Annotated in this window: 88 protein-coding genes and 1 pseudogene (2 of these 89 running past the window's edge); 55 read left to right on the plus strand and 34 right to left on the minus strand. The window is 69.3% G+C overall.

Going from position 1 to position 115,343, the window contains the following annotated elements; all coding sequences use genetic code 11:
• On the plus strand, positions 1-340 hold the end of the coding sequence (locus O0S08_RS09290) for a LamG domain-containing protein (RefSeq protein WP_269038681.1). It extends 3,185 nt beyond the left edge of the window; 340 of the gene's 3,525 nt are visible here — the last part of the coding sequence; its start codon lies off the left edge, out of view; the stop codon is at positions 338-340.
• Between the two features lie 51 nt (positions 341-391).
• Here the strand turns inward: O0S08_RS09290 and O0S08_RS09295 are convergent, their stop codons facing one another.
• Entirely contained in the window at positions 392-1,504 is a 1,113-nt protein-coding gene (locus tag O0S08_RS09295; RefSeq protein WP_269038682.1) for a vWA domain-containing protein, read from the minus strand.
• Between the two features lie 570 nt (positions 1,505-2,074).
• On the opposite strand from O0S08_RS09295, the gene O0S08_RS09300 reads away from it, so the two are divergent.
• Complete coding sequence (locus O0S08_RS09300) at positions 2,075-3,370, plus strand: DUF4215 domain-containing protein (protein WP_269038683.1); 1,296 nt, start codon at positions 2,075-2,077, stop codon at positions 3,368-3,370.
• A gap of 69 nt (positions 3,371-3,439) precedes the next feature.
• On the opposite strand, the gene O0S08_RS09305 is transcribed toward O0S08_RS09300, so the two are convergent.
• The 4 genes from O0S08_RS09305 to O0S08_RS09320 form a co-directional block, all read right to left on the minus strand.
• Positions 3,440-3,847, minus strand: coding sequence for a hypothetical protein (locus tag O0S08_RS09305; RefSeq protein ID WP_269038684.1), 408 nt, complete (start codon positions 3,845-3,847; stop codon positions 3,440-3,442).
• Positions 3,848-3,924: 77 nt separating this feature from the next.
• Positions 3,925-5,139 (minus strand): PAS domain S-box protein, encoded by a 1,215-nt coding sequence (locus O0S08_RS09310; protein ID WP_269038685.1) that lies wholly within the window; start codon positions 5,137-5,139, stop codon positions 3,925-3,927.
• A 133-nt stretch (positions 5,140-5,272) separates the two neighbouring features.
• Positions 5,273-7,072, minus strand: coding sequence for an acyl-CoA dehydrogenase (locus tag O0S08_RS09315; protein WP_269038686.1), 1,800 nt, complete (start codon positions 7,070-7,072; stop codon positions 5,273-5,275).
• Positions 7,073-7,347: 275 nt separating this feature from the next.
• Positions 7,348-8,508, minus strand: a complete 1,161-nt coding sequence (locus tag O0S08_RS09320; RefSeq protein ID WP_269038687.1) for a phytochelatin synthase family protein — start codon at positions 8,506-8,508, stop codon at positions 7,348-7,350.
• A 161-nt stretch (positions 8,509-8,669) separates the two neighbouring features.
• On the opposite strand from O0S08_RS09320, the gene O0S08_RS09325 reads away from it, so the two are divergent.
• Positions 8,670-9,026, plus strand: coding sequence for a hypothetical protein (locus tag O0S08_RS09325; RefSeq protein WP_371879532.1), 357 nt, complete (start codon positions 8,670-8,672; stop codon positions 9,024-9,026).
• On the opposite strand, the gene O0S08_RS09330 is transcribed toward O0S08_RS09325, so the two are convergent.
• Complete coding sequence (locus O0S08_RS09330; RefSeq protein ID WP_269038689.1) at positions 9,019-9,492, minus strand: SRPBCC family protein; 474 nt, start codon at positions 9,490-9,492, stop codon at positions 9,019-9,021. The genes O0S08_RS09325 and O0S08_RS09330 overlap by 8 nt on opposite strands.
• A gap of 179 nt (positions 9,493-9,671) precedes the next feature.
• On the opposite strand from O0S08_RS09330, the gene O0S08_RS09335 reads away from it, so the two are divergent.
• From O0S08_RS09335 to O0S08_RS09400, 14 genes are all read left to right on the plus strand, one after another.
• Positions 9,672-10,340 (plus strand): TetR/AcrR family transcriptional regulator, encoded by a 669-nt coding sequence (locus O0S08_RS09335; protein WP_269038690.1) that lies wholly within the window; start codon positions 9,672-9,674, stop codon positions 10,338-10,340.
• Entirely contained in the window at positions 10,337-11,083 is a 747-nt protein-coding gene (locus O0S08_RS09340; protein ID WP_269038691.1) for an ABC transporter ATP-binding protein, read from the plus strand. Before O0S08_RS09335 ends, O0S08_RS09340 begins: the two co-directional genes overlap by 4 nt.
• Entirely contained in the window at positions 11,080-11,847 is a 768-nt protein-coding gene (locus O0S08_RS09345) for a hypothetical protein (RefSeq protein ID WP_269038692.1), read from the plus strand. The genes O0S08_RS09340 and O0S08_RS09345 overlap by 4 nt, the downstream gene beginning before the upstream one ends.
• Before the next feature lie 2 nt (positions 11,848-11,849).
• Positions 11,850-12,641, plus strand: coding sequence for a hypothetical protein (locus O0S08_RS09350; RefSeq protein WP_269038693.1), 792 nt, complete (start codon positions 11,850-11,852; stop codon positions 12,639-12,641).
• 195 nt (positions 12,642-12,836) lie between these two features.
• Complete coding sequence (locus O0S08_RS09355; RefSeq protein WP_269038694.1) at positions 12,837-12,986, plus strand: hypothetical protein; 150 nt, start codon at positions 12,837-12,839, stop codon at positions 12,984-12,986.
• 18 nt (positions 12,987-13,004) lie between these two features.
• Positions 13,005-13,097 carry a K(+)-transporting ATPase subunit F gene (kdpF, locus tag O0S08_RS09360; RefSeq protein ID WP_269038695.1) on the plus strand — a complete coding sequence of 31 codons (93 nt, stop codon included), beginning with the start codon at positions 13,005-13,007 and terminating at the stop codon, positions 13,095-13,097.
• The gene (kdpA, locus tag O0S08_RS09365) at positions 13,094-14,827 is read left to right on the plus strand and encodes a potassium-transporting ATPase subunit KdpA (RefSeq protein ID WP_269038696.1); all 1,734 of its coding nucleotides are present in this window, start codon (positions 13,094-13,096) and stop codon (positions 14,825-14,827) included. Before kdpF ends, kdpA begins: the two co-directional genes overlap by 4 nt.
• A 7-nt stretch (positions 14,828-14,834) precedes the next feature.
• Positions 14,835-16,901, plus strand: a complete 2,067-nt coding sequence (gene kdpB, locus O0S08_RS09370) for a potassium-transporting ATPase subunit KdpB (protein WP_269038697.1) — start codon at positions 14,835-14,837, stop codon at positions 16,899-16,901.
• A 17-nt stretch (positions 16,902-16,918) separates the two neighbouring features.
• Positions 16,919-17,482 carry a potassium-transporting ATPase subunit KdpC gene (kdpC, locus tag O0S08_RS09375; protein ID WP_269038698.1) on the plus strand — a complete coding sequence of 188 codons (564 nt, stop codon included), beginning with the start codon at positions 16,919-16,921 and terminating at the stop codon, positions 17,480-17,482.
• Positions 17,479-20,199 carry a DUF4118 domain-containing protein gene (locus tag O0S08_RS09380; RefSeq protein ID WP_269038699.1) on the plus strand — a complete coding sequence of 907 codons (2,721 nt, stop codon included), beginning with the start codon at positions 17,479-17,481 and terminating at the stop codon, positions 20,197-20,199. The genes kdpC and O0S08_RS09380 overlap by 4 nt, the downstream gene beginning before the upstream one ends.
• A complete protein-coding gene (locus O0S08_RS09385) occupies positions 20,196-20,903 on the plus strand; it encodes a response regulator (RefSeq protein WP_269038700.1) in 708 nt (235 codons plus the stop codon). The genes O0S08_RS09380 and O0S08_RS09385 overlap by 4 nt, the downstream gene beginning before the upstream one ends.
• A 204-nt stretch (positions 20,904-21,107) precedes the next feature.
• Entirely contained in the window at positions 21,108-22,058 is a 951-nt protein-coding gene (locus O0S08_RS09390) for a quinone oxidoreductase family protein (RefSeq protein WP_269038701.1), read from the plus strand.
• 149 nt (positions 22,059-22,207) lie between these two features.
• Positions 22,208-23,701: an outer membrane beta-barrel protein gene (locus O0S08_RS09395; RefSeq protein WP_269038702.1), complete on the plus strand. Its 1,494-nt coding sequence runs from the start codon at positions 22,208-22,210 to the stop codon at positions 23,699-23,701.
• A 212-nt stretch (positions 23,702-23,913) separates the two neighbouring features.
• On the plus strand, positions 23,914-24,333 hold the full coding sequence (locus O0S08_RS09400; protein ID WP_269038703.1) for a hypothetical protein: 420 nt from the start codon (positions 23,914-23,916) through the stop codon (positions 24,331-24,333).
• A gap of 21 nt (positions 24,334-24,354) precedes the next feature.
• On the opposite strand, the gene O0S08_RS09405 is transcribed toward O0S08_RS09400, so the two are convergent.
• Positions 24,355-25,770, minus strand: coding sequence for an SBBP repeat-containing protein (locus O0S08_RS09405; protein ID WP_269038704.1), 1,416 nt, complete (start codon positions 25,768-25,770; stop codon positions 24,355-24,357).
• A gap of 208 nt (positions 25,771-25,978) precedes the next feature.
• On the opposite strand from O0S08_RS09405, the gene O0S08_RS09410 reads away from it, so the two are divergent.
• From O0S08_RS09410 to O0S08_RS09440, 7 genes are all read left to right on the plus strand, one after another.
• A complete protein-coding gene (locus O0S08_RS09410; RefSeq protein ID WP_269038705.1) occupies positions 25,979-27,163 on the plus strand; it encodes a hypothetical protein in 1,185 nt (394 codons plus the stop codon).
• 6 nt (positions 27,164-27,169) lie between these two features.
• A complete protein-coding gene (locus O0S08_RS09415; protein WP_269038706.1) occupies positions 27,170-27,406 on the plus strand; it encodes a hypothetical protein in 237 nt (78 codons plus the stop codon).
• Between the two features lie 266 nt (positions 27,407-27,672).
• Positions 27,673-28,254: a hypothetical protein gene (locus tag O0S08_RS09420; RefSeq protein WP_269038707.1), complete on the plus strand. Its 582-nt coding sequence runs from the start codon at positions 27,673-27,675 to the stop codon at positions 28,252-28,254.
• 159 nt (positions 28,255-28,413) lie between these two features.
• Complete coding sequence (locus tag O0S08_RS09425) at positions 28,414-29,460, plus strand: IS630 family transposase (protein WP_269032844.1); 1,047 nt, start codon at positions 28,414-28,416, stop codon at positions 29,458-29,460.
• A complete protein-coding gene (locus tag O0S08_RS09430) occupies positions 29,457-29,777 on the plus strand; it encodes a hypothetical protein (RefSeq protein ID WP_269032845.1) in 321 nt (106 codons plus the stop codon). Before O0S08_RS09425 ends, O0S08_RS09430 begins: the two co-directional genes overlap by 4 nt.
• Positions 29,778-30,027: 250 nt before the next feature.
• Positions 30,028-31,614 carry an SIR2 family protein gene (locus O0S08_RS09435; protein WP_269038708.1) on the plus strand — a complete coding sequence of 529 codons (1,587 nt, stop codon included), beginning with the start codon at positions 30,028-30,030 and terminating at the stop codon, positions 31,612-31,614.
• A 237-nt stretch (positions 31,615-31,851) separates the two neighbouring features.
• On the plus strand, positions 31,852-32,775 hold the full coding sequence (locus O0S08_RS09440; RefSeq protein WP_269038709.1) for a lecithin retinol acyltransferase family protein: 924 nt from the start codon (positions 31,852-31,854) through the stop codon (positions 32,773-32,775).
• A gap of 202 nt (positions 32,776-32,977) precedes the next feature.
• On the opposite strand, the gene O0S08_RS09445 is transcribed toward O0S08_RS09440, so the two are convergent.
• On the minus strand, positions 32,978-33,421 hold the full coding sequence (locus tag O0S08_RS09445; RefSeq protein WP_269038710.1) for a hypothetical protein: 444 nt from the start codon (positions 33,419-33,421) through the stop codon (positions 32,978-32,980).
• A 391-nt stretch (positions 33,422-33,812) separates the two neighbouring features.
• Between O0S08_RS09445 and O0S08_RS09450 the strand changes: the two genes are divergently transcribed.
• Entirely contained in the window at positions 33,813-34,505 is a 693-nt protein-coding gene (locus O0S08_RS09450; protein ID WP_269038711.1) for a hypothetical protein, read from the plus strand.
• Between the two features lie 32 nt (positions 34,506-34,537).
• A complete protein-coding gene (locus tag O0S08_RS09455) occupies positions 34,538-35,230 on the plus strand; it encodes a hypothetical protein (protein WP_269038712.1) in 693 nt (230 codons plus the stop codon).
• Positions 35,231-35,273: 43 nt separating this feature from the next.
• Here the strand turns inward: O0S08_RS09455 and O0S08_RS09460 are convergent, their stop codons facing one another.
• Together O0S08_RS09460 and O0S08_RS09465 are read right to left on the minus strand one after the other, a co-directional pair.
• A complete protein-coding gene (locus tag O0S08_RS09460) occupies positions 35,274-35,564 on the minus strand; it encodes a MerR family transcriptional regulator (RefSeq protein WP_269038713.1) in 291 nt (96 codons plus the stop codon).
• 4 nt (positions 35,565-35,568) lie between these two features.
• Positions 35,569-35,910 (minus strand): MerR family transcriptional regulator, encoded by a 342-nt coding sequence (locus tag O0S08_RS09465; protein WP_269038714.1) that lies wholly within the window; start codon positions 35,908-35,910, stop codon positions 35,569-35,571.
• Positions 35,911-36,137: 227 nt separating this feature from the next.
• On the opposite strand from O0S08_RS09465, the gene O0S08_RS09470 reads away from it, so the two are divergent.
• From O0S08_RS09470 to O0S08_RS09510, 9 genes and pseudogenes are all read left to right on the plus strand, one after another.
• Positions 36,138-36,686 carry a hypothetical protein gene (locus O0S08_RS09470; protein ID WP_269038715.1) on the plus strand — a complete coding sequence of 183 codons (549 nt, stop codon included), beginning with the start codon at positions 36,138-36,140 and terminating at the stop codon, positions 36,684-36,686.
• A gap of 99 nt (positions 36,687-36,785) precedes the next feature.
• Positions 36,786-40,628 carry a hypothetical protein gene (locus O0S08_RS09475; protein WP_269038716.1) on the plus strand — a complete coding sequence of 1,281 codons (3,843 nt, stop codon included), beginning with the start codon at positions 36,786-36,788 and terminating at the stop codon, positions 40,626-40,628.
• Positions 40,629-40,635: 7 nt separating this feature from the next.
• Positions 40,636-40,887 carry a hypothetical protein gene (locus tag O0S08_RS09480; protein ID WP_269038717.1) on the plus strand — a complete coding sequence of 84 codons (252 nt, stop codon included), beginning with the start codon at positions 40,636-40,638 and terminating at the stop codon, positions 40,885-40,887.
• The gene (locus tag O0S08_RS09485; RefSeq protein WP_269038718.1) at positions 40,884-41,318 is read left to right on the plus strand and encodes a hypothetical protein; all 435 of its coding nucleotides are present in this window, start codon (positions 40,884-40,886) and stop codon (positions 41,316-41,318) included. Before O0S08_RS09480 ends, O0S08_RS09485 begins: the two co-directional genes overlap by 4 nt.
• 38 nt (positions 41,319-41,356) lie before the next feature.
• Positions 41,357-45,175: pseudogene (locus O0S08_RS51530) on the plus strand (toxin TcdB middle/N-terminal domain-containing protein); the annotation flags it as partial.
• Positions 45,176-46,314: 1,139 nt separating this feature from the next.
• Positions 46,315-47,244: an RHS repeat-associated core domain-containing protein gene (locus O0S08_RS09495; RefSeq protein ID WP_269038719.1), complete on the plus strand. Its 930-nt coding sequence runs from the start codon at positions 46,315-46,317 to the stop codon at positions 47,242-47,244.
• Positions 47,241-47,582, plus strand: coding sequence for a DUF7668 domain-containing protein (locus tag O0S08_RS09500; protein WP_269038720.1), 342 nt, complete (start codon positions 47,241-47,243; stop codon positions 47,580-47,582). Before O0S08_RS09495 ends, O0S08_RS09500 begins: the two co-directional genes overlap by 4 nt.
• Before the next feature lie 58 nt (positions 47,583-47,640).
• The gene (locus O0S08_RS09505; RefSeq protein ID WP_269038721.1) at positions 47,641-48,015 is read left to right on the plus strand and encodes a hypothetical protein; all 375 of its coding nucleotides are present in this window, start codon (positions 47,641-47,643) and stop codon (positions 48,013-48,015) included.
• Complete coding sequence (locus tag O0S08_RS09510; RefSeq protein WP_269038722.1) at positions 47,988-49,244, plus strand: hypothetical protein; 1,257 nt, start codon at positions 47,988-47,990, stop codon at positions 49,242-49,244. The genes O0S08_RS09505 and O0S08_RS09510 overlap by 28 nt, the downstream gene beginning before the upstream one ends.
• Here the strand turns inward: O0S08_RS09510 and O0S08_RS09515 are convergent.
• Positions 49,241-50,737 (minus strand): hypothetical protein, encoded by a 1,497-nt coding sequence (locus O0S08_RS09515; protein ID WP_269038723.1) that lies wholly within the window; start codon positions 50,735-50,737, stop codon positions 49,241-49,243. The two genes, O0S08_RS09510 and O0S08_RS09515, sit on opposite strands and share 4 nt — an antisense overlap.
• Positions 50,738-50,975: 238 nt before the next feature.
• On the opposite strand from O0S08_RS09515, the gene O0S08_RS09520 reads away from it, so the two are divergent.
• The 3 genes from O0S08_RS09520 to O0S08_RS09530 are packed head-to-tail and all read left to right on the plus strand — an operon-like array spanning position 50,976 to position 53,919.
• The gene (locus O0S08_RS09520; protein WP_269038724.1) at positions 50,976-51,863 is read left to right on the plus strand and encodes a hypothetical protein; all 888 of its coding nucleotides are present in this window, start codon (positions 50,976-50,978) and stop codon (positions 51,861-51,863) included.
• Between the two features lie 5 nt (positions 51,864-51,868).
• Positions 51,869-53,434: a serine/threonine protein kinase gene (locus O0S08_RS09525; RefSeq protein ID WP_269038725.1), complete on the plus strand. Its 1,566-nt coding sequence runs from the start codon at positions 51,869-51,871 to the stop codon at positions 53,432-53,434.
• A 41-nt stretch (positions 53,435-53,475) separates the two neighbouring features.
• Positions 53,476-53,919 carry a hypothetical protein gene (locus O0S08_RS09530; protein ID WP_269038726.1) on the plus strand — a complete coding sequence of 148 codons (444 nt, stop codon included), beginning with the start codon at positions 53,476-53,478 and terminating at the stop codon, positions 53,917-53,919.
• 197 nt (positions 53,920-54,116) lie between these two features.
• Here O0S08_RS09530 and O0S08_RS09535 read toward each other — a convergent pair whose 3' ends face one another.
• The 4 genes from O0S08_RS09535 to O0S08_RS09550 form a co-directional block, all read right to left on the minus strand.
• Positions 54,117-54,692 carry an ATP-binding protein gene (locus O0S08_RS09535; protein ID WP_269038727.1) on the minus strand — a complete coding sequence of 192 codons (576 nt, stop codon included), beginning with the start codon at positions 54,690-54,692 and terminating at the stop codon, positions 54,117-54,119.
• A gap of 601 nt (positions 54,693-55,293) precedes the next feature.
• Complete coding sequence (locus O0S08_RS09540) at positions 55,294-56,100, minus strand: bis-aminopropyl spermidine synthase family protein (protein ID WP_269038728.1); 807 nt, start codon at positions 56,098-56,100, stop codon at positions 55,294-55,296.
• Complete coding sequence (locus O0S08_RS09545) at positions 56,084-56,707, minus strand: hypothetical protein (protein ID WP_269038729.1); 624 nt, start codon at positions 56,705-56,707, stop codon at positions 56,084-56,086. Before O0S08_RS09545 ends, O0S08_RS09540 begins: the two co-directional genes overlap by 17 nt.
• Positions 56,704-57,207, minus strand: coding sequence for an ImmA/IrrE family metallo-endopeptidase (locus tag O0S08_RS09550; RefSeq protein ID WP_269038730.1), 504 nt, complete (start codon positions 57,205-57,207; stop codon positions 56,704-56,706). Before O0S08_RS09550 ends, O0S08_RS09545 begins: the two co-directional genes overlap by 4 nt.
• Before the next feature lie 779 nt (positions 57,208-57,986).
• Here O0S08_RS09550 and O0S08_RS09555 point away from each other — a divergent pair.
• From O0S08_RS09555 to O0S08_RS09565, 3 genes are all read left to right on the plus strand, one after another.
• Positions 57,987-58,169: a hypothetical protein gene (locus O0S08_RS09555; RefSeq protein ID WP_269038731.1), complete on the plus strand. Its 183-nt coding sequence runs from the start codon at positions 57,987-57,989 to the stop codon at positions 58,167-58,169.
• 112 nt (positions 58,170-58,281) lie between these two features.
• Positions 58,282-59,871: a tyrosine-type recombinase/integrase gene (locus O0S08_RS09560; protein WP_269041949.1), complete on the plus strand. Its 1,590-nt coding sequence runs from the start codon at positions 58,282-58,284 to the stop codon at positions 59,869-59,871.
• 73 nt (positions 59,872-59,944) lie between these two features.
• Positions 59,945-63,436: an SUMF1/EgtB/PvdO family nonheme iron enzyme gene (locus O0S08_RS09565; RefSeq protein WP_269038733.1), complete on the plus strand. Its 3,492-nt coding sequence runs from the start codon at positions 59,945-59,947 to the stop codon at positions 63,434-63,436.
• A gap of 322 nt (positions 63,437-63,758) precedes the next feature.
• Here O0S08_RS09565 and O0S08_RS09570 read toward each other — a convergent pair whose 3' ends face one another.
• Entirely contained in the window at positions 63,759-68,159 is a 4,401-nt protein-coding gene (locus O0S08_RS09570; protein WP_269038734.1) for an SUMF1/EgtB/PvdO family nonheme iron enzyme, read from the minus strand.
• 212 nt (positions 68,160-68,371) lie between these two features.
• On the opposite strand from O0S08_RS09570, the gene O0S08_RS09575 reads away from it, so the two are divergent.
• Entirely contained in the window at positions 68,372-68,743 is a 372-nt protein-coding gene (locus tag O0S08_RS09575) for a hypothetical protein (RefSeq protein WP_269038736.1), read from the plus strand.
• A 308-nt stretch (positions 68,744-69,051) separates the two neighbouring features.
• Here the strand turns inward: O0S08_RS09575 and O0S08_RS09580 are convergent, their stop codons facing one another.
• From O0S08_RS09580 to O0S08_RS09595, 4 genes are all read right to left on the minus strand, one after another.
• A complete protein-coding gene (locus O0S08_RS09580) occupies positions 69,052-72,471 on the minus strand; it encodes a formylglycine-generating enzyme family protein (protein ID WP_269038737.1) in 3,420 nt (1,139 codons plus the stop codon).
• Positions 72,468-73,484 (minus strand): AAA family ATPase, encoded by a 1,017-nt coding sequence (locus tag O0S08_RS09585; protein ID WP_269038738.1) that lies wholly within the window; start codon positions 73,482-73,484, stop codon positions 72,468-72,470. The genes O0S08_RS09580 and O0S08_RS09585 overlap by 4 nt, the downstream gene beginning before the upstream one ends.
• Positions 73,481-75,724, minus strand: coding sequence for an SIR2 family NAD-dependent protein deacylase (locus tag O0S08_RS09590; RefSeq protein WP_269038739.1), 2,244 nt, complete (start codon positions 75,722-75,724; stop codon positions 73,481-73,483). Before O0S08_RS09590 ends, O0S08_RS09585 begins: the two co-directional genes overlap by 4 nt.
• 234 nt (positions 75,725-75,958) lie before the next feature.
• The gene (locus O0S08_RS09595; RefSeq protein ID WP_269038740.1) at positions 75,959-76,114 is read right to left on the minus strand and encodes a hypothetical protein; all 156 of its coding nucleotides are present in this window, start codon (positions 76,112-76,114) and stop codon (positions 75,959-75,961) included.
• A gap of 269 nt (positions 76,115-76,383) precedes the next feature.
• On the opposite strand from O0S08_RS09595, the gene O0S08_RS09600 reads away from it, so the two are divergent.
• Together O0S08_RS09600 and O0S08_RS09605 are read left to right on the plus strand one after the other, a co-directional pair.
• Complete coding sequence (locus tag O0S08_RS09600; protein WP_269038741.1) at positions 76,384-78,270, plus strand: PDZ domain-containing protein; 1,887 nt, start codon at positions 76,384-76,386, stop codon at positions 78,268-78,270.
• An 11-nt stretch (positions 78,271-78,281) separates the two neighbouring features.
• Positions 78,282-78,923: a helix-turn-helix domain-containing protein gene (locus O0S08_RS09605; protein ID WP_269038746.1), complete on the plus strand. Its 642-nt coding sequence runs from the start codon at positions 78,282-78,284 to the stop codon at positions 78,921-78,923.
• A gap of 36 nt (positions 78,924-78,959) precedes the next feature.
• On the opposite strand, the gene O0S08_RS09610 is transcribed toward O0S08_RS09605, so the two are convergent.
• Positions 78,960-81,539: a serine/threonine-protein kinase gene (locus O0S08_RS09610; RefSeq protein ID WP_269038747.1), complete on the minus strand. Its 2,580-nt coding sequence runs from the start codon at positions 81,537-81,539 to the stop codon at positions 78,960-78,962.
• Positions 81,540-81,697: 158 nt separating this feature from the next.
• On the opposite strand from O0S08_RS09610, the gene O0S08_RS09615 reads away from it, so the two are divergent.
• A complete protein-coding gene (locus tag O0S08_RS09615; RefSeq protein ID WP_269038748.1) occupies positions 81,698-82,594 on the plus strand; it encodes a hypothetical protein in 897 nt (298 codons plus the stop codon).
• A 43-nt stretch (positions 82,595-82,637) separates the two neighbouring features.
• Complete coding sequence (locus O0S08_RS09620) at positions 82,638-84,395, plus strand: hypothetical protein (protein ID WP_269038749.1); 1,758 nt, start codon at positions 82,638-82,640, stop codon at positions 84,393-84,395.
• An 82-nt stretch (positions 84,396-84,477) separates the two neighbouring features.
• Here O0S08_RS09620 and O0S08_RS09625 read toward each other — a convergent pair whose 3' ends face one another.
• Complete coding sequence (locus O0S08_RS09625; RefSeq protein ID WP_269038750.1) at positions 84,478-85,293, minus strand: hypothetical protein; 816 nt, start codon at positions 85,291-85,293, stop codon at positions 84,478-84,480.
• On the opposite strand from O0S08_RS09625, the gene O0S08_RS09630 reads away from it, so the two are divergent.
• A complete protein-coding gene (locus O0S08_RS09630; protein WP_269038751.1) occupies positions 85,292-85,837 on the plus strand; it encodes a hypothetical protein in 546 nt (181 codons plus the stop codon). The genes O0S08_RS09625 and O0S08_RS09630 overlap by 2 nt on opposite strands.
• A 395-nt stretch (positions 85,838-86,232) precedes the next feature.
• On the opposite strand, the gene O0S08_RS09635 is transcribed toward O0S08_RS09630, so the two are convergent.
• On the minus strand, positions 86,233-87,321 hold the full coding sequence (locus O0S08_RS09635) for a 5-methylcytosine restriction system specificity protein McrC (RefSeq protein ID WP_269038752.1): 1,089 nt from the start codon (positions 87,319-87,321) through the stop codon (positions 86,233-86,235).
• A complete protein-coding gene (locus O0S08_RS09640) occupies positions 87,318-89,432 on the minus strand; it encodes an AAA family ATPase (protein WP_269038753.1) in 2,115 nt (704 codons plus the stop codon). The genes O0S08_RS09635 and O0S08_RS09640 overlap by 4 nt, the downstream gene beginning before the upstream one ends.
• A 231-nt stretch (positions 89,433-89,663) precedes the next feature.
• Between O0S08_RS09640 and O0S08_RS09645 the strand changes: the two genes are divergently transcribed.
• On the plus strand, positions 89,664-90,536 hold the full coding sequence (locus O0S08_RS09645) for a hypothetical protein (RefSeq protein WP_269038755.1): 873 nt from the start codon (positions 89,664-89,666) through the stop codon (positions 90,534-90,536).
• Here O0S08_RS09645 and O0S08_RS09650 read toward each other — a convergent pair.
• The 5 genes from O0S08_RS09650 to O0S08_RS09670 are packed head-to-tail and all read right to left on the minus strand — an operon-like array spanning position 90,533 to position 98,901.
• Entirely contained in the window at positions 90,533-92,116 is a 1,584-nt protein-coding gene (locus O0S08_RS09650) for a hypothetical protein (protein WP_269038756.1), read from the minus strand. The two genes, O0S08_RS09645 and O0S08_RS09650, sit on opposite strands and share 4 nt — an antisense overlap.
• Positions 92,117-92,121: 5 nt before the next feature.
• Positions 92,122-95,586, minus strand: a complete 3,465-nt coding sequence (locus O0S08_RS09655; protein WP_269038758.1) for a DUF58 domain-containing protein — start codon at positions 95,584-95,586, stop codon at positions 92,122-92,124.
• Positions 95,587-95,588: 2 nt separating this feature from the next.
• The gene (locus O0S08_RS09660; protein ID WP_269038759.1) at positions 95,589-97,304 is read right to left on the minus strand and encodes an AAA family ATPase; all 1,716 of its coding nucleotides are present in this window, start codon (positions 97,302-97,304) and stop codon (positions 95,589-95,591) included.
• Positions 97,301-98,458 (minus strand): hypothetical protein, encoded by a 1,158-nt coding sequence (locus O0S08_RS09665; protein WP_269038760.1) that lies wholly within the window; start codon positions 98,456-98,458, stop codon positions 97,301-97,303. The genes O0S08_RS09660 and O0S08_RS09665 overlap by 4 nt, the downstream gene beginning before the upstream one ends.
• Before the next feature lie 11 nt (positions 98,459-98,469).
• Positions 98,470-98,901 carry a hypothetical protein gene (locus tag O0S08_RS09670; RefSeq protein ID WP_269038761.1) on the minus strand — a complete coding sequence of 144 codons (432 nt, stop codon included), beginning with the start codon at positions 98,899-98,901 and terminating at the stop codon, positions 98,470-98,472.
• A gap of 830 nt (positions 98,902-99,731) precedes the next feature.
• Here O0S08_RS09670 and O0S08_RS09675 point away from each other — a divergent pair.
• The gene (locus tag O0S08_RS09675; RefSeq protein WP_269038762.1) at positions 99,732-99,992 is read left to right on the plus strand and encodes a hypothetical protein; all 261 of its coding nucleotides are present in this window, start codon (positions 99,732-99,734) and stop codon (positions 99,990-99,992) included.
• A gap of 190 nt (positions 99,993-100,182) precedes the next feature.
• Positions 100,183-101,625 (plus strand): IS1380 family transposase, encoded by a 1,443-nt coding sequence (locus O0S08_RS09680; protein ID WP_371879576.1) that lies wholly within the window; start codon positions 100,183-100,185, stop codon positions 101,623-101,625.
• Positions 101,626-101,903: 278 nt separating this feature from the next.
• On the opposite strand, the gene O0S08_RS09685 is transcribed toward O0S08_RS09680, so the two are convergent.
• Together O0S08_RS09685 and O0S08_RS09690 are read right to left on the minus strand one after the other, a co-directional pair.
• Positions 101,904-105,374 (minus strand): WD40 repeat domain-containing serine/threonine protein kinase, encoded by a 3,471-nt coding sequence (locus O0S08_RS09685; protein ID WP_269038763.1) that lies wholly within the window; start codon positions 105,372-105,374, stop codon positions 101,904-101,906.
• Positions 105,356-106,012, minus strand: a complete 657-nt coding sequence (locus O0S08_RS09690; RefSeq protein ID WP_269038765.1) for an RNA polymerase sigma factor — start codon at positions 106,010-106,012, stop codon at positions 105,356-105,358. Before O0S08_RS09690 ends, O0S08_RS09685 begins: the two co-directional genes overlap by 19 nt.
• A 124-nt stretch (positions 106,013-106,136) precedes the next feature.
• Here O0S08_RS09690 and O0S08_RS09695 point away from each other — a divergent pair, with 124 nt between their 5' ends.
• From O0S08_RS09695 to O0S08_RS09705, 3 genes are all read left to right on the plus strand, one after another.
• Positions 106,137-106,760, plus strand: coding sequence for a hypothetical protein (locus O0S08_RS09695; protein ID WP_269038766.1), 624 nt, complete (start codon positions 106,137-106,139; stop codon positions 106,758-106,760).
• 1,581 nt (positions 106,761-108,341) lie between these two features.
• Entirely contained in the window at positions 108,342-108,467 is a 126-nt protein-coding gene (locus tag O0S08_RS09700; protein ID WP_269038767.1) for a hypothetical protein, read from the plus strand.
• Positions 108,464-109,327, plus strand: coding sequence for a hypothetical protein (locus tag O0S08_RS09705; RefSeq protein ID WP_269038768.1), 864 nt, complete (start codon positions 108,464-108,466; stop codon positions 109,325-109,327). The genes O0S08_RS09700 and O0S08_RS09705 overlap by 4 nt, the downstream gene beginning before the upstream one ends.
• 68 nt (positions 109,328-109,395) lie before the next feature.
• Here the strand turns inward: O0S08_RS09705 and O0S08_RS09710 are convergent, their stop codons facing one another.
• Both O0S08_RS09710 and O0S08_RS09715 read right to left on the minus strand, forming a co-directional pair.
• On the minus strand, positions 109,396-110,601 hold the full coding sequence (locus O0S08_RS09710; protein ID WP_269038769.1) for a phosphotransferase: 1,206 nt from the start codon (positions 110,599-110,601) through the stop codon (positions 109,396-109,398).
• Positions 110,602-110,729: 128 nt separating this feature from the next.
• Positions 110,730-111,482 (minus strand): helix-turn-helix domain-containing protein, encoded by a 753-nt coding sequence (locus O0S08_RS09715; protein WP_269038770.1) that lies wholly within the window; start codon positions 111,480-111,482, stop codon positions 110,730-110,732.
• 108 nt (positions 111,483-111,590) lie between these two features.
• On the opposite strand from O0S08_RS09715, the gene O0S08_RS09720 reads away from it, so the two are divergent.
• The gene (locus O0S08_RS09720; protein ID WP_269038771.1) at positions 111,591-112,346 is read left to right on the plus strand and encodes an SDR family oxidoreductase; all 756 of its coding nucleotides are present in this window, start codon (positions 111,591-111,593) and stop codon (positions 112,344-112,346) included.
• 44 nt (positions 112,347-112,390) lie between these two features.
• Here the strand turns inward: O0S08_RS09720 and O0S08_RS09725 are convergent, their stop codons facing one another.
• Positions 112,391-113,137: a hypothetical protein gene (locus O0S08_RS09725; protein WP_269038772.1), complete on the minus strand. Its 747-nt coding sequence runs from the start codon at positions 113,135-113,137 to the stop codon at positions 112,391-112,393.
• 785 nt (positions 113,138-113,922) lie between these two features.
• On the opposite strand from O0S08_RS09725, the gene O0S08_RS09730 reads away from it, so the two are divergent.
• On the plus strand, positions 113,923-115,343 hold the 5' portion of the coding sequence (locus O0S08_RS09730; RefSeq protein ID WP_269038773.1) for a type VI secretion system Vgr family protein. Its footprint extends 868 nt past the window's final position; the window shows 1,421 of its 2,289 coding nt (coding positions 1-1,421); it begins with the start codon at positions 113,923-113,925; its stop codon lies off the right edge, out of view.

Below are 115,343 nucleotides of genomic sequence, written 5' to 3' on the forward strand. Positions count from 1 at the left end.
GTGGATGATCGGCTCGACCGCGTGGGCCATCGCAGCTCCCGAGAGCCTGGAGGTGATCGCGATCGTCGACGCGGTGGTCGAGGTCGTGATCGGCGGCGGCGAGCTGGCGACCGCGATCGTCGTGTTCGCCCAGGGCGAGCTCGGGGACGACGAGTTCTGGGCGCAGTTCGGCTACCGGATGGCCAATTGGAGCCTGCGCGGGCTGTACCGCGTGCTCGACGGCGTCGACAACAGCCAGATCAAGGCCGCCAACGCGCTGACGACCAGCTGCGCGGTGGCGATCCTGGCCTGCGATCTGTGCGAGATGGGCTGGGGGATCGCCGGCATCGCGCAGGGATGAGCAGGTGCGGCTTCGGCGGCGAGCGAAGGTCGCCGCCGGGGCCGGGGCCGATCACCCCGGGGGCATGAAGTTCTCGCAGGCCTCGTCGATGAGGCCGATCGCCTGCGAGAAGAATTGCTTGTAAGAGGGCGAGCAGATCTGGCCGATGAAGCCGTTGGTGAACATCTCGGTGAATTGGACGATCCGCGGCGACAGCTCGGCGCCGGTGATGCCGCCGTTGCACTTGTCGAGCGCGGGGCACATCGGATTGACGGGACCGATCAGCGAAAGCACGACGATGTTGGTCTCGACGTCGCCCTTGGCGGCCTTGAGGCCGGTGTACCAATTGCCGGGCTCGCCGGGCGAGCCGGACTGCGGCACCATCTGGCAGGCGGCGACCTCGTGGTCGTCCTCCTCGTCGGTGATGAGGACGACGACCAGCAGCGCGTCGTCGCGGATGAAGCCGTCGTTGCAGGCGCCGGGCGCGTTGTTCTGCTTCTGCACCGCCTGCAGCATGGCGTACATCGGCTGCTCGTTGCCGTCGCCGCCGGTGCCGACCTGGCCGGCGCAGGCGAACTTGGTCCCGAGGTCGTCGGTCTCGCTCATCCAATTCTTGCCGCTGGCGTAGGGGCCGCAGACGGCGTTGCTCGAGCTGGCGCCGCCGGTCTGGCTGATGAGGCCGCCGTGCATCTGACAGCCGGGGCCGTTGTAGATGTTGCTGTCGCTGCTGATGACGCCGACGTGGTAGCTGTCGGTGTTGATCAGCTGGGTCTGCATCTCCGACACGAAGTCGGGGAAGCTGTTGACGAGGTTGATCTGCTCGTCGGCCATGCTGCCGCTGTTGTCGATGACGAACAGCAGGTCGACCTTCTTGCAGCCGGTGTCGGGCTGGGGCAGGCCGCCGTCGGGCGTCAGGCCGATGTCGAACTTGGGCGCAGGACCGCTGTCGGCGTTGCTGGTGGCGGGCTCGCTGGTGTTCGCGTCGGTGCCGCCGGTGGTGGTGGGGCTGGTGCTGGTGCCGTCGGTGGCGCCCGTGCTCGTGCCGTCGCTCGTCAGGGTCAAGTTGCTGATCCCGCCCGGAGTCAGCCCGGCGGTCGGATTGGTGCTGCCGCCGCCGCCGTCGTCGCTGCAGGCGGAGAGGCAGGGGACGCCGAGCGTGATGAGGGACAGGGCGAGTGCGCGCATCAAGAATCACGGTAAGCCCAGGAGCCAAGCGTCTGCAAGCGGAGTCCCACGCCCCAGGGCCGGAGGTCACGCGCGGACGCCCGACCCCGATCGCGGCCGCGGTGGCCAGAGATCGATCGATCCGTGGACGCGGTGCGACGGGGGCGTGAAATGCAGCGACGCCTTCGTTTGCGGCGGTCCGTGGGGTCCTCGAAGGCGACTGAAACAGGATCTACTGATTCTCGCATCGCGGGGAGCCGCGGGCAGGACCACGCGGGCGCAGGCGCGCGACGAGAGGGCCGCCTCGGCGACCGGGGATCGTCGGTGCTGTAGCGGAGGCCGGGATGCGCGAGGGCGCGATCGATCGTTGTCGATCCTCGCTCGAAACCGGTGATTGTGCATAGTCAGTCTTTGCTCATTGTCTGGCGGCGGTCTGGTGATTCGCCGGCGCCGGCAGACGTCGGCGCGCGGGGGTGCGCGGGCAGGCCGGCCGATGGGGGCCGCCAGCGGCACGTGGGCGGCCGACCTTCTGCTTGGCGAGGCGCCCGCGGCCGGGCATCCTCCCCCGGCCCTCCGGAGCTGTTCAAAATCATGATTCGTGCCCCGTTCGCGCTGCCCGTCACCCTGTCGCTGCTCGCAGTCGCTTGCGGGCCGGTCGCCCCCGCCATGACCACCGAGGACGTCACGGACACGATCGACGAGACGGGAAGTACCGGCACCACGGGCGACGAATCGACGACCACGGATCCGTCCACCGGCGGGCCGACGACGACGACGAGCGAGCCGACCACCGTCGATCCGACGACGGGCCCGCCAGGGACCACGGGGGCGCCGGTATGCGGCGACGGGATCGCCGAGGGCGGCGAGGCGTGCGACGACGGCAACGCCGACGACACCGACGCGTGCACCAGCGCCTGCGTGCCGGCGGTGTGCGGCGACGGGCTGATCCACGTCGGGGTCGAGGAGTGCGACGACGGGAACAGTGACAACAACGATAGCTGCGTGATGTGCCAGGGCGCGGTGTGCGGTGACGGCTTCGTCAGCCCCGGCGAGACCTGCGACGACGGCAACCTCGAGGCCGACGACGGCTGCTCCGGCGATTGCATCGCCGAGTTCTGCGGCGACGGGATCCTCCACACCGGCGAGGGCTGCGACGACGGCAACAGCGACGACACCGACTTCTGCACCAACGCGTGCCAGCCGGCGGTCTGCGGCGACGGCCTCGTGCTCACGGGCGAGGAGGCGTGCGACGACGGCAACGCGAACGACGGCGACGCCTGCCTGAGCGACTGCAAGCTGGCGAGCTGCGGCGACGGGGTGGTCCACGACGGAGTCGAGGCCTGCGACGACGGCAACGACGTCGACCTCGACGCCTGCTCGAACGCGTGCGAGGCGGCGAGCTGCGCGGACGAGAAGGCGAACGACGGCGAGACCGACGTCGACTGCGGGGGGCCGACTTGCATGCCCTGTTCGGAGGGACAGGTGTGCGAGATCGACGTGGACTGCCAGTCCGGCAATTGCGAGGCGGGCACGTGCGGCGGAGTGACGCTGATGGTGCCCGACTGCGCGCCGGCGGACGTCGACGCGGCGACCGTGTTCACGATGGTGGTGCAGCCGAAGTGCGGCTGCCACACGGGCGGCTCGGGCGGGCTGACGATGAACGGCGCCGCGACCGTCAAGAGCAACAACGTCGGGGTGGCCGCCACGAACGCCGACATGAACCGGGTCACCGCGGGGGACGTCGACCAGAGCTATTTGCTTTATAAAATTCTCGGGCAGCAGAACAAGGTGCCCGGCGGCGGCGGTTCGACGATGCCGCTCGGCGGCACCCTGACCGACGCGCAGAAGTGCGTCCTGATCAATTGGGTGAAGGGCGGCGCGCCGTGAGCGGCGCACTGCCATCATTTTGATGCGCGGACTGTCATGGGTGCCGGCGCGCGGTGAGGAGGGAGCGCGTCAGCGCTGCTCGCCCGGGTCCTCGTCGGCATCCTCCTGGCGCCCGAAGACCACATCGCGCCAGTGTCGCTTCGCGTCCTCGCCGGCGGGCGCGAAGCCGGTGGCCTCAGCGTCACGCTCGCTCGCCAGGATCACCGCATAACGCAGGAGTTCGGCGAAGCGCGGTAATTGCACGACATCGCCCGGCTCCGCCGTCGAGACGGCCCAGTACAGCGAGGCGTCGAGCAGCACCGGTGTGATCTCGCCGCGTGCGGCGCTGGCGATGATGCCTTCCACGGGATGCCCGGGCGGACCGATCAGCGCCGCGACCACCAAGTCGTTGGCGAGCATCGCCGCGTTGGCGGGCAGCTGCGGGCGATTCGCCGCCGAGTCTTGCCGCGCGCCGAACAGCCTGTCGAAGAGTCCCATCGACGGATGGTAGTCGATTCGCGCGCCGGTTTGGACGCCGGGGAGCGGCGTTCGCCGGCACGGTCGCCCGGGGGGGCTCAGCGGCGGCGCTTGCGGGCCATGGCGAGGGTGAGCTGGACGGCGTCCTGCAGGGTGCCCAGGACCATGAGCGAGTCGCCCGGCTGCAGGCCGTATTCGATCAGGGCGCTGGCGGTGGCCGGCTGGATGCCGGTGAGCACGGTGCGGGCGCCGATCAGTCGGATCGCCTCGATCAGCTGGATGATGCGGCCGGCGGGGGTGGTGTCGACGATGCGCAGGCTGGTGAGGTCGAGGATGATGATGCGGGCCTGATGGTGGACGATCGCGTCGAGCAGCGCCTCGCGCACGTGCAGCGAGCGCGCCTCGTCGAGCGAGCCGACGACGGGCAGCATCAGCACGCCGTGGGCGAGCGGCAGCACCTGGGCCGACATCTCGGCGATGAGCTCGGCCTGTTGCCGGCGGATGATCTCGTCCTGGCGCTCGCGCTCGCGGATCGCGGTGTGCAGGCGGGTGACGTCGCGGACCTGCGTGGCCGCGGCCCCGCGCCCGCCGGCGGCGCCGGGGATCGAGAACATGGTCAGCTCGAGGTCGACGCGCACGCCGTCGAGGCGCATGAACTCGGTGGTGCCGGCGGTGAAGTCGAGCAGCATCGACGCTGCGTCCTCGGCGGTGGCCTCGGGCGGGAGGGCGAGGATCCGCCGCAGCGCCGGGTTGCAGAACATCGGCGCGGTCGGGGTGTTGGGGCGCACGAGGACGCCGTCGGGCGAGTGGTGGACCAGCGCCTCGAACACGCGCACGGCCTCCTCGGCGCGCTTGCGTTCGGTGACGTCGATGGCGACGCCGCCGATGCCGTTGCCGGGGCGGCCTGGGTCCTCGCCGCGGCCGAGCGGGAAGATGTGCTCGAGGAACACGCGCTCGCGGTCGTCGATCGGGATCTCGAACTCGCTGACGCTCGGCGTGCCGGTGCGGATCACCTCGCTCATCACGTGCTGGATCTCCGCGGCCACGTCGGCGTCGAGCAGGTCCGACTCGAGCTTGCCGACCACCTGATCGGGCGTGCGTCCGAGCAGCGTGGCGTGCAGGCGATTGCTCAGGGTGAAGCGGCCCTCGAGGTCCTTGGCGTACAGGACCATCGGCGCGTACTCGGCGAGCGCGCGCAGCAGGGAGGCGGTCTGCGTCAGCTGCCGTCGCTGCTGCTCGTGGGCCTGCTGCAGCGCGGCGTTGGTCGCCTGCAGCGCTGCGATCTCGGCCTCGAGTTCCTGGACGGTGGGCATGCTCGAGTCCGAGTGTAGGCAGTTTGCCGCGGGAGACCGGTATTGTCACCGTCCGCCCCGAAGCGTGAGTCGGCGCGCGTATGCAAGGGCGTGTCGGGTCCTCCCTCAGCCGTGCATCGCGCGCGGGCGCGCTTCAGAACCACTCCGGTCGGGTGTTCGCGTACGAGTCCTCCTCGTCGCGGCACAGGCGTACGAGCGGGGCGACGCGGGGCAGCTCGGTGCGCAGCCAGTACTGCGCGGCCTGGAGTTTGCCGCGGTAGAAGGCGAGGTCGTCTGTCGACAATGTCCCGCGGGACAGGGCTGTGCGGGCGGCCGTGGCCTGGCGCAACCATTGCCAGGCCACGGTGATGGTCATGAAGATGTCGAGGACGTCATGACTGTGGCGGAGCATGCGCTCGGGGTCGGCTTGGTGACGTCCGGCGAGCTCTGCGATCAGCGCTCCGGCTGCGCCTGCAGCGTCTTGCACCGCTGCGAGATCCGCGAGGTCGGCGCCCGCCGCCTGCGCTTGGGAACATGTCTGCAAGATCTCGCGGCCGAGCGCCTGCAGGGCTCCAGGAGCCAGAGCGCGGCGGCCCAGCAGGTCGAGGCCGTGGATCGTCGTGGTGCCCTCGTGGATGCTGTTCAGCTTCTGGTCGCGCAGCCACGCCTCCGGCAGGTACTCGCTCGAGTAGCCGTAGCCGCCGTGGATCTGCAGGGCCAGGACGTTGCTGTCGTAACCGCGCTCGGCGGCGAAGCTCTTGGCGATCGGCGTCAGCAGGTCGAGCAGCAGCGCCGACCGCCGGCGCTCGTCCTCGTCCTCGGCGTGGTGGGCCAGGTCGGTCAGGCGCGCCGTCTCGATCAGCAAGGACAGGCCGCCCTCGACGATCGCCTTCTGGCGCAGCAGCATGCGCCGGACGTCGGCGTGCTCGATGATCGGCACCGGCGGGCTGTGCGGGTCGCGGCGGCCCGCCGGGCGGCCCTGACGGCGCTCGCGGGCGTAGGCCAGGGACTCGTGGTAGGCGACGGCCGCGGTGGCGATGCCGTTGAGGCCGACCATCAGGCGGGCCTCGTTCATCATCTGGAACATGTACGAAAGGCCATGTCCCGGATGACCGACGAGCTCGCCGCGACAGGCGCCGCGCTCGCCGAAGTTGATGACGAGGCTCGGCAGGCCGCGCCAGCCGATCTTGTGGATCATGCCGGCGGTGCTGACGTCGTTGTCGACCAGGCCGTCGGGCCCGGGCCAGAGGCGCGGGATGGCGAACAGCGAGATGCCCTTGATCCCGGCCGGGGCGCCGTCGATGCGCGCGAGGGTCAGGTGGACGATGTTGTCGGCGAGGTCGTGGTCGCCGCCGGAGATGAAGATCTTGCCGCCCTGGATCGCGTAGGTGCCGTCTTCCTGCGGGACCGCGCGGGTGCGGATGTCGGCCAGGCTGCTGCCGGCCTGCGGCTCGGTGAGCGCCATGGTGCCGGTCCACTCGCCGGCGTACATGCGCCGCATGTACCTGTCCTTCAGGTCATCCGAGCCGAACGCCTCGATCAGGTGGGCGGCGCCGGCGGTCAGGCCGGCGTAGCAGTAGGCGCCGAGGTTGGCGGCCATCAGGTAGGCCTCGGCCAGGAGGGCGACGGTGCGCGGCAGCTGCTGGCCGCCGACCTCGACCGGGCGCGAGGCGGTGATGATGCCGAGCTCGCACAGCCGCGGCCAGATCGCGCGCATCTGCGGGTGGACGTGGATCCGCCCGCCGGTGAAGGTCGGCGCCGCCTCGTCCATCGGCCGATAGGCGGGGTACAGGACGTCGCGGGCGAAGCTCCGCGCGTTGGTGAGGAAGAGGTCGAAGGTGTCGCGGTCGTGGTCGGCGAAGGCCGGCAGACGCAGCAGCGCGGCGGCGTCGTGTACCTCGTACAGCTGGAAGGCGACGTCGCGGTCGGACAGGAGCGGGTTTCCGGCGGTCACGCGGGGCAGGATATCGCAGGCAGCCAGCGGCTGCGCGGCCGTCCTTCGCGGGCGACGGGGACTCCGCGCGCGGTGGCGAGAAGTTCCGCACGCCCTCGGGCGGAGAGGTCGGCGAGTCGACGCGGCAGGGCGGGCGTCTCGGATGAATGCATCGACATGTCCTAAAGGTCATGCGATGATTCGGCGCGGTGGCGGCCGGGCCTCGGTGAGGCGTTCATCGTCGGCGCAGCGGCTGCACCGTCGATGCGCGTCTCTGGCGAGATCGTTGCGAGCGATCAATCGCTCGCGCAGCGGCTACAGGTCGGTGAGCGGGTCAGCGCGCTGAGGTCGGCGAGCTGGCGGCGGACGTGATCGGCCTCGATGCGCACTGCGGGCGGCAGGCGGTCGAGGTCGATCAGCGGCAGCAGCTCGGCGCGGGCGGCGGCGGACAGCGCCGACCAGGTCTCGAGCGGGAGGGCGAGGAGCAGCAGGGTCGCGGCGTCGGTCGGCCACGGCGGGGCCAGGGCATCGACGCGGGCGTGCAGCGGGAGCGCGCGGAGGGCCGCCAGCAGGGCCTCCGCCGCACCTGTCTGTTCGGACAGGGCCAGCGGGCGCCGCTCGATCGCCAGCGGCAGCTCGGGGAGGACCGAGAACAGCGCGCGCAGGGCCGCGTCGAGGTCGCCCGCGGGCGCGCCGGCGAGGGCCGCGGTGAGGGCGGCGAGGGCCGCGGCGAAGGCCTCCCAGCCGCCGCCCTCGACGCAGCGGGCGGTGAACAGGAGGCTCGGCGGGCGGCTGCTCCGGCGCAGGGCGACCCACCCGCGCGGGCGGCCGGTGGTCGGGTCGCTCGGCCGCGTGGCGGCGTACAGGGCGGGCACCGCGACCCAGTGCGGCGGGTACTTGAAGCGGGCCACGTCGAGCACGAGGGCGTGGTCGCTGGCCGGGTCGTAGCCGCCGATCGGCGAGAAGTGGCCGGCGCCGGTCTGGCCGAGGGTGCCGCGGTCGTAGCTGACGATCAGCGCCGGGTCGACGTTCGAGCGCGCGGCCGCGGCGATGGCGGCGCGAAACTCGGCCAGGGAGCGCTCGTCGGGCCGGTGGACCTCGGCGTGGGCGCCGTTGCAGCGGGCCAGGCAGGCGAATTCGTCGAGGGTGATGCCCTGGGCGCGCACGCGCTCGAGCGGGCTGCAGCAGTCGAGCAGCTCCTCGCTGAACCACCGCCACGGGCCTTTCCACAGGCGGCCCGGATCGACGCCGAGGGCGTTGAGGGCGACGACGAGGGTACCGAGGCCGCAGAAGGCCGGATCGGCCTGGGTGTGGAACTGTTCGATGAGCGGGAAGAACGACTCGAGGCCGCCGGCCGCGCGCGCCGCGTCGAACAGGGCGCGCCCCTCGGGCGAGGCGAAGGCGACGAGCTCGCGCGGCAGGGGCCGCCGGTAGAGGCTGGGGGCAGGGGCGTTCATGGCGGTCGCGGCGATGATCGGGGGTCGCGGCGGGTTCGTCGAGCGCGACGCGGGGGCGATGCAGCGAAGGTGTCGCGGCGGTGGCGACGCCGGCGGACGCGCCTCGGGTCGCTTGCGCGCGCGCGCTCGCGGACCATCCTCGAGGCCGCGAAGGAGTCGAGATGGCAGAACACGAGAGACACGGGGAGCATCCGCATCGCCACGGCGCCGGTTGTGGACACCTGGCGGTGCAGCACGAGGGGCACGTCGATTACCTGCACGAGGGGCACCTGCATCACCCGCGCGGGGAGCACTACGACGAGCATCGACTGGCCGCCTCGACCGCGAATCCCAGCGAGTGCACGCCGGAGCACCGCTGCGGCGGACACGCCGACGGGCACGTGCACGGCCCCGATTGTGGCCACCCCGCGGTGCCGCACGGCGACCACGTCGATTACCTGGTCGGCGATCACCTGCATCACCCGTGCGAAGGGCATTGCGATCACCACGGGCGGGTGACGGTGGTCGGCGCTACGTAGCAGCGGCGCTGGTCTCGACGAGGGCGGCGAGGCGGGCCAGCGATTCGCGCCAGCCGGTCGCGTTGTCGGCCGGCGCCACGCCCGGCGGCAGGCCCTCGTGGATGGCGTGGAGGTCGGTGCCGCCGCCGTCGGCGTCGACCAGAGTGGTGGTGATCGTCATCTCGCCCTGCAAGGAGGGATCGGCGGTCTCGAACTCGAGCGATTCGACGATCTTCTCGTCGGGCACGAGCTGCAGGAAGCGGCCGTGGTACGTGTCGGTGTGCGCCGAGGTCTTGCCGGCCCGGTCCGGGGCCTCGTACGTGAGCGAGACGCGGAACGCCCCGCCCTCGCGCGGCTCGAAGGTGTGCACGCGGCTGGTCATGCCGGGCGGCACCCGCCAGTTCTCGACGGCGCTGGCGTCGAGGAGGGCGCGGTAGACGGCCGCGCGCGGGGCACGGAGATGGTGGCTGATTCGGGTCGTGCTCACGGGCGAGTGGTAGCACTCGCGACCGGGCGAGCAACGGCGATGGTGCGGTGATCTTGGGGCGCTTGCAGATGCACGCGGAGGGCCGCGGCGACGGGCTCGGAGGCGCGGGATCGAGCGATGCGGATGTCCTCAAAATGACTGGTTTGACTCTGGAAGTCATTTAAGCCACGTTGGTTTTCATGGCAGCCAGAGACCCGACGAGGCGGCGGCGGATCCTCGACGTCGCCAAGCGGCACTTCACGGAGCGCGGCTTCAAGGGCGCCACGCTCGACGCGATCGCCGAGGAGGCGCGCTGCGCCAAGGGGGCGCTCTATCTCGAGTTCGCCGACAAGGAGACGCTGCTGCGCGCGGTCGTCGACGAGACGTTCGCGGCGATCCGCCGCGGCTTCGCCACCGAGGTGCTCGCCCTGGCGTCGCCGCTGCAGCGGCTGGCGGAGACGCTGCGGTTCGCCTTCCGCCAGTACGCGCGCGAGCCCTTGTTCGGCCGGCTGATGCGCGAGGACCCGGAGCTGCGGGCGCTCGGCCTCGGCTCGCGCGAGGACGACGGGCGGGCCGCGCGGGCGCAGGTCGAGCAGCTGGCGGGCTGGGTCGACGAGGGCGTCGCGCTCGGGGAGATCCGCCCCGACGTCGACCGCGACGTCGTGCCGTTCATGCTCGGCGTGCTGCGCTCGGCGCCGCAGCAGCTCGCGCTGACCAGCGGGCTGGTGTCGGTGTCGCAGGAGCGGGTGCTCGAGGGGCTGGTGCAGCTGTTCGTCGCGGGCCTGGCCGCGCCGCCGAAGCCGGCGGCGATCCGGAAGCCCGCGGCAAAGAAGAAGACCACACGTAAAAAGGTGAGGAGGCAGTCATGAGTGCGAGTGCCATGGCGATCACTGTCGAGGGGCTGGGCAAGCGCTTCGGCGCGGTGCAGGCGGTCGACGACGTCAGCTTCGCCGTCGAGCCGGGCGAGATCTTCGGCTTCATGGGCCACAACGGCGCGGGCAAGACGACGACCCTGCGGATCCTGCTGGGGCTGACGCAGCCGACCCGCGGCCGGGCGACGGTGCTCGGCCACGACGTCGTCCGCGCGACGCTCGACGTGCGGCGGGTGTCCGGCTACCTGCCGGCCTCGTACGCGCTGCCGCCGGACATGACCGCGCGCGAGTTCTTGCTGTACGTGGCGGCGATGTTCGCCATCCCGCCGGCGCAGGCGCGGGCCCGCAGCGAGGCGCTGCTGCGCCGGTTCGGCCTCGAGGGCGCGGCCGACCGCAAGCTGCGCGGGTTCTCGACCGGGATGACGCAGAAGGTCGGCCTGGCGCAGGCGCTGATCAACGAGCCGCGGGTGCTGTTCCTCGACGAGCCGACCTCGGGCCTCGACCCGCTCGGCCGCCACGAGCTGCTCGAGCACCTGCGCGCGCTGTCGCAGCAGCAGGGCGTCACGGTGGTGTTCTCGTCGCACATCCTGTCGGACGTCGAGACGCTGTGCCGGCGGGTGGCGGCGCTGCACCACGCGCGGCTGATCGCGTGCGGCGAGATCGCGGCGCTCAAGCGCGAGCACGGGGCGGCGACCATGGACGAGCTGTACCTCGAGCTCGTGCGGAGGCAGGCGTCATGACGCGGCTGTTGTGGCTCGACTACCTGGCGTCGCTGCGCGAGCGCAAGACGTATGTCGCGGCGGCGATGCTGGCCTACGCGGTGCTGGCGATCCCGCTGCTGCTGGCCGACCCGCCGCCGCACGTGCGCGAGGCGATCGCCGCGTGGTTTGACGACGGCGACCCGTTCGCGGTGTTCATGTTCGTGTGGATCGATCTGGTGATGAACAAGGTGGTGGCGTTCATCCCGGTGATCCTGGCCAGCGGGGTGGTGCTGCGCGAGCGCGACACCGGGGTGCTGGCGCTGCTGGCGGCCAAGCCGCTGACGCTGCCGCGCTACTTCGTGGTGCGCACGATCTCGGCGTGCGCGGTGATGCTGACGCTGTACGCGGCGACGCAGCTGCTGGCGGCGGCGTGGTACCCGGGGCGGGTCGCGGGCTTCCGGCCGGGGGCGTTCCTGGCGGCGATGAGCCTGCACGCGTTCGCGGCGGTGTTCGCCACCGCGTTCGCGGCGACCGTGATCGTGGCGGTGGGCCGGCGCGGGGCGGGCACCCTGGTGGCGTTGATGCTGCTCGGGGTGATGGTCGGCCTGGCGCTGGTCGGGTTCTACCAGCCCGAATGGTACGCGAGGACTCTGGCCAATCCGCTGACTCTGGGGGCGCTGGCGATGCGGGACCTCGAGCATGTACGGGCGTCGCTGCTGCTGCCGCCGATGCTGGCGCTGACGGGGCTGACCGCGGTGACGATCGCGGTGGGGGCGTGGGTGGTGCGAAAGGTGGAGGCGTGATCATGACGGATACGCTCGGCTTCTCTGGTCATTTGCGCCGCGAGTGGCGGTTCGCGCCGCGGCGCGGGCCGATCGTGATGATGCTGGTCGGCGTCGGCTGCGTGGCCTTCAATCACCTGGTGCTGCCGTTGTTCCCCGAGCGGGCGATCGCGTTCATGCGCGCGGGCTTCCGGCTCGAGGACATGGCGGGGGTGCTGGCGCTCAACGACCTGATGGGCGTGTATTTTCCGACGTTCTTCGTCGGCCTGGCGAGCTCGCTCGGGGTGGTGTTGCTGGCGCGCGAGGAGCATCGCCTGGAGCTGCTGCTCGCCAAGCCGGTGCGCACGGCCGACTTCGTGGCGGCGCGGGCGCTGCCGGTGCTGGCGTGGACGGCCGCGGTCGGGGTGGGGATCTCGGCGGCGATGGCCGTGGCGCTGGCGCTGCAGGGCGAGGTCGGTAGGAGCGTGTCTCCCGTCGGGGCGCTGGGCGGCGGGCTGTTCTTGACCGCGCTGGCGGTGGTGCTGCTGGCGGCGCTGCAGATCGCGTTCGTGCGGATCCGCGATCCCTTCACCGGCCTGCTGGTCGCCTGCGGGGTGTGGCTCGGGACGTCGGTGCCGACCGCCGTGCTGCTGTACCGGCCGGACGCGTTCGCGGGTCACCCCGTGGCTCTGCACAACCTGGTGATGCCGAGCCTGCTGTGGCACGAGGCGACTCTGGGCTGGCTCGGGCCGCTGTGTCTGCTGGCCTCGCTGCCGCTCGCGGTGGCGCTGGCGCGGACCGCCGGGGCCTGGCTCGAGCGCTCCGACGCGCTGTGAGGCGTCCGACTTCGGATGGGCATGGGGTCATGTCCATAAAGACATGGCTTTGTAGGCATGTGATTTCGGGCGCTCGCCGGGTCGCCTCGAGCACGAGGTCGAAGGTGGCGCCGCCGAGGTCATGAGGGCGCTGAAGGCCGGCCGCCCGCGACGGTCGGGCTCGCCGCGTCCGCGGGCGGACGACGAGCCTTTCGCATGCGCGCTGCGGGCATTCTTAACCCCGTCTTAACTCGGTGCGATGCAGCTTCGTGGGCGGCACCGATGACCGACCTGTTCTTCATCGCCGTCGTGCTCGCGTCGTTCGCGGCGTTCGGGGGCTTCATGCGCCTGCTCGGCCGGCTCTGACAGGGGGATCTTTTTCTCATGACCGTCATGCACTGGCTGGCCGGGCTCGTAGCGATCGGCCTCGGCGTCTATCTCCTCGTCGCCCTCCTCGCGCCGGAGAAGTTCTCGTGACCGCGGACGCGCTCGTGCTGTGCGGCCTGTACGTCGGCGTGCTGGTGGCGCTGGCGATCCCGCTGGGCAACCACTGCGCGCGGGTGCTGGCCGGCGAGCCGACGCTGCTCGGCAAGCTGCTCGGGCCGCTCGAGCGCGGCATGCTCCGCGCCGCGGGCGTCGACCCCGGGGCCGAGATGTCGTGGCGCGATTACACGGCCTGCGTGCTGTGGTTCAACCTGTTCGGCCTCCTCGCGGTGTACGGGCTGCAGCGGCTGCAGCACCTGCTGCCGCTCAATCCGCAGGAGCTCGGGCCGGTGGCGCCCGACCTGGCGTTCAACACTGCGGTCAGCTTCGCCTCCAACACCAACTGGCAGGCCTACGGCGGCGAGACCACGCTGAGCTACTTCACGCAGATGGTCGGGCTGACGACGCAGAACTTCGTGTCGGCGGCCACCGGCATCGCGGTGCTGGTCGCGCTGGCGCGCGCCTTCACGCGCCGGCGCGCCGAGACGATCGGCAACTTCTGGGCCGACCTGGTGCGCGCGACGCTGTACGTGCTGCTGCCGCTGTCGCTGGTCCTGGCGGTCGCGCTGGCGGCCGATGGCGTGGTCCAGACGCTGGCGCCGGCGGCCGAGGTCGAGCTGGTGCAGCCGGCCATCGGTCCCGAAGGACAGGTCGCCTTCCAGCAGACGATCCCGCTCGGCCCGGCGGCCTCGCAGATCGCCATCAAGCAGCTGGGCACCAACGGCGGCGGTTTTTACAACGTCAACTCGGCCCACCCGCTGGAGAACCCGACGCCGGTGACGAACTTCCTCGAGTGCCTGGCGCTGCTGCTGATCCCGGCGGCGCTGTGCCTGACGTTCGGCAAGCTGGTCGGCGACCGCCGGCAGGGCTGGGCGCTGCTGGGGGCGATGTTCGCGATCTTCGTGCCGCTGCTCGGATTGTGCGTCTGGTCCGAAGGACAGCTGGCGCCGCAGCTGGTCGAGCTCGGGGTCGACCCGTCGGCCGGCAACCTCGAGGGCAAGGAGGTGCGGTTCGGCGCGGCCGCCTCGGCGCTGTGGGCGACCGCGACCACCGCGGCCTCGAACGGCTCGGTCAACGCGATGCACGACTCGTTCAATCCGCTGGGCGGGCTGGTGCCGATGTGGCTCATGCAGGTCGGCGAGGTCGTGTTCGGCGGGGTCGGCTCGGGGCTCTACGGCATGCTGGTGTTCGCGCTCCTCGCGGTCTTCCTGGCCGGCTTGATGGTCGGCCGCACGCCCGAGTACCTGGGCAAGAAGATCGAGGCGTTCGAGGTCAAGATGGCGGCGCTGGTGGTCCTGCTGCCGTCGGCCGCGGTGCTGGTCGGGACCGCGATCGCGGTCGCCGGCGCGGCCGGGCGCGCCGGCGTCTCGAACCCGGGCGTGCACGGCTTCAGCGAGGTGCTCTACGGCTTCTCGTCGGCCGCCAACAACAACGGCAGCGCGTTCGCGGGGCTCGGCGCGGACTCGCTGTTCTACAACCTGTCCCTCGGGCTATGTATGCTGATCGGCCGCTACGGGATCATCGTCCCGGTGCTGGCGCTGGCCGGCGCGCTGGCCCGCAAGCAGACCGTGCCGCCGGGGCCGGGGACGATGCCGACGCACTCCCCGCTGTTCGTGTTCCTGCTCGCCGCGGTCGTCGTCCTGGTCGGCGCCCTGACCTTCGTGCCGGCGCTGGCGCTCGGGCCGATCGTCGAGCACCTGCAGATGATCGGCACCCACCCCTGAGGCCCTCATGCACGCCGCCAAGCACAAGCCCCCGCGCGGGCCGATCGTCCGCCGCGCCGCCCTCGAGGCGTTCACCAAGCTCGACCCCCGGCGCATGGTCAAGAACCCGGTGATGTTCGTGGTCGAGGTCGGCAGCGTCCTCACCACGATCCTCGCGGTGCAGGCGCTGGTCGGCGCGGGCGAGGCCTCGTTCGGCTTCATCGCCGGCGTCGCCGCGTGGCTGTGGTTCACCGTGCTGTTCGCCAACTTCGCCGAGGCGCTGGCCGAGGGCCGCGGCAAGGCCCAGGCAGAGAGCCTGCGCAAGGCCCGGCAGCACGTGCAGGCGCGCCGCCTGGCCGAGCGCCACAAGGACGCGCGCGCCGAAACAGTGCCGGCCGGTCAGCTGCGTCGCGGCGACTTCGTGCTGGTCCTCGCCGGCGACACGGTCCCCGGCGACGGCGACGTGGTCGAGGGCATCGCCTCGGTCGACGAGAGCGCGGTGACCGGCGAGTCGGCCCCGGTCATCCGCGAGAGCGGCGGCGATCGCAGCGCGGTCACCGGCGGTACGCGGGTGCTGTCCGACTGGATCGTCGTCGAGATCCGCAGCAACCCCGGCGAGACCTTCCTCGACCGCATGATCTCGATGGTCGAGGGCGCCAAGCGCAAGAAGACGCCCAACGAGATCGCGCTCGACATCTTGCTCGCCGGCCTGTCGCTGGTGTTCCTGCTGGCCTGCGCGACGCTCTATCCGTTCTCGCTGTTCGCGCTCGAGATCCGCGGCCACGGGGCGCCGGTGCCGATCACGGTGCTCGTCGCGCTGCTCGTGTGTCTCATTCCCACGACCATCGGCGGGCTGCTGTCGGCGATCGGCATCGCCGGCATGGACCGGCTGATCCGCGCCAACGTGATCGCGACCTCGGGCCGCGCGGTCGAGGCCGCCGGCGACGTCGACGTGCTGTTGCTCGACAAGACCGGGACGATCACGATCGGCAATCGTCAGGCGGTCGAGCTGATGCCGGCGCCGGGGGTGGCGATCGAGGCGCTGGCCGAGGCGGCGCAGCTGGCCTCGCTGGCCGACGAGACGCCCGAGGGCCGCAGCATCGTCGTGCTCGCCAAGGACAGGTACGGGCTGCGCGAGCGCGAGCTGGCGAACACGGAGGCGCGCTTCATCGCCTTCACTGCGCACACGCGCATGAGCGGGGTCGACCTCGGGGGACGAGAGATCCGCAAGGGGGCCGCGGACGCGATCGGCCGGCACATCGCGGCGAAGGGCGGGGCGCTGACGGCCGACGTGCAGGCGATCGTGCAGACGATCGCGCGCGGCGGCGGCACCCCGCTGGTGGTGTCCGAGGGCAGCCGCGCGCTCGGGGTGGTGCACCTCAAGGACATCGTGAAGGGGGGGATCCGCGAGCGCTTCGCCGAGTTCCGGCGGATCGGCATCGAGACGATCATGATCACCGGCGACAACCCGCACACCGCCGGCGCGATCGCGGGCGAGGCGGGGGTCGACAGCTTCCAGGCCGAGGCGACGCCCGAGACCAAGCTGGCGCTGATCCGCAGCAAGCAGGCCGCGGGCCACCTGGTGGCGATGACCGGCGACGGCACCAACGACGCGCCCGCGCTGGCCCAGGCCGACGTCGCGGTGGCGATGAACACCGGCACGCAGGCGGCGAAGGAGGCCGGCAACATGGTCGACCTCGACTCCGACCCGACCAAGCTGCTCGACATCGTCGAGATCGGCAAGCAGATGCTGATGACCCGCGGGGCGCTGACGACCTTCAGCGTCGCCAACGACGTCGCCAAGTACTTCGCCATCATCCCGGCTGCGTTCGCGGTGACCTACCCGGACCTGCGCGCGCTCGACTTGATGCAGCTGCACTCGCCGCAGAGCGCGGTGCTGTCGGCGGTGATCTTCAACGCGCTCATCATCATCCTGCTGGTGCCGATCGCCCTGCGCGGGGTCAAGGTGCGGCCGCTGCCGGCGGCGGCGCTGCTCCGTCGCAACCTCCTGATCTTCGGCCTCGGCGGCCTGGTGGCGCCGTTCGTCGGGATCAAGCTGATCGACCTCGCGCTGGTGGCCGTCGGGGTCGCCTGAGAGGTTTGGAAAAAAAAATGCCGCGCGCAATTCGTCCCGCCATCGTGCTGCTCTTGTTGCTCACCGGTCTGACCGGCGTGGTCTATCCGCTGCTCGTCACCGGGGTCGCGACCTCGCTGTTCTCGCGCGCGGCCCACGGCTCGCTGATGCGCTCGCGGGTGGGGACGGTCGGCTCGGAGCTGGTGGGGCAGAGCTTCTCGGCGCCGGGTGATTTTTGGGGCCGGCCGTCGGCGGTGAACTACGACGCGAGGTCGTCGGGCGCGAGCAACATGGGTCCGCTGAATGAAGACTTGCACGCGGCGGTGCGGGCGAGGATAGGCGCGCTGCGGACGGCCGATCCGGAGGCGACGCTGCCGGTGCCGGCCGACCTGGTGCTGGCCTCGGGCTCGGGGCTCGACCCGCACATCTCGCCGGCGGCGGCCCGCTACCAGGCGCGGCGGGTCGCGCGGGCGCGCGGGCGCAGCGAGGCCGAGGTGCTGGCGCTGATCGAGGCGCACACGGAGGGGCGCGCGCTCGGTATCCTGGGCGAGCCGCGCGTGAACGTCCTCCGCCTCAATCGCGCGCTCGCCGGAGCGCCATGAATCGCAGCGACGTCGTCGACGCGCGGCCAGATCCGGAGGCACTCCTCGAGGTCGCGCGGGCCGAGGAGGCGCGGGAGAAGCGGGGCCAGCTGAAGATCTTCTTCGGCGCCGCGCCGGGGGTCGGCAAGACCTACGCGATGCTCGAGGCGGCCCGGCGCGAGCAGGCGGTCGGCGTCGACGTGGTCGTCGGCGTGGTCGAGACGCACGGGCGCAGCGAGACGGCGGCGCTGCTCGAGGGGCTGCCGCGGCTGCCGCTGCGGGCGATCGACTACCGCGGCAAGCGGCTGGCGGAGTTCGACCTCGACGCCGCGCTGGCGCGCGCGCCGGGGCTGCTGTTGGTCGACGAGCTGGCGCACACCAACGTGCCCGGCTCGCAGCACCGCAAGCGCTGGCAGGACGTCGACCTGCTGCTCGCGCGCGGCGTCGACGTCTACACCACGCTCAACGTCCAGCACCTCGAGAGCCTCAACGACGTGGTCGCGCAGATCACCTGGGTGCGGGTGCGCGAGACGGTGCCCGACGCGGTGTTCGATCGCGCCGACGACGTCGAGCTGTGCGACCTGCCGGCCGACGAGCTGCTCGAGCGCTTGCGCGAGGGCAAGGTGTACCTGCCCGAGCAGGCCCGCCACGCGACCGAGGCCTTCTTCCGCAAGGGCAACCTGCTGGCGCTGCGCGAGCTGGCGCTGCGACGGATGGCCCAGCGGGTCGACAGCGACGTCCAGGCCTATCGCCGCGCGCACGGCATCCAGGCCACCTGGGCCGCGGCCGAGCGGATCCTCGTGTGCATCGGCCCGAGCGAGAACGGCCCGCGGCTGGTGCGAGCGGCGGCGCGGATGGCCGCGGGCCTGCGCGCCGAGTGGATCGCGCTGCACGTCGAGACGCCGCGCATGGCGCTGCGCAAGGACAAGCGCGGGGCGCTGGCCGAGACGATCCGCCTGGCCGAGTCGCTCGGGGCGGAGGTGGTGCAGATCGGCGGCGAGCCGATCGCCGAGCGCGTGCTCGAGTACGCCCGCGGTCGCAACGTCACGCGCCTGGTGGTCGGCAAGCCGAGCCGGTCGCGCCTGCGCGAGCTGGTCGGCGGCTCGGTGCTGGGCTCGCTGGTCCGCGGCAGCGGCGAGATGGACGTGCACGTGATCTCCGGCGACGAGGGGGTCCCGCCGTCGCGGCGCGGGCGGCTGCGGGCGGCGGAGAGCGTGCGGCGGGCCCCGCCGCGCGCGTACGCGTGGGCGGTCGCCGGCGTGTGCGGGGTGACCGGTCTGTGCACGCTGCTCTACGCCTGGATCGACGTGTCCGACATCATCATGCTCTACCTGCTGGTGATCATGGTGACTGCGGCGCGCTTCGGCCACGGGCCGTCGACGTTGGCGGCGCTGCTCAGCGTGGCGTCGTTCGACTTCTGCTTCATCCCGCCGTACTACACCTTCGCGGTCGCCGACGTGCGCTACACGCTGACCTTCGCGGTGATGTTGATGGTGGGCGTCGTGATCTCGGGGCTGACCGAGCGGGTGCGCATGCAGGCCGAGGCGGCGCGGGGCCGCGAGCAGCGGACGGCGATCCTCTACTCATTGAGCCGCGAGCTGGCGCAGCTGCGCCACAAGAACAGCATCGGCACCAGCGCGGCGCGCCACGTCGCCGAGCTGGCCGGCGGACGCGTGGTGGTGCTGGTGGCCGGGCCCGACGACGCGCTCACGCCGGTGCAGGGGACCGACGTCGAATTGGTGGACGACCCGGTCGAGCAGGCCGCCGCTCGCCAGGCGCTCGAGCGCGGCCCGGCGGGCGCCGGCACCGACACTCTGCCGGCCGCCAAGGCGCTCTACGTGCCGCTGCAGGCGGTCGGGCGCACGATCGGGGTGCTCGGCGTGACCACCGGCGAGGCCTCGCGCCTCACGCCGATCGCCGAGCAGGAGCTGCTGGCGGCCATGAGCGGTCAGGTCGCGCTCGCGCTGCACCGCGTGCTCCTGGCCCAGGAGGCGCAACAGGCCGAGCTGCGCGCGCGCACCGAGGAGCTGCGCGGGGCGCTGCTCAGCTCTGTCAGCCACGACCTGCGCACGCCCCTCACCGCGATCACCACCGCGGCCAGCGTGCTGGCGCAGCCGGGGCCGATGGCCGACGACAAGCGGCGCGAGTTCGCCGGCTCGATCTACGACGAGGCGCTCGGCCTCGGCCGCCTCGTCACCAACCTCCTGCACATGACGCGGCTCGAGACCCAGGGCGTGGCGCTGCGGCGCGAGTGGACGCCGCTCGAGGACCCGATCGGCGCGGCGATGACCCGGCTCGAGCGCGACCTCGCCGGCCACGTCGTCCATGTGTCGCTCGCGCCCGACCTGCCGCCGGTGCTGCTCGACGAGGTGTTGTTCGAGCACCTGATGCTCAACCTGCTCGAGAACGCGACCAAGTACACGCCGCCGGGCAGCCCGATCGACGTCTCGGCGCGGGTGGAGGGCGCGAACATGGTGGTCGAGGTGGCCGATCGCGGCGAGGGCATCCCGGCCGGCCAGGAGGAGCGGATCTTCGACAAGTTCGTGCGGGTCGGCGGGGCCCGGCAGGGCGGCTTCGGGCTCGGTCTGGCGATCTGTCGCGCGATCGCGGCGGCCCACGGGGGCACGTGCACGGCCGAGAACCGGCCGCAGGGCGGGGCGGTGTTTCGCGTGATGTTGCCGCTCGGAGAAGACCCGCGCGCGACCGACTCGACGGTGACGCAAGGAGCGACGGCATGAGCGAGGCGCCGGCGCTGATCCTGCTGGTCGAGGACGAGACGACGGTGCGACGATCGCTGCGGACGATCCTCGTCGATCGCGGCTTCCGCGTGGTCGAGGCCGAGACCGCGGCCGAGGGCGTGCAGCGGGCGAGCGAGCACAACCCCGACCTCGTGCTGCTCGACCTCGGCCTGCCCGACCGCGACGGGATCGCCGTGGTGACCGCGCTGCGCAAGTGGTCGCTGGCGCCGGTGATCGTGCTGTCGGCGCGCGGCCAGGAGGACGACAAGGTGTCGGCGCTCGACGCCGGCGCCGATGATTATTTGATCAAGCCGTTCAGCGCGAACGAGCTGCTGGCGCGGATCCGGGTGGCGCTGCGCCACGTGGCCCAGCGCTCGCCGAGCCGCGACGCGGTGTTCGAGCTCGGCGAGGTGACGGTCGACCTCGGGCGCCGGCTGGTCACGCGGGCAGGGCAGGAGATTCACCTGACCCCGCACGAATACAAATTGCTCGAGGCCCTGCTGCGCCACGCCGACCGCGTGGTCACGCACCGCCAATTGCTCAATGAGGTGTGGGGCCCCGGGCACGCGACCGAGACGCGTTACCTCCGCGTGTACATGGTCGCCCTGCGACAGAAGCTCGAGCCGGTGCCCGCGCGCCCGCGCTGGCTGCTCACCGAGGCCGGCGTCGGCTATCGCCTGCGACTCGAATCGCCGACGTCCTGACCTCGCACCTGCTCCTCGTGTCGGACCTCGCAGTCGCGCAGCGAAAGGTCTGCGATGCCTGCGGTCGCGCTCGATGGACGAGTCCGGCGCCGCCGGAGCAGCGTGTACCGGGCGCGGGCCGGCATGTCGGACGTCGTCGACTCGAAGGGTGAGGATCCTACGCGCACCTTGTCGAGACCGGCGCGGCGGACTATCACCACTCGCATGAGAGCGATCGTCGTCGAAGAGTTCGGTGGGCCGGAGGTCCTGAAGATCGTCGAGTTGCCGGAGCCGCGGCCCGGAGCGGGCGAGGTCCGGATCCGCGTGCACGCGGCCGCGGTCAATCCGACCGATGTGTTGCTGCGCTCGGGGGAGATCACGCGGTTGTTGCCGCAGGTGCCGCCGCCGCCGTACATCCCCGGGATGGACGCGGCCGGGGTCATCGACGCGGTCGGGCCGGGCGGCGACGGCCGGCTGAAGGTCGGGGACGAGGTCATTGCCATCGTCACGCCTTACGGTCCGCACAAGGGCGCGTACGCCGAGCAGATCGTGGCCCCCGCGGCCTCGGTGGTCCGCGCGCCCGCGGGGAGCGACCTGGCGGCCGCGTCGACGCTGCTGATGAACGCCCTCACGGTGCGGATGGGGCTCGACTCGCTCGGCCTGCAGCCCGGTCAGACGCTGGCGGTCACGGGCGCGGCCGGGGCGGTCGGCGGCTATGCCGTCGAGCTGGGCAAGCTCGACGGTCTGCGGGTGATCGCCGACGCGTCGCCGGCCGATCGCGCGCTGGTGGAGCGACTCGGGGCCGATGTCATCCTCGAGCGAGGCGACGAGCTCGCGCGGCGGATCCGCGAGGTCGTCCCGCAAGGGGTCGATGCGGTGTTCGACGCGGCGATGTTGCACGAGCAGATCTTGCCGGCGATCCGCGACGGCGGGGCGATCGTGACAGTGCGCGGATGGAGCGGCCCGACGGAGCGCGGCATCGTCGCGTACCCGGTGTTCGTCGGCGACGGGCTCACCGAGACCGCGAAGCTCGAGCGTCTGCGCCAACAAGCAGAGGACGGCAAGCTGGCCCTGCGCGTGGCCAGGGTGCTCCCGGCCGCGGAGGCCGCGGAGGCGCATCGATTGCTCGAGGCCGGCGGCGTCCGCGGCCGGCTGGTGCTCGACTTCGGCGCATGAATCCGAGCCCGCCGCCGAGACCGCGACCTCCGCAGGCACGGGGGCCGTGACGGCGCGCCCGCTGCTGATCGGCGCGCGGGCGCTCGAGCGCGGCTCGACCGCGAATTAGCGTCGTCTTAACCCCGGCGTCGATAGCCTCGCGCCGGTCCATGAGCCCGACGTTTTCGTTGTTCCTCACGCTGGCCGTCGCGCAGGCGCTCGCGTCGTCACGGCCTGCCTCGCAAGCTTCGGGCGCGCCGTCGTCGACGCCGGCCGTGCAGCCTGCGAGCGCCCGGAGCTCGCCCGCGGAGGCGTCGACGCCGGTCGCATTGCCGCCGTGGACGCCGCCGCAAGACGACGAGGAGCGCGTCCAGGGCGAGCTCCCGGGCGCGGACGCGGCGGTCGACAAGCCTGCGAGCTCGGCCGAGCGGCCCGCGACCGCGGCGGTGCCGGTCGGTCCGCGCGACGACGAGGAGCGGGTGCAGAAGGCCTTGCCCGGCACGGACGCGGCGGCGGTCAACAACCCGGCGATCGCGGCCGGGGACGCGATGGACCCGCGCGGCGCGGCCGGCTGGCGGCCGTGGGAGGTCGGAGGATTCATTGATATCAATTACGCCTACAACAGCAACAACCCCGACAATCACGTGTATCGCGGCACCAGCGTGCAGCCGCGCACCGGCGAGTTCTCGCTCAACCACGCGGTCGCCTACGTCCGCCGCGACGCGATCCCGGGCCGCTTCTCGCCGCTGTTCGAGTTCGCCGCCCAGGCCGGTCCGGCCGCCGACGCGCTGGTGGCCTACGAGCCGGTGGCCGGCGGCGCGAACGGCAAGTTCGCCGGGCCGGAGGTGTGGAAGCACCTCTCGCGCGCCAACGTCGGCTTCCGCACTCGCCGCGGCACCGAGGTGGTCGCGGGCCTGCAACTCAGCCCGGTCGGGATCGGCATTCACTGGAGTCCCTACAATTGGAATTACACGGTCACCTGGCAGCTCAACAGCGTGCCGTATTACCTGTCGGGCCTGAAGCTGGCGCAGACGATCCGCGAGAAGCATCAGGTCCAGCTGTGGGTGGTCAACGGCTGGCAGCTGCTCGCCGACAACAACAAGGCGCCGAGCGTGATGCTCGGCTACACGTTCACCGCCAGCGAGCGCTTCAACCTCGGCGAGTACGTGTGGATCGGCCCCGAGCAGGCCGACCTGCGCGCGCGCGCCTGGCGGCTGTTCTCCGACACTCAATTCACCTACAACACCGACAAGTTCGGCGTCTCCGGCCTGTTCGACGTCGGCGCCGACCCGCGCACCGACTTGCCGCTGTCGCCGTGGCAGATGTGGATGAACGGCGCAGTGTTCACCCGGTGGCGGGTGCTCGGCAAAGCGCGCACCTGGGACATGGCGCTGCGCCCCGAGTTCTTCTGGGACCGCGACGGCCGCATGTTCGGGGTGCCGCAGACGCTCGTCAGCGGGACGTTCACCAACAACTTCCGCGTGTTCAACAATTTGCTGCTGCGCGTCGAGTACCGCTACGACCACTCGACCAATCCCCACGGCTTTTTTTACAGGAATTCCGCGATCGCCGACGACGCGACGGGCCTCGCGCGCGACCAGCACACGCTGTTCTTCAGCGTGGCCGGCGTATTCGCCCACCGCTTCGGCGGCCGGCCGGTTTAGTCCTCGTTGCGAGGTGTGACATGGCTTCTCTCGTCATTCTGGTGCTGTTGTTCGCCTGCTTCGGGATCTTCGGCCTCGTCAGCGATCGCGCGCCGAGGGGGCGACACAGTGCGGCCCCGCGCATCTCCGTGTGCGGACCCCACGACGGACGCGGTGTGGCGGGCCCGCCCGGCAAGGCGATAGGATGGCGAGCCTGCGAGGAGCCGCCCGCGATGTCCGACGCACCGAGCACGAGAGGATGGACGAGGGCCCGTTACGCCGCGCTCGTCGGCGCGTGGGCGGCGACGGTGATCCTGGCGCTTCGCGACGCGGCCCTCGACCCTCATGACCCGTCGCGGGTCGGCACGGCGCAATACGGCCACAACAGCGAGGGGATCCTCGGCGTCGTCCTGCCGCTGACGGTGGTCGAGCTGGCGGTGGCGCTGGCGATCCTGCGACCTGCCTCGTACCACGCCGCCTGGCCGCGCGCGGCGGCGGCGTTCCTGGTGTTCGCCGCGTGGAGCGTGGTATCGCTGATGGCGACGATGCACGCGGGCGGCGTGCTCGCGCTGCACGCCCTGTGGGTCCTGGCGCTCGCGCTCGGCTGCCTCGTCGCCACGATCTGGAGCCTCCTCGCCCGGCGTCGACGCTGAATACGAACACCCACGACGCCGCTACGAGCCCTGCAGGAGCCGGACGATATAGGCGGCCGGACCCGTAGTGCCGATCTCCTGGTACGCGCCGGGCGTGAAGATGCCGGTCGTCGAGTTTGTGAAGCCGCCGAGGTACACGCTGCCGTCCGGGCTGAGCGCCAGCGCGGACACGTAGTCGTCGTTCTCGCCCCCGTAGTAGGTCGCCCACTCGAGCGCGCCGGTGCCGTCGAACCTGGCGACCAGCGCGTCGCGTCCGCCGGCGACGTGCCGTCGCGGGGCGTTCGGTGTGGCCAAATCGTCTGACATCACGGTCGCGCCGAGGTAGAGGCGGCCCTCGTCGTCGACGGCCAGATCGGCGGCCTGGTCGTACTCCGCGCCGCCGAAGTAGGTCGCCCACTCCCGCTCGCCGCCGGCGGTGAAGCGAACGAGGAAGACGTCCGACGAGCCGCCGAGCCGGTCCTGGTGCGCGCCGGCGGTGGCGATCGCCGTCGCGGAGTCGGTCGTGCCCAGCAGGTACACGGCGCCGTCGGCGTCGACCCGGACCGCCTCGCCGAGGTCGTCGCCCGGGCCGCCGTAATAGGTGCTCCACACGAGCTCGCCGTCGCCGGTGAATCGCGCGAGGTAGGCGTCGCGGCCGTCGTCCGCGGCCTCCTGGTGGGCGCCCGGGGTGGCCAGGTCGCCGGCTTCGGTGCCCCCGGCGACGTACACGGCGTCGCCGGGCTCGTCGAGCGCGATCGCCGAGCAACTGTCGTCATAATAGGTGGCCCATCGCAACAGGCCGGTCGGCTCGAAGACGGCGACGAAGCCCGCGAACTCGCCGACCAAAGTGGTCTGATAGCCGTCGGGGGTGGCGATCCCGCTCGGCGAGCCCGTCTCGCCGCAGACGTGCAGCGCGCCGGTCGCATCGGCGGCGGCCGCGACGATTCTGTCGTCGAAGGGGCCGCCGAAATAAGTGCCCCACTGCCGCTCGCCCGTGTCATCGAAGCGGGCGACGAGAGCGTCCGCCGCACACCGGGCGCCGTGACCGAAGCACGTGCGCGTGCTCTGATGAGCCCCGGCGGTGGCGATGCCCTCGTCGGCCTCGGTCTCGCCAGCGACATAGAAGTCGCTCTGCCCGGGCACGATCGTCAGCGCGATGACCCGGCCCTCGCCGGCGCCGGCGTAGAGCAGGCTCCACTGCGGTCGCCCGGAAGCGTCGAACCGGCTGATGCGCTCGCCGTGGAACGAGTCGTTGGGACCGCCGAGGACCATGAAGCTCCCGTCGGGCAGCGCTCCGAGCCCATGCAGGTAGCTGGAGGAATGTTCGCCGGTGTAATACGTGCCCCACGCGATCGTGGGCTCGGTGCCTGCATGCGCGAGGGAGGCCGCGGCGCACAGCGGGAGCGCGACGGCAGGCGCGACGCGGTGACGAGACGACAGGAGCGATCGATCGGGCATCCACCACCTCTCGGCTCGAGAGCATGGCGGAACGACCTCGGCGCTGCCATCAAAGGTGCGTACAATCGGGCCGCGCATCCGCCGGCGAGATCGCATGGGGCCGCTTGCGACGTCGGCGGCCTCGAACATCGTGGACTGCAACATGATGATACGCCCTCCGGCCCCCGTCTCCTCGCGCCCGCCTGGCCGCTTGCTGCTCGCGCTCACCATGCTGGGTAGCGCCGGCTGCGAGGCGAACGAATCGCCCGCGTCGGGGCGAGCGGAGAGCGCCCCGGCCGAGTGTTACTCGTTCGAGCAGGTGCCCGAGCTCGGGATCGTCGAGGAGGAAAGTCAATGGTTCGTCGACCTCGACGACGACGGGCGCGTCCTCCTCGACGCCTCGCCCACCGAACACGCGCAAGACATCGGGCAATCGATGCAGACCGCGTATTTGTGGGACGGCGGCGCGCCCCGGGCGATCACGATCGAGGGCTTCTTCCAGACCCACGCGCTCGACATGAACGATCGCGGCGAGGTCCTGATCCTGGCGAGCCCCATGGCCGGGTGGGTCCCGCCGTGGACCGACGCGTTCGTGTGGCGGGACGGCGCCGTCGTGGCGCGGATCTCCGCGCCGTCGGGGCTTCGGTTCCAATACGGGTGGATCAACGAGCGCGGGCACGTGGCGCTGAGCACGTTTTTCGGGGAATCGGGGCCGGCGCGCGCCTTTTGGTGGCAGGACGGCGAGCTCGTCAAGCTGGGGACGGGCCAGGTCCGCGCGCTCAACGACGCCGACGAGATCGCCGGCTTCGATCCGGAGGTCGGTGCGGTCGTGCGGTGGCAGGCGGCGGCCGAGCGGACCGAGCTGGCGACGCTGTGCGATTCGCCGCTCGCCTGGGCCGGGGAGGTGCTCATCGACAGCCACGGGCGAATCGCTGCCGACGTCCAGTGCGGGCCCGAGCAGCGCGGCCTGATCTGGGAGGGAGAGCTCGCGCGCGAGTTGCCGTCGCGGGAGGGCTCCGCGTTCTTTCCGCTGGACATGAACGACCGCGGCGAGATCGTCGGCCGGTACTATGTCTATACGGGGGAAGAGGAAGAGGAAGGGGGGGGCTTGCCGGTGCTGTGGGACGGCGGAGACGTGATCGACATCCCGCTGCCCGATGGCGCCGCTTCGGGTGTCGCCAGGAGCATCAATGAGCAGGGCCTCATCGCCGGCGAGTACGAGGACGGGTTCTTCGTCGGCACCGCCGAGGCCACGAAGGCGCTGCCGCTCGAGTCCGTGTGGGCCAACCTGCTGGGCAGGCGGATCAACGAGCGCGGCGACATCGTCAATACCATGGCCGGCGACGAGTGGTACGGCGGAGGGGCCTTCCGGTGGCGGCCGACGCCCTGCGAGGACGTGCCGCCGAGCAATTGAGCGACGGTGACGGCGACGCGCGAGCGGGGCCTCGTGCCGGCCGGCTGGATGTACCAAGGTGCCCTGGTGAACGTCGCGCGCGCTCCGTGGCTGGTGTCGCGGGTCGCGTGCGGCGTGCGGGGCCCGGCTAAAAAAGTGATGGGCGAGGACGAGCGCAGGAAACTTCTCGTGGCCTCGTGTCTGAATAGAAGCGACGGTCCGGCTCACGCGCTCGAACCCCATGCCTCGACCGCCTGCGAATGACCCATCGGTCACGTCGGGCAGGCGCGCCTGGACGCGAGCGGCTGCCGGTCCCGCCATCGAGGAGTCGAACCATGCCACATCACTTCCGAGGACGTATTCTTCTTTGTGACGCGCGACCGAGCGGGTGCCGTCGAGTACAACGGCACCTTGCATCCGCGTGGGCCGCGATCGGGCTGTTCGTCGCCGGGTGCGGCGGAGCCGGAGTGCCGGGCGACGTCGGGGCCGATTCCGAGAGCTCCACGGGGCTCGACACGAGCGGCGCGCCTTTGTCCACCAGCGGGACGACGAGCGACGAGGCCGCCGGCGAGTCGACGGAAGGCGGCTCGACGAGCTCGACCGGGACCGACGCGACGACCGGCGGCAGCGCGGACCTCATCGAGGACGGATGCGAGGTGTACTGCGAGAACCTGGTCTCCTGCGGGTGGGGAGAGCCCGAATTCGGCGAATGCGTGCAGCAGTGCCTGGTCGACTACGAGAGCGAGGGTGCGTGCGCCGACGGCAACGTGGCGCTGCTCGCGTGCCTGGCCGGAATGACCTGCGACGAGATCGCCACCGACACCTGGGCCTCGTGCGGAGAGGCGGCGAAGGCCCAGGGCGAGGCCTGCGGCGTGCTTCATTGCAATGTCTTCGGCTCCGGAGCGAGCGGCTCCTCCGTCTGCACCATCGAGCTCGAGTGCGCCGCCGAGCCGCCGCAGCGGATGGAGTGCGACACGGAGCTGTGCGTTTGCTTCGAGGACGGGGTTCAAGTCGGCTCGTGCGAGCCCTCGGCGACGATCTGCACGCCTCCGGAGGAGGATGCCGAGGTCGATCCGATCGTGGCGTGGACCCTGGCTTGCTGCGGCTTCTAGTACTGCCTGCCCGAAGTTCTCCAGGGGTTCTGTCCTGGATCCATCGCCAGGGCGGTATAGGCGGTGGAATAGGCGAGGCGCGAAAACGATCTCGTCGATGTGCCAGGCCCACGAGCACAACGGCTTCGTTTGGCACCTTCGGTCCGTGACGAACTGGAGGTGCTGGCCCGGAGTGGCCGCGCCGAGGCACGCCTCGTACTCCGGGCGAGGCTCGTGCTCCTCGCTGCCGAAGGGCACTCAAACCAGGAGATTGCGCGGAGATTGGGCTGCCACGTGGACACGGTGAGGGTGTGGCGTGGGCGCTTCGCGCGTGATGGGCGAGTCGTGACGCTCGAGGATCGTCCGCGAAGTGGGCGACCTCCTCGGGTATCGCCGGCGACACGCTGCAAGCTCATCAAACTCGCCTGTGACAAGCCTGCCAGGCATGGCCAGCAGACCCGTTCGACGTGGACATATGCGACGTTGGCAAGGCGCCTGCTTCATGAGACAGGTGTCGGGCTCAGCGTGTCCGAGGTGGGGCGAATCTTGCGCAACGAGGATTTCCGGCCGCACAAGATGAGGCTCTGGCTGCACAGCCCCGACCCCGACTTCTGTCGCAAGGTTCAGCGCATCTGCGATCTCTACCATCATCCCCCGGACGGAGCTCATGTGCTCTGCGTCGACGAGAAGACCGGCATGCAGGCGCTCGGACGGAGATTTCCCAGCAAGCTCCCCGCGCCCGGCCGCGCGGGCCGTTTCGAGTTCGAGTACGTCCGCCGCGGTACCTGGTCGTTGTTCGCGGCCTTCGACGTCCGCACCGGTGAAGTCCTGGGCGAGTGCAAGCCGCAACGACGGGCCGAGGACCTCTTGGACTTCATGGAGAGCCTTGCCCGCAAATATCCTACCGGCCAGCTCTACGTCGTCTGGGATAACCTCAACATCCACTATGAGGGTGCGGACCAGCGTTGGGCTCGCTTCAACCGGCGTCACGGCGACCGCTTCCACTTCGTATACACGCCGATCCATGCCTCGTGGGTCAACCAGATCGAGATCTGGTTCTCGCTGCTGCAGCGCCGCGTCCTTCGTTACGCCGACTTTCCTTGCGCCGGAGCCTTGCCCCGCGCCGTGATGAGCTTCATCCGGCGCTGGAACAGCGACGAAGCGCACCCGTTCAACTGGACCTTCCGCGGTCACTTCGTCCACACTCAGCGGCACCACGCCGCATGAGCCGTCCACGCACCACCCGCAACGCCGCTGCGAAATCGGACGATGACGCTCGCGCTGTCGAGCAGTTCCTGCGCCAACACCAGGGCCTCGCACATATCCGTGTCCGGCATCGCGCCCCGCTCATCACCCTCGAGTCCGGCCCCACCCACGATCCGATCCCGCACGCGCGCCTGCGCCGTCTCGCCGCCAACTTGTGGCAGCTGGAGATGGCTACCCATACCGGGCGCTGGGAACCAACACCCTTCCGCGCCTCTCGCGACGAACTGCTCGAGCTGCTCCTCGGCAACTTCGGCTGGACCCTTGCAGAGAGGGCCTAGCAACCCCTGGAGAACTTCGGGCCGGATGTACTAGGAGCCAGCAACGGCGGCCGCGGTCGGAGCCACGGCCGACGCGGCGGCGGCTGCGTGCGAGGGGTTCGACCCTCCACCCCCGCGGGCCGGTATCGTAGCCCGGCGGAGGTGGCGCTCCAGGCCCGCGCTTCCACCTCCCCAGCCGCCGGTAGGCGGCCGGCGGCAATGCGACGCCGGACTTCCACAGCTCATCGCGCCATCATGGTAACCTCCGGCGATGTCGATCGCTTTTGCGGACGAGGAAGACCTGCTTGGCCGCCTCACAGATCGCCCGGAGAACCTCGTGTACCTGGTGGGGTCCCCCATATCGGCGTCAAATCGAACCGATACCCCGGGAGTACCCGGTGTCGTCGAGATGATCGAACGGGTCAGGGCGGAGTTCTCGGGGTCCGCGCTTCAGCGGCTCGATGCCAAACTGACGGCTACACCGACGAATAAGTACCAGGCAGCATTTCTCTTCCTCCAGCAAAACAAGGGGCAAGATGCAGTCAATCGGATAATTCAGCGCGCGGTGTTGCGAGCCAGACGCGAGTCGACCGCGTTCCCGGTCGTCCCGAACCAGATCGACAGCATCGAGCACTGTCGAGCGCTCGAGAATGATTATGAGGGATGGCACCTAGCGCCCGCCGTTGAAGCGCTGGGTCGGATCATCGTGAGTCCCAAATCGGCGAATCAGCCGGTGGTGCTCACGCCGAACTTCGATCCTCTGATCAAGGCCAGTATCCGCAGAGCTGGAGGACAGTTCCACACGATCGCGTTGCATGGAGACGGAAGCCTGCCGGGCTTCGATGGCCAGGGCTGTCTGGTTGTCCACTTCCATGGAGATTGGTACCGCACCGACACGCTCCACACGCCAGCACAACTGGGACAAGAGCGGCCCATGCTGTCGGCGTCGCTGGCAAGGCTAATCCATACACGCACTCTGGTCGTGCTGGCCTATTCAGGCTGGGACGACATTTTTCAGCGCGCGATGATCGGCGCGCTCCGAAGCGGTCTCGCTACATTTGATGTCCTCTGGACGTTCTTTCCCACCGATCAGGCGATTATCGAGCGAGACTTCGAGCCACTCCTAAAGGTGCTCCAGCCAGGGATCGATCGCGGCAGGGTCGTGCCGTACAAGGGGATTGACGTGCATACGCTGCTCCCTCGGCTGGCGGAGAAACTCGCCGCGATGCGGGTATCGGAGGTGGCCACGGCGGCGACGGTGCGTAGGGTGCCCACCCCCCCGACTCCGCCAACTCGCTCGTTCCGCGTGGGCGATCGCGTGCGGAGCACCCTGAACAGCGACGCATTTTCGCCGGCGGGTGGACTTGTCACGAAGGTCTATCCCGACCATCCCGAGCTCGCACAGGTGCAGTATTCCGAGCGCCCTCCTACCGACTACAACGTAAATACGCTCGAGCTCGACGAGCGGCTGCTGGTGCCCCTCCAGCCGAACATCGATATCCCGAGGCTGGCCGGCAGGTTTCGAGGGCAGGTAGAAGCGGTGCTCGGAATGCCGGTGCGCCATGAGAGCGTGAGCCCCTCCAAAATGGGTCCGGCGTTGAAGTGCTGGTATCGCGAAGGCTGGGTTGAGGTCGTCTATCACAACGGCTTATCGGACTGGATCACGGTCAGTGGTTTGGGCGATATCGCATTCGCCCCGGAGAGCTTGCCGAAATTCGGCTTCCCGGCGACCAGCCCCTCCTTTCAAGACGAGCATGTGATTCGCTGGCTCAATCTCGGAGAGATCCGTGAAATCAGCCTATTTAGCGGACAGGGTGGTGCGAGCGATTATCTGTACGTCAAGACGCTCACGAGCTAGCTAGTGCTCGGACTCAGCCTATCGATCTGAGATATGTGCGAATTTGCGCTCCGCGGCTGTCGATCCGGGGCGGCGCGCCGGCATGTCCCAGCCCGGAAGCCGACGCGCAATCTGCCAGATACCGGCGCCATCCTGTCGGAGGCGTCGGCTTGGGCGGCGCGACGCCAGCCATCATCGGGCGGGTTGACGGCTCGATTTCGCTGCTTATGGTGCATACAGCCCCGCCAAGGAAGTCATTTGCCCGTCCAAAGCAGAGATTTTGCCCCCGGCCTGATTCTCGTTCGAAAGATCGTGGGGCTTCCATTCGGCCATCACTACGGCGTTTGGGTTGCCGTCGATGAAGTGATCCATGCATCCAAGACCAAGAAGGTTGTTGTGTCGGATACGTTCCAGGGCTTCGCGGCGGGACTCGATGTTCACGTCTCCGACTATTCCTCGCTCTTCGACGTAGCTCCAGAGGCTGTCGTCGAACGCGCACGTGCAGAAATAGGAAGATGGCCCTACGAACTGGCGGATGGCAACTGCGAGACGTTCGTGCTCTGGTGCTTGACCGAGAAGAGGTCGTCGGGTCTCCAGATGGGGACCGTTAAGCTGCTTAGCGACCTTGCTGACGCCTTCCTTCTTGGCCCAATTAAGGCCGCCAGGGTCAGGCAGGACGTCCTGCGCGAATTCGAGCTGCGTGTTTCTCGCCTTCTTCTGGAGAACTTTAGGGAGAATGAGGAAGCCCGCCAGGAGTTGGCGACAGCCATCGAAAAGGCGAGCGCCTGGAGCGCTGAGGTTCTTGACGACGACAAACTCGAGGAGCTCATACTCCTCCACGGTGAGTGCCAAACGGTTCTCGATCGTGCGCATGAGCGCCGTGCTCGACGCTCCGCCCAGCAGAACGAGGTGCTTGGTCAACTCCGAGGCGACGACGATCTCGAGATGATGCGCCACAAGCTTGAAATGGCGAAACGTCTCATGGTCGCCCAACACGACTGGCTCGAATACGAGAGCGATGCAATGCGAACGCTCTTGACCGTCGCGAGCTTTCTGAAAAAGCGATTCACCGATTATCTGTTCGAGCAGATCAGTAATGGGGCAAGCCCGGAAAAAACATCGTGGTGGAGCAAGCGGATGTTCTCTCCGACATCTACGAGCCAGTGCGACCCTGCAGCGTGAACCTTGCGGCCGGGTCTGTTCTGGTGAGGGCAGCGGGTGGAGGCGGCTCGCCCTGTCTGCGAAGGAGAGCCTGGAGCAAGAAAAAGATCCGGAAGCTGCGGCGCCAGCTTGTCACCGCGAAGGACAACGCAAAGCTGAGCGCCTGTGCCGCGGCCTTACCGCGCCCTGGCGGAGAGCAACATCAGGCGCGTACCCGGCGAGCTCATCCGCTGGCAGGACTCGGCAGCGCGCGAATCCTAATCTCGACGTACTCGACGCCGCTCTCGTCATGGTAGCCGCGAAGTCGCCAGCCGGACGTGACGGCGCAGTGCCCCTGATACATGCCGAGGAGCGCCGCTATCCCCGCGCCGATGCCGGCCCACGTCCCGGGCCGGTTGGTGCAGACCCCGACGGCGAGGCCGGCTGCTGCGCCCGCCAAGCTCCACTGTAACGCGGACAGCGACATGATGGTCATGCGCTCGCGGAGGGCGGCAGGCGTGGTCGGATCCCACTCGATCGACACGCCGGCCTTGCGCACGGCATAGGCCAGCACCTGCTTGAGCACCTGCATCCCCTTGACCCCCGTGACGAGCATCTCCTTCCGCTCATTGATCAGGTCGTACATCTGCTGGGCTTGCTCGTCTGTGACTCGGTCGCCGGTGTCCATCACTCCTCCCCACGCAGCATCCATCCACGGTAGACGACCTGCGTGAGCGTGTCGACGGTCGGCCCCGCGCTCGACACGTTCGTCGCGCGACGCGGGCGCAGCGAGGGCGGTACCGATACCCGTAAGGTCGGAATAGATCCTCACGAGGTGCCAGAGATCCATGGCGTGCTCGGCAATGACCCCGAAGACCCTGGGTGATCATCGAGCAACATGCCAGATCTCGTTCGCGCGCCATGGGATGTCCTTTCGGACAGACACATCCCACGAGTTTGCTGCTGAACTCCCAGGCCGGGCTCGAGATCGCGGACGATTCGCAGAGGTCGGATCTCGAGCACTCGCGGCGCGACATCTCCCCTCGCAGGACCATCTTGGCGCATCTATCTTGAATTGCATGAGTCGGATTGAGAACGAGTCCCGATCTTCGGGCGGCCGCGCCGATCCCTTTCGGATCCTTCGCCTCTACTCCATCGAGAAGAAGGATCCCAAGCGACCCGGGCCGGCCCGCAAGACGTTGCAGCTAACACTCGAACATCTCCCTCCCGAGCTGGCGCCGCTCGTGCGCGAGCAGATCGAGGGCCAGCTCCGACCGCAGCAGGTGCTCGAGATCGACGGCGTGATCGTCGCCCGGGGCGGCGAGGTCGGTACCGACGACGTCGAGGCGCCGGTGGAACTGCGAGGCGATCTGGGCGAGGCGTATTCGTTCGCGCACCGGATGCTCTGGGAGGTCTACGAGCGCGAGACCGCGGCGATCGACCGCCTGACCGAGCGCTCGACGGAGATGTTCAACCGCACGCAGGGGATGACGACGCAGCTCCTCCGCGCGATTCAGGAGACGCTCGAGTTGCAGGCCGCGCTGCGGGCGATCTTCGAGGGCGAGACGCTCAAGAAGGAGCAGCGAGCGCCGGGTGGCGACGCGGCGAAGGATGACGCAGACGAGGAGAGCGCGTTTTCCACCAAGAACATCAAGGATTGGGTGCAGGGGCTCGGCACCGTGCGCGACCTCGTCGCCGAGCTGGCGAAGATCACCAAGGACTTCAAGGCCAGCCAGGCGGCCGGAGCGGGCAACCCGGGCTCCGGCCCTTGAGCGACCCGCGGGCCGCCCGTACGATGGCGGTGATGACGTTTCACGAGGTGGTCAAGTCGCTGAGGTACATCTGCGAGGTCCTCAAGGAGTACGTCGTCACTGAGGAACGCAAGCGGGCTGAGGCGAGGATGCGCGCCGAGGAAGCCGCGCGGCGGAGGGCGGAGGAGGCCGCCGCACGCGAGGCCGAGCTGAAGGCCACCCAGGAACGGGTGTTCACGCGGCCGGCGGCGAAGACGACGATGCGTCGACGGTCACGTCGCGGAGAGGGCCCGCGAGCTTCGACGCCGATCGAGACGCGCCCGGCGATCCCGACTGTTCCGGCCGACGTTTTCTCGACGATGTCGACGGACTGGGGCAGCGGCGAGCACCCGCTGCTGCGAGCGCTGCCCCCGGCACTGCGGGCTCTCCTCGCCCAGCTCGGCCAGCTCCACGCCGCGATGCGCAACCTCTTCAGCGTGACCGACGCCTCGCGCAGATGGTTCGCACGAGTCAGCGCCGATCGCCGTTGGGGACCGGCCATTCACGGGCTGATGTCCGGTCTGTTGATCCTGGCTGAGCGGGTCTCGCGGCGGATGTACCATCGTGATCGGTTCCTGGCATGGCAGCGCAGGTGGATCGACAACAGGAAGCGGGTCGATCGAATGTTCGAGGGGGACTGGCGCGAGAAGGTCCGCTACATCCTGTGGACCAACGGGCAACGCCAGGCGCGACTGGTCGCGGCATAAAATCGGACCGGCGGCAACGGAGCGCCCCCGGGAGCCCGCGTAATCACTCCTTCGCGCGTGTTGTTGACGCTGCGGGCGCCTCGCCGCCTTCGCCCCACCGCTCGCGCACGAGGGCCTCGATCTCGTGCAGCGCGTAGAACTTCCGCGCCTCGACGATGAACTTCGCCCGCTCGAGCGCCTCGGCAGGCCAGCGCGAGCGCACGCCCGACTTGCCGTCCGAGAAGATCGTCGGCGCGGGTAGCAGGCCGCGCTTGACCCACAGGTTGAGCGACTGCCGCGAGACGCCGGTGATGGCGATCAGTTCTTCGTTGGTGGCGAACTTCGGGCGTGCCATCGGCTCAGGTCTCCGGCTCCTGCTTCTTCTTCCGGCCCCGCTTCGCGCGGGTGTCGGCGCGCCGCGCCTTGTCCTCCTCGGTCGGCGGTCCCCACTTCTCCGTGATCATCGCGGCGATCTCCGGCAGCGTGTGCATCTCGGCACGCTTCTGCATCACGAAGCGCGCCCGCTCGAGCGCCTCAAAGGGCCAGCGCGCCTTGATGCCGCGGCTCCCGTCTGACACGACCTCGGGCGCGGGGAGCAGGCCCTTGTCCGCCCAGTCGTACATGGTGACGCTCGTGAGCCCGGTGATCCTGACGAGGTCGTCCGTGGTGGCAATCTTCGGCAACGGCTTGGTCCGGGGCACCACCCGAGCCTAACCGGTCCTTTCGATAGCCGCCACGGCGCCAACCCCCGGGTCGCTGGCCTATTTGGGACTTTGTACGAATTCGCGCACGTCAGGCGCGAAAACAGACGTTGCTGGTTGTTTTTATCAATTATAGAAAGGGCACCTGTAGAGACGCCACGATGGACGCTCACTTTGCTCCCCCGCCAGCACCACCTGCATCCCGACCGCCCGCCCGCTCGGGGCAGGTGTTCCTGGCGGCGAGCACCGTGCGCCGCGCGGCGCGCCTCGCCGAGATTCGCCGTGACGAGGAGCTCGTCGCCGAAGCCCTGGTGGACGCGCTTCGTCGAGTGATCGCCGTCAAGACCCCCCGGACCCCGGACCAGATCCGGGCGGAGCTCGACGCCGCGGTCAAGCGGAGCGACGAGGCCCAGCGGGCCCTCAACGTTGCGCGAATCAGCCTGCGGTCCCGCCGTAACATCCTCTACGCCGACTCGGCGCCGCTGCCGGCGTCGATCGCGGCGTATCGCCACCGCGGCAACTACCGCGGCGCGTTCGGCTCGATGTCCGAGCTCGGGAACTGCCTCCGCAGCGCCCTGGGCATCGTCTCGGGCCTCACCATCGCCGACCGCACGGCCATCGCGCGCAACCTCCACCTGCACGGCGACATCTGGACCCTCGAACACCAGGGCGCCGTCCACGTGTTCGGGCGTCCGGGTAGCGGCGCCGATCTGATTCTCGCAAGCGAGCGGCCGTCACCCGACGCCCTCGTTCCACGGGAGGCGCCGACCTCCTGATCCTCGCCGCGCCTCCTGCAGGCGCTTGACGGCGGACGCCCGCCGAATTTCCCCCGCGCTGAAAATGCGCTCGCACGAGCGCCACAGGAGAGGTGTGCCTTGAGACGTGGAACCCTTTATCGGGCCGCTGCGGCCCTGCTGCTTTCTTTTGCCTGCAACCACGAGACCGCCCACGAGCCGCCGGAATCGCCGCCACCGCTGGCTGCCGATGCGCCGCCGCCCATGCCGCCCGACACCGACGCGCCGACCGGCCATGCGTGCCGGGTCGACGCCGACTGCGGCGCGCGACGCTTCTGCGAGCTGCGGATCTGCGTGGACGGCTGCTCCAACGACGGCGAGTGCGGGGACGGGTCGAGCTGCGATCCCCACGGCCGCTGCGTCGCTACCGCGGTCGAGGAATCAGCCCCGCTCATCGGCATGCCGGTACTCGTCGAGCGCTTCACCATCCTCGCGTTCGGCGAGACCCAGGCTCGCACAGCGCTCCGCAACGATGGGCACGATTCGCTCGCCTACCGGCTCACGACCGCCAGCCCGGTGCTTGCCATCAACACCGAGCCGGCCGAGCTCCAGCCCGGGGAGACCGTCGAGCTCACGGCCGAGGTCAACCTCGCCGCGATGTCGGCGGAGGATCGGATGCTGCCGGTCCAGATCCTCACGAGCGGCGGCGCAATCCTGTGGTCGATCGAGGTCGAGGCCAAGCCTGATTCCGGCCGCTTCCGCGGCGCGATCGCCTTCGACGCCGGCGGCTTCAGTCTAGGCGCCAGCGACCTCATCCTCGATCTCGATTTTCGCGACGACGGCACCATCGCCGGCCGGGTCGATACCGACGCGAGTTTCCTGTGGCCGCAACCCGTCGCGCTCACCGGCATGTGGACGCCAGCGGGCGACATCTCGATCACGATCCGCGACCGATTGCCGGCGGACGATTGGCGCAGCAGCCCGATCGCGCGCGAGCTGGGACGCGAGTTCGTCCTCACCGGCACGCGCACCGGCGACGGCCTGGAGGGCACGCTCGTCGAGTCCTTCACGGGCCTGCAAGACGGTCCCGTGCAGGTCGGCGGCGCCTTCACGTTGCGCCGGCACGGGCCGCTGACGGGTCTCGTCCACGCCGCCCAGAACATCCCGGGCGACGCGTTCGCACCTGCTTGGCTCGCGCCGCCTGGCCTCGACGCCGACGCGTGCGAGGGCCTCGGCACCGCCTACGGCACGCCCGACACGCTCGCGGATCCCGGCCCGGCATGCGAGGCGTGTGCGGGCGGAAGTTGCTCGCCGGAGGATAAGCTCGAGTGCGGCGGGGACCTCCGGACCTCGGCCTACAACCTCCCGAGCGTCCTCGCGGAGCTGAGCGGCGGCGCGGAGGTCAAACCGCCGAGCGTCTGGACCTGGGACGCATGCACGGCGTCGTCGCCCATCTACGACAACGGCGTCACGTGCCTGGACATCGCGGCACTTCGCTGCGCTCACGCGCTCATCCGTCGCGGCAGCGTCGAGCTCGGCGGCGCGTGGGGCGAGGCGATCGGCAAGTCCAGCGCGCTCTTTGCCGCAGATGAGGCCCAGGCTGCCGCGCTGCTCGCCACCGAGGCGCAGGTCGACGCCGCCTTCGCCTACAAGGACGCGATCAGCGAGCCGGTGTCCGACGTCCTGGCGCGCGAGCTCGACATCCTCGCCGACGACCGCTCGCGCCTCGCCGCCGCACTCGCGCCCCTCCTGGCGCCGGCCTATGCCCTGAGCCTCGCGTCGATCGACGAGGAATATCCCGACGCCCCGACTGCGCGGGCTCACCTCGCGCCCCTCGACCTCGTCGCCGCCTTCGCGCGAACCACGAGCCAGTGGGCCCGCCTCGCTCGCCGGACAGGCACGAACCACGCCGATGCCCGCGCCGCCGTCCGCCTCGCCGCGATCGCCACCCACGCCGCCGGCGTGGAGCTGCACGCGCGGCTGCACGACAACCCCGACGCCGCGCTCGGCCTCCACGCGCTCGGGCCGGCCATCGAGTCGCTCAGGGCGGCCCATTCCGAGCTCGCCCCCGAGACCTCGTTCGGCTACCCGGCCGCCTACGTCCCGCTCGCGCTCGGGCCGCAGGATCTCGCGCAGCACCGCAGCAACTTCGAGGCCGTCCACGCGCTCGCGACCGACGACCTCGCCCAGCTCGAACAGGTCGCCGAGGACGCCTGGCAGACCGCCCGGGACTACGAGCAGAAGACGCATGCGCTCCAGACGACCGCGTTCCAGATCGAGGCGGAGTACGACGGCAAGCTGCGGGCGCTCTGCGGCACCCTGCCCGGCGAGACCGAGCCGGCACTGGAGCACTGCGGAGAGCACGGCGGTCAGATCGCCGACCTCAAATCCGCGGTGCTCGCCGCGGGCCTGCGGATCAGACACGCCGGCCAGGCAGTCGAGAACAATCTCCACGCAATCGCGGTCGAGGAGGAGCGCTTCGGCAAGGAAGTCGCGCTCGCGCTGGACCTGCAAGCCGAGATCGAGGCGGCGCAGGGCGAAATCTTCAAGGTGCAGGACGCCGCCGGCGAGCAGCGAGCCGCGCTCGCGCAGGCGGAGGCCACGGCGGAATGCACCCGTGTCCGCGATAACGCCCAGGCCGAAGGGGAGGTGCTCATCGGTGACTGCATGCAGCAGATCGGCTCAAGCCTGTTTTCCGGGCCGAGCATCTTCGGCAACGCCTTGCCGAACCCGGTCGCGCTCGCAGGTGCCATCGTCTCGTGCGAGGCGAACGCGAACAGCCTCACCACTCGCACGGACAACCAGTGCGAGAGCATCCTCGGGCAGGCCGGCCTCGACGAGGCGCGCGACGAGCTCGCGCGCAACGAGCAGCAGGAGATCACGGCGATCAACGCCGAGATCGACGCGGCCATCCGCGCGAGCGACCTGGAGGTCCGGCGCGCGGCCTCGGTGGCGCTCGTCAAGAACATCCGCGCCGAGGGCCTCCTGCTGCAGATCGAGGTCGAGGAGGCGGAGCTCGCCCGCGACGCCGCGATCACGGCCATGTGGAGCGCCTACCAGGAGGTCGGCGCGCTTGTGCAGGAAAAGACGCGCGCGGTCGGCCTCATGCTCGAGGACAACCCGGATAACGCGCTGACGCGGCCGCACTTCCTGCAGGCCCGTCTGGAAGCCGCGCGCCGCGTCCTCCCGGTCCGCGAGCAGACGCTGCGCCGCGCCTACCTCGCGCTGCGCGCCCTCGAATACGAGCTGAACCAGGAGCTGCCGACCCTGCGCGACAGCCTTGCCGCCGCGCGCTCGCCCGCCGCTTTCGACGCGCTGCTCGCGTGCCTCGACAGCATCTACGAGGACTACCGCCTGGAGCACGGCTTCGGCCAGCCCTACGTCACCGAGGTCAGCCTGCGCTCGGACATCTTCGGCATCACGCTCGACGTGCCGGACCTGAACGGCTCCGTGGTCACGCCGGGCGAACAGTTCGCCGCGCTGCTGCGCGACCCGCTGCACCGGCAGCCGGACGGCACGGTCGCGCTGCCGTTCGCGCTCTCCGCCTTCGAGCGCGCGCTGTTCTCGTCAGCGCTCTGCGACGACCGGATCGAGGAGATCGAGGCCAAGCTCGTCGGCGACTACCTCGGCGACCGCGAGGCGGAAATCTGGCTCACGCGACAGGGCCTCGCCGGCGTCCGCCGCTGTGACGGCGCGGACCTGCCGTCCTGGTCGGCCTACGTGCCCTACAGCTTCGAGCGCGAGCAGGTCGTGATCCAGGCCGGCGTCGGCGAGTGGGGCACCGCCGGCGGGAACGCGGGTTACGCCGGGTGGCCCGTCCACGGCGAGCAGTGGACGCTCACGATCCCGCCGGCCGACAAGGCGCCCGCGAACCTCGACCTCAATCTCCGCCACCTCGCCGACGTGGTGCTGCGCCTGCATCACCGAGCCGGCTCGATCGCCCCCGCGGGCCAAGGCACGTTCACGCCGAGCTGCGGCGGCTGAGGGGTTCATGCGCATCCACAGCATCATCCCCGCGCGCGAGCTGGAGCCCGGGCTCGCGACCATCGTGGTCCGAATTCCCGGCCAAGCGACGCTCCGCAGCCGCGCCGTCATGGTGCAGCACCACGACTACGGTGTTGTGCAGGTGGCGTTCGCCTCCGGCCACATCCTGAGTCTGAGCGACCGGACGATGGTCGGACGGATCGTGAACTGCACGGTCCGGACGTCGCGGCGCGACACCTCGCAGCGAGGCACTCAATGACGCCGGAAGATCCGGACGAGCACCCGCTCGCAGGCATCGACCGACTTCTCGCCGGCGCGCTGCACCTCATCAACCTCGCTGAGGCGCAGGACCGGGCGCCCTTCGAGCAGATCTGGTGGTCCCTCCGCGGCATGAAGCGCGGCGTGGTCGCGGCGCTGGCGAGCATCGTGAACCACAAGCGCCGGCTGTCCCCGACCGGCGCTTCCCTGCTCCGCACGTACCTCGACGAGGAGCGCGCTTGCATGTACCGGCACGCGATCCAGCCCGGGCTCGTGCCGCGTGTCGGGGACACGATGACGCCGCGCTCGGGGTTGTCCGAGCCGGCGCGCCGCTTCTATCGCGGCGGCGCGACGGCGCCAGCCCCATCCCCCGAGGATCCATCTCAATCAGCCGAGGTCGGTACAGCCCTGGCGACGCTTATGGGCTGCTGAGAGCGGCCTCGTCTTCACCCCATTTCCGTGAGGTTCACATGTCCCTGCGAACAGGTCCCATTCTGCTCGCGCTCTCGCTCGCCGCGGGCACGGCCCGCGCCGACACGAGCGCGACACTCGCCACCGCCATCAATCTCCCGAAGGGCCCGGCCTCGATCGAGGGCTTCGGCCAGGGCTACGACGTGAGCCCCGCGAGCGGCCTGCCGTCGCTGTCCTACCCGCTCGACGTCCCGCCAGGCCGCGCGGGCCTTCAGCCCGAGCTCGCGCTGCACTACAGCGCCGGTGAAGGCGCGGGCGTGCTGGGGCTCGGCTGGTCGCTCGGGCTGCCGGCGATCGAGCGCTCGCTGCGGACCGGTATCCCCCGTTACGACGCCTCGGACGCCTGGGTCCTCCGCGGCCTGGGCGGCGGCGAGGAGCTCGTCGAAGTCGCGCCGGGCGTCTACCGCGAGCGGATCGAGCAAGGGCCGCCCGTGATCGTCCGCGCGCTGCCGGGCGGGGCGATGTCCGCCGTCAGCACGGACGGCACCGGCTACCTGTTCGGCCTCACGGACGATGCGCGTCTGTCCGGCGACGCCGGCGACTTCCGCCTCGAGCTCTCCGCCATCACGGACGTCCACGGCAACCGCCTCGATTTCCACTACACGCGCGAGCCCGGCTCCACCGAGCCGCTGCTCGCTGCGATCACCTACAACGACGGCCGCGCCGCCGTCCGCTTCGCCTACGAGACGCGCGCCGACGTCGTCCGCACGCGAGCGCCGGGTTTCGCGGTCGAGCTGCGCCACCGGCTCCGCACGATCGTCACCGAGGTCGACGGTGCGCCGGTTCGCACCACCACTCTCGCCTACGAGACGACCGTCATGAACCCGGCGAGCGTGCTCGTCCGGATCGACACCGCCGCGAGCGACGGCGCCGAGCTGCCGCCCTGGCACCTCCGCTACGGCGGCGCGCTCGACGAGCCGCGCGAGACACCGATCGCCGAGGCGCCCACGCTCGATCCCACCGCCGACGGCCGCGCCTGGGTCGACATCGACGGCGATGCGCTGCCCGACCTGCTCGACACGACGCTGGACGGCTGGCGCTACCGCAAGGGCCGGGGGGCCGCGCTCGCGTCCGCCTGGACGTCGATCCCGACGCCGGCCGTCACGCTCACCACGTCCGCGCGCTTCGCCGACCTCACGGGCGACGGGATCGAGGATCTCCTCGCGCAACCCGGCGAGGGCGAGCTGTGGGCGTTCACCGGCGGCGGCACCCCGTTCGGCAAGGCCGCGCCGATCGCCCTCGACGTCGGCTTCGACCTCACCGCGCCGAACGTCGCGCTCGTCGATCTCAACCTGGACAGCCGTGTCGACGTGCTGCGGCACGACGATGCGGACGGCTGGATCTGGATCCGCCACAACGACGCGCCCGGCTACCTCCCGGCCGAGCCGGTTCCCCCGCCGCCGGCCGGCATGCGTCTCGGTGATCCGGGCGTGCAGCTCGCCGACCTCGACGGCGATCGACTTTCCGATCTCGTGCGCGTCCTGCCGAGCGAGAGCCGCATCCTCGTCGCCGCGGGGGAGGGCCTCGGCCTCTTCGCCGAGCCGGTCGAACTCGCGGGCGTGCCGCCGATGGTGGAGGGCCAGCGCTGGGAATTCGGCGACCTCAACGGCGACGGCGCCGCCGATCTTGTGCGGATCGGCGGCGCATCGCTCGACCTCTACACCTACCAGCACGACGGCAGCGTGGCGCCTGCCTCGAGCGTCGGCTGGCCGGACCTCGAAGCTGACGAGGTCGTGCTCCTGAGCGACGTGGACGCGAGCGGGACGGTCGACGTGCTCCGCGTCGACACGGACGGCTCGCAGCCGTGGCGCGCGTGGTCGTTCGCCGAGCGGCCCGGCCTGCTCGCCGAGCTGCGCACCGGCCTCGGCTACCGCCGCGAGTTCACGTATGCGTCGGCCGCCGCGCTCGCCGGCGCGGACGCCGACGCCGGGGACGCCTGGACGTCGACGCCGCCGACCGCGCTGCCCGTGCTGACGCGGTCGCACGAGACCGACGCGCACACGTCCTGGTCGCACACTGCGGAGCATCACGTGCGCGACGGCTGGTTCGACGCGGCCCGCGGCGAATTCCGCGGCTTCGCCGAGCTGCGCGAGACCAGCATCGGCGACACCTTCAGCGAGACCGCGACCACCACGTCGCGCTACGACCTCGGGCAGACGGACGAGGCCCGCAAGCTCCAGCTCCTCCGCAGCGAGACCGCGAGCCCGCGCGGCGTACTCGTCCATGAGTCGCACACGATCGAGGTCGAGAACCCTGCGCCGGGTGTGCTCGCCGCCCGCCGCGTCGCCACTGACACCGATCACGTGGAGGCCGGGCCCGACGCAGCCGCCGTCCGGGTTCGCACCGAGTGGGATTATGACGCGTGGGGCAACGTCCTCGAGGAACGGGCCCTCGGTCGCGTCGACGCGAAATCCGGCGCGGACCTACCCGGCGACGAGCGAATCACGACCTACGTCTACGCCGAGCCCGCCGCCGACGATGCACCGCGCGACCGCGTCGCCGAGCAAGTCGTCAGCGACGCCGACGGCGTGCAGCTCACCACGACGCGGACCTACTACGACGGACCGCCGGAACAAGGCGCGCCGCTCGGCCAGCTCGACGCGCGCGGCGTCGTCGCCCGCGTCGAGACCTGGCTCGCCGGTGACACCTGGGTCCCGACGCTGCGCCAGTCGGTCGACGCGCGCGGCAACATCACGCGGATCCGCGACGCCGAGGACGGCACGCTGGAGCGCCACTTCGACGACGACGGCCTGTTTCCGATCGAGGAGCGCCTGCTCGCCGGCGCCGACGATCTGGTGACGACGGCGACCTGGGACGCCCGAACGGGGCATCCCCTCGTCGTCACCGCGCCCAACGGCGCCTCGACGCGCGCGGAGTACGACGGCCTCGGCCGCCTGGTCGCGGAGATCGAGCCCGGCGACACGCTCGAGCTGCCGACGACGCGCTACCGCTACTACCTCGACGGCACCGCCGCGCGCCCGTCCATCGTCACCGAGCTGCGTCGCGTGAGCGGCGACGCGGAAGTCGAATTCGCCGTCAGCCACCTCGACAGCCTCGGCCGCACGGTCGCCGAGGTGACCCAAGACGACGCCGGCACCGGCGCCATCTTGCGGGCCGCGCGGCGCTACAGCGCCGCCGGCCACGTCGCCGAACTGCTCGTCGGCCAGGTGCTCCCCGCCGCCACGCTCATGCCCGGCGCACAGGTGACGCTCGCCGGCGCCTGGCCCCGCAGCGTCACGCATCACGACGCGCTCGGCCGTGTCGCCTGGACGCGCGACGCAGACGGCTACGAGTCGGCAACGACTTACAGCCCGCTCGCGCTGGAACGCCGCGATCACGAGGACCTGCACCCCGCGCCGCCGTACACCGACGCGCCGGAGCGCACGGAGCACGACGGCCTCGGCCGAATCGCGAGTATCACGAGCCGCCTCGCGGGCCGCGACATCACTCACCGCTACCAGCATGACGCCGCCGATCGCCTGGTCGAGCACCTCGACCCCGAGGACCACGCGACCACCTACCGCTACGACGGCGGCGGTCGCCTGGAAGCCATCGCCTCGCCCGACGCGGGCAACGTGATCCAGCGCTTCGACGCGACCGGCCGGCTGGTCGAGCGGATCGACGCCACCGGCGCGCGCGTCACGTGGTCGTTCGATCCGCTCGGCCGGCTGCTCCACGAGCAGGCGTTCGATGCCGCCGGCGCGCAGGTCAGCGATGTCCGTCGCAGCTACGATCGCGGCGGCCAGCTCGTCGCGGTCGACGACGACGCCGGCCGCGTCGAGTTCACCCACGACGCCCGCGGCCGGGTGATCCGCGCGACCCGTCGTTTCGACGGCCCGCGCGGTCCGGTCACCCTCTCGACGGCCCAGTTTTACGACGCCCAGGACCGCCCGCTCCGCGACGTGTACCCGGACGGCAGTACCCTCGAACACGCCTACACCGCGCGCGGCCTCGAAGCACCCGGCCTCTTCGCCACGGCCGCGGACTACGACGCGCTCGCCCGCTGGCGACGCCTCACCCTCGCGCCCGGCGTGGCGCTGACGCGCGAGCTCGACACGACCGGCCGCGTCCTCGGCCAGCGCGCCGAGGGTGATGCGGCGCTCCTCGACCTCGCGCATCGCTACGATGTCGCGGGCCAGCTCGCCGAGACCCGCGACCTCCTTGCGGCGGAGAATTTCTCCCTCGCGCAGACCTACGTCTACGACGACCTGCACCGCCTGGTCGCCAGCGCAGCACAGGGCGTGACGCACCGTTGGCGCTACAGCGACGACGGCAACCTCCACGAGCACGACGGCCGTGTCCTCGGCTACGAGGACACGCGCCCGCACGCCGCGATCGAGCTCGACGGCCAGCGCCTCGTCTACGACGACGCCGGCCAGCTCGCCGAGGTCACGGGCGAGGGTAGGCTCGCCGCGGGCAAGTGGCGCTTCGACCCGCACGGCCGCGTGCAGTCGTTCGTCGCCGACGACGGCCGCCGCGTCGAACACGTCTACAGCTACACCGGCGAGCGCGTAGTCCGCCGCGAATACGACGCGCGCGGCCAGCTCGCCCACGAGACGCTCTACGTCACCCCCAACGTCGAGGTCCGCGACGGCCAGCTCGTCCGCTGGGTTCACTTCGCCAGCGAGCGGATCGCGGAGAGCGCCATGCCGATGCCGAGCGGCGGCTACCCCGAGCTCGACGCCCATGCCGTGGCGGCGGTCCACACGCCTCGCAGCGTCCCCGCGGCGCTCCTGCTGGCGCTGCTGGTGTTGCTGGCGTTTGCGTGGCGCTTCGGCCGCCGGCTGGGCTCGACCGGAACAGTTCCAGCCTTCGCCCGGACGGTCGCAGCGGCGCTCGTCGTCGCCGGCCTCACCGGCGCGCTGAGCTGCCGCCATCACGACAACGTCGGGCGCCAGCTCGTCCCGACGAGCACACTCGATACCACGTCGCCGACCGCCTCGGCTCTGCCGCCCTGGTGCTCGACCACGTGGGTCACCCGCTCGCCCGCGACGCCGCCGACCCCTTCGGTGCAACTCGACTCGCGTGGCGGGCCGACGACAGCACCGCGGGGCCCACCTACCGCTTCACCGGCAAGGAAGACGATCCGCTGAGCGGCGCCATCGCCGTGGGCGCCCGGCACTATCTGCCCGAGCTCGGTCGCTGGGCGAGCCCGGACCCGTACCATCTGCTCAACCCGGCCGCCCGACTGGAGGAGCCCGGCGAGCGCAACCTCTACCGCTACGCCGCGAACAACCCGATCGGCAAGGTGGACCCGACCGGCCACGGCTGGGTCACGTGGATCATCAAGGCCGGCAAAGCGACGTTCAAGGCCGCCTACAAGGGCTACGACAAGGTCGACGAGTTCAGCGGCATCGCCGACGACGTCCTGACGATCGCCAGCGCTGAGGCCGGCATCGGCGCCCGCGTCCTGTCCGCCCTCTCGCTCGCCAGCGAGGCCCTGCCGGTCAGCGCGGGCGACATCAAGGGTGCCTACCGCTGGGTCCGCGGAGGCGACAAGGCTCTCGACAGTGCCGCCGCGGCAAGGAAGCACCCGATCGGCACCTACCGGGAGCTCAGCGACGCCAAGGCCCGTGATGCCCACCACATCATCCAGGACGCCGCCGCCCGCGATCTTCCGGGTTACAAGTATGGCGATGCTCCGGCGATCCGTCTGGAAGGCCCTGCCCGCACCCCGGGCACCGAGCACCACGCAGCCACGCAGGCGCAGCGGCAGCGCGGCGGAGGAACTTACGCCGCCGAGCGACGGATCGGCTACAAAGCCATGCGCGAGGCAGGCATCCCACCGAATCTGGCACGACGAGCCATCGAGGTCGCCGATCGCTACTTCGGCAGTCTCGGCGTGACGCCTTCCACCCCCACACGAATCCCTGGAAACCGCAAATGACTGTATCCATCGAGCAACAGATCCGCGAGCTCACCGTCGGCATCGTCGACGACATCGTTGCCGGTCGTCTCGAGCATCTTCGCTTCGATACTGGCACCCGGGAGGATTTTGCCGCGGCCTTGGAGGACTACCGGAAGTACTACCCGATCGTCCCGCTTCCGCCGGAAGGACTCGCACAGATCGACATTCTCCAGCCCCGAGGGGAAACGGATCTATGGTCCGTCGAGACTTGGTTCTGGACGCGGGACGGCGGTCCGAGTGAGCTTCGGCTCTACCTGACCTTCCGGCGCACCGAGGGCAAGTTGATCGGCGAAATCTACGACATCCGCGTGCCTTGACCGACGACATCGGCTATCCGACGCGCGAAGTGTCGGGCAGCAGAGAGAGTTCTCCTCCATGAACAAGATCATCCGCTTCGCCCGCACCTTCCCAACCCTCGCCGACGCACCGCTCGATCCGTGGGCCCCGAGCACGTTCGACGCGTGGGCAGCGGACGTGTGGGAAGCGCGCCGGCACTATGGGGATGGCTTGCGCCACGCAGCCGCCTGTGTGCTCGCGGTCTCGTGTACCCCCAAGAACGTGGTGGAGGATCTGCGGAGCGCGCTCAGGGAACGCCGGCAGTTCTATGTGATCGAGGCCCTACAGGAGCTCACCGTGGCGAGAACGACGTGGCGCGTCGGCACTTTCGATGCTGTCACGGCGCTGGCCACGTGGGACGAGGCACACCGCGCGGCGTTCCTCGCATGGGCCAAGGAGCCGTGGTTCTGTTAGGTGACCCCATGGAGCCCAGCCCCCACGTCAGGCTCGACCTCGACCGCCGCGCGCCTACCGAGCTCGCCACGCCGAGAGCCGCGGGAGCGCTCAGAGAGGCGGGGGCCATCGAGGCTTGGCGACGGCTTCCGAGCGCGCTACGCTGGAGCGTGCCTTCCGCGCGTTCAGGTCGGGCGCTCATCGTCGCGGGTCTCGTCGCCTGCAACGAGCCGACCGACAACGCGAGCGGCTTCACGACGCCGCCGATCACGACGGCTCCCGTGTCGACGACTAGCGGTGACGCGAGCTCCGGCAGTTCCGGCAGCTCGTCGACCACCACGAGCGCCGGCTCGGGCGGCGACTCGGAGTCGAGCGCCGCGGCGTCGAGCTCGACCACGATGGTCTGGGACATGGGCCCCCCGCCGGACTTCGACACGGGGCCGCCGGTAGGCTGCCAGGGGAAGATCGATTTCCTGTTCATCATCTCGCGCCACGGCTTCATGAAGCCGCATCAGGACAAGCTCATCGCCGCCTTCCCGCAGTTCATCGAGACGATCCAGAGTCAGTTCAGCGACTTCGACGTGCAGATCCTCGTTACGGACACAGAGCCGGAATGGGGCTCGCCCGCGTGCGACGACGACTGCCCCGACCCGTGCGTCGAGGCGCCTGACTACCCGTGCGACTACTGGCCGACCACGTGCGACACGACGATGGGTGCGGGCATCGTGATGAACGTCGGGCAGTACACCACCAACACGCCGTGCCTTGACGGCTCGCGCCGTTACATTACAGCCGACACGCTCAACATCCCCGCCACCTTCGAGTGCCTCGCGCGTGTCGGGACGGTCGGCTACAACCTCATCGGCAACGCCCTTGTCGCCGCGATGAGCCCCAAGCTGAACAAGATTGGCGGGTGCAACGAAGGCTTCATCCGTGAGGACGCGCTCCTCATGGTCTCCATCATCGGCCCCGGCGACACGGCGGGCGGACCGGCGACCTCGAGTGGCACTTGGCAGGAGTGGATGCAGGCCGTCGTCGCTCGAAAGAACGGCGACCTCGACGCCGTCGTGATGCTCGCGCTCACCGATGACTGCACGGGGCTGACCGACCCCGACTACCGTCTGTGCCGGATGGTTCCCGAGTTCCCGCACAGCATGCTCGAACTTCTGACGAGCCCCGACTACGGCTCGATCTTCAAGGACGCCGCGGCCTTGGCCATCGAGACCTGCAACTCGTTCGTGCCGGGTTAGTAGGGGTGCAGCTTCACGATCCCCGCGGCTAGAGTGTCGTCAGCTTCCTGGTAGTACCCGCCAGCGAGGATGAAGCCGACCGGATCCGCCGCGATCCCTGTCGCGACCTGCAGCTTGGTCTTGGCGCCCGTGTAGTTCACGACGGGATCGGCTGCGCCGCTGAACCAACCTTGCACGAGAAATCCCTCGTCCGCTTGCAGCCCTTCCGCCGCGACGACGACATATCCCGATGGGCTCCGAGCCGCGTCCAAGACGCGGCGCGCCTCCGATATTGTTTGCGCATCGACCTCCGCCGCCCCCAGCGTGAACCAACGCAACGCGCCCCTGGTGTTGTTGCAGGGGGTGACCATCTCGCCGCAGTTGTAGCCCGCCGTCATGTAGCCGCCCACTCCGTCTGGCGCGACGGCGAGATGTCCGCTGTGCCATGCGGGGGATCCAGGGTTGGCCACCTCGGCAAGTGTCATGCCTGAATAGCTGAGCTCGACAGCGAAGCCACGATTCTGGAAGGTTTGGTCGTCCTGCTTGTGCGCTCCCCATGCTTCGCCGACGACCACGATCCGGTCTTCGACGAAGGCGCAGTCCCGCGTCCGCTCGGTGAACTGGTGCTCCTTTTCCGGCTCGAAAGGCGCTCGGTAGTCCCACGGCACCGTCCACGGCTCGCCCACCGCGCGCTGCAGCCGGGCCCACGCGTCGTCATCGGCCTGGGTCGCCGGCCGGGTCCCGCACAACAGCACGTCGCCGGCGTCGTTCACGTCGAGCCCGCGGCCCAGATGCGTCAGGCTGCCGTCCTCCGGCGTCTGCCCGAGCGGCAGGCCCTCGCCGTCCAGATGCCAGAGCTGCCAGCGCCCGAAGCCGTTTTCGTAGACGTTCACGAGCACCCAGATCGTCCCGTCCGGGGCGAACTTCACGTCCTCGCCGACGCAGTCAGACCCCTGTGCGATCCAGCGCGAGTCACCGATCCACACCGACACGCCCTTGTCGTCGCGCCGGCGGAGGAAACACTCCTGGCCTTGCGGCGTCGCGTGGGTGAACAGCTCGAGCACGTCGCCCTGGTCGTCCACGTCGACCGCGTTGCCGTAGCTCGGCACGAGCGGGCTTTTCTTGAGCCACGCCTCGCCGCCGGCGGCTGGCGCCACGACCGTGAATGTATCCGTCCGTGGCTCGCTCGTCTCCGCGTCCCGCGCAGCGATCGCCTCGACCACGTGATCGCCGTTCCACGATTCGCCGAACACCGCGATGTCCCCGGTGAACTGCGTGTCGCTCACTGGCGCGAGCGCCACCGGCTCGCCGCCGTCGACAGTGATGGTCACCACATCGGCGTGCTCGACCATTACCTCCACCGTGATCAGCCCCGCCGATTGCAGCAGCTTGGGGGCGACCACCATGTCAGAGATCGTCGGAGGCAGCGCCTCGCCCGGCTCGGTGGCGGAGCTACTCGCCATTTCACCGGCGGTGGGCTCGCCAGCCGTGGGCTCGTCGAGCGTCGTCGTCATGACGCTGGGGGCACTGGTCCCCGTGGTCTCCGCCTCGCCGCTTTCGGTGCTGTCGATGTCGTCCTGGCACAGGCCGAGCGCGCAGGGCCCCCACGGGCTCCGTTGGTAGCAACCCGTCAAAATTTGCGCGAGCGCGACACCCCCGAAGACCCACCTCGAGCACATGGCCATGACGCCCGCGAAGATAGCAGAGCTCCTCGTCCTTGTCAGTCGCGGAGGGTCGAGATACGGTGACGCCGTGGCCGCTGCGCATCCCCCTGGCCGGCAACTCTGCATCATCGCGTGCTGCAGCATGACGGTGCTCGGACCGTCGCTACCCGCTCGCGCGAGTGAGGAGAGCATCTCCCGCCGCGAGCACCGAACCTGTGTCGAGTTGCGCGACGCCAGCAAGCTCGCCGAGGCTGCGTCGCACTGCCGGGCCGCCTACGACGCGCTCCCCGACGACACGCGCGAGCCCCCGCTCAACGCCCGCTCGCTCATCGTATTCGACGGCTACAACACCTACCTGGAAGCCTTCGAGGCGACGAACGACATCGAGTTCCTCTGCGCCGGCGAGGAACTGCTCACCGAATACCTCGCCTACCTCGACGCGCGCCTACCCGCGGAGGCGCGTCCCGACGACCGCCAGGACGCGCAGAAGGATCTCGCCGAGCTCGCGGCCCGACGCGGTGATCAAAAGTGCAGCGAGCCGGTGGTCGAGCCATTGCCCAGGCAGGAAGACCTCTTGCCGGTCGTCCTGCGACCGCAGCCACAGCAGGAAGCGCCGCCACCGACGCCGGGCAGCGGCCTACGGATCGCCGGCGGCGTGACCCTGGGCACCGGCATTGCTCTCGGGCTCGTCGCGGCTGGAGCGCTCGCCTACGGCGCGCGCATCAGGGACGAGCGCGACACGCTGACGAACGCGCCAGAGCCCGTAGGGCCCGAAGGTCACGCCCTCGCGGATCGTCTCGATGGCCTCGGCACCCGCGCCAACCGGCTCGCGGTCGGTACCGCGATCACCTCCGGTGCGGCCATCGTCACCAGCATCGTCCTGCTCGCTGTGGACGCGCACCGTCGTCGCGGGCAACGGCTCTCCATTGCCCCCGTCGTATGGCCCACCGGCGGCCATCTTTCGCTCCGGTTCTGATCGTCATGAAGACCAAGGCCGTCTGGTACCCGCCGCAGCAAGCCCCCGACCCGGAGCTCGCGGTCTTCACCACCGAGTTCGCCGAGGACACCGACCGGACCGGCAAGACGCTCAACAAGCGTTACCGGCTCATCCGCCGGATCGGCGCCGGCGCCACCGCCAGCGTCTACGAGGCGCGCCACGAGAAGACCGGCGCCCGCCTGGCGGTCAAGGTGCTGCGCCGCGACCTCTACGAACCCCTGCGCGACTTCTTCGGCCAGGAGGGTCGCATCGCCGCGCGACACAACTGCCCGCACCTCATCCAGGCCATCGATCTCGGCGAGGTCCGCGGCGCGACCTACACCGTGTTCAACTTCGCCGAGGGCAAGCCGCTCCGCCACCTCGCCGGCAACAGCGGTCCGGTGTCGTCGACGCCGCTGCCGTGGCAGCGCTTGTGCCGAATCATCCTGCAGGTGTTGGAAGCGCTCGCCGTGCTGCACAAGAGCGGCATCGTCCACCGCGACCTGCACTCCTCGAACATCCTCGTCGACGAGTCGCGCGACGACTTCACCGTCGTGATCGACGTCGGATTCGCCGCAGTCATGCCCGGCCGGCGCATCACGCAAGCGCCCGAGCCGACGCGCACCATCTACGGCATGCACAGCTACGTCGCGCCGGAGACCCTCGCGGGCTGCCCCCCGGACCCGCGCATGGACCTGTACAGCGTCGGCGTCCTGATGTTCGAGCTGCTGACCGGCCTCGAAATGATCGAGTACGGCCGCAGCTTCGGGAAGCTGGCCGTGCCGCCGCTCCGCGTCCTCGCGCCCGGCTACGACATCCCCGAGGCCGTGGACGCGATCGTGCTGCGCGCGCTCAGCGACGTCAGCATGCGGTTCGCCAGCGCGGAGGAGATGGCCGCGGCCATCCGCGCTGCGCTCGCGGAGGTCGAGGCTGACGCCGAGGCGGCGACCCGTCGTCGCGTGCTGCGGCCGGCGGCGGCCATCGGTCTCGGCGGTGCTGTCGTCGGTGGCTTGCTGGTCGGCGGCTTGCTCCTCGCGACGCAGCCCTCCACCGCCACGCTCGCCGCGATGAACATCGCCAGCGAGCCGCTATCCCGCGACCTCCAGGTCAGTCCGCCCGCGAGCGGTCCGCCCTTGGCCAAGCTCCAACCCAGGGTGCCTCAACCCTCGGCGCAAGAGCCCGAGCTGCCCCCCACGCCACCGCAAGAAGCACCGGCATCGTCCCCCCGGCCGACACCCACGCCGCCTGCGTCGGCAGCGACGACCTCGTCCCCGACTGCGTCCCCCACCATGACGAGCGTCAGCAGCCAGGTGGTGGGGCAGCAGGCGCGGCAACGCATGCAGGTGACCGCCGAGCAGAGACTCATCCGCAAGGCCCGTCGCAGCATCCTCGAGTGCAACCCGGACGGCGCGCTCGCAAAAGCCGCCGTCGTGATCAAGCGCCTCACCGACGGCTCGGTTGACGCAAAGTTCAACGGTCGCAGCGTCCAGGGCACGTTCGGCCGCTGCGTCGCGGACTACGCCAAGACCGCAGCGCTCGGCCCTGACGGCGTGCTCAAGTTCTTGCTTTGAGACGTGAAGCGGCAGTTGGTCGAGTCGTCTACTACCCCATCATGACGACGCCCTTCGAGCTCTACCTCGCGTCCATCGCCGCCTCGTTTCCCTCGCTCAGAAAGGCGCCGCTACGCCCCTGGGACGCTGAGGTCTTCCGAACGTGGGCTGAAGAGCAGCCGGAGAAGACCGCGGCGTGGTGGGCAGCTCGCTTCGTCCTGGCGTTCGGAACGGCACGGCGACGCGCCTGGGTGGCAAAGAGGCGCCCAGCCGGCACCGTGGTACGGTACGGGTTCGACATCTTCGAGGCACAAGCTGCATGGACGGAAGGCGATCGGCGAGCCGCCGCGATTTGGTTGCTGACGGCCGGAGAGCCCGCGCCAGCGATTGAGCCCGTGGTGATGAGATGCTCGTGCGAGCCGCCCATGATGATCTCCGTCGACCTCGTGCGGCTCAGCCGGAGCCCCATCGTGTGCCACCGCTGCGAGTGCCCCTTCACGCCGTAGGCAGCGCGGCCGTGGTGCGGCTACCGTCAAGCCACCGCCGATTTACATGATCGCGGATCCGGATCACCGCCGCCCGACCTCGAGCTCGAGCACGCCTCGCAAGAGACAGAGGCGAAAGCTCGGTCGAGACGGTCCTAGGCAAGCGGTTCCGCCACGGGAGCATCGAGAGAGATCGAATATATCCGCGACGGTTAAACCTATTGCAGGTGTGCCCGAAACCAATCGACAAGTTCGCCAGTTGGGCGCTCCGCGTCGAGAAAATACGCAGGCGCACCTGCAAGAATCGAATAGGATACCGCGACCGATGACTGCAGCATCGTATGCATGGCTGCCTTAAAGACGTTCACAGAGCGCCGCCCTTGGGGGTCAGTTGAAATGCGCCTCTCTGCCGTCTCGGCCGAGACGTAAAGGTTGACAATTAACGTGGGCGCCAGAGCTCGGATCCGTTCAGCATCGAACGGCGTCACCCGAAACCCATACTCTTCACTGGTCACCGCATGCGTGTCAATAACCAGATGGTTGATTGCGCGATTTCGCTGGACCCATTCGAGCAAGCGTGTATCGAGCGCCTGGATATCCTGTGGCGTGGCGACGCGGGCGGACTGACCGCGCAGACTTTCGTAAGAGATGGCCGCTCCTTGCTTCTCTTGAAGAGCAATCCGCAGCCGTTCGCCATAATCCCAAACCTCCAGGCTGGAGATCTCGGCCTGGAGCGCCATTGAGAGCGTGCTCTTTCCAGTAGCGGGAGCGCCGGTAAGATAGATGACTTGCATGCCAGTCCTTCCTCAGCGAAGCAGTACTGCAAACGGAGCGAGGATCTCGGCGGAAAATCCGATTCGAGCGACACGGGCTCGCTCATCGGCAACCGGGGGTTGGCCCACAGGCGAGGGAAGCGTCAAGCAAGCTTTGTCGACACGGCCTCGAAGATACGCGTCCGCCCGCTTCCCTTCACTCCGACCAATCCCGACCGTATAATTCGAGAGAGGAATCTCGAACTCCGTTGCAGCGATTTCGCCGAGGATTACGGCATAGCGAGATCCCGTAACATTAATGCCGTCAGGAATGGGGCGCCACTTAACTCCATCCTCTGAGTACTCAGTGGCGGGGGCCAAGTCTGGATCTGCGTTGGATCGTACTGGGGCCATCAGTAGGTTGACTCGCCCGCCAGTCTCCATAATGCCCTTCACAAACGGACGGACTTGGGTAATCGGGTGACAAGATGATCCTCCGTAACCCCAGAAAGTTTTTCCTGCACGCTCGAACTCAGCGCGCTTCCGCTTTAGGATTGCTTCAAAATCTTCACCTGCATGTTGTCCAACTTTCATGAACATGAAGTTTCGGGGTAGTTCGCTGGGCTGAGCGCGGGCAAGATCTTTAGAGTTCGCCATCACGAAATGCCTCACATTCAAAATCCTTTGAAGCAAACTTTCCCCCATTCGTCAAGTCGCGCACGTAGCGCACCTTGAGAGGGTTGTCTTTTCCGTAGAAATCTGCGAGTTCGGCCCGATTAAGATTTTGACTTTCCTCATCTTTCATGCTCTCAACCTGTTCCGTGACGAGGGAGCAGGAAGTCAACTCTGGCGTGTCGTCCAGATGATACTTGTGGAACTTGGGGATCATCTCCCGGATCAGCTGTCCTTTTCCCAGGACGTAGGTTTGAACTTCTCGCAGAACAAGTGTTGTCCAATGATACTCGGGAGCGTCCGCCAACACCGTGCATCCAAGGGCCCCGGGCTTCGAAGTAGCTTCAAGCCCCCGCCTGATGAAGGATTTCACACTGTTTCCGCCGTTGCTGCCGCCATACGGGGGGTTTGTGTAAAAAGCGTCGAACCCTCCGATAAGATGCGGGGGAAGGCCCTCGGCGACGTTATACAATTCGGAAGTGACCGTCTTTGTATAGCCATATCGCTCGGCGAACCGCCTGACAGAGTTGACCACTCGCTCGTCAAAGTCAAGCACATGCACCGATTCGGGCCCGCCCTTGAGACTTCCCGTGCCCTTTAAGTGTACTACCGTCAGCGCCAAAGCATCGCCATCACCAATGAACACCACCCTTTTTCCGCTGAGCCATCGGGAAATGTGTTCGGCTTGAATTAACATGTCCGCGGATCGCATGTAGATCTGATCGAACATGCGTAGTGGCGCGGGCCTGTTTGCAACCACGTCAGAGACGGCGTTCATTGCTTCCCGAAGATCCATTTTCGAACCCTGCTTTCTGAGTGACCTCTTCTGCGGTCGATCGGTTTACGGTTGGATCGTGTGCAAGCACCCTTGTCTGTAGGCCAAGGGAAATTTCAGTGAATCGCACAAGATCGTTGTTCCGTTGATGTGGGAATAAGTATTTTACGATTACAAATACCAGCCCGGATGACTGAGCGAATGCGAATACGATGAACATCTGCCCCATCCATCGCTCGGCGGTCAGAAGCCCGGCGGCAAGGGCACAGAATGTTAGAAATACAGCAGCGATTTCGAGGGATAGTAACCATAGGAGGTGATGCGCGTACTTCACTCTCAGCTCTCGCTCTGCCTTCTGCTGGGCCTCCCACGCAACGATCATCGTTCTCGTGTGGGAGAACATCTCCTCATTCTGCCGGAAACGTATGAACTGGTCGGCGTGTTCCGGTTTCATTTCGTCCCGAATCGTGAAGCTAGGCAAATTCTCTGACTGGCGGAGCCACTCTTTACCGTAAAGCCCTGGTGACGGAGACGTTTGAATAGGAGTGATTTCATCCTGTCCGAGCATCCCTGGACGCGCGGGTTCGTCTACTTCCGTCGAAGCTTTCATAGGCTCTCTCCCTCGAAGAGTCGTAGGTCTGCCAGTTTGTAACCAATCGCTTCCTCGGAAACACCCAGAATGACCGCCATGTTTTTCACAACGCGCTCTTCGCGCGGCAGCCTGTACCACAACTCCTTGACGAGGACAGATGGCATCAGCAGCTCTGATGCGAATACGTTTGCCTCGAACTCTCGGCGGCGTTCGAGCGTCCACTCTGCTTCGTTGGAGTACGGTGACGAACGGAAGAAGTTCGAGTCACGGTCAACAAACTCCTCCTGATCCTGCAGGTGCAGGAGAGCGTGCCCCAATTCATGGGCAATTGTGAAGCGCTGCCGAATGGGATGATCCTTCTCGTTTACTAAAATTGTTGTCCCTGCTTCCGAGCGCCGGGCGATCAGACCCGAGAAGTTCTCCTCGCTGAAAAACGCTCTCATGACGCGTATGCCGAGCTTATTTGCGAGCACGACCGGATTGACGGGTAAGGAATACAGTCCGTGCTCCTGCAGCACCTGCCTTGCAAGTTTCTGAACCTGCGGTTTTGTCGGCGCCCCTGGCACCATCCGATAGTGTCACAAAATCTATGGGAACTCTAGGCTTCGCTGCGTGGTGCAGCATCATAGCGATCGGCGTTGAGCGCCGGCTTTGGGACTAGCGAGGCGCTCTTGCGCGCAGAGTTTTACGGCGCGCAACGTGGAATAACGCTGTAGAGTGAGCGGTCGTTGCCGCCAACCCTCGACCTCCCCGACGATGCCGTCGCGGCCGGCGAGCATCCCCTCGAGGATCTGCAGGGCGAGCTGCGGCCTTCCATAACCGGATCATTCTGTTCTGGTTCTGTCGACCAGTACGATCATCCGCATATCCGAGTGCGCCCACTCCCTCCCGGGGTGGCAACATGCTCAAACCGCTCAAGAACGTCGTAATGCTGAAAGTTTCCTGGAGCTATGACCAAGGCACACGCGGGCTCGTCTTGAGCGACACGCTCACCCGCGGCTCCGCGTCCTGGGTCGCCGCGGTGAGCCGAACGAGACCGAATAAGCAGCACGCGCGCCGACGCGCGACACTCCTGGTGCCGCTTGGGGACTCGGTCGCCCGGGCGAGGGCCCCGGCGATGGTCCAGGGTCGGCCGACAGGCCGCCGACTTCCCGGGGGGTCTGCCCAGGCACGTCGGGTTATGCGCGGCTGTGAGATCTCCCGCATCGGGTCTAAATTGGGTCAAGTTTGGTACGAATTCCCGATCGGGCCGATCCAAGTGCCGTAAACGCGAGAATCGAGCCCGGCTGCGGCCTTTATGGTCGACATCGACAACGACGGCTCGTCGGAGATCCTGGTGGTGTCGAACACGGCGCTCAACGGCGGGGTGGTGCCGTTCACGGTCCAGGCGGTGCGCGATGTCCAGGATCGATGGGTCCAGGGGCGACGGATCTGGAATCAGCACACCTATCACGTGACGAATATGGTACACCTGGTTTAGATCCGCCCTGCGCGGCTGTGCACGGGATATTGTGCACTTTCGGACAGGCCTTAAGTCGCTCTAGCTTGGCTCGAATTTGTCTCGAAAACTAGGGGTAGGAAGGTCGGGGATCATGATCACTGCTGCGTTCGTGCGCGAGTGCAAGCCTCGCGCGAAGATGTACGAAGTCACCTGCGACGCGCTCCCGGGGTTCATCTTGCGGGTCCTGCCCACGGGCAAGAAGGTCGCGCTGGTGCGATACCGCCTGGACGGCAAGGACCACCGCGAGAAAATCGGACTGCTCGGGCCCGCACTGTCGATTGATGACGCGCGCCGGCGGGCCGCTGTCATGCTCGCTAATGCTGCCACTACCACGAGCGACGACGAGCAATCCGGCCAGCCGGTCGCGGGCAGGCTCGCTCGAACGAAACAGCCGGAACAGGCGCATTCCAAGATCCTCACGGTGCGTGAGCTGGTCCACCGCTTCATCCGCGTTCACGTCGACGTCCATCTCAAGCAGGGCACCGCCGAGAACTACCACCACCTGCTCGACTCGGTGATCCTACCGAAGCTCGGCGATCGAGATTTCCGCAGCGTGACCAAGGCCGACGTCGAGGAACTGCACGGGGGCATGAAGGACCGGCCGGGCGCGGCGAACTACCTCGTGTGCGTGATCGGCAGCCTCTACTCGAAGATCATCGAGGACTGGCGGCTCGCTGACATGCGCAACCCGGCGCACAAGATCCGGCACTTTGTCATGCGGAAGCGCGAGCGCTTCCTGACGCCCGACGAGCGCCGGCGGATCCACGAGGTCATTCAGGCGGGCCTGAAGCTCCCGGCCGGACGACGCGGCCACCTGAAGCTGGCGAGCGTCTGGGCCCTCGACCTGCTCGCGCTCACAGGCCGTCGCCGTGACGAGATCCTGACGCTGACGTGGGAGATGATCGACTGGCAGCACGCGATCCTGAACCTGCCGGACACGAAGACCGGCGAGCTGAAGACGCCGATCTCGGCGCGCGTGCTGGCGCTGCTGAAGCACATCCACGAGCAGACCGCTGGCCCGCGCTCGGGGTACGTGCTCCGCACGGCGAAGGGGACTCGACTCACCGGGCTGAACAAGACCTGGGACAACATCCGCGCCGCCGCAGGCATCCCCGACGTCCGCCTGCACGACCTGCGGCACTCCTTCGCCAGCGATGCGCTCATGAGCGGCGTCCCGCTGGCCGTGGTCGGCGAGATGCTCGGGCACAAGGAGCCGCGCACCACCAAGCGCTACGCCCACCTGGCGAATCACGTCGTCCGCCAGGCGCTCGAGCTCACGACCGATCGGATCGTCGAGGCGGTGACGCCGGTCGCCTCCCTCACGCCAGCCCCGTTCACGCCGATGAACAGCAAGCAGTGGAAGGCGATCGCGGCGATGTGCGAGAGTACGCGCGGCCGCAACGGTGCGCGCATCGACCTCCGCCGCGTCATCGATGGGATCCGGTGGATCCTGCACACGGGCGCGAAGTGGCGCGAGGTCCCGGCGGAGTATGGGTCCCCGACGACGTGCTGGCGCTGGTACGAACGCTGGTGCAGCGACGGCACGTGGAAGCAGCTCGCGGCGACCCTTGAGTTGCCGGTTGAGGACGGGCGCGAGCCGGGTCGCCGTCCGCCGCGCAATAGGTCGCGTCACAGCATCGCCCCGATCGACGTCACGGCGGTCGAGACAGCAGTGAGCTAATCGCTTGCGTAGCCGTCTCCACCTCCGCCGCTACTCGTCCGGTCTGGTGGGGCCATGGTAGGGTCCCCGGCGGATGCCCGACGACGAGCCCGTCTACCGCTGGCTGCACCTCTCGGACCTGCACCTCGGATGCCGGGATGAGGCGCTGTGGTGGCAGATCGTCGAGAATTTCGAGCGCAGCGTCGACCCCTGGCTGGCCAAGGTTGGCGCGCCGGACCTGCTCCTGCTCACCGGTGACCTCGCCTGGGCCGGCGCCGAGGGGGAGTACGGTCGCCTCGACCGCTTCCTGGAGCGCCTGCTGGCGATGCTCGAGACGAAGACGGGTCGCCGCCCGCTGCTCGTCCCGATCCCCGGCAACCACGACGTCGAGCGCCCGACCGGCGCGCGCCTGCGGCCTTACCGGATCCTCGACGCCTACGAGACCGACGCCGACGAGGAGGATGTCAAGATCCTCCGCGCCGAGATCTGGGAGAAGCACGACCCCGAATTCGTCGCCGGTCTCTTCACCCATTACACCCGCTGGCTCGAGCGCACGGTCGTTCCCCAGCTCACGGGCACGTCCGGCGTCGTGCTGCACCGCTCCTTCTTCCCGGGCGACCTCACCGTCACGCTGAACCTACCTGGTCGCTTCCCGCTCGCGGTCGTCGGGCTCAACTCCGCGTGGTCGCACTACAAGGCCGGCGACTTCACCGGCAAGCTGCTCCTCCCCGCCGAGCAGTTCCTGGCCGCGCTGCCCGCTCCGGCCGCCGGGGGTTCCCCGCTCGACGTCTTCCGCCGGGTCGAACGCGCGCTGCTGCTGATGCACCACCCGCGCAAGTGGCTCACGACCAAGAGCCGCGAGATCTTCGATGGCCAGATCCACCTCGGCCAGCGGTTCACCGCCTGTCTCTTCGGCCACATGCACGAGCCCGACGCCGTCAACGTCTCGCAGGCCGGCGGCGCGGCGCGCAGCTTTTATCAGGCGCCGTCGCTGTTCGGCCTCGAGCACCATGGGACCACCAGCGAGCGGGTCTTCGGCTACACCTTCGGCCAGGTCGCGCAGGGCGGGGAGGTCCGGCTGTGGCCGCTCCGCTCGGTGCGCCGTGGCGATGGCGTGTGGACCTTCGACCGCGACGGCTTCTTCCACTGGCCCGGGGACGACCGCGAGGGCGTGCTGCTCCGCCGCGCGGACCCCGAGCCCCGGACGCTCCGGAGCGGCCCGCGGCCCGCTCCGGCGCCGGACCTCGACCTCGCCGCCTACTGCCGGACCGTCCTCGACGAGACTCGCTATATCCGCCTCGACGGGATCGCCGCCGCCGCCAAGGCTCTCAACCACCCGATCGAGCGCCTCTACACGCGGCTGCGTACGCACGCGCACGGCAAGGACCTCCGGCGCGACCTCGTCGACCTCGCCGACCTGCTCCCGAAGCACCACCGCCTGTTGATCGAGGGGCAGCCCGGCTCGGGCAAAACCACCTTTCTAAAGCTCGCGGCCAGCGTGCTCGCGCGGGACTTCCTCGACGAGCCGTGCCCCGACGGCCCGAGCTGGCGCGCCGTGCACCTCGGCCGGGAGGTCGCGCGGACGCTGCCGATCTTCATCAAGCTCTCGCGCCTGGCGACCTCGACGGCGAGCAAGGGCGCGGCGCGCCTGCTCGACCACCTCGCCGAGGAGACCACGCCGCGCACCGGCGACACGCCGGAGTTGGCCCGCGCCCGCCGCGAGGCGTTGGACCGGCGCCTGGTCGGCGGCGAGGCGACGCTCCTGCTCGACGGCCTCGACGAGGTCGGCGACGCCGCGCTGCGCGAGCAGGTGTTCGCGTCGTTGCAGGACATCCTGCGCGCCTGGCCGAAGTGCCAGGTCGTCGTCACCAGCCGGCCGATCGCCGTCGAACCGCTGCGGGCGCTGGGCTTCGCCCACGCGAGCGTCACCCCGTTCGGCCCCGACGAGGTCCGCGCCTACGTCCTGCGCTGGGTCCGCGCCTACTTCGAGACCGACCAGGACAGCACGCGCGGCGCGGCCGAGGAGGTGTACGCCGAGAAGCTGATCGCCGCGCTGCGCAGCCGGCAGGAGCTGCGCCGCCTCGCCAGCGCGCCGGTGATGCTGACCTGCCTGTGCGTCGTGTACTCGCACGGCGGCGGCCTGCCCGAGGGGCGCGCCGAGCTCTACCGCGACACAATCCGTTGGCTCGTCGCCGCGCGCGAGCAGACGCGCAAGGATCGCGGTTACGGCGAGGTCCGGGTGCAGGAGGCCCTCTCGGTGCTGGCGCTGGCGATGATGGGCGGCGCGAAGGGGCTGAAGCGGCGCGAGATCGGGCTCGCCGATGCGGCGAAGGTCGTCGCGCCGATCGTCCGCGGGCTCCGCTTCGAGGGGGGCAGCTCCGCGGAGCGGAGCGACGCGCTGCGCGCCTGGCTGCGCTTCGAGTGCGAGTACAGCGGGGTGATCGAGGAGGTCGGGCGGGGGCAGCTCCAGTTCAAACACCTGACCTTCCAGGAGTACCTCGCGGCCGCCCAGCTCGCGGCGATCGAGCGGGACGGGTGGTGGACGATCGTCAAGGCGCGCCTTCTGGACGTGCAGTGGCGCGAGACGGTCGACCTGTTCCCCGGCTGCCTGCTCGACCGAGAGCGCGGCGCGACCTCGGCCGCCGATCACCTCGTCAAGCAGGTACACAAGCTCTGGTCCAGACAGCCGCCGCTGCTGCGGGCGGCGCGGATCACGGCGATCACCGGCCGCTTCGACCCGGCATTCCGCAGCGCGAAGTACCAGTTGCCGAAGGAACTGGTCGATCGCGACGCCCAGATGCTCGTCCAGACAGAGGGCATCTTTCTCGCTAGAGGCGACTTGGCGGTGGAGGAGAGGCTGCGGATCGAAGCTGCGGAGGCGATAGGGGTCGCGGGCGACGGCCGGATCGCCGCCGAGCGCTTCGTGAAAAATCTGCTCCCGGAGAAGGGGCTCTCGGTGCGGCTGGGGAAGTACCTCGTGACGGTGGAGGAGTTCGCGCGGTTCGTCGACGACGGCGGCTATCGGCGCGAGGAGCTGTGGGTGGACGACCAGGGTTGGTGGATCCACTCGCACAACGAGTGGGAGGCGCCGGGCGAGTGGGAGGAGCAACTGCGGACACCGAACCGGCCGGTAGTGTCCGTGTCGTGGTTCGAGGCGATGGCGTACTGCCGCTGGCTGAGCGAGGAGCATCCGGAGTGGCGGGTGCGGTTGCCGACGGAGGCGGAGTGGATGGCGGTGGCTTCGCCGGACGGGCGTGGGTACCCGTGGGGCGACGAGCCCGAGCCAAGTGACATGCGGGCGAACTTCGGGGGGTTGGTCGCGCCGACGCCGGTCGGTATCTACCCCGCAGGCAACGGGAAGTACGGCCACTCAGACCTCGCAGGGAACGTGTGGGAGTGGAGCCTCGACGTCGACAAGGACGACGAGCAGTTAAGAGGCCGGGGACCCCCGCGGGTCCTATGCGGCGGGTGCTTTTGGTCAGGCGCCGAGGGGATGGTGGCCGCCGCCGGGCGTGTCAGGTACTGGTCCAGCGGCCGCTACGGCGACGTCGGCTTTCGGGTGGCTGCTGAGCCCGCGAGCCCGTGATCCTTGGCCATTGGGCCTCCCGGTGACGCCTTTCGGGGTCAGAGACGAAGTCCCTGGTCGCCCGCCCGACCGTCTCGACATCCCCGTTCTGCACCAGCGCGCGGACCCGTTGCTCGAAGCGCCGCAGCCTCGCCTGCGGGCCGGGGCCCGGCCCGCGTCACTCGGTGCCCGAAGTACAGCACCTCCGCGCCGGTCTCGCGCACGCGTGCGGTCGAGTCCTTGAGGCGGCGAGGCGGTCGGGCGATGGCTGGCGCACGAGCGCCGGCTGATGCCTCCGGCGAGGGGCTCCGCCCCTGGACCTCGGAACGCGTTACCGGGAGAGTCAAGGGCCAAGAGGCAAGGGGCTCGCGGGCTCAGCAGCCACCCGAAAGCCGCCGTCATGGTAACGGGAGTCGTGCCAGCGCCAGTCGCGCGCGGCGGCCGCCCATACCCCATCAAACCTCCAAGAACTGCTGCGTATCATCCGGTTGTTGTCCCTCCACGCGACGACAGGGTCAACGCTCTCCTGCCCCCGGCGACGCTCGTAGTCATCGAGGTTGTATCCGTCGCGGCACCACTGCCACACGTTGCCCGCGAGGTCGAGGTGCCCGAACGGGCCTCGCCCCGCCGGACAGCTCCCGACCTTCGCGGTCCCGTCCTCGCGCCCGAACACCGCCCGCGTCGCGTCCGGTTCCTCGTTGCCCCACGGGTAGCGTCGACTGTCCGTGCCGCGCGCGGCAAACTCCCATTGCGCCTCGCTCGGCAGCGTCACCTTCACGCCCGAGGAGACCAGCACCTTCGACAGCCACGCGCAGAACTGCATCGCGTCGTCCCAGCTCACGCCGACGACCGGCTGCTCCTCGTGCGAGAACTGCCGGTCGCGCCAGTACGTTGGCTCCCGGCGCCTTGCCGCGAGGAACTTCGCGTACTGCGCGTTCGTCACCGGCGTCTCCGCCAGCCAGTACGGCGACAGCCTGACCCGATAAACAGGCTCGGCGATGCGGACCCCCTCCATCCCCATCTCGAAGCGCCCGCCCGGCACCCACAGAAAGCGAATGCCCGTCGTCTCCTCGACGAAGGGCTGCCCCTTCTCGACCCCTCGAGCGCCGCGTCGCGCCGTCGCCAGCCAGCCCCGCAGCGCGTCGAGTCCGTTCGCATCGCGTGCGTCGAAGCGCTGCGCCTCTCCGAACTCCGCCGGCCAGACAGCATCCTCCCCGCCGGGCAGCAGCGCCCACGCCATCGGCTTCTTCGCGTCCGCGAAGTAGGCGAGGCAGCTCCGCACCGCCGCGTCGGCCCACGCCGGCCCACCGCGGCCTGACAGCACGACCGCGCACGGCGCCTCCCCGGCCGTCGCTAGCTCGCTGTTCAGCTCGAGCGCGTTGAACAGGCGTCCGTGTGCGTCTCGCAGCACCTGTACCCCGCACCCCCGCAGCTCCCGCGCCAGCGCCTCCGCGGTCGGCCGCTGCTTGGCGGGGAACACCAGCACGACCTCGACCCCGTCGCCTTTGCCGCCGGTCTCGCGGACCTCGAGGAGCTGCGCCGCCAGAGCCCGCACCTCCGCGTCCCTGTCCCCCCGCAGCTTCATCACGACCTCGCGCACCCGCTCGTCGCCAGAGAATCGCCGCAGGAGCCGCAGCACCGTCGCCCGCTCGCGCGACGTCCCGCCCGCGTCGAGCCGCTCGAGCAGCGGCGTCGCGTCGGCCTCGGGCGCCTCATCGAGCAGCTCGCCGAGTAGCTCGCCCTGCGAAACTTGCGACTTCAACACCCGCCGCATCAACGGCACGAACGCCACCCGCTGCGCCGCGACCAGCCGCGCGACCTCATGCCACCACGGATCGCCGAGTCGAGCCGCCAGCTCGTCGTACAGCGCCTCGTCTTCGCCGACGATGTGCGTCGCCGCCAGGTACTCCTGCAGCCCGAGGTGGGCGAAGCCCAAGTGCTCCGGTGCGAACTCCTGCAGCACCCCCGCGTCGCGCTGCAGCCAGTCGACCACTTGCACACCCAGGTTGTCGTCGAGCCCGAGCTCGCGTAGCCGCCTGCGGACCAGCACCACCAGCTCCCCGCGCATCCGCGTGTCGCGGTCGCCGGACGCCTGCAGCGTGTACGCCAGCGGTCGCAGCACCGCCATCGCCTTGTCGATCACCAGCGGCGGCTCGCGCCGCTTCTGCTCCTGCCCCCAGCGCAGGAGCAGCACCTCGAGGCAACGCTCGTAGTACTCCGCCCGGCTGCGCGGCATCGGCCGACCCTGGTGGACGATCACGCACAGCAGCGTCAGCAGCAGGGGCGTGCTCACCATCACCTTGAGCCGCTGGGTCGAATACGTCGGGCTGTGCAGCGCCGCGATCAGCCCCCGGCCGCGCGCCTGCGCCTCCTGTTCGCTCACGCTGAGCACGACCCGCACGGCCTCGGCGAACCACTGCCGCACCAGCCGGTCGACCTGCTCCCCGCTGAGCGGCCGCAGCTCGAGCTCTGCGAATTTCTCCGGAAGCTTGACCGCCCGCCGGTAACCCGCGTACCGGCTCGACACCACCGCGCGCACCTGCGTCCCTGCGAGCTGCTCCCCGAGGTACTCGCACAGCCGCGCGCGCAGGCTTTCGTCGGCGACCTCGTCGAGCCCGTCCGCGAGTAGCAGGAGCCGCCCGTGGGCCCACAGCGCCGCGCCCAGGTCGTCCGACAACTTCCCGCCCGACCGCTCTCCGAGCTCGTCCTGCAGCCACGCCGCCAGCGGCCGGCCGTTGCTGAACCGCCGCAGCCACAACGGCACCGGCACCGTCCCCTCCGGCAGCCCAAGCGTCTCGGGCCCCTCGCGCGCGCACACGTGCAGGAGCTTGTGCAGAGCGGTCGTCTTGCCTGACCCGGGCTCGCCGAGGATCAGCGCGTGCGGCGTGTCGACGTGTCCGAACAGACGATCGACCTCGAATTCGAACGGCTCGTACGCCCGCAGCTTTGGCGCCGCACTGAATTTCACCACGGAGCTCCTCGTGCGCGCCGGGGCAGACTTCGCCCGCACCGTCGCCGAGGCCCCCCGCGGAGCGTCTAGCAAAAGTTGTTTGCTGGCGAGGTGCTCGCGGGGGCGTGCGCGCAGCGGCACGTACACCGCGTCGAGGTCGAGGCTCATGTCCCCGCCCCCGACGCCGATCAGCGTGACGCCGGGCTTCTGCTGCAAGACCCAGGCGCGGTACGCCAGAATCGCCGCCGGCTCGGCGACCTCGACACGTGGACCGCTGTCGTCGTCGCTCGCTGGTTTGCCTCCGCCGTGCGTGCCACCCGACGCGCGTGGCCGGGCGAAGCGCCGGCCGTCACCTGGCCGGAGGAGCACGTTGCCCGCGGCCGAGTCCCAGTGAAAGAAGTCGTCGCGGTCGAAGACCTCGGTGCCGTCGCCCTTGCGCTTCAGCTTGAGCGGCCAGGCTCGCAGCTCGCCGTCGTCGCGCAGCGTCGCCCACGTGTAGCCGATCGCCCGCGACTCCTCGGCGCTGCCGTACTTCTCCACGCCGAACAGCGACGGCGCCTGGTAGTAGCAGCGGGCGACGCCGCCGGCCTCCGACTTGTTGATCGCGTCAGGCTCGTGCATGTGCCCGTGCAGGCACGCGACGAAGCGCCCGCCAGGATAGATCCCGCTGTCGAACAGTTGCCGCTGCGGCTTCGACAACCAGCTCCGCGGGTGGTGCATCAAGAGGAGCGCCCGGTGCGTCGCCTCGAGGACCCCCAGCGGCGACTCCCCCTGCGCGTGGGGCAACGCCGCCTGGAACTGCTCGAGCGGCAGCGCCAGCTTGCCCTCGAAGTCGCCGCCCTGGTACTGCATCCACGCCGAGTTGAGCCCGACGATCGAGAGCGGGAAGCGCCCCGGCAGCACGAGCTCGACGTACACGTCGCCGGGGAAGAACGACGTGGTCAGCTTGACCCCCGGCCGCACTGCTCCCGGCCGGATCACGCGGTCGAACCACGCGAGGTAGTTGGCGAACAGCGGTCGCAGAAACGACGCGTCCTGCTTGTCCCAGAACTCCTTGAGGAGATCGGCGACGTCCGGATCGTCGCGCCCCTTCTCGAAGTCCCGCAGCACCCGGTACTGGAGCGCCTCACGCCCCGTCGGCCGCTGCACTTCGTGGTTGCCCGGCACCGCCACGACGAGCGGCGGATGCCCATCCGCGGCTTTCGGCAGGCGGCCGAGCAACTTCTCCAGAAACTTCGTCAGCCTATCGAACTCGGCCGGCTCGCCCTTGAAGGTCAGGTCGCCGGTCAGCAGCACGAGATCCGGCGTGCCGACGATCTTCAGGTGTTCGTCGACGCTGCGCCAGAACTGATCGAGGACGTGCCACCACGCCGCCTCGCCCCGACAGCCGACGTGCAGGTCCGAGAGGTGCAGCCAGCGAAGCGGGCCGGCATCGGCCTCCGCGGGCCCGGCCTCCGCGACCTTCGGCGACCTCCGGGCCGCGGTCTCTTGCCCATCACGTCCTGCAGGCGCTCCGACGCCCGGCGCCGCGAGGTCGACCCCGCACGCCCGGGCGACCGCCTCGATCTCGCCGCGTTGTCGCGGAAAGTCCTCGGCGGCCCGCTGCAGCGCGTCCTGCACCAGCCCGCGCCGCACGAGCTCGGCGACAGCGTCGTCCGCGAGTCGGACGATCCCGACCCCCTCTTCGGGCATGTGCCGCGCGATGTCTGCCCCCTGCTCTCCGTGGCTCAAGAACCGCCGGAGGTCGGCTGTCCGTGGATAGAGCTTGCACAGGAGTTCGTGAAGCCGCCGCATCGCCGCCACGTTCGCCGAACCCATTGAGGCGGTCAACCAGACGCCGGAGAGTCGGCCTTCCCGGCGTTGGACCACACCGGCCAGGGCGAGCCAGGACACGCCGACACTGTCGGGCCGGACCGGCGCGACTTGGCGGCCGGAACCGCAGCATTCGCCCATCGCCTGCTCGCGGACGAGCGAGCTCGATCCGAGTCCCTGCTCCTCAACGTGCTATGGAGGCCCAACAGCTCGAGCGGCTGCTCAGCTTCCGGGCCTCGGAGCGGGACTCTCGCCGAACGGGGGGTCAGCCCTACGCTCTCCAGGCGTTCGCACGCCATGAGGACCTGAAGACGACGAACCGCTACTACGTCCACGTCAACAAGCGCGTTTTGGCGCGCGAGGCGGTGGATGTGCTCGCCACGACCCTTGGCAACGGCGTGGCAACTCTCGACAACGGGCCGCAATTCCCGTCGTGCCGTAAGCTATGGCCGAACGCGGATATTGGTTCGAAATCCGTACGACCACTTGCAGAACGCCACGATCTCCGGCCCCCTCGTTTCCTGGCCCAGCTCGGCGTTCTGCGAGAGATCGGCGTGCCCTCCTGAGCCCTCCCGAGCCCGCTCTGGTTCTGGCAACGGCCGCTCTGGCAACAGATTGGCAACGCGCAGACGCTGCCGGCGGTGTCGGGTGAAGAACTCCTCGACCGGTTCCGCAGGCACTTTCGTCGCGAGGCTCGCGGCCGCCGGGGCGGTAGACTTCGTAACCAACGAGGCGAAGGTTCCGATCAGACCGAGTGGTCCCCTCGTACTTAGCCTGCGAGAACGAGGGGGCGCGCGCTCACTCCCGCGAGGCCGTCGGGGCTCCGCCCTACGCCTGCTGCCGTCCACCCTGCCATGGACGCTCCGTTGCCTGGTTATTCCTGACTTCGGGACAGGCGGAAGCCCACGCCGCGCATGGGGCTGCCTGCGTCGCCGTGGGAGCGGGACGCCGCGCGCACGTACTCCGCACCCGAGGACCAACTGCCGCCGCGGCCGACCCGGCGATCGCCCTTGCTGCCTGCCACCCTAGGATTCACCAGCACACCAGCAGGGGATGCAGCAGCGCTGCTGGCAGCGCGTGCAGGATCGCTGTACAGGTGCCAGGCGTCGCTGCACCACTCCCACACGTTGCCCAGCATGTCGTGCAGGCCCCAGGCGTTCGGCAGCCGCTGTCCCACGAGGTGAGTCCGGCCGCCGCTGTTATTCGACCACCAGGCGATGTCGTCGCGTGTTCCGTAGGTGGGGCCCGTCGTCCCAGCACGACATGCATACTCCCACTCCGCGTCGCTTGGCAGGCGCATTCCGAGGCCGGGCGCGAGCCTCTCGAGGGCCGCGCAGAACCAGAGGCAGTCTTCCCAGCTGACCTGCTCGACGGGGAGATTGGGGCCCTGGAACTGGCTGGGGTTGTCGCCCGTCACGGTCTGCCAGAGCGCCTGTGTCACGGGGGTCTCGCCGAGCCAGTAGCCGCACGTGAGCTCGACCTCGTGCTGCGGGCCCTCGTCCTCAAAGCGCCCCTCCTCGGTAGCGAGCGAGCCCATCATGAAGCGACCGGGCGGGACCCAGCGCAGGCGGTACTCGACGTCGTCGACGATGAAGCCCGCGAACACGCCGCGTGCGTCGTACCCCCAGCTGTTAGCCCACTCCGGCGGACAGCCATGGGCCAGCGGATGAGCCAGCTTGGACCCGCGCGGAGCACTCCGCCCTCCGGACGGACCACCACCCTCCGGGCGACGGCCCTGGCGCTGACCTCGGGACAGGCGAAAGCCCAGGTCGCGGGTGCGCTTGTCCGGCTCGTCGCGGCTGCGGGACGCCGCACGCACGCCCCTAGCGAGCGAGTACCAGCTGCCACCGCGGGTGACCCGGTGATCGCCCTTGCTGCCACCCTCTGCAGGGTTGATCAGCACGCGTCTATCCGCCCTGCTGAGGATATCGCTGTACTCCTGCCAGGAGTCGCTGCACCACTCCCACACGGTGCCCAGCATGTCGTACAGGCCCCACGGGTTCGGTGGCTTCTGCTTCACTAGGTGGGTGGCGGCACTGTTTCCGCCGTACCAGACAATCGCGCCGAGAATCTCAACCTTGTTCTCGCCCTTGATCACGAGGTCGCCGACGTAAGTCGCCGTGGTCGTGCCGGCTCGACACGCGTACTCCCACTCGGCCTCGCTCGGCAGGCGGAAGTGTTCGCCGTCGTCCGGCGGGATCAGGTCATTCATCCGCTCGAGGAAGACCTGGATGTCGTCACAGCAGACCTGCTCGACCGGCCGCATTGGGTCGTCGAAAGTGCTCGGGTTGCTCCCCATCACCGCGGTCCACAGCGCCTGCGTGACCGGCGTGTCGCCGAGCCAGTAGCCGTGGGTCAGCACGACCTCGTGCTGCGGGCCCTCCCAGTGAAAGCGTCCTTGCTCGCTGGCGGGTGAGCCCCGCACGAAGTGGCCAGGTGGGATCCAGCGCATTCGGAAGCGGACGCCCCAGACGAGGACGTCGACCCATAAGCCGCAGTGATCCTGGCCGATCGCCACGGCCCAGCTCGGTTTGAAGAGGGGGCGAAGGCCGAGCGTCGCGCGGTCGGAGCGGAGCTCGAGAGTGCCTGCAGGAAGGGCGAGGAGGTTGGCCGCGGGGAGCGCGAGCCGGCTGGAGGGGACGTGTGGGCCGACCGGGTAGAGGTTCGGTGCAGCGGCCCAGATCGCTGCCACGCGTGCGCGAGGGACACGATCCTTCTCGGCGACCACGTGCGGCAGGACCATGAGCGCCTCGCCTCGTTGTCGCAGCGCGAAGGTCTGCGTGGGGCCTGGTTGCGCGCCGGGGATCAAGGTCGGATCGGGATCGGGGGGCGGCTCGTCCTCGGGCAGCAGCCGCCACCATATCCGCTGCAGGTGCACGCCGGCGAGCGTCGTCGGGTCGCAGATCCGCGATGCGTGCTGCTTCACGTAGCGCAGCCAGCGAGCGAACGTCTCCGATGATTCACCCGGTTCGATCGGCTCGCCCGCGCCAAGACCGAGCCGGACCATAAAGCGCTCGGCACGTACGCGCTCGGATGCGGGGACCGACCCTCCGTCCTGCGCGAGCGCGAGGGCCTCCATGTACCACAGCTCCGGCTGGCGCTGGCGGTGCCAGTGCCACGTCTGCAGCGCAGCGGTGAGGCCCTCTCGCAGGTCCGCCGGGAGCTCACAAAGGCGAGACCGACGCGCCTCGGCCCGGTCGGGGCGCATGACGGTCGCACCGGGACACATGCCCAACATGTCCTCGTGCATCCACGCGTCGACCTCGGTGCCGACGTCGGCCTGGTCGCGGGGGAGGAGCCGGCGCAGCGTTCGCAGGAGACCTGGTTCGAGGCGGCGCGCGTGCGCGGCGAGGTCGAGGAGTCGACCCACGCGTTCGTCGAGGTCCTCCGCGGGGTTCTCTGCCGCGGGGCGTTCCCAGGGGCGCGGTGACCAGAGGGTGGTGAGCGGCCGGGTCCAGCGCGAGGTCGGGACCGGCACGAGCGCGTGGAAGGTCTCCCCGGCGCAACGGAGCTGTCGGCCGAGGCGCAGCCAAGCGCGTTGATGGGCACCGTCGCCGTACCACCCGAGGTCGGTGAGGGCGAGGAGAGGCCGGCCGAGCAGCGAGATATGTTCGAGTTCGTCGAAGTCGTCGTCCTCGACCCGGCGAAGCTCGATCCGATCTTCGCCGACCATGCCGGCGAGGAGGTCGAGCAGCGCGCGCATGTCGGAGCGGAAGGTCGCCAGGTGGCGCGAGACGTCGACGACCACGACCAGCCCGGGCCAGCAGCGCCGCGCCAGTCGGGGGAGACTTCGCAGGTAGACGCCTCGCGTCCAGCAGCGAGTCAGCGCCGCAACGTCGAGCTCGCGACCCTCGAGCTTGGCCGTCAGCGTGCGCTGCAGCAGGGGGAGCAGGCGTCGACGCGGCGTCAGCGGCTCGGCCACGGGGGGCCGGATCTGCTTCATCGCCGCGATGACAGCCGCGTCGGCGTCGGGGCTCTCCTCGGCCTCCGCCTCCGCCGTGTGCTCCTCATGTGCCCCCTCGCCGCGCCACTCGAAGGTGTGCGGCTGCCAGAAGGGGAAGGGGACAAATTCCGTGGCGGCCGATTCCTCGGCGCTGGTAGCCACGTCGGTGACGGCGTTCGTGGAGCCGGACGACACGGGCGGCTCCGGTGGAATGGGCTCGTACCCGAGCGCGCTCGCGGCGGCCGCGAGCCCCGCATCGACATCGAGCCCCGCGGCGTCGAGTTTCGCAGCGACGCGTACCAGCTCGGCCCGGCCGACGAGTGTCCGGTGGACGCCGCGGGCCCAAATCATTGCGGCTTGCTCGCGGGTTCGTGGAGTTCTTGGTGCTTCCTAAGCGCGAAGCGGCGGATCGACCGGAGCAAGGCGCTGCGGTCGTCGGTCGAGACCCCCAGCCTCTGCACGGCGCGGAGGAGATCGAGGTACTCGGCCTGGCCGGGCGGCGGAAGACCACGCTCCCGCGCGGCCTTGCGATCGTCGAAGACCATCTCGGCGGCCTCCACGAGCAGCGACTCATCGAGCGCGCGGCGGAAGTGGGTGCGGCCGCGCGCGACGAGCTGCTCGATCAGCTCCGTCCGCCCGGTCGGGACGGGGATCTGGAAGACCATGCAGCGCCGGATGAACGCGCTCGGCAGCTCGCGCTCCTCGTTGGTGGTGATGACGACGAGCGGGGCGGGGCCCTTCCTCGGCAGCGCCACCTGCCCGCGCGGGACGGCGAAGGTGCTCTGTCCGAGCGCCTCGAGCAGGCCGTTCGGGACGGATGAGTCGGTCTTGTCGATCTCGTCGATGAGCACGACGAAGCCGCGGCGGTCAGCGTCGCGCGGGAGCTCGGTGGCCGTGGTGGCGCCGGAGCGGGCCTGATAGCGGGCGTCCTGTTTCGCGGCGCCCTCGGCGTCGAAGGCCCACCAGAGCGGCCCCGGGCGGACGAAGTTCAGCTCGTCGAGCAGCTCGGCGACCGAGCGGGTCTCGCCGCGATTCGTGCCCGCGACCTGGGCTTGGGCGAGGCGCTCCACGGCGTCGAAGCTGTAGAAGAGGTCGGAGACCTGCGTTTGCGCGTCGACGACCTTCCACCTGAAGGCGCGATCGAGCAGGAAGGCGGCCGTGCGCGCGAGCTGGCTCTTGCCGGTGCCAGGCTCGCCGCGCACGAGCAAGGGCCGCTCCGCCGCCAGCGCGGCGTTGATCGCGTGAAGGCTGTCGGCGTCGAAGCGGTGCCGCACGGGCGGCAGGCCACACTGCTCGGGGAGGGTGTCGTCGGTGTCCTTGCGGGCCGCGACGTCGATGAAGGAGATGGGGGTCGGGCCGGTCATGGTGCGCCGTCGAGGTCCTTGAAGATATCCAGCAAGATTGGCACGAGCTTGGCTTCGCCGTCCGCAGCCCCCGTCTGCTCGACCTGGCGGAGATCGGGGAAGTAGTCCTTGAGGTGCTTCCGGGTCTCCGCCACCATCAAGGTGGACCACTGCTTCGTCGTGAGCGTGAGGTCTCGCGGTCGCGGATCGACCCCTTGCCGCGCGGTACGGAAGAGGCCGCCGGCAAACTCTATCTCGGCCTCCTCTGTGTCCTCGTACTGGCCCCGATTCCCGGGGTCCTGTCCGATGATGTCGCGCGCGATCTGCATGGCCGCCCGTTTGGGGTCCAGGAGCTCGCCGGCGACCGCAACCGGCGGGTCAAGGCTCCACTTCCCGCGTCGCCGCCTGCCATCGATCGCGGCGGGTCGATCGTCGGCCGCGGCGACGTGGAAGGCCGACACAAGGAGGCTGGCAGTGCGTACCTTGAGGTTGGCGCACTCGGAGTCGTCCTCGCGCTCAATCAGGACATCGTCACCGTCGTACCGGCGCGGCATCCACTGGCACAGCAGCGCACAAACGACCTGTTGGGCGTGCCTGAGATCGGCCCTCTGCTGCGCCTTGAGGGCCTTCTGACAGGCGGGAATCAGGATCATCGCGGCCGAGGCGCCTGCACCGAGCGCGTCGATCTTCCCTGCGACCTCCGCCGCGATCGTGAAGTGCTTCGCGCCCGTGGCTGGCCTCGCGCCGAGGAGGGCCTCGTGGAGCGCCTCGGCGACGAAGAACGGCCCGTTGAGGAGAAGCCGCGAGAGCTCGGCCTTGGCGTCCCACGGCGACCTGGGGCGTGAGGGACCTGCCCGCCGCTTCCCCTCGTCCGCCCCTCCCGAAGGAGGGTCCCGGCGTCCGGGATCGCCGCCGGAATGCTTCCAACCGCCGCGATCATCGGCGCGAGGCGGAGACCGAGATGAGACCTCCGCAGACGGCCATTGAGCCGCTACGCGGTCGATGTCGGCCTGCCTGCGGCCAAATTCTTCGCTTGCGCGCAGGCGAGCGAATAGGGTTGATACGAGCCCACGGTCGTCGAGAAGATCGACGACGTCATCTGCGAGCTTCGCAAGGGACGCCTCCTTGCCGGGGAGCAACACGACCACGACCATCAGCTCCGGGTCGTGAGAGATGAGCCGACGCAACCCCGAAGCATCGGCGCGAAAGAGGTCGCAGAGCAGGGCGTGGAGCGCTCCTCGCGGACTCGTTGAAACTTGCGGCGGAGCGGCCGGCGTGACGGCTGACGGTTGCACAGAAGACGGGGCCGGCCCGGCGCTCGCTGAAGATGCGTCGGAAGGCGCAGGGGCCGCGGGGACTCCGCCCGAGGGGGGGGCCGTGGAGACCGTTGGGGCCGCGGGCGACGGTAGCAACGACAGCAGGAAGGGAGCGAGGTCGGCGTGTTTCGGGCCGTAGGACAGCGGGAAGATGCGCTGTCCGTCCGGATGCTCACCGCGAACCGCCTCGACCTCGGAGTCGCGGCAGAGACGGTAGTGTCGCGCCTCCGAGCCAGCGAATACGGTGGCGGTCCACTTGAGGAACGCGCCGAGGTTGGGGTCGGTTAAGCCGGCGCCGCAGCCGATGAAGACGAAGGTCCGATCGGTACGAAGCGCCGCGAGAAGCCTCTGAGCATAGGGATCCCGACATACGTCCTCGTAGGACTTTATGCCCAAAACGACGGATTCGGGCCGGCGCCAGGCGCCGTGAAGGTGGATGACTTGCGGGTCGTCCCGCTCGCGGAGGGTACGGTCGATACCGGGGAGGTCGCGCCATGTGACCTCAGACAGTCCGGTGACGTGCTCGAGCAACAGGTCGTAGTTGGTGGTGGCGAGTAGCACGCCTCGCTTCTGGTGATCGGCAATCGCGTCGAGGACGCTGCGATCACGTAGGTTCGACACGAATGTGCCGACTGTCTCGCGCAACCAGCGGCGGAACTCGCCCTGATCCGGAGCGCCGAGGGTGTCCTCCACCACGCTGGCGACGTGGATGAGCGCCCCATGGCGGGTGTGGTCGAGTTGCTTCTTGTAGTCGGCGAGTTCCTCGGCCGGGAACTTGCCGAGCGCGTGGGCACGCTCGAGGCCGCTCCGAATCAGGCCGTCCCAGGAGGCCATGGCCTCGGAGGGAGAACCCCGGACAGCGCCGAGCGCGACGCCGGTGCCGACCACGAAGACGACCCGGTCGGGTCGGCGGAGGATCTTCTTAAGATCGTCGTGGAGGAGCATCACCGCGCAGAGTAGCCGAGTTCGGTAGCTTGCGGAAGGTGCCCCCAACAAGTGAGAGCTGTTGCCGCTGATGTCCTTGAAGACAGCATGCCAGTCTCTATGATCAACACGGGGTCTGCGAGAGCTCGACGCCGCCGAAGGCGTGCGCGTGTACCAACGGGATGCTCTCGAACGGCTGACACCGCGGGGACCCGGCGACCTCGAGCCTGGTCGTCGCGTCCGAGATCGTCCTGTTCAAACCGCTGACCTGCGCCCTCCGGCGTCGCGCTGCTGGCGATCGACGCGCCGATTGTCGAGCATCACGTGGTCGAGCACGCCCACGAGGCGACGGAGCACACCCGCGTGCACGTTGGCGACGAACATCACCAGCACGACCACGCCCTCGCGCATCGCTGACGCACGACCACCGCACCTCCCGACCACCAGCACCCGCACCTGCACTTAACGAGCAGCTCTCCTGAAAAAGGTGATCAGGGACCGCTCTCGCGCTGGAGCCGGCCGACACGACCGACAAGCCCGACAGACACGCCCGACACGCCCGACAAACACACCCGACACGCGCAACGACGAGCAGTGAGCGCGCGATCGAGTCCTCGCTCCTGGTACAGCCGCGACATCGCGCCTGTACTCGAGACCTCGCGCCGCCTAGCTTTGCTGACATGGGGACGGCTGCATTTTTGGGTGAGGTGAAGGGCTGGATCGAGCGTCTGGGGCTGCCGGTCGAGGATGCGGCGGAGCTCGTCGGCATGGAGGCGCAACAGCTCGAGCGGCTGCTCAGCTTCCCCGAGCTCGCCCCGATGTTGCGGCAGGTCCTGCGCGTCCTCGACGGCCTGGGCCTTGGGATCGTCGGGGTCGAACACCTCACCACGGCGATGGTCGTGCGGCGCCTCGACCAGTGCCGCGAGGCCAGCAAGGTGACCAAGTCGGAACTGGCGAAGCGCGCCGAGGTCAACCGGGCGCACCTGACCTCGCTGTTCCAGCACACCGACCCCGACCCCAAGCTCGAGACGGTGCTCAAGCTGGCCGCGGCGATCGAGTGCGACTTGACGATCGTGCAACGGCGCGAGCTCGCGAAACCCGCCGCTCCGCGCCACGACGTGTCCCCGCCAATGCGTGATGCGTCGTCGCCTGCTCCGGCATCAGTCCCCACACCGCCGATCGCCGTCGCGTCGCGCCCCCTCGCAGCAGCAAGCGCTCGATCGGACGCTGGCTCGACGGTCGACCGCGTCGGACGCGCGACCGAGAACGCGACGCCCCCGCCTCCCAAGAGCGCGGCCCCGACCGCCTCGAGCTCCAGCTCGAACGAGGCCCAAGCCACAAGCGCACCACCGAGCCGCTCGTCGCCGGCCCCAGCCAGCGAGACCAGTTCAACAACTCGATCGTCGGCGGCACCCGCACAGAGACCTGATCGCGCGGTGCCACGCCAAACAGGCGCGACAGCACGCCCAACAGGTGCGACGTCACGCCCGACAGGCTCGGAATCACACGCGACGGCGCCAAATGGCGCGACCTCGGGCATTCGAGCGCCGTCCGCAGGCTCGGCTCCGACCGGCGCGCAGCCGTCTCCCGCGGCTCCTCCCGCACCATCGCCAAGCACGACCTCGGGCGTTCGTCCTCCGCCGACAAGAGCAGCGCCCCACACGACCCCGACTCCGACCGGCGCACACTCGTCCAGCGCAGCCCCTCCCACGCCAGGGACCGCGCCCCCGCCCGCGTCACTGCCGCCGGCACACCCAGCACCGCCCGCCGCGAAGGCAGCGGCTCGTGTGGGGGAGGGCGCGTCGTCACGCCCATCACCAGCCTCGCCACCGCCGCCCAACACGACCAACACGCCGCCACACCTCGACCCGGCGCTGAACCCGGCGCTCGCCCACGTGCTCGAGCGAATCGCAGCGGCCCGCTCGCGCGCCGAGCTCGATGCCCTGACGGCCCTGCACGAACTCGAGGTGCAGCGCCTGCACCATCAGCACGAACGCCAGCTCGCCGCTCGGCTCGCGGCTGAGCGGGCCGCGGCCGAGGAGGAGGCCCGGACGAACAGCATCGTCCTCGGCGGCTCCGCAGTCGCAGCGGCCGTCGCCAGCACCACCGCCCTCGCCCTGCAGACACCCGAGAACCGCCAGGCCGCGCAGGCCGTCCTCGGCTTCGGCGGCGGCGCGCTCGCCCTTGCCGGCGCGCTCTCGCAGCCTGGCTCGGCGGCCCGCAACGTCTGCCTCGGCCTCGGAATCACCGCCGTCGGGATCGCCGCCGCAGATTTCCTTTGTCGGATGTTCAGCGAGCCGGCCGGTGGGATCGGGGTCGCGGTGCGACCCGGTCGCGGCACGCTCGTCATCCAGTCCGTGGTGCCGCAGTCCGCGGCGGCGACCGCCGGCTTGATCGCCGGCGACGAACTCCTCCACGTCGATGGGGTCCCGATCGCGCAGCTCGGCGCGCCCGAGGCGACCAGGCGCCTGCGCGGGGACATCGGCTCGCAGGTGCGCGTCCGCGTGCGCCGTCACTGGAACGGCGGCCTCGAGTGGGACGTGTCGCTGGTGCGAACGCCGCGGTGAAGGGCCCTCCGATGTCCAGGAAACCCGAAGTCACCCCTGTCCTCGGCTCCCGACTCCGCCAGCTCTGCGGCGAGCGCGGCCTCTCGTGCAGCGAGCTCGCGCGGCGCAGCGGGCTTGGTGTCGGCGTCGTGCGCCGGATCCTCAATGCCGGACGTCCCGTGCAACCAGCCGAGCGGCGCAGCCTCGCCCGGGCCCTCCGCGTCAAGATCCGCGACCTCGTCGCGCCGGAGGTCCCGCCCGGCCTCGCCGCGGTCGCCGAGACTCCACGACGGCGCCTGGAGCAGGAGCGCGACGAGCTGCTCGCACAGGTCGAGCAACTCCAAGACGCCCTGACCACCGAACGCGCCGCGCGAGCCGCCGAGATCGCCGAGCTCCGCGACCAACACATGCGCGAACTCGCCTTGTTGCGGTCCCGCTTCCACGACGAGCAGGTCAAGGCGCTCGGCGAGGCCCAGGAGCGCGAGGAGAAGCTTGCCGCGGCCCTCCACGTTGCGCTGGATGCGATCGACCGACTCGGGGATGGAACCCAGCCGGCGCCAGCGCATGCAAGTGGTGGACAGGCGTCCTCGGTTGTCGAAACGCTCGCCGGTGTAGCAGCAGGCATCGGCGGGCTTGCGCTCACCACCGTGCTGCTCCGGGCGAAGCGCTGCTGAACCCATGGCGCGCTCCCGGCCCGCCGGGCGGTTAGGCTACCCCGCGTCGCCTTCTGGCCCAAGAGACAGGCGAAACCGAACATGCCCGGCCGTCTCGCTCACCGGGAACCGCACGCGCTCGAGCGCCTTACGTACGCACGCGTGCCACGCGTACCTGGGATCGTCCGGCGCGGGCGGGCGAGAGTTCAGCGCGGTCACGACGCCGCGGCCGCGCTTGATGTCGAGGTCCACGGTGACGAATTCTGGCGCGCCCTCGCAGGCCCGCAGCGAGGCCATCGAGCGCTTCACGGCCGCGGTCGCCTCGGCGGCGGTCACGACCTCACGACGGCGAACCCGCGGAGGGGCCTGACTCAAGCTGCCGTCCCGGCTCTCCGCCTCGGCGGGCCTGGCGACGGGCGAGCTGACGGGTGCTTGCGGCTCGCTGGCAGCGCGAGCCTGCACGGTGGCGTCGCTCGCTGATGTCGGCGCCACCACGGGCTCGGGCGGCGCGGGGACGTCGATCATCTGAGCCAGGTCCTGGCTCGGCGGCAGATCGGAGCGCGCCATGATCCCGCCGCCGATCACGCCGCCTGCGAGCGCTGCGAGCATCAACGCGAGCACACTTCGCGCGCGAGATCGCGGTGTGGCCGGCGGAGCCGCCGAGACGGCCGGCTGCCGGACGTTCTCGTGGCGCGCATCAGCGTGTGGGGCGGGCTGGTCTGCGGTCGCGCGCGAGCTGACGCGCGAGGTCGACGCCGACACTTCGTCAGGCAAGGGACGCTCGGGCTCCGACGCCGCTGCGGTCTCGGCCCGCACCATGTCGACGGCGTCGACCATGTCTCTCCCGCCTGTCTCGGCCTCGTCGGTCTCGTCCTCCGCCTCGCTGTCCGCCGCGAGCTCCGCCTGTTCGTCCTCGAGGACGCGTTGCACCTCGGCGAGGCCCGGCCGCGTATGCGGGCCGGGGTTGAGCATCACCAGCAGCAAGCGCTCGAGACCGGGTGGGCACGCCGGACAGACCTTGCGCGCCGGGGTCGCCTCGCCGCCGCGCGGCGGGAACGGCCGCAGGCCGGTGAGCAGGCGGAACAGCAGCAGCCCGAGCGCGTACACGTCGCTCGCCGTCGTGTACAGCGCCCCGGCGCGCACCTCGGGCGCTGCGTAGTCCATGTTTCGCAGCGGCCGCTCGTTCGCCGGCGAGGGCCGCTCCTCCGGCGGCGGCGCCCATCGCTCGGTCAGCCGGGCGTAGAACTCGGGCGACACCTGCGCCTGGTCGAAGTCGAAGAGCCACGCCTTCGGTGACTCGCCCCGCGCGATCAGAACGTTGCCCGGATGCAGATCGCGGTAGATCACGCCGACCTCGTGCACGGCCGAGAGCGCGCTCGCAAGCTGGAGTCCGACCGCGATGGCCTCGTCGGGGCGTAGATGCCTTTCTGGCGTGACGAAGTTCGTCGCCGGTGAGCCGGTGCACAGCTCCGTGACCGCGAACGCCTGCCCGGCGTCGACGCCGAAGTGGAGGATCCGCGGGATGCACGGGTGACGCAGCGCCGACAGGATCTTCGCCGCGCGACGGAAGCGGATCGCGTCGTCCTCGCTTCGGTCCGCGTAGCGCAGCACCTTGAGCGCGACCTCGCGGGACAGTTCGCGGTCGGAGGCGCGGAAGACCACCGCGCTCGCACCGACGCCGATGACCTCGAGGCGGTCGTAGCTGCCCCCGAACAGGTGCCGCGGCTCCGGCGTACGCGGGTGCGCGGCGAGGATTGCCAGGAGACCGCGGCGCAGGTGATCGGCGGACGGCAGTCGATCCGCGGGGTCGAACGCGAGCGCGGAGCGGAGCAGCTGCGACAGGTCCTCGGGAGCGTCGCTGCCCGGACATACCTCGTGGATCGGCCGGGCTGCGGTCAACGTCGGGAGGAACTGCGTGCAGAGTTGGTAGAGCGTCGCGCCAAGGGAGTAGACGTCGAGGCGCGGGCTGGCCTCGCAGTACCCCGCCTCCGGCGGCAAGTAGTCGGGCGTGCCGAGCACGCGGCCTAGCTGCGTCTTGTGGCGGTCCGGCTGCGGGGTGAAGCGCGCGTCCTGGGCCTCGCGGAACGGGGCGCCCACGCTGGCGAGCCCGAGATCGATCACCTTGGCGACCGGCTGGTCCGCGCCGCTCGCCAGCATGATGTTGTCCGGCTTGATGTCGCGGTGGACGACGCCCGCGACGTGCAGCGCGTGCAAGGCTCCCGCGATCTCGACGCCGATCTCGGCCGCGTCGCGCCAGGGCAAGGGGCCCCGCGCGAGGCGTTGCGACAGCGTCTCGCCCTCGAGGTACTCGAGTGCCATATACGGCTGCGCGTCGAGCGTCTGCCCGAAACCCACCGCGCGCACGATGTTGGCGTGCTGGATGTTGCTCAACACCTCGGCCTCGACCGCGAAGCGACGCGTCACTTCCGGCCCGCACGCGCGCAGGAGCTTGATCGCCACGTAGCACTTCCGCGTCTGATCCTTGCCCAGGAACACGTGGGCCATCCCGCCCTTGGCGATCCGCCGGACGACCTGGTAGCGCCCGTCGAGCACCTCGCCGATGAAGTCGGCGCCGACTTCCTTGTACTCGGGCCAGGCCGGCTTGTACGCGGGGTCCGGGGTCGGTGGGCTGTTCATCACCATCGAGCCTGCCACAACCTCGGCGCCGCGGAGACTCTTCGGAGCGTCGCAAGAATTTCTACCCCTTCCTTATAAGGAAGACGCAAACGGCGAACAGCCCGCGCCGATTGTCGCCGCCGAGCACGTACCCTGTCGTTGATGGTACAACCAGGACGATGCCCGTCCGCGTCGCCCTGCTCACCGCGGTCCTCGCGGGGCCCGCCCTCGCAGCCCCGCCGCTGTCGCCCACGGCGGACAACACCGCGATCCTCGACGAGATCAACGCTGCCGATCCGACGATCACGACCACCGACCTCGCGTCGATCGAGCGGCTGCTCGCCGCCGCGGAGCTCGCGGAGGCACGACTCATGGCCACGGTTGAGATGAAGCACGTCGCCGATCTGCTCGCGCTGACGGCGACCGCACGCAAGGTCGCGTATGCCCGCACCAGCGAGCCGGTTCACCTGTGCGCGCTGCTCGCCGCCGCCGAGCACGTGCTCGAGCTGCCGGACTTGTCCGCGACGCTCGCGGCCGAGGCGACTGACCTGCGTGATGAGACGCGCAAGGAGCTCGTCGTGCATCCGGACGCGGCCTGCATGCAGGCGAGCGAACGGGTGCGCGAGCCGGACCAGCCCCCCGCGCCGGAGCAGCCCCGCGAGTTGACGAAGTCCGCCGAGACGCAGATGCCCCCCGCCCAGCAGTCCTCTCGTGCCCGACACCTGACGATCGCCGGCAGCGCGTTGCTCGGCACCGCCGCGCTTGCAGCGATCGCCTTGATCCCGATCCAGGTCCGCCGTGCACGTGCCTACGACGACCTCGCGGCGTTGATCGCCGACGTCGAACAGGCCGGCAGCCGGACCCCCGAGCAGGCGCAGCGCATGCGCGACCTGGGGGCGGTCGGCGAGTGGACACGCGCCGCGAAGATCGGCCTCGGTGTGTCCTTCGCTGTACTCGCCACGGTCGGCGCGGGACTGGTCGTCGGCGGACGACTGCGCTCCGCCCCGACACGCGCCCGCCTGACTCCCTACGGCGGTCCCCAGGGCGCCGGCATCACGCTCTGGGGGCGCTTCTAATCCCACCCCCCCCGACGCGACACGTGCCCCCACAGGAGCCGTGATGCACGCTCTCCCCAGCCTGGCCAGAACACCGTCAACGATGCCGCACGGCTTCGCGCGCGGACTCGCGCATGGTACCTTCGCCGTGATGGTCCGCGCCGCCCTCATGTCCGTCTCTCTCGCGCTCGCCTGTGCGGGAGACTTCGATCAGCTCCTCGAACAAGGCGGGCAGTACCCGATCACCGCGACCGACACGTCCAGCGGATCCACCAGCGACGACGCGACGCCCGAAGTGAGCACGACGGACGCGAGCACGACGTCCGCCGCCGAGACATCGACGGACACGGCGACAACGACGAACAGCGGGAGCGAGAGCGACGGCGCGACCGGTTCCACGGGCGACGACGGCAAGGCGGTCCCGGTCGGCGTCGAGGTGTTCTTGACCCCGTCGTCCGTGGACAAGGTCGGCGAGGTGCAGGTCACGGTGTCGACGTCGCGGCCGGTGTCGACGATCGACATCCTCGACGGCGATGTGCCGCTCGTGCTCGGCGCGGCGCCCGCGGTTCCCGTCTACGCGTTCGAGGTGACGTCGGACAACGTGCCCGGCGACGGCACGCACACGATTCGCGCCGTGGCCCACGCGGCCGACGGCGTGAGCGGGCAGGCCGAGAAGGACCTGACGATCGACGTCGCGCCCGGCGGCACCGACGTCTGGCCGCCCTACGTGCAGGCCGGCCCGATCAACGGCTTCACGAGCGCGGCCCTACTTGACGATGGGTCGATCGCCGCAGGAGGCTTCTACGACACCCAGCAAGGGCTCGAGGCGATCGCGGTGAAGATCGACGGCGCGACGGGCAAGCTCGAGTCGGGGCCGGTCACGCTCGGCAAGGTCGCGCTCGCGTCCGCGGGGAACGGCCCGGCGATCACCGTGGGCGACGATGGCGCGGTGTTCGTCGCGTCGACGCGGCCCGGGCCGACATGGGCAGTGGCCAGGATAGGGCTCGGCGCGCCGTTGGCGTTCGAGTGGACGGCGACGGGCGACCCCAAGACCAAGGCGCTCGCGGTCACGGTCGCGGGTCCCTTCGTGATCGTGGTTGGCGGAATCGAGGTCTCGCCCGGCACGCATGACCTCCGGGTGTGGTGGCTGGCGGCCGAGGACGGAGCGCTGCTCCACGAGGCGCCGTTCGCCGCATCGCCCGACGACGATCAGTGGAACAAGCGAGACGAGATCGCCCGCGGCGTGGCGCTCGTCGGCGACGAGGTCATCGTCGTCGGCGAGCGCGAGATCAACGGCGAGTTCAACAAGGTCTATCGGCGCGCGGTCGTGCTGCGCTACTCGCTTGCGGGAGAGGCGCTCGGCGACTGGACTTCGCCCGGCGAGCTACTCGAGGAAGACGGCGCAATGGCCGTCGCGGCCCTGCGTGAAGGAGGGTTCGTGTTCGTTGGCTGGGGCCGCGACAAGGGCACGATCCGCCAGGTACTCACACACTGGTTCTCGACCGCGGGCCAGCCCGGATCCGTTCGGGTCGAGTCCACGCCGGGGAGCGACGCGATCGGCTACGCGATCGGTGAGGACCGCGAGGGCAAGCTCATCATCGCCGGCTCGCGCAAGCAGCCGGCCACCGACATGGACGCGTGGATCTTCGCCATCCCCGGCCCGCTCGGTGCGCACGTCTGGGACGTCGTCCGCAACGGGCCGGGCCAGGGGCCCGACAACGCCGCGGGGCTCGCCATGGGTCCGTGGGGCCACCCGTCCGTCGTGGGAAGCGAATTCGCCGACTTGCAGCCGCAGGCGTTCGCGCTGCGGCTCTACCCGTAAGGGCTTACTGCGGCACGAACACGTCGCACTGCGACTTGAACTTGCAGCCGAGGGCGTTCGCACTGCGGCTACGCGCAGGGGCTCACTGCGGTACGAACACGTCGCACTGCGCCTTGATCTTCGCCGCCGCGGCAGCGAAGTACTCGGCGTAGCCTTGGTCGTTGCAGATCGAGCCGAACACTGAATTCGGGAGGAGGAGTTGCTGCCACGTGCGCAGCCTGTGCTCGCCGCCGGGATCATAGCCGCACAGGCCGTCCGGGTCGTCGATGTCGTTCGAGATCACGAGGAGCACCACCGCGTCCGCGTTCCCGCCCTTGGCCTCGACCAGTGCATCGGCCCAATCCTGGGGCGTGCCTGCACTGTCCTCGTCCCACATGTCATCGATGGCGACGACCACGAGGAGCGCGTCGTCGCGGAGGAAGCCCGCGTTGCAGCCGGCCGGCGCGTTGATCTCGTCCTCCAATGCGCTGACGGCGGCCTCGGCGACCAATCCGCCGCCGCTGGTACCGACTGACGCGACGCACGTGAAGGCGCCGTCCAGATCGGCCTGGCTCGCGGTGATGTAGCGGTTTCCGCCGGAAAGGTCGCACCGCTCGTTGCTCGCGTCCCACCCCGCGGAGAAGGTGATGCCCGCGCCCTGCACCGTGTCACAAGGCTCGAGCGCCGCCCCGCACGGATAGTCCTCCGGCCCGGTCGGGCAGGTGTCGACGCAGCCCTTGCAGCTCGGGATCCCCCACACGCCGCTACCTTGCAACGGCACGAGGATGTGGTAGTCGAAGCCGGCGAATTCCGTCTCGAGCGTGTCGACGAAGCCCGGAAAGCTCGTCTTGAGCCAATCCTGCGCGCCCTTCATCGTCCATCGCGAGCTGATCGAGAACACGAGATCGACCTTGCCCATGCAGCCCGGCGGCGGCTTGTCGCCGCCGTCCGGCGGCGTGCCGCCGTCCGGGATGCCGGAGCTCCCCGAACTGGTGGAACTGTTCGACGCCGCTGAGCTCGCCGCCGAGTCCTCGGCCGAGCTGGTGGAGGTCGACGTCGATGTCGACGTGTCGCCGCCGCTTGAGCTGGTCCCCGGAGGCGCCGTCGTGATGCTCGTGGCGAACCCCGACTCCTGCCCCTCGCCGTTGTTGCAGGCGGCGAGGGCGGCGAGAGCGGCGAGCGCGATGCGGCGCATGATGTTGAGCCTAGCGCGTGCCGCGGGCGATGTCACTCCAAGGGGCGGTGGTCCGCGGCAACCTGCACGGCTCCTCGTGGAGCAGCTCCGGCAGCGGCCGCCAGGCGATGATGTTGTCGGGAAGCTTGTCACTGTCGTCGTGGGACATGACAGCTATAAGCTGTGGCACCATCATTCCTTGTCGCCCTTCACCGAAGCTGGTCAGGCCTCGAGCCTTTCCAGCCACCTGCGCGGCTGCGGCCAAGGCTCTCCATCGATCAGCAGGTAGGCCTTCTGGCAGCTTCTCGTGCAGAGATAGACGGCGTCGGCCTTCTCGCCACGGTGGGTCTCCTTCACCAGCCGCAAGTACTGGTCCGAGACATCTCGGACAGGTTCGTTGCATCCGTTACAGAGGGGTTTGGGGTCAGAGAAGCACGCCATAACCCTCTGTACCACCGCTTGGAGCGCGATACGGCGACGTGCCCCCGCACTAACAGGGGCCGGTTCGTGGGCCGGGTTCGGATCCGACCGGTAGTTGACGGTGTTCGGTCCGGGCTGCTTGACGCCCGGCTTGCCTGGTATTGCCCTCAGGCATGTCCAGGGAATCCCAGGGACCGTGGTTGGGCTGGGGCTCGGAGAATCGCGGAGCGCGGGGGTTCGTCGCCGCGGGCGAGCGCGAGCAGCTCAATCCGGGAAGACGCGCGCAAGCACGGCCATCAGGCGGGCCTCGACGTCGGGCCAGGACGCCGAGAGATCGACCGTGGCCACGCGGATCGTGTGGCCCTGAACCCGCATCGCCTCCTCGACCTCGCGCTCGGTCGTCGGGTAGAGCAGCAGCCCACCGGCGTCTCGGTGGGCCTGGCTGCGGTGCTCCTGCGTCCGAAGGTACGTATAGAGCTGGTAGAGGTTCTCGGTCCGGAACCGCAGCGGGCCGTGGAGCGAACGGACGAGCGTGTGGCGCGCGAACTTCGTGTCGACGACGACCCGGCGGTGCGGCGCGGCCCGCTCGGTCAGCGTAATGTCCGTCGTCATGGTCGGGACGTACGCCGATTCCAGCTCGTCGTGCCACTGCAGCGTCTCGCAGCGTACGTCGTATGCCGTCGCATGCGTACGCCAGAAGTTGCGCACGAACCGCTCGAACAGCCGGCGGAAGTGGACTTCGTCGCGCAGCAGAGCGTGCACCGCGTGGTCGCCGGCGGCCTCGGTGGGCATGCGCAGGTCGTAGACGAGGCGGCAGATCGAAAGCGGCAGGATGTAGGCCTCGTCGTTCCGTCCGAGTTGCAGCCGCGAGAAGTCCTGGGCTGACACGGCGACGAGCGGCACGCCCTCCATCGCCCGCACCTGGGCCCGCAGGTCGGCACGCAGCACGGCGAGCGGCCCCGGGACGGCAGGCGCCAGCCGGGGGTCGTCGGCGAGGCGCGCGAGCGTCGCCCGCAGGACGCGGTTCGGCGGCGTGTCGAGTGTCAGCGCCGAGAACCGGCAGGTCGTCCGCCCGGCCTGGAGCTGCAGCCCCGCGAGCGTGTGGGTGAAGTCGATACGCCCCCGGATCCCGCGCACAAGCTCGACGCGGGGCTGATGTCGGTGCGCCAGACGTCGCTGCAGCAGGCGCCCGGTTGCGTCAACGAGGACCCGCGCGAGCAGCCCGAGCAGCGACGGTGCCTCCTCGACCGCGGCACGCGTACCCCCGGCGAACGCGGCGAGGTCCCAGGCGTACAGCAGCAGGTACCAGGCGTTGCGGACGGGGATCCCGTGGTCGCCGAGGACGCCGCTCATGCCAGCAGGGCCTCGCGGGCGTGATGGGCCTTGCCGCGGTCGTCGTGCCAGTACTCCTCGAGCATCGGCGCGACTTCGGTCTCGACGATCTCCCGGTACCATGCTTCGTCCAGCTCGGAGAAGTCCTGCCCCGTCGGGCAGAAGAAGCTGTGGCCGATGCACAGCGAGGGGCCGAGGCGGGCGTCCTCCGCGATCGTCCGGTTGAGCGCCCCCATGCGCGCGACGATCCGCTGGATCAGCCGCGGGTTCATGCCGCGTTCGCGCAGCCAGGCCGCGTACTCCGGAGCGGCGAAGCGCGGCTCGAGCATGACAAACGCGAAGCGACGGCGCAGGGCGAAGTCCACCAGCGCGAGCGACCGGTCGGCGAGGTTCATCGTCCCGATCACGTACACGTTCTCCGGGACCTCCAGTCGCTCGTCGGGGCTCCGGCGGTACAAGGGAGTCACCGCTTGTTCTTTTCCACGCTTGTCGTGCTCGAGCAGCATTAGCAGCTCGCCGAAGATCTGCGCCAGGTTGCCGCGGTTAATCTCGTCGAGGATCAGCACGTGCGGTCGCTCGTCAGTGCGGGCGCGCGCGCACAGCTCGAGGAACGGACCGTCCCGCAGCAGGAACTGACCGGCCTGATCAGTCGGGCGATAGCCGCGGACGAAGTCCTCGTAGCTCGTCGACGGGTGGAACTGCACCGTGGTCACTCGTGACGGGTCACGCTCCGCCATCAACATGTACGCCAGCTTCCTCGCCACGAACGTCTTCCCCGTCCCCGGGGCGCCTTGCAGCACGAGGTTCTTCTTGGCCCGCAGCCGGCGCAGCGCCACGTGCACTTCCTCCTCCGTGAGGAACACCCCCTCGCGCTTGAGGTCCGCCGCTCCGTACGGTGGGATCGCGGGGGTCGGCTCGACGTCCGCTGCGCCTGTGGCCGGCGCGACCGCGGCGACGCCGGGTCCCCACCACCGGTTCGTGAAGTAGTCGAAGTCCTGCGCCTCTCCATGGGAGACGAACCGGATCAGGCGCTGCGCCAGCGTACTTTTCTTGCGCAGCCGCCAGAGCGTCCTGAGCGATGTGTAGAAGTACCACGCCCGCGGCGGATCGAGCGGCGTCCACTCGACTTCGACGATCCGCCCGTCGCCCCGGTTGGCGACCACGGTGCCGACCGCCTTCAGGATCATTTTCGAGACGCTGTGGCCGCGGGCGTCGAAAGGAAGATCGCGGTTCTGCACCGTCGAGGCCTTGATGACGATGCGATCGCCCGGGCGCATCGCCCGGACCTCGTCGAGGTAGCGGTCCCTGTATCCGTTCTCCCAGATCCCCTCGCTCAGGAACCGCCGCGTCTGATCGGCCTCGGGCGCGTCGTCCCAGTACGACCCCACAAACCAGTAGTCAACGTCCTCCCGCGTCGGCGGCAGCGCGGACGGCGACACGTCGGACGACCGGGCGAGCCAGGCGGCGGCGGAGAGCCCGGGGAGGTCATCCCCGTACTTGCTCTCGACCTGCTCGAGCATCCGCGTGTACCACTCCGCGTCAAGGCCGCGCGGCGGCAGGACGACCCCCGTGTGCGCGCGCATTGTGCTGTCGAGGCTCAGGAAGCGCCGTGGACGGATCCAGAACAGCCCGATCGTCAGGTTGACGTTGGTGCCCCACACCTGCAGGGCCCGGTCGAACGCCGCCAGAAACGCCGGGTCTCGGAGCGGGTCCTCGCCAAGCGCCCGTTCGTACACGTCCCACAGGCGACGCACGTCCTCGGGCCCGCGCCGCGCTTGATAGCCGATGAACCAGGAGCGCTGATTGTTGAGCAGCGGCACCCCGGAGAAGCCGGTCGGCGCCGCTGTCGTGAGCCCAAAAAGATTGCGTGCGGCCGCCAGCATCTGCCGCCGCGCGTCGTCCTGGATCCCGCGGTTGAACGCGCCGAGGAACGTGAACGGGTCGATCTCCGCGAGCGGGAACTGGCGCCCCGTCTCGTCGCGATCCCCGAGCGGGGTCACCGGCAGCTTCCTCGTCCGGAGCTCCTCAAGGAACGCGAGCAGCTCCGGCTGGCGATCGCGCCACGCGAGCAGGGCCTCCGCCATGTGCTCGAAGAAGGGGATCCAGGAGAAGTCGACGTCTTGCTGGGCCACGCGACCAGCATTCTACGGGGTTCGTCGCCGCAGCACGTGCCCGCGTGCATGCGCGCAGCCGCGCCGTGCGCGGCCTTCGCGGCGCTTGCTCCTCATCGTCGCCGCAGGGTGCCGCGGATGCTCGAGAGCAGCGCGGCGCGCACGTCGGCCGAGCACCTTCTCCGCCCCCGCTCACGCCGGCAGCCGGTAGCGGCATGGTCCGCGTCGAGTCAGATGGCTCCATACAGTATCATGCTCGAGACCATGCCAGGGACGCCTCCGGGGGATCGATTCGAGCATCACGGCGTGCCCGTCGAGACCCGCGAGCAATGGGCCGCACGCCAGGCTGCGGTGCAGGCTCGGGCGCAGGAAGAAGCGCGACAGCGGGCCACCGCGGCCCGGGCCGAAGCAGCGGCGCGGCAGCAGCAGGCCGCCGAAGTAAAGCGCCGCCGGTCAAAGGCTGAGGTCGCGGAGCAGGTCTCCGCCGCACGACGCGAGCGCTCGCCCGGTAGCGAGGGTGCTGCACTGCGAACCGATGTTCTTTGGCGACGGCTCGGGCTCATCGCGGTTTTGGCCCTGGCTGGCGGCGTAGTAATCGCGCTCGACATGTTCACTCGCAGCGCGACGAACGGCCCCTCGGACGACCGCGCCGCGGCGGCACCCGCAGCGTCGTCGGTGATGACAAGTGTTGCGACGCCAAGCAATCCCGGTCCCCCGGCGACTACGTCGAGGCGAACACGGGAACTAAACGATACGCCCGACATCTGGGGCGGGCTGCGAGGAACCGAGCCGTGGAGTGCCAAGCCAGGCATCGACCCCGAGCCGAGTGGTTGGTGGTGTGTTTGCTACAAGACACGCACGGGCGAAGATCGTACCGCCTGCCGGCGGCTCGCCACCGAGTGCGCCGCGCTGCGCCAGATGATTCAGAGTGAAGGGTCATCGGCGATCCTGCGCGGCTCGGCCACGCCCGACGCGTGCAAGCACACTCATGGACCTTACCCATGGATCACGCTCGGACACCCTGGCGCGTGGCTCCCGTCGGATTACTCCGACGCGCCGCGTACCGGCGCTGAGCAGCGCGATCGCCGTCGCGCCACCCAGGCGTCCGGCGTCTGCGCCCTCTAACGGACGCTGCGCCGCAGGCCGAGGGCGAGCGAGCACACGGCGAGCGCGAGCAGGACCAGCCCGAGGGCGTCCCGGTCGCGTCGCATCGCCGCCACGATCGTGTCGATCTCTGTCGCCGACAGCAGTGGCTGCGCGACGACCCCTTCGGGAACCGGGCTCGGCTGCAGCCCCGCCGCGCACGTGCTCGACGTCAGAACGTTCGCCGCCCAGACGATCGTGCTCATCACGGCATGGAACGTGGTCGGGTCGTACGTCGGAGTCTTGGGGTCGAGGACGTCCTCGCCGATGTCAACGATGACGCGATCACCTGCGCAGCGAATCGTCGGTGGATCGATCCCCGACCACGAGAACGGTCCCGTGGCTAGCTCCTGTGCGTCGATCTGCCTGGGCTCGTTGGGTGCTGCGGTCGAAGTCTTCGAGCGGATGACGATCGACTCCGGTCCAGGCTCGACGAGGATGTCGGCGGCATCGGTCAGCCGCAGCGACGACAGCCCACGGGCGTTCAAATCGTGGGCGAACTCTTTGGACGCATGGATGAGCGTCAGCGCCTCGGCGAACACCGAACTGCGGCCGGTGACCCGAATGTCCGACGAACCGCCGCTGGTGCGCACGGGCGTACTGCCATGGCCGGCGCGCAGCAGGAGCCCGTGGTGTCGCTCGCTCAGCCGTATCACGTCCTCGGCCGAGCACCCGTCGCCGACGAGGCGCATGCGGACGGCGCGCTGGCCATCCGCCCGGCATTCCAAGGCAGACTCTGCGGGGACCATCTTACAAGACGCCACATCCGCCCGCCCATGGGTCGTCAGCGCTGCCTGTACATCGCACGCGTCGCCGGTGACTACCGCGAACACCTCGAGCGCCTGCAACGATTCGATGATCTGCGCGCGGGCGAGTCGCAGGACGCTCTGGGCGCTCCGGACGGTCCCGCGCGGTCCGCTCGGGCAGGCGTGGATGCCCCGCGCCGAGAGCGTGCCCATCATGATGTCCCACGGGTCCGGATCGCCGAGCCGCGGTCCAGCGTCGATCTCGACCGCCGTCAGCAGGTAGGCGCGCGCCGCGACCTCGACCAAGCTCAGCTCGATCTCGACCAGGTCGAAGACGCCGAGGTCGGCGCAGTCCTTACGGCAGCTCGTCGGCTTGCGAAAGCCCCGCTCGGCCGAGCGCAGCAGCGCCGAGCGCAGCTGGCCGGAGCCGGCCTCGTCATCGATCTCACAGCACACGGCCTCGACCCACTCGTACGTTTCCTCGGTCCACGAGACACGCGACAGCAGCGGGAGGTCTTCCTCGCAGCCGACGTCGCGGTCCTGCACGATCACATGGCTGGCGACCTCAAGGTGGACCAGCGGCGGGAGCAGCAGCGCGAAGCCGGCGACGGCGCAGATCGGCGCGGCGAGCGTGAGCGCCAGCGAGCGTCCGTGCAGCCTGCCACGGGCCAGACGCCGCTCGTGCTCCGTCAGCGGCCCCGAGAAACGGCGCGGCCAGTACAGCACGACGGCGAGGCCGGCGATCCCGACGAGCGCGAGCCAGAGCAGCGCCGAACCTGTCCCGGAGGTCATGGAGAGCACTGTCGTCGAATCCATTCGAATCACCGCAATATCTGCCGCAGACGCCCGCCGTCGAGCGCGAGCTCGATGTCCTCTTGACCGAAGGTGGTGGCGACGACGACCAGGCCGCCGGTCGTCACGGTCTCGAAGATCCGTTCGATCTGATCGCGGCGGCGATTGAAGGCCGCGAACAGATCGTCGGGATCCCAGTCGGCGCGGTCGGACCATACCCCCGAACTCGCCAGGCGACCGCCCTCGATCATCGTGAACTCGATCGGACTGTACAGCATGACGCCGCCGACCCGAATCCCCTCGCCCTCGAGCCGGGTGACCCAGGCCTGCAGCCGTCCTACGTCCTCTGATTGAAAATCGGAGACATAGACGACGGCGCCGCATTCGGGCAGGTCTTCGGGCCAAGGCGCGTCGTCACGCGTCGGTCGCTGGCGCAGACGTGCGCGGAGGAGCCGCTCGATCTCCTCGTGACCGGGGCTCAGGCGCACGGGAGCGACGAGTTCGCTCTCGCCGTCGATTCCGACTGCGTACAGCGAGGCTTCGCCGCCGATCTTCCAGGTCGATGCGGCGACATGCGCGGCGACCCGGCCGGCGAACAGCGCCTTGCTGCTGTCTGTGCGCTCGGGGACCCGCATCGATGCACCGAGGCTAACGAGCACGAGCACCGCAGGCGCGGCCTCCTCGATCCGCAGGGACACGCGCGGCAACAGGTGGGTCCCCTGCTGCTCGCGGATCACGAGGTCGTGCAGCACCATCGCCGAGGCGCGATCGCCGGGCTCGAGCGGACGGTAGCCGCCGAACGCGCCCATCCGTGGCCACGTCGAGGTACGGCCGTCCCAGTCACCGGCGGCTGCGACGACGGCCTCGGGCGGATCGTAGCGGCGCTGCGCGATTGCGTCGAGCGTGCGCAGCTGGCGGTACGCCCGCAGCCCGGCGAGACGACGGACGGAGCGCCGGCCCCAGGCGAACAGGAAGAGGCACGACAGCATGCCGAGCCCGAGCGAGCGTGTGTGCAGCGAGTCGGCGACGGTGGCCGGGCGCTGCGCTCCGGCAGGCGTGAAGACACCGCCGGTGTAGTGGGCGAGCTGCTCGAGGGCGAGCGCAGCACCCCAGCGAGCCGGGGTCGCGTCGGGCTCGCCCGGCGGACAGGCGTAGATCGGCCGACTGCCCGACTTTCCCGGCGAGTTCACCTGCAGCGCCACGCACTCGCGGAACCGCTTGAGCTCAGCTGCCGGCAGCGCGTAGGTGAACGTCCGGCCGGCGGCGTCGAACTCCACGAGCGGAGCGACGAGCGCCGCACCAGCAGGCGGGTGAAATTCGACGGTGTCGAGCACTTCGGCGCCCCGCAGCATCGTCACCCACAGCGCCCCGTTCGGCTTGGGTGTCACGGACAGCACCGGCCCGTTCATGTCTGCGAGGAGGTCCACGGTACCGGCATAGAGCTGCTCGATCAGCTGCATTTCGCTCGGCGATGCGAGCGTCTCCTTCTCCAGAGCCTTTCGCCACGGGATGTCCTTCGGGTCCTGATCGTCGGGGTCGAACGGAGAATGACTCAGGAGCAGCAGGTGTCCGCGGTCGAGCGTGGCTCCGAGCGCGAGCGGGCGCTCGGCCAGGCCGGAGTTTGTGGTCGTGTTCGCGAGCTGCACGGGCGGCAGCGTCTTCGATGTCGCCGCCGCAGACTTGTACCAGCCGAATCGCACGGGCGCGCGGGTCTGCGCCGGCATGACGCCGAAGCGGCTGTGCGGACGTGCGATCGTGATCGCCTCGGTCTGCGGTACTGTGACCAGCCTATCGCTAACGGGCGGAACGCATCGCGCCAGCGGGTCGGAGCCGCACGAGCCGGGCTGCACGCGCCAGCGCGACCTCGGGGCTTGTGTCAGCTCCGTCGGCAGCGTCACCGACGCGGGGGGCTGCCCGAGCGTCGAGAGCGAGAGCCCGTAAGGATCTTGAATGGGGACGACATGGACCCGAGAGCCGAATCGTTCGACGAACGGATCGATGTCGTAGAGTTTGGGGTCGATGTGCGTGAAAACGACGACGTCTTCGTTCTCCCAGTAGGTACGAGCCTCGTTAGCGACGAGCGCAGCGCCGAGTTCGGCGAGGGCGGTCCCGGGCTTGCTGCGTTCGAGCAGCTTGAGGTCGTCTGCCCCCCGCGGTCCGTTGCGACGAAGGTACAGCACGGACTCGAGCGCGTCTGAGCGTGAGTCGATCGCTGTTGATGGGCCGTTACAGCGCGTGTCCGGGGCGAAGATCCGACCGACCATCGAGTCGCACAATCTTTGCGCATTCACCTGCTGGTATTCAATCGATGGCTTTGCCTCTCGTGGGCCACCGCAATGCGCTTGTCTGTCGTCGAGGACAACGCACGTGGGAGCCGGCGCCAGCTTGTCCAGCGTGTCGTCGAGGAGGAAGGTGAGGCGCGGGGTGCGATCGAAGACGACGCCCTTCGGCTCGCCGGGCCAGTTCTTCCCCGCCGCGATGTCGACGCTACGCTTGTTGGTCACCCGCTTGACGAGCAGCGAGCTCTCGCAATGGTTCATGAACTCGTCGCCGGGCATGGCGACGACGACAGTCGCGCCCCGCTTCAGCAACCCGGTAGCGAGGTCGCAGCTCTCGGTCGTCTCGGGTCGATCGAGCACGAGCATCGAGGCTGCCGATGCTGCCGACGCTGGCAAGATCGCGCACTTTTCAGAGATCCGGGACGCCAGCAAGAGACCGTAGGACTTGCTACTGGCGTGCTTGAAATCGCCATACGCCGAGGACGCAAGTGAGCAGTCGACCTCCGTGCTGTCTCCGTCCGCTTCGCTGCTGGCGATCACGACGCCGGCGTCAGTGATGTCGATGTAGGCGGAGACCGTGGCGTACTTGTCGTCTCCGCTCCGCCAGCATTTCAGGCGATGAAAGCCGAGGACGTCCTTTCGCGTGCCGAGCAGCGTGTCGAGACTCGCTCCGGGCCGCGGCGCGCCGTCGTCGATCCTGCACACCGGCGCGCTGTCGTCACCGAGCCGCGGTCGGACATCGTTGGTGTAGGGCCCGGGGATCGGCGTGCCGACCGGGAGCGACGCTTCGCTGCTCGATCGCGCCACCATCAGCTCGATCTCCGGCGCGCGCGACTGGGCGCCGCGCTCGAGCGTAACGTCGACGACGACGCCGGCCCCGACGGCCATCTTCGTGAGCTCGCCGAGGTCGAGCGGCGCTGCGAGATCCGGCGGCCCGGCGACGACCTCGAGTCGCCGGCACGGCGACAAGCGCCAGCTCCAACGCGCGAGCTCGGACCCCAGTTCGTCAGGCCGGACCTGCGGCGCTCCGCTGCCGCACAGGTTCGGGAGCGGGAGGTCGAGCGCGGTCATCAGCAGGGCGACGCACGTCGCTATCGAGAGCGCGAGGGAGATTGTCCGCGGCGTCGATGTGCGTGCGCGCCACGCCGAGATGGTCAGGTGGAGCGCGAGCGCCACGAAGGCGGACACGACCAGCTGCGCGAGCCAGAGGGGCACGATCACCAGGTCCCGGGGCGTGCGGCGTGCGGTGTGTTCTGCGGGTTCGCAGGTGAGCGCGAGACGGCGTCGACGACCTGCGCGATGACCTGTCGTGCCAGTCGCGCGCGTTCCTGGCCGGCGGGGTTCGCCGCTTCCTCGAGCGCCTGGTACGAGTGCTCGTACAACTTGCCCACCAGGCGAATGATCCGCATGTCGACCAATTGCTGCCCGGGGCGGAGCAGTCGCACCAGCGCCCAGAACCCGTGCGCGACGATCTGCTGCACATCTCCGGGCGTCGCGTACGGCTGGAGCGTGCCGTCGATCGTGTTCACCCAGACCCGCACGTGGTCCGGACCGACCAGCACCGTCTCGCGATAGTGCGCGTAGCCCCGCGCGAGCGTCTCGACGAACACGCGAGCATTGCCGAACTCGCCGATGATCCCGGCGACCTCGAGCTGACTTAGCGTGATCGGAGCGAACAGTTCTTGGACGTTCCGCGCCGGCTCGGCAACCCCCTGCTTGGCGGCCGCGTGGCCGAACCGCGCAGCGTAGCCCGGCGTGTTCATCACGCGCTTGACGATGTTGAGGATCAGGCGATCGCGGCGGATCCCGAGGTTGGGGTTGGCGCCCTCGTTGAACTTCTCGCGCACCTTGTGGCTAAGGACGTGGACCGCCGTCACCTCGAGGTGCTTCGGCGTCACGCTGCGGGCGCGTTCGGTGGCAGCGCGGGCCATCGCGCAGCCGATCCAGTCGGTGATCGCGCGGGCATCCGGGCCGAAGTCGATTAGCGTCGCCAGCTCTCGCATGTCACGCGCGAGGTTGTCGTTGCTCGCCATCAGCCGCTGGAGGAGATCGCGGGTCGCACGGGGCAGGAAGTAGCGACCCTTGGAGGCGGCGGACGGATCGCCCCAGAGGCACAGCGTTACTCCGGCGGCCAAGTAACGCACTTCCGACGGCACCTCGGGCGCCTGGCCGTCCGGGTATGAGCGCGCGAAGTCGCGGATCTTCGATGGCATGATCTCGTGGACGAGGGCCTCGACGTCGGGCTGAGAGACGCGGAACGAGCGGGTGATCCGGGCCTGCAATGGCGGGCTGAGCTTCTTGGCGGTCATGTCGTAGCCGGGTGGGTTAGCGGTCGCCACGACGATGATCGGGACGTAATAGTCTTGGCCGCGTCGCACGATCTTCCGCTCCTCGAGCAGGGCGAGCAAGCTGTCGAGGAAGCCGTCGCCGAAGCGGTTGATCTCATCGAGAAACAACACCATCCAATCGCGGTTGGTCCACACCAGGGTCGGGTCGTCGATCCCGACGCCGCGCGGGATCCCCGGCCAGTCGGGGAAGCCCTCGCGGGTCACAGTGCCGCTCTCCTCGAGCGGTCGCAGTGCCAGCGCCTTGAGCAGCTTTACCTTGCCAGCCTCGTCGACGATCAGCATGTCCTCGCTGAGCGCGTCGCGCGGGATCTCGCGGTTGCCCTGCAAGAATCGCGAGCCGCCAATGATGCCCTGCATCTTCGCCAGCTTGATCGCCTGCTCGGAGCAGTAGCTCTTGCCACAGCCGCGCGGCCCGGTGACCAACACCGAACGGCGCATCCGGATGTTCTCGAGGATCGCCGTGGTCAGCGCCTCGCCCGTCATCATCAGCGCCGGATCGTCCTCGTCGTCGAGCAGCGCGCCGGCGGGCTCCGAGGCGCGGCCCTTCCTCCCGAGCCCGAAATACTGAAGCACGCGTGAGCTCATCGGCCACTCCTGACGAGTTCGTCGACGTCGCTCGGCTTGAGCTGGGGACACCGGTTGGCGAGCTCGGCGCGCAAGCGCTCGCGGTCGCCCTGCGCGGCCGCGCGCGCTCGCTCGCGCTGCTCCGGCGGACAGACGCGGTCGGCCGCCGGGCGTCCGGACGCCTCGGTGACGACGTCCTTGATCTTCTGGAAAGGCTGCGAGCCTCGGACTTCGTCGCCGCCCATCTCCTCCATCGCATTCATGAACTCGACGAGGTCGCCTGCCATCGCGCCGTATTCGTCGAGTCGCTGGTTGAGGCCGATGGGATCGATGCCGTTCGGGCCGATCGAGCCGAGCAAAGCAGGGACAACGCGAAGCAGGCCGCCGAGGCTGAGCGAGCCGTTGATGACCAGCGCTTGCAGGATCTTCAAGATCAGGCCGGACGATAGCCCAAGCGCCGGGGCGAGCAGCGCGGCGAGCAAGCCGAGCAGCGCCAGCATGACCTTGGGATTATCGAGTCCGGCCGAGCTGACGACCTCCGCGACGTCGGGCGGCAGACTGCCGCCTTGCTCGATCGCCTCCGCGATGCCGAGCACCTCCTCGAGCGTGTCGACGGTGCCGGGTCCGAGACGCTCGAGCTCGTCGGGCGACAGCTGCGAGACAAGGTCGACCGTGGGCACCTCGATTCCCTTGGCCTTCGCGGCGTCGAGCGCCTCGGCGAGCTTGAGCCCGGCGTCGGCGGCATCGACGACCCGCTGCTGGCGCTGTCGTTCCTCGGGGCTGTCGGCGGCCGCGAGCAGTTGCGCCGCCTCGCGGCGGGACTCGTGGGCGACGCTGCGGATCGTGCGGTCGCGCGTGCCGGCGTCGAGCAGCGAGAGCGCCAGCCACGCGGGCAGCACCAAGAGGACGGCGAGCAACGCCCAGCGAAACGAATACGGCAAGAATCCGTGCGACTTGCGTTGTGATAGGCCGACGACTGTCGCCGCGCCGATCAAGCCGCCGAGCACCAGGGCGGGCCACCAGCTCGCCCATATCGACCCTCGGGTCGCGCCATAAAGCTCGGTCCGCCACAGCACGAGCCAGGTCGCGCAGAGAATGAATCCTAGGTCGGCGATGAATCCAAGCCGGCCGGCGCCGGGTTCAGGCTTCTCGAACGAGCCGTCCGAATTGCTCATAGTTCCTCTCTTTATGGTCTCACATGAAAAGCGTCTATGTCGATATCTTCCAGGATCTCGGGATCGTCGCAGCGACCGCGAGCGCCGTCTAGAATGTCGTTCTTTGCTTTTTGGGTCAGCTTTCCGTCGACGGGCGTAAGACGTCCGCTCAGAGGCGGGACGAACCAGGAGCCGTCGTTGACGATGACATTGAATGTGTAGGATCTATCCGCAGCATCGGGCTTGAACGAGAATATGACGGCGAGCTGCAGGTTCCCGAGGGGTACGTTGTGTCGGGCTGAGCCCCCGCAGCCGGGATCGTTACACCGGACATATGCGTTACCGCCGACGATCAGCTGGTGCTGGCGACCGATGACGACTGCTTGCGGCTGCAGGCTCTTGACGCCGGCGCGAGCCGTCAGCGCGTCGGCCAGCAGGCCTGGAGCGACGACCGCGACGAGCACCCCCAGCTTGGCGCGCCAACTTGGACGGCGACACGGCCGACCGGCTGTCGTGTGAGCGTACTCCGGTCCTTGCATGGCCAAAGGACCTTCGCATGGACGCCTGTCGGGGACCAGTGGGTCGCGGGCGAGGCGTCGGGCCTTTGTAATTACGGCCGCAAACAGAGAAAAACATCGGGGCACGTAAGGTGTACGTCGTTCACCGCCTGGGGCTGCTCGTCACCCACACTTGCCCGTGATACACGAGTGGTGTGGGGCCTGAGCTGCGCCAGGGGAGCCAGGGCGAAATAGGCTTCGTCTTCGAGTACCAGGGCATGGCCCCGGGCCTGCGAGAACCAGCAGTGCACGTTCCGCCGGCCGTGTACGAGTTGGATGAGCCGGCACCGGCCGGGCCAGCGACACGCGGCCGCGGGGCGTGGTTCTGGGGCACCGTCGTGGGCGTGCTCGTCGGCACTGGGGGAGCCGCGGCAGCAGTATTGACATGGCCGCCGACCGAACCAGCGGCACTCATCGCCGAGGCGATGGAAGTACCGAGCCCTGCTCCGGTCGAGGCGGAACGAAGCGCAGAGGCCTCTTCAACTGCGCCGACAACGAGCCTTGGGATCTCCACGGTCGAAAACGCGCCTCTGCCAACATCGCCCGCGTCGCCCGTGCCGAGGGCCGTCCCCGTGGAACACGCCACGCCCCTGAAAACGATCTCCAACCGGAGTACGGGCCAAGGCGGCCGAACACCCGATCCGCCTGTCGCATCTACGACTTCTCAGGTGACACTGTCACGATTCTCAGCGAGCGGAAGCCTGACAGCAGTCGCCGTCCGGGATGCGGTCACACCATTGCAGCTGCAGATGCAGCGATGCCACAACGAGCTTCTGCAGCAGGGTCGAGCCATTAAGGGCCGACTCGCCGCGAGCCTGCAGATCCGCGGGCGCAGCGTCGAGTCGATCGATCTGCAGACGCCGATCGAATCGATGTCCCTGCGAGCCTGTTTTCGCAGAGTGCTCCTGACGGCCGCTTTCCCCGCCGTGAACGAGAATGACTACACGCAGGCGAAGGTCGAGTTCTTCCTGCTGGTGCGGCGCAGCCCGCATCGATGAGCGCCGCTCGTGCTCGCGCTCTGGATGAACGAGCCGACCACGTGCGATCTTGCATGGCACGGCGGCATCGCGGAAGCCGACGACGAGGCGCGCGCGGAGCCGCTTGCTGGGCTGCCTCTAGCCCGGATTTCTCACCACGGGAAGGAATTCCGGCCGTACTTCCCGAGTTCGAGCGGGTGTGAAACGATTGCTGACCACCCAGGGGTACGGCCGGAACACGACAAGGTGTATCCGCACCGAGTTCGATTTTCAACCGGCCGGGCGGAGACGTGTCGAGGGCGCCTTTGACGGCGGACGGGTCAGCTCGGACGGCGGCCTGCTGTTGCTGCGCGAGCTGACCGAGAGTTCAGGTGTGTTCCGGGACTTCGCCTCCTGCTTCCGGGACCACCGCGACCCGAGCCGCGTCGAGCACACCGTCGAGGAATTGCTCGCGCAGCGCGTGCTGGGCCTGCTGTGTGGTTACGAAGACCTGAACGACCACGACATGCTCCGCGATGATGCCTTGCTCGCGCTGGCGGTAGGCAAGATCGATCCGACCGGCGAACAGCGCAAGCGGGAACGCGACCGGGGTCACGCGTTGGCCGGCAAGAGCACGCTGAACCGTCTGGAGCTGGCGAAGCCCACGGTGGCCGGCGACGAGCGCTACAAGAAGATCAGCTACGACGACCACGGCATCCAGCGCCTCTTCGTCGACACATTTCTCGCCGCGCACGATCGGCCGCTCGCCGAGATCGTCCTCGATCTCGATGCGACGGACGACCCCGTACACGGCAAGCAGGAGGGTCGCTTCTTCCACGGCTTCTACGACAGCTACTGCTACCTGCCGCTGTACGTCTTCTGCGGCGACTTCCTCCTCGGCGCCGCGCTGAACACCGCCGACAAGCAGCCAGTGAGCGGCGCGGTCGAGGAGCTCGAGAGGATCGTCAGCCAGATCCTCGCCCGCTGGCCCGACGTCCGGGTCATCGTGCGCGGCGATTCTGGCTTCTGCCGCGACGAGGTCATGCGCTGGTGCGAGGACAACGGCCTCTTCTTCGTCCTCGGCCTGCAGAAGAACTCGCGCCTGATCGTCGAGATCGAGGACGAGATGAAGCAGGCCCGCGCCATCTCCGAGCAGACCGGCAAGGAGGCGCGCGTTTTCAAGGATTTTCGCTACGAGACCAACCGGACGTGGTCACGAGAGCGCCGGGTGGTCGGCAAGGCGGAGTACACGACGGACAAGGAGAACCCGCGCTTCGTCACCACCAACCTCTCGCATGACGAGTACGACGCGCGCTCGCTCTACGAGGACCTCTACTGCGCTCGCGGAGACATGGAGAACCGGATCAAGGAGCAGCAGCTCGGCCTCTTTGCCGACCGCACCAGCGCCCACACGCTGCGCGCCAACCAGCTCCGCCTGTGGCTCTCGTCCGTCGCCTACATGATCCTCAACGAGCTCCGCCGACTCGCCCTCGCCGGCACCGAGCTCGCCCACGCCCAAGTCTCCACGATCCGCACGCGGCTGCTCAAGATCGGCGCCATCGTCACCGCATCGGTCCGCAGGATCCGCGTCTCCCTAAGCTCAGTCTTCCCACTCCAGCACGTGTGGTGGCGCGTCCTCGAGAACCTCCACCGCCATCACGTCATGAGACGCTGACGGCCCTCGCCATCCGTCACACAATGGTGCGCTGCGCTGCGCGCCGGGGTTCGTCTGTCCTTATGCTCAGGTCACCCAAAACGCGTAGCCAGCTTTGTAATCCCTCTTACAGCTCGATCTCGCGCCAGCCCCGAGCCTAACGAGCGCGGCCTCGCGGCTCACGTCGACGGCATCCAACAATCTCCCGCCACGCCGCCTGGCAGCCGCCTGGCGGGCCCCACCTATCCGTGGTGAGAAATCCGGGCTAGCAAGCAAGTCTTGTCGCGGCGGCCCGCTGGTCAGTGGCCGTCGTCTGTCGCTCCCGCTCGGGCGACGTGACGCATGCCGCCCTGAGCCGCGAACAGAATATCCATCATCGCCTGTACGCGTCCATGCCGCCATGGACATTCGAGGGCATGGATCCGCGCCCCGAGCTCGTCGCCCAGGACTTCACGCCAGACCGCGAGATCGAGGCATACGGCGGTGCGCTCCTGCATCTGCGCGACCAGTTGCGCGGGCTCGGCGAGCAATGCTTCGAGATCGACGCGCACCAGGCCTTCGGATTCGCTGGCCAGCAACACGTCTCGCTCCGGTGCCGACAACGAGAGGGCGCTGGGGCTCACAATGCACGGAATCCGCCGCAGCTCCCGGAGGCTCATCGCGTCGAGGATCCGGAGCTCACGCGCCTGCGTCATCACGACGAGCTGCGGCACGCTCTTGCGGAACTTCGCGGTGGTCGCAGCGAGATCGGGTAGCTCCACCTTGCGACCTGACGCAAGTGACCACACCTGCATCGTCCCACTGCGTAACTGGACCGCCAGGAGACGACGATCGCAGTCCAGCGCAATGAAGTTCGGGATTCCCCCCTCGGTCGACAGGACCCGAGCCTGCTCCGGTCGCGTGACGTCGCGCAGATACACCGCTTCATTGCCCGTATCCGCGCCGGCGACCAGGCCGTCGGGGCAGGTCGCATGGGCCGAGAGGCGCGACTTCGTGTGCAGGAGCTCCCGAGCTTCCAGCCCCCTGCGGAGATCCCATCGAATCATGCGGCCGTCCCGCCCCTGCGATACGACGTAGCGCCCCGCGAGCAGGCTCGACAGCGCGAGGATCTCGGGGTCGTGTCGCCGTCGACGAGCGAGCGGATGCCCGGTCGTAGTGTACAGCGAGAGTGTGCCGTCGCGTTCGCCGAGCAACAACCGATCGCCCTCGACGAACCGGAAGCTCGTCGGGTTCCGACCGCGGAGCCGGACCGGCGCCCCGGCGCTGGCCGTGTTCCACACGTAGACCTCGCCGGAGGTCATCAGGGCGGCGAGCCACCGCGCGTCCGGGCTCAGTTCGAAATACTGAACGGTACCTCGCGGGGCGACCCATTGCTGGATCGTGCGCATCGAGCCGCGCTCGTGAAGCGCGATCGTCCCCGTCGCCGTCCAGACGGCCAGGGAAGCGCGCTCCTCGGCGAACGCGACTCCTTGCAGTCGGCCGGGAAGGACCACCTGGGCCGCACCCAGGCCCGACTGCATCACGTTCCAGATCTGCGCCGTCTTGTCGAACGAAGAGGACAGCAACAATTCGCCCTTCGCGTCGAACTCGACGTGGAAGATCGCCCCGGCGTGGCGTGCGAGCTCGACGGGTGTCGCGTCCAGCGATCCGGTCCACAGCCGGACGCGACGGTCGTTGCCAGCGATGGCGACCTTGTCCCCCTGGGAGGAGAAGGCGGCGCTCGTGCTACCTTGGCTCGTCGACGGCAACTCGTGCAGCAACGTCCCCGTGTCGACACGCCACAGGCGCGCGGATGAAGCTCTTGCGACGGTCACGAGTCGCGCGCCGTCGGGGCTGAACAATGCGTCGGCGACGCCTTCGCTATGGCCGACCAGATGCGCCAGCCGGCGGCCGTCGCTCGCTCGCCACAGACCGGCGGTCCCGTCTTCGGAGGCCGTGACGATCCGCGCTCCATCCGGGCTGAAGCGGGCTCGATAGACCAATCTCTTGTGCCGCAACACTCGCCGGCGTTCGCCGCGACCGAGCGGCCACACCGTCGCGGTTCCATCGCTGGCGCTGGACACCAGTCGCCGCCCGTCCGGACTCCACTCGACGTAGAGCGCCTCGCCTGCGTGCTTGCCGACGATCCGCGGCGGACGTCCTGCTGCGAGATCGGTCGGCGCCGCGCTCCATAGCCGAATCCGACCGTCCTCGGCCGCCGTGGCGATCTGACTGCCGTCGGGGCTGAACTCGGCCCAGTAGACCTGACCTCCGTGCCCGGGGAGCACGAATCGAGTTTCGGGCCTGACGACGTCCCACACGATCGCAGTGCCGTCTTTCGACGTCGACACCAGACGTCGCCCGTCCGCGCTGAAGCGGACGACGTACACCCGATCCGTGTGGCCGACGAGCACCCGCGGATCGCCAAGGCCGCGAACGTCCCACAAGCGGACAGTGCCGTCATAACTCGCAGTCGCTACCATCCGGCCGTCCGACGAGAAGCTCGATTGCCGCAGCTCCTCGGTGTGAGCACTCAAGACGGCGAGCGCTACCGGTTGCTGCAGGCGGTCGACCACGGCGCTCACCCACTGCTCGAGCATCTCCGCGGGTCGCATGGCCGACAGCATCGACGTGGCTCGGGTCGGATCGGCCTCCCCCGCCGCGGTCAGCAGGATCCGCTCGTTGTGGTTGCGCCGCTGCTGCGCGATGAGCCTGTCCTCACGCTCCCGAATGAACTCTTCCTCTCTTTGCCTCGCCGACTCGAGGTCTACGCGGCGCTGCCGCGCGAGATCGAGCGCCAGCACCATGCCGACCACCGCGGCGACGACGAATGTCCAGAGGAGGATCTTCCGCGCGAAGCGGGCCGGCTCGTTCTCGAGGCGCGCGATCAATTCATGCATCGATCGCCAGCGCCGATGCGCCTCCGGATGCAAGCCCCGGAGGAGCGCCCGATGCAACCAGCGCGGCACGCGTACCGACGGGGTGCACCGCGTCGTTCGGCTGCTGGCATCGCCGCCTGGAATGGGCCCTTCGCCGAGCGGTACCTCGCCGTGGAGCGCTTCCCACAACGATGCGCAAAAACTGTACTGGTCGCTCAAGACATCGCAGCGCACCCCATCCCGCTGCTCCGGGGCCATGTAGGAGCGCGTCCCGGGGAGGGCCCCGGACTGCGTCCACGACCGACCCAACGGCTCGGGGCCCAGCGCCTCCCTGTCCTTGCTGGTCGGGGCATCCTCGCGTGACTTGGCGAGGCCGAAATCGGCGACCACGACGCGGCCGTGCTCGTCGACAAGCACGTTGTCGGGCTTGAAATCCCGATGCACCAGCCCGGCCTCGTGCGCAGCCGCGAGCCCGCGTCCGGCGGCGATGTAGAGCTCGAGCCAGTACCGCCACGAATACCGGGCACCACGCTGGAGGTCGCCGAACGTGTGGCCCTCGATGTATTCCATGGCGATGCAGGCCTGGCCCTGGCACTCGTCGACCTCGTAGATGGTAAGCAGGTTTGGATGCCGCAACCTGGCCAGGGCCCGCGCCTCGCGCATCAGCCGGTGATAGGCGCGATCGGAATGGAGGATCTTGATCGCCACCTTGCGGCCGAGCTGGGGATCGAAGGCGGCGTACACGGTGCCCATTCCGCCCGTACCGACCCGTTCGCAGAGGATGAAACGGCCGACCCGCGGCGCGCTGGCTCCCTCGAACAGTCGGGCCTCGACGCGCCCGCGAATGTCCGCGACCTCAAACTCGGTCGATGCCGGGTCGCGGTACCGTCGGATCATGTCTTCGGTATGCACGAAGTCCTCGCAGGTCCCGAAACCGACGAAGTCTCGCCATCGCCGGCGCTGGAGACCTCGAACCAGGGCAAGGCGTCGAAGCCGCGCTCCGCCAGCCGCAGCTTCAACAGTTCACGGCCGCGCCGCAGTCGCGCGCGGACGGTGCCGACGGGCAGACCGAGCGCCTCGGCCACTTCGTCGGTGGTCTGGTCGTTCCAGTAGTACGTCTCGAGGCACGTCTGCAGCTCGGGCGGCAACGTTCGCATGATCTCGCGCAGCAGACGGTGCCGCTGCCTCTGCGCTGAGACCTGGCTTGGGGACGGCCGGATCGAATCGGCGCGCTCGCTCCCCGGGTCGCTCCGAAGCTCGGCCCGGCGGCCCTCGCGGATGAACTCGAGCATGCAGCGGTGAGCGACTCCGAGGACGAAGCTGATCAGCCGCCCCTGCCCCGTATACTCGGCGAAGCATCGCTCGAAGAGCCGCAGGAGGGTCCGGTGGATCAGCTCCTCGACACAGTCGCTGCGGACCTTGTTGGCGAAGAATCGTAGCAGATTCGGGTAGAACTTGTGGAACGCCTGATGACGAGCGCTCGCATCCCCGCACGCGCACGCGCGGGCAAGCGCCGTATCGTCGGAACATTCGCTCGATGGGTGATCCATGATGACCTTGTAGAAGATGCTCGATAGCGAGGAGCCAGGGCGAAGCTATCTCCGAATTCAGGAGAGGCAAATGGCGCTGATCTCGCTGCTATAATTGCCACGATCGGATATACACCGCGCGTTTTTGCGCGACATCTTGTCACTTGCGGCGGAGCGACCGCTGGTCCGCCGTCCGGCGCGCGCCTCGGCGGATTCGAACGGCCTGTCGGCGGCCCGAGCGTCGCTCGATTATTTTTCGAAGTCGGCATCCGGAAAGACCCCATTCGTCACCTCTACACAGACGGTCGACGCTCCCCCGATGTCCGAGGGCCAGGCGTCTGAACCGGCGACAGGAGAAACAGACATGATGATCCATCTTTCGACGCTCTTCGCCCTCGCGTTCGTGATCCCCAGCCCGAACGACGACATTTCGGATGCGGCCGCCCCCGCGGCCGTCGACGCCGCCGAGGCCAACGAGGTCGATGGCGACCTGGACGTACTGCCGGAAGAAACCACCGAAACCGTACGCAGCGAGTGCCTGGCGATCGACCAGACCATGAGTCGGAAGGGCACATTCTTCGGCGGAAGCGGCGACGACCACTACCCGATGAACGGTAAGACTATCACGCGCGCCGATCTTCAGGTCGACACGAGCGGGCACGCGGCCGCAAACATCACCAGGCAGGACAGCACCGAGGTGACCGTCCATTGGTGGTACGACCTCTTCTCGAGAGTCACCTACACCCTCAAGGTCTGGGTGGAGTGCTGAGCGGGCCCTGCCAGGCTCATCGCATTGCCGGCCGCCGCGCGGGGTCACTGCTGAAGCGCCAGCAGCGACTCCGCAGCGCGCAGCGGCGGCTCGGCGGCTAACCACGCGCGCGGGAAGAGAGGATTCATGATTTCGACGAATGTTTGCGTTCTGGCGGCCATGCTTGCCACGCCCCCGTTGCTGGCTCCGACCTACAGCATCGGCATCGGGACTGAGGCTAAGTTCGAGGAACACGGCGACTACGAATACTGCGCGGAAGAGGTTCCCGTGACGACCGAGGCGACGAGTAGTCCCTACAGTGAGATGGAGCGTTCCGCGCCCGAATGCGTGGGAGGTCCTCTTGCTTGCGAGCACTGGGTCAACGATCCAAACGGCGGCCACATGGAGTACGGCACTTGTAAAGTTGTATACGTACACGGCTTGGGACCGATCTGCAGTTGCAGCCCTTCCGGCGATTCATCTGGATGCAAGTTGGTACAGTAGCCCGCACGCCGTCGGCGACCGACCTCGACGGCTTAGAGCGCGCGACACCTCGAACGGCGTCGCGTTGGTCTGCTCGTCGGCGGTGAGGCGCGCCTTTTCGTCGCAGTCGCTCGGGCGGCGCGGCGCTCAGCTCAGCGAGCCATTTCTCGGCGGCGGTCATGCGGCCCCCGCGAGAGCCGGCTCGAGGATTTCGACGAGGACATCCTTGCGGAGCCGGTAGGGGCTTCACGTGTCCGCGGCTCCGCACCTCGACCTCGATCACCTTCGGGGAGACCTCGCGGACAGCGACGATCGTGCCGCTCCAGGGGTTGTGATGATGACGGGCGACGGTGTCGCCGGCGCGCAGTTCAGCGGCCGCCTTCGCGGGCCGGTGGCCCTTCCCCTTGACATAGACGGTCGTGCCGTCGTCGCGCTCCTCGCGGAGCGGCAGGAGGTTGTCCAGCTTGCCGCGCTCCTCCATCTGCTCCATCTCGTCCCACGTCCAGAACCGAATTCTGGCGCGGCCCGTGCGCGTTTGCCTCGACCTGGTAGTCCCGGAGGACTTGAGGATCTGGAGACCGAGCTTGTATTGCTCGTCCGCCTAGCGGCGGCCTGTTTCGGAGGTGTAGTTCACGGCGGTCCTCCGAGCTCGGCGATGGCCTCGCCGATCAGGAGCCCAACGAAGAACGCGAACCAAGCTCCGGTGAGCAGTTCGATCACCATGGGCGATGTCCGGCCAATTTCGCCTGCAGCGTGGCGCGCATCATCGGCGAGTGAGCTGCCCGCCGCGGGCTCGCGGTCGGAGGAACTTGAGCATCTGTCTACGAGGCGTAGAGGGCGGAGATGCGCGGAGCGGCAAGACCGCTGTAGTGGGTCTTGTCTCGACGCTCGTCTCGACGGCCGGGCGGGCACGTTGCTTGTCACGGCGGCCCACCGACTGGCGGCCCCGAGGCTTGTCCCCTTGAACCGTCTAGACGGGCACAGGAGCCCGAGCACGCGACGGTGCGATCTCCCGGTCGCCTCGAAAATTCGTCCTGATTTTGTCGCGATTCGGCCAGTTTTCGAGACGACCCATCGTACACTGGCTCGTAGAGGGGTCTGGCGCCCCGTGTACACCACATGACGAACGTGCGCGAGGACGGGACCATCCCGCAATTCGAGCCGCCGCACTGGACCAAGCTCAACACGTTCCGCACGCAGGCGCAGATCGCCGCCGGCGGCGAGGTGTGCATCCCGCCGCAGTGAGCGACGCCATGGGCACGTGGGGCGACGGCATCTACGACAACGACAGCGCGCTCGACGGCCTCGCCGCACTCGTCGCGCGCCGCGAAGGCACGACCGAGGCCGCCCGGCTGGTCGCGCACATCGGCCTGCTCGCCTGGCTCGATCCGGTCGGCGTCACCCACGATCCCCCGGCGTTGTGGGTTCGCCTCGACGATCACGCCGCTGCGATCGCGCAGCTCCCCGAGGACACCCGAGCCGCGCTGCAGCGCCTGCGTGACGATCCCGAGGGCGTCACCGAACACGGGTCGCGCACGCCCGAGGTGCAGGCCGCTCTCGGCGGCTACTGCGACGGTCCGCGGATGGACGCGCTGCTGCGCTTTCCTGGGGCCCAGCCCGTGATCGACGAACTGGCCGGACGCGCGGTCGCCCAGCTCGATCGGGTCCTCGGTCGCAAGGTCGATCTCTACGAGGTCGCCGGCGACCTGGTCGCCCTCGGTGTCCTCGTCGAGCTGGCGAAGGCGGGCCTGTGGACGCCGCAGCCGGCGCGCGTCGCTGCGTGGCGGACAGGCTTCGCCGCCATCGACAAGGCCACCCGCAGCGAGCGCGGCTTCTGGTGGAAGTACGTCCGTCGCGTCCACACCGGCTTCGACCTGCTGGCCCCGCCGCCGCCGGACGCGCCCGCCAAGCGCGCCAGGCCGCTCGTGCGCAAGCCGGCTGCGCCCGCGCCGGCCGAGCCCGAGCGTTACACCCACCCGAAGTTCGGCGCCGGGACCTTGATCGCACGCACCGGCTCCGGCGACGGCGCCACCCTCGAGCTCCGCTTCGACGACGGCGTCACCCGCAAGATCCTGGCCCGCTTCCTCGCGCCCGAGCGCTCCTGATATTATTAATAATACATGCCCTTAAGGACATGTGATGCCAATTGCCCGGCGAGGCGCGGCGCTCCACCTCAACGAAACGCGGGATAGAGCGGCAACGGCTGGGACTCGGGCCAGCGCCGGTGCAGTTGCTCCAGCAGCGCGTCGGCGGTGCCGCGCAGGGCCGGCAGCCGATCGAAGGCGGTGGCGGCGGTGATGAAGGCCTCCAGCCGCGCCAGGATGCGCGACCGCGTCGTGGCGATGCCCCAGTCGGAGTCCGCCTCGATCGCGCGTTCGAGCAGCCACGCCAGCGACGCGATCAGCCAGTAGCCGCTCATCACGGCCAGGGCGGATTCGAAGAGTCGGTCGTCTTGCGCTGCCGGGCAGCCGCGCGCCAGCTCGGCGCGATAGCTGCGCTCCACGCGGCTCAGCAGCGCCTCGGGCAGGCGGTTGGCGCACCAGCAGGTCGGGAACTGCATCCGGGCGTGGGCACCGTCGCGCAGGGCGTGGCCGAAGTACCCGAACTCGAAGTCGATCAGGCGCAGGCGACCGCCGCTGTAAAAGACATTGTCGGGACATGGGTCGCCGTGGATGTAGGCGAGAAAGGGGCCGGGGTGCGCGACTGCCTCGCAGATCGTGGCGACGTCGTCGGCGAGGCCCGCCGCGGCCGGCGACCCCAGCCGCTCGAGCAGACCGACCACGCGGTCGGCCTGCTCCCGCAGCTCGTCCGCCTGCCGGAGGCACGTCGCAGCGACGCCCGCGGACTTCGAGTCGATCGCCCGCGCGATCGCCTCGAAGCGGGCGGCGCCGCCGATCGTGTCGGCGTGCATCGCACCGAGACGGGCCGCGAGGGCCAGGAGCGCCTGCTCGGCCCCGGCCGCATCGCCTTCGAGCAGCGGCTCGACCAGGTCGTGGTGTTCCCCCAGATCCTCGAGGACGATGAGGCCGCGGGCTCGGTCGCCGCCATGAAAGCGCGGGCCGTGCAGCGACTCACCGGCGACTGCGCCGAGGAATTCGGCGCCGGCCCAGTCGCCGAAGAACCGTCGAACATCCCAGGAATCGACTGCATCCGGGTCGTAGCCGTGCATCACGACCTGCTTGACGATCACGCTCGTCGGGCCGTCGTCGAGCGCACCGGCGACCGCGCAGCGCAGGATCAGATTGCGGCGCCCCTCCTCGCTCACGCGTTCGGCCGCGGTCACCCGCACCGGAGCCTCCAGGCCGGCCGAGAGCAGGGTCTCGACCGCCGCGAGCTGCGAGGCGAACAAACCACCGTGCTCCGGGTCGGCAGCGCTCACGAGAGGCTTCTTTAGCACGGCGACGATCCCGGCGTCCCGCGGGTCCTCCAGCGACGCGCGGGGCGGTCGCAGAGGGCGCTCGCTGGCCGAGCGACGGCGGAGCCATCACGCGCGTGCTGTCGGACGTCTCAGCGCGCGTAGCGGCCCGGGGTCGTGCCGACGATTCGCCGGAAGTGACGGTTGAGCTGGCTCTGATCGTAGAGCCCGACCTGCAGGGCGACGTCGCTCGGTCGCACGCCTGCGGTCAGGAGCTCCTTCGCGCGCATGATCCGGAGCCGCGTCAAATAAGCGTGCGGCGGCATGCCGACCTGCGCGCGGAAGGCCCGGCACAGGTGGAACTTGTCGTAGTCGGCGTGCGCCGCGAGGTCGTCGAGCGTGACGTTCTCGGCCAGTCGTTCGTGCAGCAGTTCGACCGCGCGGCGCACCGGCGGGGTGTGCTCGCACTTGGCGTCGCCGACCGCCGCGAATGCGGCGATCGCCTCGGCGACCGCGACCTCGAGCGCGAGGCGATCGGCGCCGGACAGCACCGCGTCGTGCAGGCGCTGGAAGGGCGCGCCGCGCTCGTCGTCGGCGGCGAGCTGCGGGTGCACGCGCAGCTTGCCTGCCACGGGCTCGACGAGGTGGGCGGGGAAGGCGACGATCTGAAACGTGCCGGGGCCGTCGCGCGAGACGTCGCGGTGCACGTCGCCGGGTTGCTTGAACTGCAGCGACCCCGGGGCGCTGCGCCACACCTTGCCGCTGCTCCACCACTCCGAGCGCCCGGTCTCGACGCGGGCGACCGCGTAGCTCTCCTTCATGCCGGCGTGGAGCTCGTCGGTCCACCAGCGAGTGGCGCGCAGGCCGGGCACCGAGACGGCGAGCTCGTGGGTGCGAATCGCCATGGGGGTAGGATAGGTCCGGCGCGCGTGCGCCGCTTGGAGATTCTTGGCGGCGCCGGCCGGCCAAGAATCGCCAAGCCGACGCGCACACCGGGGCGCTATGCCGGGGTCATGCATGACAAACCAGTCGCCCTGGTCACCGGGGCCAACAAGGGAATCGGCCGCGCGATCGCCAGCGAGCTGGCGGCGCGCGGCTACACGGTGCTGGTCGGTGCGCGCGATCTCGTCCGCGGCGAGGCGGCGGCGAAGGCGATCGCCGGTGATGCGCGGGCGCTCGCGCTCGACGTGACGGACGCCGGTTCGATCGCCGCGGCGGCTGGACGGATCCGCGAGGAGCTCGGCCGGCTCGACGTGCTCGTCAACAACGCCGGCATCGCCCGCAGCAGCGCCTCGACGTCGGGCTCGCTCGCGGAGATCGCCGCCCGCGGCAGGCCGAGCAGCGCCTCGCTCGCCGAGGTGCGCGAGGTGTTCGAGACCAATGTGTTCGCGGTGATCGCGGTGACCCAGGCGATGCTGCCGCTGCTCCGCGCCGCGCCGGCCGGACGCATCGTCAACGTGTCGAGCCGCGTCGGCTCGCTGTCCACGATCAGCGCCGCCGATTATCCGTTCCGCGGGATCGGCGGGGTCGGGTACGGCCCGTCGAAGAGCGCCCTCAACGCGGTGACGCTGGCGTTCGCGCAGGAGCTCGCCGACACGCGGATCAAGGTGAACGCGGCGTGCCCCGGTTACACCGCGACCGACATGAACGATCACAGCGGACCGCGAGGCGTCGCCGAGGCCGCGCGAGAGCCAGTGAGGCTCGCCCTGCTCGGCGCCGACGGACCGACGGGCACGTTCTCCAACGACGACGGCCCGCTCCCCTGGTGAGCCCGCGAGGACCGGGCGGCTGGCCTGGCCTGGTGGCCGCGCGTCTACGGCACGCGCCTTCGTGGCGGAGGCGCCGTCGAGATGTCGAACACGAGGCGCTCCGCGGGCTCGAGATCGACGCGCTGCGGGCTGCCAGTGCCGCCTCGTCGGGCGAGGGGCGGGTGCTCGCGCGAGGCGAAGAGCGGGCGCCCGCGGAGCTCGTGGGTCGCGGGTGTGAACTCGTCGGCGAGCCAGAGCTCGGCGGGCTGATGGTCGAAGCGGAGCGCCGACAGCCGCCAGATCTCGGCGACCAGCGGTGGGCCGTCGGCTTCGACCGCGCGCTGGACCGGCTCGATCTCCAGCAGTTGCCCCGGGGCCAGCCGCACTGCGTAATCACAGGCCGCATCGTCGTCGCAGATCTGCAGCCAGCGCGCCTTGCCGCCGTCCTCGGCGGCGATTTTTTCGACGTGAACTCTGGTACCGCGGCGCTTGATCGTCCCGTCGCTGCTCCCCTCGCTGGGGAAATGCAACACGAACCAGGCCGGCTCCCGCGTGTCGTTGACGAACGTGACGGCGAGCCAGAGCCAGCCTCTGTGCTCCTCTCCGAGGGAGACGCGCTCGACGGACGAGGTGCGTCGCACGGCCTCTTCGGGCGGCGCGGCCGGTGGAGGTGTGACGGACGGTTGGGGGAGCGGCGTCGCGGGCGGTGGGATTGCCGGAGCGACCGGGGCGGGCTGCGAGGGCGCGTCGGCGTCGGCGCTGCAGGCCAGCGTGGCCGCGAACAGCTGGATGAGGCGCGCCGATCGTCGCAAGCTGCCAGTCTAGCCGAGCGTGGCGGCGTCGACCAGACGGCCGCGAGGGCGCGAGCGGTGCGTCAGGGGTTCGACTCGGTCCGCATCTTCTGAAGATGCGCGCGGATCTTCTCCGGCCAGAGGTGGTACGCTCTGGCGATCCGGTTTTTGCTCCGTCCTCGTCATTGATGACACCGGCGGGCAGGCGGCCGACAATGAGCAATATGCTGCGTATGGATGATCAGGCGCCAATGCGCGTGAGGCCGGCGCGAACGGATGGTGCATGCATTTGCGTCGTCCTGCAAAGCGGAGTCAGCCATTCCGCGCGACCGGCGAAGGGGAGAGGGCGGCGAGGCGCTCGTCGGCTCGGGCGGCGCCGTCAATCGCGGCGAGCTCGTGTATGCCGTCGCGCGGGCCGGCGAGGAATTGGCCGACCTCGACACGGGGAACGAGCGCGGGGCTCGCCGGCTCCGAGGCCGGTGCCGGCGGGAATCGGGCGACTCGAAATTCGGTCGTTGTAGGGCGGTGGAGGCGCTCAGGTCCGCGCGCGGGGAGCGGGGTCGCTCGTGGGAGTGCGCCCATTCGAGAGGCCGCGGGGCCGGTGTTCGCCGTCGAGCGTGCGGATGTTGCGGAGCCGTCGCTCGGCCATGCGCGCGGCCGGGCTTCGCTTCGCTCATTCAGCTTCTCCCATGACATTCGTTCACATCGCGCGGACACGTTGCAATTGCGATCGGTCCGCGTGTACCTTCTTGTAACCTCCCATCCGGTCGAAAGCCGAAGCATGATGCGCGGTAGGGGTATGTTCCGTGAATAGCGTCTCCAACGTCGTTTCGGCGCTGCTCGGCGATCGAGCCCCGTTCTCGCTCGTCGTCGACGGTATCGCCGAGCTGCCCAGGGTGGTCCGTTTCAGCGGACGCGAGGGGGTCAGCGAGCTGTACGAGTTCAGGGTCGAATTCGCGGCGGGCGAGCTCGATCTCGCCCAGATGATCGGGAAGGCGGCGACGCTGCAGCTCGACGGCCTCGGGCCGCCGCGCCTCGTGCACGGCGAGATCGCCAGCATCGAGTATACCGGGGATTCGCGGCGCTATCAGCTGTACGAGCTGATCCTCGTCCCGCGGGTGTGGCGGCTGCTGCACCGTCAGGGCTCCCGGATCTTCCAGAACAAGACCACCGCCGAGGTCGTCGCCGCGGTGTTCAAGGACGCCGGCCTCGGCAGGGACGACTTCCGCTTCGAGCTCGCGGCCGCCTACGCCCCGCGTAACTATTGCGTGCAGTACCGCGAGAGCGACCTGGCGTTCGTGTGTCGGCTGCTCGAGGAGGACGGGATCCACTACTTCTTCGAGCACCGCGAGTCGCGAGCGACGATGGTGCTGACCGACCACTCGCAGGCCCATCCGGCGATCGCCGGCGAGTCGACGGTGTGGAACCACGAGAGCGGCGAGCTGCGCGACCGCGAACACGTCAGCTCGCTGCGGCTGGTCGAGCGCGTGCGGCCCGGCAAGGTGTCGCTGCGCGACTTCAACTTCCACAAGCCGACGCAGAAGACCGAGGCCGACGCGAGCGCCAAGCGCGACGTCGACCTCGAGGTCTACGACTATCCGGGTGAGTTTCAGGAGCCGAGCGCCGGCGGGCCCCATCAGGGGCAAGCGATGGCGAAGATCCGGCTCGAGGAGCTGCAGCTGATGCGCCGCCAGGTGTCGGGCGCGAGCGACTGCATGCGCCTGGTGCCGGGCCACCTGTTCACGGTCGAGGGCCACCACCGCGCCGACCTCAACGGCGCGCGCGTGCTGACGCAGGTGATTCACCAGGGCACGCAGACGCAAGCGCTCGACGAGGACGCCGCCGAGGGCTCGTTCCACTACGGCAATCAATTCGTGTGCGTCGACAAGCAGGTGCCGTTGCGGCCGCCACGCGCGACGCCGCGGCCGGTCGTGCGCGGCGTCCAGTCGGCGACGGTGGTCGGCCCGGCGGGCGAGGAGATCCACGTCGACGAGCAGGGCCGCGTGCTGGTCCAGTTCCACTGGGACCGGCAAGGGCAGCACGACGAGCGGTCGTCGTGCTGGGTGCGGGTGTCCCAGAGCTGGGCCGGCGCCGGCTGGGGCGCGATGTTCATCCCGCGGATCGGCCACGAGGTGCTGGTCGACTTCATCGAGGGCGACCCCGACCGGCCGATCGTCACCGGCCGCGTGTACCACGGCGAGAACGCGACGCCCTATCCGCTGCCCGA

The sequence above is a fragment of the Nannocystis punicea genome (assembly GCF_026965555.1).
In the GTDB taxonomy this organism is placed as follows: Bacteria; Myxococcota_A; Polyangia; order Nannocystales; family Nannocystaceae; genus Nannocystis; species Nannocystis punicea.

Bases quoted from the DNA above. Each gene is read 5' to 3' on its own strand.
- O0S08_RS09305 (WP_269038684.1), bottom strand. From the start codon at position 3,847: ATGGGACTCTTCGACAGGCTGTTCGGCGCGCGGCAAGACTCGGCGGCG.
- O0S08_RS09385 (WP_269038700.1), top strand. From the start codon at position 20,196: ATGAGCGAGGCGCCGGCGCTGATCCTGCTGGTCGAGGACGAGACGACG.
- O0S08_RS09595 (WP_269038740.1), bottom strand. From the start codon at position 76,114: ATGCGCGAGGGCGTGGTCGTGCTGGTGATGTTCGTCGCCAACGTGCAC.
- O0S08_RS09570 (WP_269038734.1), bottom strand. From the start codon at position 68,159: ATGCGGCGGCTTCACGAACTCCTGTGCAAGCTCTATCCACGGACAGCC.
- O0S08_RS09610 (WP_269038747.1), bottom strand. From the start codon at position 81,539: ATGAACAGCCCACCGACCCCGGACCCCGCGTACAAGCCGGCCTGGCCC.
- O0S08_RS09600 (WP_269038741.1), top strand. From the start codon at position 76,384: ATGGGGACGGCTGCATTTTTGGGTGAGGTGAAGGGCTGGATCGAGCGT.
- O0S08_RS09400 (WP_269038703.1), top strand. From the start codon at position 23,914: ATGTCCGACGCACCGAGCACGAGAGGATGGACGAGGGCCCGTTACGCC.
- O0S08_RS09565 (WP_269038733.1), top strand. From the start codon at position 59,945: ATGCCCGACGACGAGCCCGTCTACCGCTGGCTGCACCTCTCGGACCTG.
- O0S08_RS09505 (WP_269038721.1), top strand. From the start codon at position 47,641: ATGAACAAGATCATCCGCTTCGCCCGCACCTTCCCAACCCTCGCCGAC.
- O0S08_RS09340 (WP_269038691.1), top strand. From the start codon at position 10,337: ATGAGTGCGAGTGCCATGGCGATCACTGTCGAGGGGCTGGGCAAGCGC.
- O0S08_RS09300 (WP_269038683.1), top strand. From the start codon at position 2,075: ATGATTCGTGCCCCGTTCGCGCTGCCCGTCACCCTGTCGCTGCTCGCA.
- O0S08_RS09665 (WP_269038760.1), bottom strand. From the start codon at position 98,458: ATGAGCAATTCGGACGGCTCGTTCGAGAAGCCTGAACCCGGCGCCGGC.
- O0S08_RS09615 (WP_269038748.1), top strand. From the start codon at position 81,698: ATGCCCGTCCGCGTCGCCCTGCTCACCGCGGTCCTCGCGGGGCCCGCC.
- O0S08_RS09380 (WP_269038699.1), top strand. From the start codon at position 17,479: ATGAATCGCAGCGACGTCGTCGACGCGCGGCCAGATCCGGAGGCACTC.
- O0S08_RS09630 (WP_269038751.1), top strand. From the start codon at position 85,292: ATGCAGCCCGGCGGCGGCTTGTCGCCGCCGTCCGGCGGCGTGCCGCCG.
- O0S08_RS09335 (WP_269038690.1), top strand. From the start codon at position 9,672: ATGGCAGCCAGAGACCCGACGAGGCGGCGGCGGATCCTCGACGTCGCC.
- O0S08_RS09525 (WP_269038725.1), top strand. From the start codon at position 51,869: ATGAAGACCAAGGCCGTCTGGTACCCGCCGCAGCAAGCCCCCGACCCG.
- O0S08_RS09455 (WP_269038712.1), top strand. From the start codon at position 34,538: ATGACGTTTCACGAGGTGGTCAAGTCGCTGAGGTACATCTGCGAGGTC.
- O0S08_RS09715 (WP_269038770.1), bottom strand. From the start codon at position 111,482: ATGGCGATTCGCACCCACGAGCTCGCCGTCTCGGTGCCCGGCCTGCGC.
- O0S08_RS09660 (WP_269038759.1), bottom strand. From the start codon at position 97,304: ATGAGCTCACGCGTGCTTCAGTATTTCGGGCTCGGGAGGAAGGGCCGC.
- O0S08_RS09635 (WP_269038752.1), bottom strand. From the start codon at position 87,321: ATGAGCGGCGTCCTCGGCGACCACGGGATCCCCGTCCGCAACGCCTGG.
- O0S08_RS09645 (WP_269038755.1), top strand. From the start codon at position 89,664: ATGCTCGAGACCATGCCAGGGACGCCTCCGGGGGATCGATTCGAGCAT.
- O0S08_RS09515 (WP_269038723.1), bottom strand. From the start codon at position 50,737: ATGACGACGACGCTCGACGAGCCCACGGCTGGCGAGCCCACCGCCGGT.
- O0S08_RS09650 (WP_269038756.1), bottom strand. From the start codon at position 92,116: ATGGATTCGACGACAGTGCTCTCCATGACCTCCGGGACAGGTTCGGCG.
- O0S08_RS09580 (WP_269038737.1), bottom strand. From the start codon at position 72,471: ATGATTTGGGCCCGCGGCGTCCACCGGACACTCGTCGGCCGGGCCGAG.
- O0S08_RS09390 (WP_269038701.1), top strand. From the start codon at position 21,108: ATGAGAGCGATCGTCGTCGAAGAGTTCGGTGGGCCGGAGGTCCTGAAG.
- O0S08_RS09560 (WP_269041949.1), top strand. From the start codon at position 58,282: ATGATCACTGCTGCGTTCGTGCGCGAGTGCAAGCCTCGCGCGAAGATG.
- O0S08_RS09545 (WP_269038729.1), bottom strand. From the start codon at position 56,707: ATGAAAGCTTCGACGGAAGTAGACGAACCCGCGCGTCCAGGGATGCTC.
- O0S08_RS09445 (WP_269038710.1), bottom strand. From the start codon at position 33,421: ATGGACACCGGCGACCGAGTCACAGACGAGCAAGCCCAGCAGATGTAC.
- O0S08_RS09500 (WP_269038720.1), top strand. From the start codon at position 47,241: ATGACTGTATCCATCGAGCAACAGATCCGCGAGCTCACCGTCGGCATC.
- O0S08_RS09430 (WP_269032845.1), top strand. From the start codon at position 29,457: ATGAGCCGTCCACGCACCACCCGCAACGCCGCTGCGAAATCGGACGAT.
- O0S08_RS09450 (WP_269038711.1), top strand. From the start codon at position 33,813: ATGAGTCGGATTGAGAACGAGTCCCGATCTTCGGGCGGCCGCGCCGAT.
- O0S08_RS09350 (WP_269038693.1), top strand. From the start codon at position 11,850: ATGACGGATACGCTCGGCTTCTCTGGTCATTTGCGCCGCGAGTGGCGG.
- O0S08_RS09410 (WP_269038705.1), top strand. From the start codon at position 25,979: ATGCTGGGTAGCGCCGGCTGCGAGGCGAACGAATCGCCCGCGTCGGGG.
- O0S08_RS09690 (WP_269038765.1), bottom strand. From the start codon at position 106,012: ATGGATCACCCATCGAGCGAATGTTCCGACGATACGGCGCTTGCCCGC.
- O0S08_RS09355 (WP_269038694.1), top strand. From the start codon at position 12,837: ATGCGCGCTGCGGGCATTCTTAACCCCGTCTTAACTCGGTGCGATGCA.
- O0S08_RS09320 (WP_269038687.1), bottom strand. From the start codon at position 8,508: ATGAACGCCCCTGCCCCCAGCCTCTACCGGCGGCCCCTGCCGCGCGAG.
- O0S08_RS09585 (WP_269038738.1), bottom strand. From the start codon at position 73,484: ATGACCGGCCCGACCCCCATCTCCTTCATCGACGTCGCGGCCCGCAAG.
- O0S08_RS09345 (WP_269038692.1), top strand. From the start codon at position 11,080: ATGACGCGGCTGTTGTGGCTCGACTACCTGGCGTCGCTGCGCGAGCGC.
- O0S08_RS09620 (WP_269038749.1), top strand. From the start codon at position 82,638: ATGCACGCTCTCCCCAGCCTGGCCAGAACACCGTCAACGATGCCGCAC.
- O0S08_RS09480 (WP_269038717.1), top strand. From the start codon at position 40,636: ATGCGCATCCACAGCATCATCCCCGCGCGCGAGCTGGAGCCCGGGCTC.
- O0S08_RS09405 (WP_269038704.1), bottom strand. From the start codon at position 25,770: ATGCCCGATCGATCGCTCCTGTCGTCTCGTCACCGCGTCGCGCCTGCC.
- O0S08_RS09535 (WP_269038727.1), bottom strand. From the start codon at position 54,692: ATGCAAGTCATCTATCTTACCGGCGCTCCCGCTACTGGAAAGAGCACG.
- O0S08_RS09435 (WP_269038708.1), top strand. From the start codon at position 30,028: ATGTCGATCGCTTTTGCGGACGAGGAAGACCTGCTTGGCCGCCTCACA.
- kdpB (WP_269038697.1), top strand. From the start codon at position 14,835: ATGCACGCCGCCAAGCACAAGCCCCCGCGCGGGCCGATCGTCCGCCGC.
- O0S08_RS09395 (WP_269038702.1), top strand. From the start codon at position 22,208: ATGAGCCCGACGTTTTCGTTGTTCCTCACGCTGGCCGTCGCGCAGGCG.
- O0S08_RS09720 (WP_269038771.1), top strand. From the start codon at position 111,591: ATGCATGACAAACCAGTCGCCCTGGTCACCGGGGCCAACAAGGGAATC.
- O0S08_RS09510 (WP_269038722.1), top strand. From the start codon at position 47,988: ATGGGCCAAGGAGCCGTGGTTCTGTTAGGTGACCCCATGGAGCCCAGC.
- O0S08_RS09575 (WP_269038736.1), top strand. From the start codon at position 68,372: ATGGAGGCCCAACAGCTCGAGCGGCTGCTCAGCTTCCGGGCCTCGGAG.
- kdpF (WP_269038695.1), top strand. From the start codon at position 13,005: ATGACCGTCATGCACTGGCTGGCCGGGCTCGTAGCGATCGGCCTCGGC.
- O0S08_RS09625 (WP_269038750.1), bottom strand. From the start codon at position 85,293: ATGGGCAAGGTCGATCTCGTGTTCTCGATCAGCTCGCGATGGACGATG.
- O0S08_RS09700 (WP_269038767.1), top strand. From the start codon at position 108,342: ATGACGAACGTGCGCGAGGACGGGACCATCCCGCAATTCGAGCCGCCG.
- O0S08_RS09530 (WP_269038726.1), top strand. From the start codon at position 53,476: ATGACGACGCCCTTCGAGCTCTACCTCGCGTCCATCGCCGCCTCGTTT.
- O0S08_RS09485 (WP_269038718.1), top strand. From the start codon at position 40,884: ATGACGCCGGAAGATCCGGACGAGCACCCGCTCGCAGGCATCGACCGA.
- O0S08_RS09310 (WP_269038685.1), bottom strand. From the start codon at position 5,139: ATGCCCACCGTCCAGGAACTCGAGGCCGAGATCGCAGCGCTGCAGGCG.
- O0S08_RS09590 (WP_269038739.1), bottom strand. From the start codon at position 75,724: ATGCTCCTCCACGACGATCTTAAGAAGATCCTCCGCCGACCCGACCGG.
- O0S08_RS09460 (WP_269038713.1), bottom strand. From the start codon at position 35,564: ATGGCACGCCCGAAGTTCGCCACCAACGAAGAACTGATCGCCATCACC.
- O0S08_RS09555 (WP_269038731.1), top strand. From the start codon at position 57,987: ATGGTCGACATCGACAACGACGGCTCGTCGGAGATCCTGGTGGTGTCG.
- kdpC (WP_269038698.1), top strand. From the start codon at position 16,919: ATGCCGCGCGCAATTCGTCCCGCCATCGTGCTGCTCTTGTTGCTCACC.
- O0S08_RS09540 (WP_269038728.1), bottom strand. From the start codon at position 56,100: ATGAACGCCGTCTCTGACGTGGTTGCAAACAGGCCCGCGCCACTACGC.
- O0S08_RS09325 (WP_371879532.1), top strand. From the start codon at position 8,670: ATGGCAGAACACGAGAGACACGGGGAGCATCCGCATCGCCACGGCGCC.
- O0S08_RS09295 (WP_269038682.1), bottom strand. From the start codon at position 1,504: ATGCGCGCACTCGCCCTGTCCCTCATCACGCTCGGCGTCCCCTGCCTC.
- O0S08_RS09605 (WP_269038746.1), top strand. From the start codon at position 78,282: ATGTCCAGGAAACCCGAAGTCACCCCTGTCCTCGGCTCCCGACTCCGC.